100 protein-coding genes and 3 tRNA genes (1 of these 103 cut by a window edge) are annotated in these 115,343 nt (G+C 34.0%); 41 read left to right on the forward strand and 62 right to left on the reverse strand.

Annotated elements, in window-relative coordinates; genetic code table 11:
* Positions 1-272 carry the start of a T9SS type B sorting domain-containing protein gene (locus ACQKCJ_RS07045; protein ID WP_427401682.1) on the reverse strand. The gene continues 2,251 nt to the left of window position 1, outside the view, so 272 of the gene's 2,523 nt are visible here — the first part of the coding sequence; the start codon lies at positions 270-272; its stop codon lies off the left edge, out of view.
* A 194-nt stretch (positions 273-466) separates the two neighbouring features.
* Here ACQKCJ_RS07045 and ACQKCJ_RS07050 point away from each other — a divergent pair, with 194 nt between their 5' ends.
* Positions 467-2,701 (forward strand): B12-binding domain-containing radical SAM protein, encoded by a 2,235-nt coding sequence (locus tag ACQKCJ_RS07050; RefSeq protein ID WP_271334394.1) that lies wholly within the window; start codon positions 467-469, stop codon positions 2,699-2,701.
* On the opposite strand, the gene ACQKCJ_RS07055 is transcribed toward ACQKCJ_RS07050, so the two are convergent.
* The 3 genes from ACQKCJ_RS07055 to ACQKCJ_RS07065 form a co-directional block, all read right to left on the reverse strand.
* Positions 2,702-3,466: an MBL fold metallo-hydrolase gene (locus ACQKCJ_RS07055; RefSeq protein WP_271334393.1), complete on the reverse strand. Its 765-nt coding sequence runs from the start codon at positions 3,464-3,466 to the stop codon at positions 2,702-2,704.
* A 351-nt stretch (positions 3,467-3,817) separates the two neighbouring features.
* Positions 3,818-4,501, reverse strand: a complete 684-nt coding sequence (locus ACQKCJ_RS07060) for a response regulator transcription factor (protein WP_271334392.1) — start codon at positions 4,499-4,501, stop codon at positions 3,818-3,820.
* On the reverse strand, positions 4,498-5,760 hold the full coding sequence (locus tag ACQKCJ_RS07065) for a sensor histidine kinase (RefSeq protein WP_427401683.1): 1,263 nt from the start codon (positions 5,758-5,760) through the stop codon (positions 4,498-4,500). Before ACQKCJ_RS07065 ends, ACQKCJ_RS07060 begins: the two co-directional genes overlap by 4 nt.
* Positions 5,761-5,922: 162 nt before the next feature.
* On the opposite strand from ACQKCJ_RS07065, the gene ACQKCJ_RS07070 reads away from it, so the two are divergent.
* Positions 5,923-6,339, forward strand: coding sequence for a DUF1573 domain-containing protein (locus ACQKCJ_RS07070; protein WP_271334390.1), 417 nt, complete (start codon positions 5,923-5,925; stop codon positions 6,337-6,339).
* Positions 6,340-6,528: 189 nt separating this feature from the next.
* Positions 6,529-8,109, forward strand: coding sequence for a L,D-transpeptidase family protein (locus tag ACQKCJ_RS07075; RefSeq protein WP_427401684.1), 1,581 nt, complete (start codon positions 6,529-6,531; stop codon positions 8,107-8,109).
* Between the two features lie 295 nt (positions 8,110-8,404).
* On the opposite strand, the gene ACQKCJ_RS07080 is transcribed toward ACQKCJ_RS07075, so the two are convergent.
* Positions 8,405-8,914 (reverse strand): C40 family peptidase, encoded by a 510-nt coding sequence (locus ACQKCJ_RS07080; RefSeq protein WP_271334388.1) that lies wholly within the window; start codon positions 8,912-8,914, stop codon positions 8,405-8,407.
* A 219-nt stretch (positions 8,915-9,133) separates the two neighbouring features.
* Here ACQKCJ_RS07080 and ACQKCJ_RS07085 point away from each other — a divergent pair, with 219 nt between their 5' ends.
* From ACQKCJ_RS07085 to ACQKCJ_RS07100, 4 genes are all read left to right on the forward strand, one after another.
* Positions 9,134-10,228: an SGNH/GDSL hydrolase family protein gene (locus tag ACQKCJ_RS07085; protein ID WP_271334387.1), complete on the forward strand. Its 1,095-nt coding sequence runs from the start codon at positions 9,134-9,136 to the stop codon at positions 10,226-10,228.
* Entirely contained in the window at positions 10,218-11,597 is a 1,380-nt protein-coding gene (locus ACQKCJ_RS07090) for a sialate O-acetylesterase (RefSeq protein WP_271334386.1), read from the forward strand. Before ACQKCJ_RS07085 ends, ACQKCJ_RS07090 begins: the two co-directional genes overlap by 11 nt.
* Positions 11,598-12,203: 606 nt before the next feature.
* On the forward strand, positions 12,204-14,501 hold the full coding sequence (bglX, locus tag ACQKCJ_RS07095) for a beta-glucosidase BglX (protein WP_427401685.1): 2,298 nt from the start codon (positions 12,204-12,206) through the stop codon (positions 14,499-14,501).
* Between the two features lie 342 nt (positions 14,502-14,843).
* Positions 14,844-15,446 (forward strand): HdeD family acid-resistance protein, encoded by a 603-nt coding sequence (locus tag ACQKCJ_RS07100; protein ID WP_271334384.1) that lies wholly within the window; start codon positions 14,844-14,846, stop codon positions 15,444-15,446.
* Positions 15,447-15,628: 182 nt separating this feature from the next.
* On the opposite strand, the gene ACQKCJ_RS07105 is transcribed toward ACQKCJ_RS07100, so the two are convergent.
* Together ACQKCJ_RS07105 and ACQKCJ_RS07110 are read right to left on the reverse strand one after the other, a co-directional pair.
* Entirely contained in the window at positions 15,629-15,964 is a 336-nt protein-coding gene (locus ACQKCJ_RS07105; protein WP_271334383.1) for a DUF5615 family PIN-like protein, read from the reverse strand.
* A complete protein-coding gene (locus tag ACQKCJ_RS07110) occupies positions 15,964-16,194 on the reverse strand; it encodes a DUF433 domain-containing protein (protein WP_271334382.1) in 231 nt (76 codons plus the stop codon). Before ACQKCJ_RS07110 ends, ACQKCJ_RS07105 begins: the two co-directional genes overlap by 1 nt.
* Before the next feature lie 110 nt (positions 16,195-16,304).
* Here ACQKCJ_RS07110 and mgrA point away from each other — a divergent pair, with 110 nt between their 5' ends.
* On the forward strand, positions 16,305-17,261 hold the full coding sequence (gene mgrA / locus ACQKCJ_RS07115; RefSeq protein ID WP_271334381.1) for an L-glyceraldehyde 3-phosphate reductase: 957 nt from the start codon (positions 16,305-16,307) through the stop codon (positions 17,259-17,261).
* Between the two features lie 129 nt (positions 17,262-17,390).
* Here the strand turns inward: mgrA and ACQKCJ_RS07120 are convergent, their stop codons facing one another.
* From ACQKCJ_RS07120 to ACQKCJ_RS07145, 6 genes are all read right to left on the reverse strand, one after another.
* Positions 17,391-18,677 carry a glycoside hydrolase 5 family protein gene (locus ACQKCJ_RS07120; RefSeq protein ID WP_427401686.1) on the reverse strand — a complete coding sequence of 429 codons (1,287 nt, stop codon included), beginning with the start codon at positions 18,675-18,677 and terminating at the stop codon, positions 17,391-17,393.
* A 554-nt stretch (positions 18,678-19,231) separates the two neighbouring features.
* A complete protein-coding gene (locus tag ACQKCJ_RS07125) occupies positions 19,232-20,467 on the reverse strand; it encodes a glycoside hydrolase family 26 protein (protein WP_271334379.1) in 1,236 nt (411 codons plus the stop codon).
* 4 nt (positions 20,468-20,471) lie between these two features.
* Entirely contained in the window at positions 20,472-21,662 is a 1,191-nt protein-coding gene (locus ACQKCJ_RS07130) for an AGE family epimerase/isomerase (protein ID WP_427401687.1), read from the reverse strand.
* A 6-nt stretch (positions 21,663-21,668) separates the two neighbouring features.
* On the reverse strand, positions 21,669-22,859 hold the full coding sequence (locus ACQKCJ_RS07135) for a glycoside hydrolase family 130 protein (protein WP_271334377.1): 1,191 nt from the start codon (positions 22,857-22,859) through the stop codon (positions 21,669-21,671).
* Positions 22,860-22,887: 28 nt separating this feature from the next.
* A complete protein-coding gene (locus tag ACQKCJ_RS07140; protein ID WP_271334376.1) occupies positions 22,888-24,279 on the reverse strand; it encodes an MFS transporter in 1,392 nt (463 codons plus the stop codon).
* 288 nt (positions 24,280-24,567) lie between these two features.
* Positions 24,568-25,704 (reverse strand): glycoside hydrolase family 26 protein, encoded by a 1,137-nt coding sequence (locus ACQKCJ_RS07145; protein WP_271334375.1) that lies wholly within the window; start codon positions 25,702-25,704, stop codon positions 24,568-24,570.
* A 305-nt stretch (positions 25,705-26,009) separates the two neighbouring features.
* Between ACQKCJ_RS07145 and ACQKCJ_RS07150 the strand changes: the two genes are divergently transcribed.
* The 7 genes from ACQKCJ_RS07150 to ACQKCJ_RS07180 all read left to right on the forward strand — a co-directional run bounded on the left by ACQKCJ_RS07150 (position 26,010) and on the right by ACQKCJ_RS07180 (position 37,071).
* A complete protein-coding gene (locus ACQKCJ_RS07150; RefSeq protein ID WP_271334374.1) occupies positions 26,010-26,888 on the forward strand; it encodes an AraC family transcriptional regulator in 879 nt (292 codons plus the stop codon).
* Positions 26,889-27,201: 313 nt separating this feature from the next.
* A complete protein-coding gene (locus ACQKCJ_RS07155) occupies positions 27,202-30,399 on the forward strand; it encodes a SusC/RagA family TonB-linked outer membrane protein (protein WP_271334373.1) in 3,198 nt (1,065 codons plus the stop codon).
* A gap of 13 nt (positions 30,400-30,412) precedes the next feature.
* The gene (locus ACQKCJ_RS07160) at positions 30,413-32,011 is read left to right on the forward strand and encodes a RagB/SusD family nutrient uptake outer membrane protein (RefSeq protein WP_271334372.1); all 1,599 of its coding nucleotides are present in this window, start codon (positions 30,413-30,415) and stop codon (positions 32,009-32,011) included.
* A 19-nt stretch (positions 32,012-32,030) separates the two neighbouring features.
* Positions 32,031-33,071 carry an IPT/TIG domain-containing protein gene (locus ACQKCJ_RS07165; protein WP_271334371.1) on the forward strand — a complete coding sequence of 347 codons (1,041 nt, stop codon included), beginning with the start codon at positions 32,031-32,033 and terminating at the stop codon, positions 33,069-33,071.
* 102 nt (positions 33,072-33,173) lie between these two features.
* The gene (locus tag ACQKCJ_RS07170; RefSeq protein ID WP_271334370.1) at positions 33,174-34,406 is read left to right on the forward strand and encodes a glycoside hydrolase family 27 protein; all 1,233 of its coding nucleotides are present in this window, start codon (positions 33,174-33,176) and stop codon (positions 34,404-34,406) included.
* Between the two features lie 11 nt (positions 34,407-34,417).
* Positions 34,418-35,383, forward strand: a complete 966-nt coding sequence (locus tag ACQKCJ_RS07175) for a glycoside hydrolase family 5 protein (protein ID WP_271334369.1) — start codon at positions 34,418-34,420, stop codon at positions 35,381-35,383.
* 593 nt (positions 35,384-35,976) lie between these two features.
* On the forward strand, positions 35,977-37,071 hold the full coding sequence (locus ACQKCJ_RS07180; protein WP_271334368.1) for an outer membrane beta-barrel protein: 1,095 nt from the start codon (positions 35,977-35,979) through the stop codon (positions 37,069-37,071).
* A gap of 548 nt (positions 37,072-37,619) precedes the next feature.
* Here the strand turns inward: ACQKCJ_RS07180 and ACQKCJ_RS07185 are convergent.
* The 6 genes from ACQKCJ_RS07185 to ACQKCJ_RS07210 form a co-directional block, all read right to left on the reverse strand.
* Entirely contained in the window at positions 37,620-38,525 is a 906-nt protein-coding gene (locus tag ACQKCJ_RS07185; RefSeq protein ID WP_271334367.1) for an N-acetylmuramoyl-L-alanine amidase, read from the reverse strand.
* Positions 38,526-38,559: 34 nt separating this feature from the next.
* Positions 38,560-39,129: a hypothetical protein gene (locus ACQKCJ_RS07190; RefSeq protein ID WP_271334366.1), complete on the reverse strand. Its 570-nt coding sequence runs from the start codon at positions 39,127-39,129 to the stop codon at positions 38,560-38,562.
* A 42-nt stretch (positions 39,130-39,171) separates the two neighbouring features.
* A complete protein-coding gene (rimO, locus tag ACQKCJ_RS07195; RefSeq protein ID WP_271334365.1) occupies positions 39,172-40,485 on the reverse strand; it encodes a 30S ribosomal protein S12 methylthiotransferase RimO in 1,314 nt (437 codons plus the stop codon).
* Between the two features lie 75 nt (positions 40,486-40,560).
* Positions 40,561-40,692: a hypothetical protein gene (locus ACQKCJ_RS07200; RefSeq protein WP_271334364.1), complete on the reverse strand. Its 132-nt coding sequence runs from the start codon at positions 40,690-40,692 to the stop codon at positions 40,561-40,563.
* A gap of 12 nt (positions 40,693-40,704) precedes the next feature.
* Entirely contained in the window at positions 40,705-42,207 is a 1,503-nt protein-coding gene (locus ACQKCJ_RS07205) for an OmpP1/FadL family transporter (protein WP_271334363.1), read from the reverse strand.
* Positions 42,208-42,261: 54 nt separating this feature from the next.
* Entirely contained in the window at positions 42,262-43,263 is a 1,002-nt protein-coding gene (locus tag ACQKCJ_RS07210; RefSeq protein ID WP_271334362.1) for a hypothetical protein, read from the reverse strand.
* 101 nt (positions 43,264-43,364) lie between these two features.
* Between ACQKCJ_RS07210 and proS the strand changes: the two genes are divergently transcribed.
* From proS to rpsT, 5 genes are all read left to right on the forward strand, one after another.
* Positions 43,365-44,843, forward strand: a complete 1,479-nt coding sequence (gene proS / locus ACQKCJ_RS07215; protein WP_271334361.1) for a proline--tRNA ligase — start codon at positions 43,365-43,367, stop codon at positions 44,841-44,843.
* Between the two features lie 77 nt (positions 44,844-44,920).
* A tRNA-Glu gene (locus ACQKCJ_RS07220) sits at positions 44,921-44,992 on the forward strand.
* Positions 44,993-45,037: 45 nt separating this feature from the next.
* Positions 45,038-45,109: transfer RNA gene (locus ACQKCJ_RS07225), tRNA-Glu, on the forward strand.
* Between the two features lie 44 nt (positions 45,110-45,153).
* Positions 45,154-45,225, forward strand: a tRNA-Glu gene (locus tag ACQKCJ_RS07230).
* A gap of 155 nt (positions 45,226-45,380) precedes the next feature.
* Positions 45,381-45,632 carry a 30S ribosomal protein S20 gene (rpsT, locus tag ACQKCJ_RS07235; RefSeq protein ID WP_271334360.1) on the forward strand — a complete coding sequence of 84 codons (252 nt, stop codon included), beginning with the start codon at positions 45,381-45,383 and terminating at the stop codon, positions 45,630-45,632.
* A 339-nt stretch (positions 45,633-45,971) separates the two neighbouring features.
* On the opposite strand, the gene ACQKCJ_RS07240 is transcribed toward rpsT, so the two are convergent.
* Positions 45,972-46,385 carry a response regulator gene (locus tag ACQKCJ_RS07240; protein ID WP_271334358.1) on the reverse strand — a complete coding sequence of 138 codons (414 nt, stop codon included), beginning with the start codon at positions 46,383-46,385 and terminating at the stop codon, positions 45,972-45,974.
* A 5-nt stretch (positions 46,386-46,390) separates the two neighbouring features.
* A complete protein-coding gene (locus ACQKCJ_RS07245; protein ID WP_271334357.1) occupies positions 46,391-48,100 on the reverse strand; it encodes a PAS domain-containing sensor histidine kinase in 1,710 nt (569 codons plus the stop codon).
* A 168-nt stretch (positions 48,101-48,268) separates the two neighbouring features.
* Here ACQKCJ_RS07245 and typA point away from each other — a divergent pair, with 168 nt between their 5' ends.
* A complete protein-coding gene (typA, locus tag ACQKCJ_RS07250; protein ID WP_271334356.1) occupies positions 48,269-50,065 on the forward strand; it encodes a translational GTPase TypA in 1,797 nt (598 codons plus the stop codon).
* 115 nt (positions 50,066-50,180) lie between these two features.
* Here the strand turns inward: typA and ACQKCJ_RS07255 are convergent, their stop codons facing one another.
* The 4 genes from ACQKCJ_RS07255 to ACQKCJ_RS07270 all read right to left on the reverse strand — a co-directional run bounded on the left by ACQKCJ_RS07255 (position 50,181) and on the right by ACQKCJ_RS07270 (position 56,849).
* Positions 50,181-52,622, reverse strand: a complete 2,442-nt coding sequence (locus ACQKCJ_RS07255; RefSeq protein WP_427401688.1) for a T9SS type B sorting domain-containing protein — start codon at positions 52,620-52,622, stop codon at positions 50,181-50,183.
* 116 nt (positions 52,623-52,738) lie between these two features.
* A complete protein-coding gene (locus ACQKCJ_RS07260) occupies positions 52,739-55,024 on the reverse strand; it encodes a choice-of-anchor L domain-containing protein (protein WP_427401689.1) in 2,286 nt (761 codons plus the stop codon).
* Between the two features lie 72 nt (positions 55,025-55,096).
* Positions 55,097-55,933, reverse strand: coding sequence for an ABC transporter permease (locus ACQKCJ_RS07265; protein WP_427401690.1), 837 nt, complete (start codon positions 55,931-55,933; stop codon positions 55,097-55,099).
* 7 nt (positions 55,934-55,940) lie between these two features.
* Positions 55,941-56,849: an ABC transporter ATP-binding protein gene (locus ACQKCJ_RS07270; RefSeq protein WP_271334352.1), complete on the reverse strand. Its 909-nt coding sequence runs from the start codon at positions 56,847-56,849 to the stop codon at positions 55,941-55,943.
* 95 nt (positions 56,850-56,944) lie between these two features.
* On the opposite strand from ACQKCJ_RS07270, the gene ACQKCJ_RS07275 reads away from it, so the two are divergent.
* The gene (locus tag ACQKCJ_RS07275; RefSeq protein ID WP_271334351.1) at positions 56,945-57,997 is read left to right on the forward strand and encodes a hypothetical protein; all 1,053 of its coding nucleotides are present in this window, start codon (positions 56,945-56,947) and stop codon (positions 57,995-57,997) included.
* Between the two features lie 85 nt (positions 57,998-58,082).
* Positions 58,083-58,943 (forward strand): hypothetical protein, encoded by an 861-nt coding sequence (locus ACQKCJ_RS07280; RefSeq protein ID WP_271334350.1) that lies wholly within the window; start codon positions 58,083-58,085, stop codon positions 58,941-58,943.
* A 214-nt stretch (positions 58,944-59,157) separates the two neighbouring features.
* Here ACQKCJ_RS07280 and ACQKCJ_RS07285 read toward each other — a convergent pair whose 3' ends face one another.
* Complete coding sequence (locus tag ACQKCJ_RS07285) at positions 59,158-62,892, reverse strand: metallophosphoesterase (protein ID WP_271334349.1); 3,735 nt, start codon at positions 62,890-62,892, stop codon at positions 59,158-59,160.
* 26 nt (positions 62,893-62,918) lie between these two features.
* Here ACQKCJ_RS07285 and ACQKCJ_RS07290 point away from each other — a divergent pair, with 26 nt between their 5' ends.
* Complete coding sequence (locus tag ACQKCJ_RS07290) at positions 62,919-64,100, forward strand: Pycsar system effector family protein (RefSeq protein ID WP_271334348.1); 1,182 nt, start codon at positions 62,919-62,921, stop codon at positions 64,098-64,100.
* A 12-nt stretch (positions 64,101-64,112) separates the two neighbouring features.
* Here ACQKCJ_RS07290 and ACQKCJ_RS07295 read toward each other — a convergent pair whose 3' ends face one another.
* The 9 genes from ACQKCJ_RS07295 to ACQKCJ_RS07335 all read right to left on the reverse strand — a co-directional run bounded on the left by ACQKCJ_RS07295 (position 64,113) and on the right by ACQKCJ_RS07335 (position 72,911).
* Positions 64,113-66,482: a GAF domain-containing protein gene (locus tag ACQKCJ_RS07295; RefSeq protein WP_271334347.1), complete on the reverse strand. Its 2,370-nt coding sequence runs from the start codon at positions 66,480-66,482 to the stop codon at positions 64,113-64,115.
* 259 nt (positions 66,483-66,741) lie between these two features.
* Positions 66,742-67,800 carry a nucleoid-associated protein gene (locus ACQKCJ_RS07300; protein ID WP_072963648.1) on the reverse strand — a complete coding sequence of 353 codons (1,059 nt, stop codon included), beginning with the start codon at positions 67,798-67,800 and terminating at the stop codon, positions 66,742-66,744.
* A 153-nt stretch (positions 67,801-67,953) separates the two neighbouring features.
* Positions 67,954-68,313, reverse strand: coding sequence for a four helix bundle protein (locus tag ACQKCJ_RS07305; protein WP_271334346.1), 360 nt, complete (start codon positions 68,311-68,313; stop codon positions 67,954-67,956).
* 99 nt (positions 68,314-68,412) lie between these two features.
* Positions 68,413-68,952, reverse strand: coding sequence for an IS1096 element passenger TnpR family protein (locus ACQKCJ_RS07310; protein WP_271334345.1), 540 nt, complete (start codon positions 68,950-68,952; stop codon positions 68,413-68,415).
* 257 nt (positions 68,953-69,209) lie between these two features.
* Positions 69,210-69,809 (reverse strand): HPP family protein, encoded by a 600-nt coding sequence (locus ACQKCJ_RS07315; RefSeq protein WP_271334344.1) that lies wholly within the window; start codon positions 69,807-69,809, stop codon positions 69,210-69,212.
* Between the two features lie 3 nt (positions 69,810-69,812).
* Positions 69,813-71,126, reverse strand: coding sequence for a chloride channel protein (locus tag ACQKCJ_RS07320; RefSeq protein WP_271334343.1), 1,314 nt, complete (start codon positions 71,124-71,126; stop codon positions 69,813-69,815).
* Positions 71,127-71,457: 331 nt separating this feature from the next.
* Positions 71,458-71,847 carry an SMU1112c/YaeR family gloxylase I-like metalloprotein gene (gene gloA2 / locus ACQKCJ_RS07325; protein WP_271334342.1) on the reverse strand — a complete coding sequence of 130 codons (390 nt, stop codon included), beginning with the start codon at positions 71,845-71,847 and terminating at the stop codon, positions 71,458-71,460.
* 7 nt (positions 71,848-71,854) lie between these two features.
* Complete coding sequence (locus tag ACQKCJ_RS07330; RefSeq protein WP_427401691.1) at positions 71,855-72,421, reverse strand: sugar O-acetyltransferase; 567 nt, start codon at positions 72,419-72,421, stop codon at positions 71,855-71,857.
* 31 nt (positions 72,422-72,452) lie between these two features.
* The gene (locus ACQKCJ_RS07335; RefSeq protein ID WP_271334340.1) at positions 72,453-72,911 is read right to left on the reverse strand and encodes a DinB family protein; all 459 of its coding nucleotides are present in this window, start codon (positions 72,909-72,911) and stop codon (positions 72,453-72,455) included.
* A 137-nt stretch (positions 72,912-73,048) separates the two neighbouring features.
* Here ACQKCJ_RS07335 and ACQKCJ_RS07340 point away from each other — a divergent pair, with 137 nt between their 5' ends.
* From ACQKCJ_RS07340 to ACQKCJ_RS07380, 9 genes are all read left to right on the forward strand, one after another.
* A complete protein-coding gene (locus ACQKCJ_RS07340; protein ID WP_427401692.1) occupies positions 73,049-75,208 on the forward strand; it encodes a TonB-dependent receptor in 2,160 nt (719 codons plus the stop codon).
* 341 nt (positions 75,209-75,549) lie between these two features.
* Positions 75,550-75,957, forward strand: coding sequence for a DUF2141 domain-containing protein (locus tag ACQKCJ_RS07345; RefSeq protein WP_271334338.1), 408 nt, complete (start codon positions 75,550-75,552; stop codon positions 75,955-75,957).
* Positions 75,958-76,002: 45 nt separating this feature from the next.
* Positions 76,003-76,626: a hypothetical protein gene (locus ACQKCJ_RS07350; RefSeq protein ID WP_427401693.1), complete on the forward strand. Its 624-nt coding sequence runs from the start codon at positions 76,003-76,005 to the stop codon at positions 76,624-76,626.
* A gap of 21 nt (positions 76,627-76,647) precedes the next feature.
* Entirely contained in the window at positions 76,648-78,009 is a 1,362-nt protein-coding gene (locus ACQKCJ_RS07355) for a histidine kinase (RefSeq protein WP_271334336.1), read from the forward strand.
* 2 nt (positions 78,010-78,011) lie between these two features.
* The gene (locus ACQKCJ_RS07360) at positions 78,012-78,314 is read left to right on the forward strand and encodes a 2TM domain-containing protein (protein ID WP_271334335.1); all 303 of its coding nucleotides are present in this window, start codon (positions 78,012-78,014) and stop codon (positions 78,312-78,314) included.
* 2 nt (positions 78,315-78,316) lie between these two features.
* Positions 78,317-78,646, forward strand: a complete 330-nt coding sequence (locus ACQKCJ_RS07365; protein ID WP_271334334.1) for a 2TM domain-containing protein — start codon at positions 78,317-78,319, stop codon at positions 78,644-78,646.
* Positions 78,637-78,954, forward strand: a complete 318-nt coding sequence (locus ACQKCJ_RS07370; RefSeq protein WP_271334333.1) for a 2TM domain-containing protein — start codon at positions 78,637-78,639, stop codon at positions 78,952-78,954. Before ACQKCJ_RS07365 ends, ACQKCJ_RS07370 begins: the two co-directional genes overlap by 10 nt.
* A 17-nt stretch (positions 78,955-78,971) precedes the next feature.
* On the forward strand, positions 78,972-79,340 hold the full coding sequence (locus tag ACQKCJ_RS07375) for a 2TM domain-containing protein (RefSeq protein ID WP_271334332.1): 369 nt from the start codon (positions 78,972-78,974) through the stop codon (positions 79,338-79,340).
* 37 nt (positions 79,341-79,377) lie between these two features.
* On the forward strand, positions 79,378-80,145 hold the full coding sequence (locus tag ACQKCJ_RS07380) for a LytR/AlgR family response regulator transcription factor (protein ID WP_271334331.1): 768 nt from the start codon (positions 79,378-79,380) through the stop codon (positions 80,143-80,145).
* Between the two features lie 196 nt (positions 80,146-80,341).
* Here the strand turns inward: ACQKCJ_RS07380 and ACQKCJ_RS07385 are convergent, their stop codons facing one another.
* From ACQKCJ_RS07385 to ACQKCJ_RS07395, 3 genes are read right to left on the reverse strand one after another with little or no spacing between them, the layout of a single operon-like run.
* Positions 80,342-81,367 (reverse strand): COX15/CtaA family protein, encoded by a 1,026-nt coding sequence (locus ACQKCJ_RS07385; RefSeq protein WP_271334330.1) that lies wholly within the window; start codon positions 81,365-81,367, stop codon positions 80,342-80,344.
* On the reverse strand, positions 81,364-81,732 hold the full coding sequence (locus ACQKCJ_RS07390) for a hypothetical protein (RefSeq protein WP_427401694.1): 369 nt from the start codon (positions 81,730-81,732) through the stop codon (positions 81,364-81,366). The genes ACQKCJ_RS07385 and ACQKCJ_RS07390 overlap by 4 nt, the downstream gene beginning before the upstream one ends.
* The gene (locus ACQKCJ_RS07395; protein WP_271334329.1) at positions 81,732-83,162 is read right to left on the reverse strand and encodes a CCA tRNA nucleotidyltransferase; all 1,431 of its coding nucleotides are present in this window, start codon (positions 83,160-83,162) and stop codon (positions 81,732-81,734) included. Before ACQKCJ_RS07395 ends, ACQKCJ_RS07390 begins: the two co-directional genes overlap by 1 nt.
* A gap of 341 nt (positions 83,163-83,503) precedes the next feature.
* Here ACQKCJ_RS07395 and yaaA point away from each other — a divergent pair, with 341 nt between their 5' ends.
* On the forward strand, positions 83,504-84,262 hold the full coding sequence (yaaA, locus tag ACQKCJ_RS07400) for a peroxide stress protein YaaA (protein WP_271334328.1): 759 nt from the start codon (positions 83,504-83,506) through the stop codon (positions 84,260-84,262).
* 397 nt (positions 84,263-84,659) lie between these two features.
* Here yaaA and ACQKCJ_RS07405 read toward each other — a convergent pair whose 3' ends face one another.
* The 23 genes from ACQKCJ_RS07405 to ACQKCJ_RS07515 all read right to left on the reverse strand — a co-directional run bounded on the left by ACQKCJ_RS07405 (position 84,660) and on the right by ACQKCJ_RS07515 (position 107,028).
* Positions 84,660-86,246, reverse strand: a complete 1,587-nt coding sequence (locus ACQKCJ_RS07405; RefSeq protein ID WP_271334327.1) for an MDR family MFS transporter — start codon at positions 86,244-86,246, stop codon at positions 84,660-84,662.
* 4 nt (positions 86,247-86,250) lie between these two features.
* Positions 86,251-87,330, reverse strand: a complete 1,080-nt coding sequence (locus ACQKCJ_RS07410; protein ID WP_271334326.1) for an HlyD family secretion protein — start codon at positions 87,328-87,330, stop codon at positions 86,251-86,253.
* Positions 87,331-87,342: 12 nt separating this feature from the next.
* A complete protein-coding gene (locus ACQKCJ_RS07415) occupies positions 87,343-88,662 on the reverse strand; it encodes a TolC family protein (RefSeq protein WP_271334325.1) in 1,320 nt (439 codons plus the stop codon).
* Positions 88,652-89,281, reverse strand: a complete 630-nt coding sequence (locus tag ACQKCJ_RS07420; protein ID WP_271334324.1) for a TetR/AcrR family transcriptional regulator — start codon at positions 89,279-89,281, stop codon at positions 88,652-88,654. Before ACQKCJ_RS07420 ends, ACQKCJ_RS07415 begins: the two co-directional genes overlap by 11 nt.
* Before the next feature lie 600 nt (positions 89,282-89,881).
* A complete protein-coding gene (gene trpA / locus ACQKCJ_RS07425; protein WP_271334323.1) occupies positions 89,882-90,643 on the reverse strand; it encodes a tryptophan synthase subunit alpha in 762 nt (253 codons plus the stop codon).
* 66 nt (positions 90,644-90,709) lie between these two features.
* Positions 90,710-91,030: a gamma-glutamylcyclotransferase family protein gene (locus ACQKCJ_RS07430; RefSeq protein WP_271334322.1), complete on the reverse strand. Its 321-nt coding sequence runs from the start codon at positions 91,028-91,030 to the stop codon at positions 90,710-90,712.
* Between the two features lie 158 nt (positions 91,031-91,188).
* On the reverse strand, positions 91,189-92,370 hold the full coding sequence (gene trpB, locus ACQKCJ_RS07435; protein WP_271334321.1) for a tryptophan synthase subunit beta: 1,182 nt from the start codon (positions 92,368-92,370) through the stop codon (positions 91,189-91,191).
* Positions 92,371-92,382: 12 nt separating this feature from the next.
* Entirely contained in the window at positions 92,383-93,006 is a 624-nt protein-coding gene (locus ACQKCJ_RS07440) for a phosphoribosylanthranilate isomerase (RefSeq protein ID WP_427401695.1), read from the reverse strand.
* A gap of 166 nt (positions 93,007-93,172) precedes the next feature.
* A complete protein-coding gene (gene trpC, locus ACQKCJ_RS07445; protein ID WP_271334319.1) occupies positions 93,173-93,952 on the reverse strand; it encodes an indole-3-glycerol phosphate synthase TrpC in 780 nt (259 codons plus the stop codon).
* A 5-nt stretch (positions 93,953-93,957) separates the two neighbouring features.
* Complete coding sequence (locus ACQKCJ_RS07450) at positions 93,958-94,647, reverse strand: hypothetical protein (protein WP_271334318.1); 690 nt, start codon at positions 94,645-94,647, stop codon at positions 93,958-93,960.
* Positions 94,648-94,651: 4 nt separating this feature from the next.
* Complete coding sequence (gene trpD, locus ACQKCJ_RS07455; RefSeq protein ID WP_271334317.1) at positions 94,652-95,647, reverse strand: anthranilate phosphoribosyltransferase; 996 nt, start codon at positions 95,645-95,647, stop codon at positions 94,652-94,654.
* A 91-nt stretch (positions 95,648-95,738) separates the two neighbouring features.
* Entirely contained in the window at positions 95,739-96,143 is a 405-nt protein-coding gene (locus tag ACQKCJ_RS07460; RefSeq protein ID WP_271334316.1) for a GNAT family N-acetyltransferase, read from the reverse strand.
* 74 nt (positions 96,144-96,217) lie between these two features.
* The gene (locus ACQKCJ_RS07465; protein ID WP_271334315.1) at positions 96,218-96,784 is read right to left on the reverse strand and encodes an anthranilate synthase component II; all 567 of its coding nucleotides are present in this window, start codon (positions 96,782-96,784) and stop codon (positions 96,218-96,220) included.
* Between the two features lie 81 nt (positions 96,785-96,865).
* The gene (locus tag ACQKCJ_RS07470) at positions 96,866-97,312 is read right to left on the reverse strand and encodes a hypothetical protein (RefSeq protein ID WP_427401696.1); all 447 of its coding nucleotides are present in this window, start codon (positions 97,310-97,312) and stop codon (positions 96,866-96,868) included.
* 78 nt (positions 97,313-97,390) lie between these two features.
* Positions 97,391-98,791: an anthranilate synthase component I family protein gene (locus ACQKCJ_RS07475; protein WP_271334313.1), complete on the reverse strand. Its 1,401-nt coding sequence runs from the start codon at positions 98,789-98,791 to the stop codon at positions 97,391-97,393.
* Positions 98,792-99,081: 290 nt separating this feature from the next.
* Entirely contained in the window at positions 99,082-100,362 is a 1,281-nt protein-coding gene (locus ACQKCJ_RS07480; protein WP_427401697.1) for a hypothetical protein, read from the reverse strand.
* A 209-nt stretch (positions 100,363-100,571) separates the two neighbouring features.
* The gene (locus ACQKCJ_RS07485) at positions 100,572-101,138 is read right to left on the reverse strand and encodes a YceI family protein (RefSeq protein ID WP_271334311.1); all 567 of its coding nucleotides are present in this window, start codon (positions 101,136-101,138) and stop codon (positions 100,572-100,574) included.
* A gap of 31 nt (positions 101,139-101,169) precedes the next feature.
* Complete coding sequence (locus ACQKCJ_RS07490) at positions 101,170-101,802, reverse strand: NAD(P)H-dependent oxidoreductase (RefSeq protein WP_271334310.1); 633 nt, start codon at positions 101,800-101,802, stop codon at positions 101,170-101,172.
* Positions 101,803-101,806: 4 nt separating this feature from the next.
* Entirely contained in the window at positions 101,807-102,268 is a 462-nt protein-coding gene (locus tag ACQKCJ_RS07495) for a MarR family winged helix-turn-helix transcriptional regulator (protein ID WP_271334309.1), read from the reverse strand.
* Between the two features lie 366 nt (positions 102,269-102,634).
* Positions 102,635-104,212, reverse strand: coding sequence for a glycerol-3-phosphate dehydrogenase/oxidase (locus ACQKCJ_RS07500; RefSeq protein ID WP_271334308.1), 1,578 nt, complete (start codon positions 104,210-104,212; stop codon positions 102,635-102,637).
* 117 nt (positions 104,213-104,329) lie between these two features.
* Complete coding sequence (locus ACQKCJ_RS07505) at positions 104,330-104,809, reverse strand: DUF6691 family protein (RefSeq protein ID WP_271334307.1); 480 nt, start codon at positions 104,807-104,809, stop codon at positions 104,330-104,332.
* A 10-nt stretch (positions 104,810-104,819) separates the two neighbouring features.
* Positions 104,820-105,389 (reverse strand): YeeE/YedE family protein, encoded by a 570-nt coding sequence (locus tag ACQKCJ_RS07510; protein WP_427401698.1) that lies wholly within the window; start codon positions 105,387-105,389, stop codon positions 104,820-104,822.
* Positions 105,390-105,609: 220 nt separating this feature from the next.
* A complete protein-coding gene (locus ACQKCJ_RS07515) occupies positions 105,610-107,028 on the reverse strand; it encodes an MBL fold metallo-hydrolase (protein WP_271334305.1) in 1,419 nt (472 codons plus the stop codon).
* Between the two features lie 312 nt (positions 107,029-107,340).
* Here ACQKCJ_RS07515 and ACQKCJ_RS07520 point away from each other — a divergent pair, with 312 nt between their 5' ends.
* Positions 107,341-107,934: an HD domain-containing protein gene (locus ACQKCJ_RS07520; RefSeq protein WP_271334304.1), complete on the forward strand. Its 594-nt coding sequence runs from the start codon at positions 107,341-107,343 to the stop codon at positions 107,932-107,934.
* A gap of 97 nt (positions 107,935-108,031) precedes the next feature.
* On the opposite strand, the gene ACQKCJ_RS07525 is transcribed toward ACQKCJ_RS07520, so the two are convergent.
* Positions 108,032-109,072: an SMI1/KNR4 family protein gene (locus ACQKCJ_RS07525; protein WP_271334303.1), complete on the reverse strand. Its 1,041-nt coding sequence runs from the start codon at positions 109,070-109,072 to the stop codon at positions 108,032-108,034.
* A gap of 483 nt (positions 109,073-109,555) precedes the next feature.
* Between ACQKCJ_RS07525 and ACQKCJ_RS07530 the strand changes: the two genes are divergently transcribed.
* The 6 genes from ACQKCJ_RS07530 (at position 109,556) to ACQKCJ_RS07555 (ending at position 115,248) form a co-directional block, all read left to right on the forward strand.
* Positions 109,556-110,902 (forward strand): cytochrome ubiquinol oxidase subunit I, encoded by a 1,347-nt coding sequence (locus ACQKCJ_RS07530; protein ID WP_427401699.1) that lies wholly within the window; start codon positions 109,556-109,558, stop codon positions 110,900-110,902.
* A gap of 2 nt (positions 110,903-110,904) precedes the next feature.
* Entirely contained in the window at positions 110,905-111,981 is a 1,077-nt protein-coding gene (gene cydB, locus ACQKCJ_RS07535) for a cytochrome d ubiquinol oxidase subunit II (RefSeq protein ID WP_271334301.1), read from the forward strand.
* 359 nt (positions 111,982-112,340) lie between these two features.
* The gene (locus ACQKCJ_RS07540) at positions 112,341-112,784 is read left to right on the forward strand and encodes a hypothetical protein (RefSeq protein ID WP_271334300.1); all 444 of its coding nucleotides are present in this window, start codon (positions 112,341-112,343) and stop codon (positions 112,782-112,784) included.
* Between the two features lie 340 nt (positions 112,785-113,124).
* Positions 113,125-113,715 (forward strand): Crp/Fnr family transcriptional regulator, encoded by a 591-nt coding sequence (locus ACQKCJ_RS07545; protein WP_271334299.1) that lies wholly within the window; start codon positions 113,125-113,127, stop codon positions 113,713-113,715.
* Positions 113,716-113,815: 100 nt separating this feature from the next.
* Positions 113,816-114,574, forward strand: a complete 759-nt coding sequence (locus ACQKCJ_RS07550) for an SDR family NAD(P)-dependent oxidoreductase (protein WP_271334298.1) — start codon at positions 113,816-113,818, stop codon at positions 114,572-114,574.
* Positions 114,575-114,801: 227 nt separating this feature from the next.
* Positions 114,802-115,248 carry a GNAT family N-acetyltransferase gene (locus ACQKCJ_RS07555; RefSeq protein ID WP_271334297.1) on the forward strand — a complete coding sequence of 149 codons (447 nt, stop codon included), beginning with the start codon at positions 114,802-114,804 and terminating at the stop codon, positions 115,246-115,248.
* The last annotated feature ends 95 nt before the right edge of the window (positions 115,249-115,343 follow it).

The raw sequence follows: 115,343 nt of genomic DNA on the forward strand, positions 1-115,343 counted from the left end.
CTTCCTATTAAATTTGACTCAGAAAAAGAGCTCGGAAAGTTTGAATCAATAGCATAAATATTGAATTGTAGATTGGTATCCCAATTAACGGAATAAAACAGACCAACTTCGCCAGTATTAATTATGAAGTTTTGATTAGACTTGATTCCAAAATCTGAAAGTACAAATTTTCTCGCCCAGCAAATACCTCCCCAACTACAAGAATACATAGAATTCTGGATCACAGCATTTCCAATATTATGAGTTAGTGTAGTTTGTGAATATAGATTCAAATTAAAAAATAGAAAAAAAGTAAATAAGGTAATTGTAATTCTATTCATTGATAGTTATCGTAATATATATGACTAAAATTTGGATTCTCGCAAATGTAATTAAATATCTACAAAATAAAACTAAAACTAGAACTTGAATCTTTTCCTGAAAATTCACTAAATATGCCGTATTTTTGCAAAAAAAATAATTCCTTTTGAAAACCAAACTTTTTGTTGTTACGCCGCCTTTTACCCAACTGAATACTCCGTATCCGGCGACAGCGTATATAAAAGGATTTCTGAATACCAAAAATATCGAAGCGGTTCAGGCTGATTTGGGTATTGATGTGATTTTGGAGTTGTTTTCGAAAAAAGGATTGATAGATTTGTTTCTTTATTCTCAGGGCCTTTTTGAAAACGTGTCCTCCCGCGCGGAGTCGAGGGATGAAGTTTCAGATAACTCCAAACGTATTTTTGCTTTACAAGATGAATATGTCAAAACGATTGATGCTGTAATTCAGTTTTTGCAGGGGAAAAATCCAACATTGGCTTTGCAAATTTGTCAGGAAGATTTTCTGCCGGAAGCTTCTCGTTTTGCACAATTAGAAGAACTCGATTGGGCTTTTGGAACTATGGGAACTCAGGATAAAGCAAAACATTTGGCGACTTTGTACCTTGAAGATATCTCCGATTATATTGTTGAATGTGTCGACGAAAATTTTGGTTTTAGCCGATATGCTGAACGTTTGGGCCGAAGTGCTAATTCTTTTGATGAATTGTACCAAGCTTTACAACAAGAACCAACTTATATCGATGCAATTCTAATTTCGATTTTAAAAGCGAAGATTGAAACGATTCAACCTACATTTTTTCTGATTTCTGTTCCCTTTCCCGGGAATTTATATAGCGCTTTTCGTTGTGCTCAATGGATTAAACAACATCATCCCGAAATTAAGATTTCGATGGGCGGAGGTTTCCCAAATACCGAATTGCGTTCCCTTTCGGATGCACGTGTTTTTGAGTTCTTCGATTTTATAACTTTAGACGATGGTGAAGTTCCAATAGAAGAACTTGTTCAAAATTTGTCTTCCCGAGCGGAGTCGAAAGAAGAGAAGCAATACAAAAGAACCTTTCTTCTGGAAGACGGAAAAGTGGTGTATAAAAACAATTCCTTAAAACATGATTACAAACAAGCTTACGTAGGAACGCCTGATTATTCAGATTTGTCTTTGGATAAATACATTTCGGTAATCGAAATCGTGAATCCGATGCACAGAATGTGGAGCGATGGACGTTGGAATAAACTCACCATGGCACACGGCTGTTACTGGGGTAAATGTACCTTTTGTGATATTTCATTAGATTATATCAAAGTATATGAGCCTGTTGCTGCCAATTTGTTGTGTGATCGTATGGAAGATATGATGCTGCAAACGGGTCAGAATGGTTTTCATTTTGTAGATGAAGCAGCTCCTCCGGCTTTGATGCGCGCTTTGGCTTTAGAAATTCTACGCCGAAAACTAGCCGTAACCTGGTGGACAAACATTCGATTTGAGAAAAGTTTTTCTAAAGATCTTTGTTTGTTGTTAAAAGCTTCCGGATGTATTGCCGTTTCAGGCGGTCTGGAAGTAGCTTCTGATCGTTTATTAAAATTAATAGACAAAGGTGTAACGGTAGAACAAGTCGCAAAAGTGACCCGAAATTTCACGGAAGCCGGTATTATGGTTCACGCCTATTTGATGTATGGATATCCAACACAAACGATTCAGGAAACCGTTGACAGTCTGGAAATGGTACGCCAATTGTTTGAAGCAGGAATTTTACAATCCGGATTTTGGCATCAGTTTGCGATGACAGCTCATAGTCCCGTTGGATTGTATCCGGAGAAATTTGGCGTTACAAAAAAGACTGAAGTCATTGGTACTTTTGCCAATAATGATATCGACTATACAGATTCTACAGGAATCAATCATGATAAATTTAGTTTTGGATTAAAGAAATCGCTCTTTAATTTCATGCACGGAATTTGCTTTGATTACGAACTACAGGATTGGTTCGATTTTAAAATACCGAAAACAAAAATTGATCCCGACTTTATTTTTAATGCACTTGAAGAAGGAAATGATTTTAATACAAAACCAAATGCAAAAGTAGTTTGGCTGGGAGGAAAACCTTTTGCTGAACATTTTACAAAATCGAAAAAAGGAAATTCATGGGAAATGATGACTTTTACTTTTCATGATAAAAAAGAGAGTTTCAATATTCAGACCAATAAAGAAGAAGGCGAATGGCTGGTTGAAATTTTAACTAAAATCACGATTTCGAATGCTAAGAATTATACTTTTCAGGAAGTAAAATCAGATTTTGAAACGAGTTTAGATGACTTTGAATTGTTTTGGTATTCCAAACCAATTAATACATTACGTGAATTTGGATTATTGGTTTTATAATCAATATTCCACACAAGTTCCATCGTCAGGAATGTCAACTTTATCCAGAAGATCATGTACAGAAAGTGCTACGCTTAACTCAATTCTGGTAGTTGGGCAATGGTTTAAGGCTTCTAAATGATTGGCGAAAACTTTTCCAGGAGCCAATGCAGCAAACTTCAAAATATCGTTCATTCGCATCAATAACGGCTGACCGATATCTAAACGTGCCGTTCCGCAGGCAACTGTTGCAATATCTGGTTTAAATTCAATTAAAACTTTTTGAACATGTTCTGTAAAAATCGTATCAGAACTGATATAAATCGATTTTTGGTTTGGTAATTCAATATGAAAACCCATCACATTTCCCATCAGTTTTGCAATAAATCCGTAACCGTGAATGGCAGGAATTCCAGTAATCTTACCACCTAAAAAATCTTGTGGTTCCCAATAACTCAAGCTTTGAATGATGTTTAGCCCTCTTTTTGTCAAAGCATTTTCATCTTTTATGCTGCAAACGACAGGAATACTTTTTCGTCTTAGAAAAATTTCGCCAGCTTTATCAATATGGTCAGCATGCAAATGGGTAATGAGACAAATAGTGACTCTGCTCAAAATATCCCTGCTGTTTTTAGGCAAAGCGACAAGCGGGTTTCTTTTGGGTTTATAACGAAAGAGGGTAAAAGGTGGAATTGTTTTTCTTTTTCCTAACATGGGATCAACCAATATAACATCGGTTTCAGTTTCGATAACTAAAGTAGCATTGCGTAAGTGATGTAATTTCATATCCAGGAAATTTATATCTTAAAATTACGAAAGTTTTTAAAACTTGTTTTACAGATTTTTCCCTAATTTTAGCAGAATTGTTATTTTTTAATTTCAGATATTGTTTTACTGAATAGTGCAGAGATTCCTCGTTACTAAGAAGGACAAGATTAGGTTCTGATTGCGAATGATGGATTAAAATCCATCCCTACAATATATTTTGTTCCTATCGGAACTTTAAAAAAAATTCCAGAGGAATGATTTATATTGTAGCAACGGATTTTAATCCGTTGAAATAAAAATTAGTTTTTATCATAGAAATCTGAAGGACAATCTTTGTGATTACTTTATGATGCGCTAAAAAAAATAAAACTACATCGTAAACCGAAACCCAATTCCATGAAGGTTTTCTATAGAAATCCCTGTTTCATTAATCAAAATTTTACGCAAACGCGAAATAAAAACGTCCAGGCTTCGTCCCATAAAATAATCGTCAGTTCCCCAGAGCGAAGTTAAAATCTGCTCTCTTTTTAAAACCAAATTTTTATTATCAAGAAATAATTTTAGTAAATCAGCTTCACGTTGTGTAAGACTAATTTTTTCACTTTCATTAAAAAGAATAAAATTGTTAATATCAAATTGATACTTTCCAATCTGATAAAAGTTTTTTTCTACGGGAATATTTTTCTGAGAACGCTTTAGAAAAATTTCAATTTTCAAAAGCAATTCTTCGATACTAAAAGGCTTTACCAAATAATCATCGGCACCCAATCGCAATCCTTTAATACGGTCTTCTTTTAAAGTCTTAGCCGAAAGGAAAATAATCGGAATATCAGTATTCAATTTCCTAATTTCAGTAGCCAATTCAAAACCATCCATTTTGGGCATCATGATATCAAAAATACAAATGTCAAAATTTTCTTTTTTAAAGGTCTCCAAACCCAGTTTTCCGTCGCAGCAATGCACCACTTCATAGTTGTTTTGTTCCAAATTGTCTTTGGTCAAAAAAGCTAATGTTTCATCGTCTTCGGTATAAAGTATTTTGAATTGTTTCATTTTTTATAAGGAATTGACAAAGTTATAGTAATGCCGTTTGTGGGGTTATTTTGTACTTTTATTTTCCAGTTATGCAAGTTGCAAATTTCTTTTACATAATACAAACCAAGTCCAAAACCGTTTACCTCATTGCTTTTTTCGTTTTGAGCACGGTAAAATTTATCAAATACAAAAGACATGTTTTTGGGAGAAATTCCGATTCCGTTATCACTAAAAGTCATCTTTATAATTGAATTTTCCGTTGAAATTCCAATTGTGATTTCCGGTTTTTCGTTGCAGTATTTTATAGCATTGTCCAATAAATTATAAACCAGATTGGAGAAATGAAAAACATCGGTTTCTATCTGATATTCATTCGACGGCGTTTGGATTTTAATAGAAGCTTCAGGATATTTCAATTGAATATTTTCGATAGTTTCTTCGATAATAGGAACAATTAAAACCATTTCTTTTTTTAATTCTAAAGGAGCATAATCTGATTTGGCAATATTTAAAATTTTCTCAATATGATTGTTCAGTTTGTGACTTTGGTTGATAATAATATTCGTGTACGTATGCAATTTTTTATCGTCTTTAATTGGGTTTTGTTCACTTAGGTATTTTGAAGCTATTAAAATAGAAGATAAAGGTGTTTTGAATTCGTGCGTCATATTATTGATGAAATCCCGTTGCAATTCTGAGTATTTTTTTTGCTGTAAAAGCGTAAAAATCGAATATACGTAAATCAATAAAATCAGAATTAGAGCGATCGAAAGTATAAACCAAAAGCGCATAGAACTGAACAAATATGTCGTTTCGTTGGGAAAACGAATGGCAAAGTAATATACTAAATTTTTGTGCTTTGGAAAAGAAACCGTTCTTTTTGTTTTTTCTTTTTCAGAAAACGAAATATACTTTCCGTAAACCATTTCATCACTTTGGCAATTGTAGACTGCGTATTCAAAATCAGTTGTAATATTCATTTTTTTAAACTCTGATCTCAAATAGAATTCTAAAATATCTGGTTCAAAATCGTTCTGAATATTTACAATATAATAATCGTTCGAAATTTTTTGAACTGGGTTCTGACAAGATGCTTCATGATCTTTTCCTTCGTATAATTTTCTGGCAACTTCAAGCAAAGCGATGTTTGCTTTCTGGCTTAGTTTTTTTTGTTCCAGGGTAAAAGCTTCTTTAGTCCAAAGCAATTGTGCCACCAATATACTAATAATGGCTACAAGTCCCAGAAGGATAATGCTATTGAGTTTATTTATTTTCAAAAAATGCGGTTTTTAGACTGTAATATTAATCAAATTTAGACTTAAAAACGGCGATTAACAAGTCATTAACAAAGATTTGAAAGTGGTTAACAGCGATTAGGATTTGTCTGAATTACCTTTGTAAAACAAAATTAGAACTATAAACCATTAAAATATATAATTATGAAAATGATCAAAATTTCGATGTTAGCCTTAGCTTTAAGCTTAATGTCTTTTTCAGCAATTGCACCAATACAATCTATGACTTCTGAAGAAAAATTGGTTGAAGCTGCTGCTTCGACAATTGTATGGAAAGCAGAAACTATCGATGTAGGTCAGATTCCTCAGGGAACACCAAAAGCGATTGTTTACGAATTTAAAAATACAGGAAAGACAGCAGTAGTGATTACAAATGTTCAGGGATCTTGCGGTTGTACTGCGACAGATTATACAAAAGAACCAATTTTACCTGGTAAATCAGCGAAAGTAACGGCAACGTACAACGCTGCCAATAAAGGTGGTTTTACAAAAACAGTTACTGTTACGACAAGTGCAGAAAGTACTCCAAAAGTACTTACTCTAAAAGGTACAGTAATCTAAAAATAAAGGTTAGTTATAAAGCGAAAAACTCCAGTTAAGTCATGTTAGCTGGAGTTTTTTTATACTTTGTATTTTAGGAAATCAGTATTTTTCTTTGATCGCTTTTGCAGGTTTGTAAGGCAAATATTAATTTTTGTATAAATACTTTGTTTTCACCAAAACTTTTCTATTTTTATTAAAAATAATATTATGAAAATTTTGTATCCGCTGATTGCTGCTATCCTTCTTTTTTCAATGATTTCTTGCAATAAGAAAGCAGAAAAGAAAGGCGAAGAACTGAAAGAGACTTCTGAAAAAGTGGTACCTGAACTCAAAATTTCAATTGATAGCGTCGGTATTACTGCTTTTTACAAGAGATATCCCAAAGTGGTTAAATTTCAGGATCAGGTTTTGGCTTTGTACAAGAAAAACAATTCAACTCAATTGTGGCTGGATAATAAAGGTGTAGTCGAATTTGCAAATACGCTGTTTAATAAATATAAAGGACTCGAGCAGGAAGGTTTAAAAGCAAATTTCCCTTATAACGAAAATATCAGTTCTATTTTTGAACATATTCCTGAAAATAAATTAGCAAAAGCTGACACAGATTTGATGATTACAAATCTCTATTTTTATTATGTTCAGAAAGTGTCCGGAGTAGATGAAAAAACGACCAAATCACTAGAATGGCTTTTACCTCGTAAGAAAGTAAATTATCAGGTGTTTTCAGATTCTATTTTTAAAAAATCTACCATTAGTGATGATAAAAAAAGTAAGATGTTCAGTCAATATTACAAACTTCGCGATGCATTACAGCAATATCGAGAGATAGAGAAAAAAGGCGGATGGAAAACAATTGAAGTTGGCGAAGGTTTTAAAAGTTTAAAAAAAGGAGATTCTGTTGCTGCAATTGGACAAATAAGAGAAAGATTGTTTCTAACAGGAGATCTTAAGGAAAACAGTAAAAGTAATGTATGTGATTCTACATTAATTTCCGGGATTAAAAATTTCGAATCTCACCACGGATTAACTCCAAAAAATATAATCTTACCTGAACACATTGCTGAATTGAACATTCCGGTTTCAGACAGAATTAAAACTATCATTGTCAATATGGAACGCTGCAGATGGATTGATCCTGAACTCGAAAAAGGCAAAGAATTTATAGAGGTTAATATTCCTGAATTCAAATTGTATTTGATTCGTAATCACGAAATTGTTTTTGTATCTCCGGTTGTTGTAGGTAAAGCAATGACTAAAACCGTGGTTTTTAGCGGAATGATGAATAATATTGTTTTTAGCCCATATTGGAATATCCCTCCAAGTATCATAAAAAGCGAGATTAAACCCGGAATGGCGAAAAATAAAAATTATTTGGCACAAAAAAATCTGGAATGGAATAATGGTGCTGTTCGTCAGTTGCCTGGAAAAAATAATTCGCTTGGTTTGGTGAAGTTTTTATTCCCAAATTCAAATAATATTTATTTACACGATACGCCGGCAAAAAGTTTGTTCGAAAGAGAAAACAGAGCTTTTAGTCATGGTTGCGTTCGTGTGGGGAAACCAAGAGAATTAGCCATTGAACTTTTAAAGCAAGATCCAAGCATGACTCCGGAGAAAATTGATAGAGCGATGCATGCCGGAAAAGAAAGCTGGTACACGCTAAAAAAGAAAATTCCTGTTTATATTGGTTATTTCACAGCTTGGGTAGACAGAAATGGAAATTTGAATTTTTATAAAGACGTTTACAAAAGAGATGACAGTTTGATAAAACTTCTTACGGAAGAATAAAAAAAAAGTTTGCCACTAATTACACGAATTTGCACTAATTTTTATCTACAAATTGAAAGATAATTTGCGGAAATTCGTGTAATTAGGGTCTAAAAACCTATTTGGAAATCACATCAAGACATTTATAAAAGGGACAACAGTTTGTCGATAACTACAGTTGTTTGTACGCAGATTTGGCAGATTAAAGGAGATTTAATTGGTTTTTTTTTAAGTTATCAAAAAAAAAATCTGCGCTTATTTGCTAAAATCTTTTTAAATCTGCGTGAAATAAATCGATGAAATTATTGGCAAAAATCTATTTAGGCAATACATCGACACACTTATAAAAACGTTTACTGTAATGATCAGAATCTAAATCGCTAATGGTTACGCTGCCGGCTTTTCCGGAAGAAGCGTGAATGAATTTTGAATGCATACCATTGGCCTCACAAATGATCCCGACATGTCCTACGATAGTTTTGTTCCTGTAACCGTAAAAAACTAAAACATCTCCAACTTTAAAATCTTCGGATTTTTTTGCGGTTCCCAGATTTTTGTAACCGCTTGAACTTCTTGGTACGGTAACTTCAAAATGCTGGAAAACGTAATTGACAAACCCTGAACAATCAAATCCTCTTTTTGGGTTATTTCCTGCGTATAAGTAAGGTGTTCCCAGATATTGTTTAGAATAGGAAATAAGAGAATCACGATCTATAGTTATTTGTATTTTTTCGATTGGAGTACTAACAGTTTTTTTTTCTTTTTTTAAAGTAAAAGAAGAGCATAAAATAATGCTTGCAAATGCTATATAGAGAGTTAATTTCATCTTTAGAAAAAAATATAAGATTTAATTGATAAAAATAGGATGTTGTTTTTGAATATCAAAGCGATATTTTGCAAAGACAGCTATGGATGGGTAATAATAACCGAAGATACGTCTTTTTATTTTGGTGTTTTTTTATTACTTTTTGATGTTTTAGTATCTTTTTGTCTGTTGAATTTCAGATATATTTGTGAATCGTATTTATATTTTAACAAATAAATTATGTTTCTCAAAAAAATATCATTTTTAATTTCGTTTTTGCTGATTTCGTTTGTTTCGACTTCACAAAACAAAACAAAAACTTTTCTTTATCAGGGTCGGGTTGAAAAACTTTCGGATAATAAAGTTATGTTAATAGGAACGGCTTCTTCTGTGACTTTAAATTTTACAGGAAATGAATGCTCGATTTCGTTGCAAAGTGTTGATTCCTGGGAACATCATAATTATGTTTCATTGGTTTTGGATGGGAAATATATAGGAAAATTGAGGATCGAAAAAGGTACAGCGCAATCTTTCCCGATAAAAGTTACTTCAAATAGAAAAGAACACACTTTAGAAATTTATAAAACTACAGAAGCACATAGTGGCGGAATTCTATTTGCCGGAACAACTGCAAAACTGACTTCGATTACTGCCAAAAAGAAAAGGAAAATTGAATTTATAGGAGATTCTATAACTTGTGGCGCAGCGAGCGATCCGTCTGACGTTCCTTGTGATAAAGGTGAATATTTTGATCATCATAACGGATATTACGCTTATGGGCCAGTTCTTTCAAGAGCAATTGGTGTCGATTATCTAATGAGTTCTGTTTCGGGAATTGGGATGTACCGCAATTGGAATGATGAGAACAAAGATGAAGCGATTATGCCGGATGTGTATCAGAATCTGTATTTAACAAAAGAGGCTTCAAAACCTAAATATGATTTTGCTTTTCAACCGGATATTATCAGTATTGCATTAGGAACTAATGATTTTTCTGGTGGAGATGGTAAAAAAGAGCGTTTACCTTTTAATGCGGAAAAGTATGTTTCGAATTATATCAACTTTATTAAAATGTTGTACCAACACAATCCAAAAGCACAAATCGTGATTACTAATAGTCCGATGGTTAACGGACAAAAGGCAGTTGTTTTTAAAGATTGTCTGAACAAAGTCAAAGAGGCTTTTGCATCTGATAAAACCCATAAACCCATTGCGATTTTCAAATTTAAACCTATGACACCAAAAGGTTGTTCAGGACATCCTGATGTTGCAGATCATAAAGTATTGGCCAATGAATATGCTCCTTTTTTAAAAAAGCTGCTAAATGAAAAATAATATATTTAAGTTTGCTTTCTTTCTGTTGATTTCCAGTACTATGATGGCAAACGTTACACTTCCGAATATTTTTGGTGATAATATGGTTTTACAACGCAACTCTGAAGTGAAAATTTGGGGTTGGGCGAATCCAAAAGAAGAAATCAGATTGGTTTCGGGCTGGAACAATCAGGAATATAAAGTTGTGGCAAATAATCAGGCGCAATGGGAACTTCATATCAAAACGCCTCAAGCCGGAGGACCTTATATTATTTCTATAAAAGGATATAACGAAGTCATTCTTAAAAATATTCTAATTGGAGAAGTTTGGGTTTGTGCCGGACAATCGAACATGGAAATGTCGGTAAGTTGGGGGATTGACAATGGCGAGGAAGAAATGAAAAAAGCTGCGAATCCTAATATTCGATTTTTTACCGTTCCGAAACTAACTGCAACAACACCACAAAATAATTTACTTGGAAACTGGGTTGAATCGACTCCGGAAACCATGAAAAACTTCAGTGCGATTGGTTACTTTTTTGCCAAACGCCTGCAAGAAGATTTAAAAAATGTCCCAATCGGATTGATTTCTTCGAACTGGGGCGGAACTCCTGCTGAAATCTGGATGCCGGAAGAAGTAGTTGAGAACGATCCTGTTTTACTAGAAAATGCAAAAAAACTTAATGAACAAGAATACGGACCGCGTCAACCCGGACGTGCGTACAACGCAATGATTTATCCTTTTTCAGGGTTTAAAATTGCCGGAACGCTGTGGTATCAGGGCGAATCGAATGTTGGTTCGTTGGTTTATGATCAAACGTTATCTGCCCTGATTACCTCGTGGAGGAAAGTCTGGCAAGAAGAATTTCCGTTTTACTTCGTTCAGATTGCACCTTATAAAACAGGAAGTAATAACTTCTCAAATGTAACGGTAAGAAACTCTCAACGCAAAATTTTGAATGAAGTTGCAAAGACCGGAATGGTGATAATCAGTGATATTTCCGATACGATTGATATTCATCCAAAGAATAAAAAATCGGTGGGAATTCGTTTGGCAAATCTGGCTTTGGCTGATATATACAAAGTCAAATCTGGTTTAGTGAATAGTCCGTTATTTAGAGATTTAAAGATCGATAAAAATAAAGCGATTGTTTCGTTTGATTATGCTGAAGGATTACATTTTAAAAACAAAATATCAAATCAGTTTGAATTAGCTGGAGCCGATGGTGTTTTTTATCCCGCAGAAGCTTCTATAAAAAATAATCAGGTGGTTTTGGTGAGTAAAAAAGTAGCTGCTCCTGCAAAAGTGAGATTTGCCTGGGGAAATACCATACAGTCAGATTTGTTTAATAAAGCGAATTTACCTGCTTCTTGTTTTATAACGGAGTAAAGGATTTTAGCCTCGAAGTTGCGAGATAGATTTTAGAATTTTTGCCCACGGATTGTGCGGGTTTAAACGGATTGGTGCTGGTTTTTTATTGTTTTGTCAGCTGAGCGGAGTCGAACCCCCGCAAGTAACTCGATACAGATTGGCAATCTTCTTTGCGCGGTTTCTTTGTCTTTTCGACGAAGGAGAAATCACACTCGTAACTCGATACAGATTGGCAATCTTCTTTGGGTGGTTTCTTTGTCATTTCGACGCAGGAGAAATCACATTAGTTGATTGACAAAGATTTAAAATTTCTTGTGGGGAGTTTCTTTGTCATTTCGACGAAGGAGAAATCACATTCGTAAATCGATACAGATTGGCAATCTTCTTTGCGGAGTTTCTTGTGTGATTTCTCCTGTCTCGAAATGACAAGATTGTGAAACAACAAGATTGCGAGAAAATCTAAGAAATCGAAAAGTTTTCGTTGACCTATTTGCGTGAGGGATAGAGGCGGTATCCTTTTGTGAAGTGAAACGGAATAAAAGATAAAGCCGAAAGCCTGACGTTTGCCTTTTTTCGGCCAAGCGACACGCCCAAATTATAGAAATATCTGACCATTATACCATTATGAAAAATAAAAAAATAATAACTATTGGGGTTTTTGCCCTGTTTACTGTTGGAAATATGAATGCACAGAAAAAGCCGTATCTGGATAAAAATAAAACAATTGAGCAACGTATCGACTTGCTTTTGCCCTTGATGACTTTGGAGGAAAAAGTGGGGCAAATGAACCAATACAACGGATTTTGGGATGTTACGGGACCAGCGCCAAAAGGTGGATCTGCGGAGCTAAAATACGAACATTTGCGAAAAGGCTGGGTGGGATCTATGCTGACGGTTCGTGGTGTAAAGGAAGTTCGTGCGGTACAGAAAATTGCGGTGGAAGAAACGCGTTTGGGGATTCCGTTGATTATTGGTTTTGATGTCATTCATGGTTATAAAACTTTGAGCCCTATTCCGCTGGCAGAAGCCGCAAGTTGGGATTTAGAAGCGATTAAGAAATCAGCGGCTATTGCAGCTAATGAAGCTTCGGCATCCGGAATTAACTGGACTTTTGGTCCAAATGTAGATGTTGCAAACGATGCGCGTTGGGGACGTGTGATGGAAGGTGCAGGCGAAGATCCTTATCTGGGAAGCAAAATTGCAATTGCCAGAGTGCATGGTTTTCAGGGTGAAACTATTGCCGATTTGACGAAAGTGAATACAATTGCAGCTTGTGCAAAACACTTTGCGGCTTATGGTTATGTAGAGGCAGGATTGGAATATAATATTGTAGATATGAGTAATTCTAAATTGTACAACTTGGTTTTGCCGCCTTTTAAAGCGACTGTTGCCGCCGGAGTTCGTACGTTTATGAATTCGTTTAATACATTAAACGGTGTTCCTGCGACTGGAAATATTTTCCTGCAAAGAGATATCCTGAAAGGAAAATGGAAGTTTGATGGTTTTGTAATTTCAGATTATGCTTCGATTCGCGAAATGATTGCGCACGGTTATGCAAAAGACGAAGCCGATGCTACTGCAAAGGCTGTAATTGCAGGTTCTGATATGGATATGGAATCGTATTTGTATGTGGCAAAATTGGTTGGTTTAGTAAAAGACGGAAAGGTAAAAGAAGCTCTGGTTGATGATGCGGTTCGTAGAATCCTTCGTGTCAAGTTTGAATTGGGATTGTTTGATGATCCCTACAAATATTGTGATGAGAAACGTGAGAAAGCGGTTGTTGGAAGTAAAGCCAATAATGAAGGTGTTCTCGATATGGCGAAAAAATCTATTGTATTGCTGAAGAACGATAGAAATTTGCTTCCGCTAAAAAAATCCGGACAGAAAATTGCTTTGATCGGGGCTTTGGCAAATGATAAAAATAGTCCTTTGGGAAGTTGGAGAATAGCATCTGATAATAATACTGCGGTTTCGGTTTTAGAAGGTATGCAGCAGTACAAAGATAATAAGCTGACATTTGAAAAAGGTGCTGATCTCACGGTGGGAAAAATATCATTTTTAGATGAGGTTGTTTTTAATACCACAGATAAAAGCGGATTTGAAGCGGCCAAAACAGCTGCTGAAGATGCAGATGTTGTAGTGATGGTTTTAGGTGAACATGGTTTTCAGAGTGGGGAGGGACGCAGTAGAACAGATCTTAATTTGCCTGGTTTGCAACAGGAATTGTTAGAAGAAATTTATAAAGTGAATCCAAATATTGTTTTGGTTTTAAATAATGGCCGTCCGTTAAGTATCCCTTGGGCCGCAGAACACGTACCTGCGATTGTAGAAGCCTGGCATTTAGGTACTCAATCCGGAAATGCAGTTGCTCAGGTTTTGTATGGCGATTACAACCCAAGTGGAAAATTGCCAATGTCTTTCCCGAGAAATGTGGGTCAGGTTCCTGTTTATTATAATAAATACAGCACAGGAAGGCCAATAGACAGTGATAAAAATGTTTTCTGGTCGCACTATATAGATGTAGAGAAAACGCCTCAGTTTCCGTTTGGGTTTGGTTTGAGCTATACAGAATTTGATTATAAGAATCTGAAGGTAAACAAATCTGCTTTTGCAAAAGGCGAAGATGTACAAGTGAGCGTTGAGGTTACCAATTCAGGAAATTATGACGGGAAAGAAGTGGTACAATTGTATCTTCATGATGAATATGCCAGCATTATTCGACCGGTTAAAGAACTGAAAGGCTTTGAATTGGTAGACCTTAAAAAAGGGGAAACTAAGACGATAAGTTTTACCTTGACTAATAACGAACTTGGGTTTTATGATAATGAAGGAAATTATTTAGTGGAACCGGGAACTTTTAAAATTATGGTTGGCGGAAGTTCTAATAAAGGACTGGAAAGTGGTTTCGAGATAAAAGAGTAAAAGTTTAATCAGGCAAAATTTGATTAAAATATTTTTCTCGCAGATTTAGCAGATTCGGCAGATTATTTTATCTACCTAAATATGCTAGATCTGCGAGATTGTTTTGTTATGTTAGACTACCAATGACATAGCGGCAGGAATAATTTCTCTTTTTAATTGTAATAATAGAAAAATTAGAAGGAAAAGTTTTTTTTGTAAGTTAATGATTATGAATATTATTTTTAATCGTTATCTTTGAGATAACTTCGTTTGAATAGAACTCATTACAAGTTTTCTGAAGAGGTTAATTTTTAAAGGTAAGCTGAAAACTTTATAGAGTAAGCATGATTTTAAAATATTCGTATGGAAAATTCTTTATTTAAAAAAGTAAAAATCGCAATTGATTATTGGTACATTCCATTACTTGTGGGAATACTTTTTGTTGGAATCGGAGTTTGGTCTTTTATAACGCCTTTGGCTGCTTATATAACACTTGCATTTTTGTTTAGTATTTCATTTCTGGCTACTGGAATTTTTGACATTATTTTTGCGCTTTCGAACAGAAAAAAAATAGACAATTGGGGCTGGACGCTGGCGTCAGGTATTATAGGATTGATTGTAGGGATATTACTGGTTACAAATCCATTGATTTCGATTACATTACTGCCATTATATGTAGGTTTTGTTATTTTGTTCCGCTCTATTATGGCTATTGTTATTGCTTTTAATTTAAAGAGTTATTCAGTGCCGGATTGGAAGAATCTTTTGTTTTTAGGAATCCTTGGAACAATTTTTTCTCTGATATTATTGTGGAACCCTCTTTTTGCAGGACTATCATTAGTGTACTGGACTGCTTTTGCTTTTATAGCACTTGGTATTTTCTATATTTATCTTTCTTTCAAATTAAAAAAGATACACGATATTCCTGAAAAAATTGATGAGCTAAAAGAAAAGATTCATTTGTAAAGAATACTTTTGGGTTGTCGAAAAGATAAAATTTATCATATAAATTTTTTGCAAAGTCGCTAAGACGCAAAGCTTTATTTTCTTTGCATCTTAGCGATTTTTAGCGATTAGAAAAAACAAATTTAGTTAATAGATTTAGAGAAACACGCAGGGTAAAAAAATCAATAGGAACAATGAAATGATTAATAAACTTCTAAAATCATTAGTTCATCGTTTACTATAAATGATTCAATAGTTTCTTTTTTTGAAATCAGAATTTCAGCAATTTGTTTTGTGTTTTTATTGAAAGTTTTTAAAATTATTACTTTTGGAGGAACTCCTTTTAAAAGTAATAGTTTTTCAAAGTCATCATCATGAGTAAGTATGGTAAAATTATTTTGTTTTGCAAATTGCCAGATTTCAATGTCTTTAGCCGGCTGATTTATCTTTAGATCTTTTGCATGTAAAGAATCTGGAAAATTATCTCCAACAAGTTTGATTATTCTCCATGAAATATTTGCATCAAGAAGTAATTTCATTATGCGGCAATTATTTTTGTAATATTTTCTCTATTTGCAGCAAAGGCCAAAGCAGCAAGAATATGCTGTCTTTTTAATTCAGGAAAATCCTCAATAATTTCTTCAAAGGACATTCCGGTAGATAGCCATGAAAGAATATCTGAAATACAAATTCGAGTTCCCGTAATAATAGGTTTCCCAAATCGGATATCAGGGTTTATCGAAATTAAATTTTGCCAGTTATTTTCCATAATTTTATTATTTACACAAATTTACACAAATTAAATTCAAATTTACTTTTAAAGTTGTATGGTTTGTTTTTACCTTTAAAACCTATAAACTTCCAATTTTAAATTAGAACATGAAATATAACAGATGTGGAAAGAGCGGGTTATTACTACCTGAAATTTCTTTAGGATTGTGGCACAATTTCGGATCAGTAGATAATTTCGAAAATGCTGAGAGCATTGCTGTAGAGGCTTTTGATAAAGGAATCACTCATTTTGATTTAGCGAACAATTACGGACCTGTTCCAGGTTCTGCAGAAACTAATTTTGGTAAAATTCTGTGGCATAATTTTCAGGGAAATTTACGTGATGAAATTATCATTTCAACCAAAGCCGGTTACACCATGTGGGACGGACCTTATGGGGATTGGGGTTCAAGAAAATATTTATTATCTAGTTTAGATCAGAGTCTGAAAAGAATGAAAGTAGATTACGTAGATATTTTTTATTCCCATCGTCCTGATCCGGAAACTCCAATTGAAGAAACCATGATGGCACTTGATTACGCCGTAAGATCCGGAAAAGCGTTATATGTTGGAATAAGCAATTATTCGGCAGAACAAACCCGCGTTGCAGTTGATGTCTTAAAACAATTAGGAACGCCATGTTTAATTCATCAGGCCAAATATTCGATGTTGGAGCGTTGGGTAGAAAATGGTTTATTGGATGTTCTGGAAGAAAAAGGAGTAGGTTGTATTGCCTTTTCACCTTTGGCACAAGGACTTTTAACCGATAAATACTTAAACGGAATTCCTGAAAATTCAAGAGCACATAATCCAAACGGACATTTGAAAGAAGATGAGGTTACGAATGAACGTATTCAGAAGTTAGTTCAGCTGAATGAAATTGCTCAAAACCGTAATCAATCCCTGGCGCAAATGGCATTGGCATGGCTGCAAAAAGACAAGCGAATTACATCCGTTTTAATAGGTGCAAGTTCGGTACGACAATTAAATAATAATATTGAATGCTTGCAAAACTTAGCATTTTCTTCAGACGAGTTGAATGTAATTGAGAAAATCCTCGCATAAATTATTTGATAAATACATACTGTAGAGGCGCACAGCAATGCGCCTCCGTCATGTGTAAGACACACAGTAAACCCGACAGGTTTTTGAAACCTGTCGGGTTTGACATATAATATATTATAGTATTTTAAATTATTTTTTCAATTCCAGATTATACTTCTTCACTATATCCAAAGTCGATTTATCCGAAGAAAACACAGAGTTTAACCCTTGTGGTTCCTGCGGAGGATCTGTTGTCAGGGGATCTCCCGGATTCCATTTTCCGTCTTTGGTAATTGCTTTTCCTTCGCCGCCAAATCCCCAGAAATTAGCCCCTTGTAACGGACCATTATTTTTAACGCTTTCGGCAACCCGATTAAAAATATAATTGTAAAAAACATCTCTATTTGCAACAGAAGATCCTGCAGCTAAATTTTCGTTTTCTCGCGGTAAACCAAACTCTTCAATAATTATTGGACGTTTTAGAGTATTGGCAACCTTAATATGATCATCAATATAGTTACCGGCATTTTCGAGCGTTGTAGGTAAAGTTGCTTCGGCATTATCAGCCTTAAACCAGTTCCAGTTTTTTGGCCAGATGTGCATAGTCAGATAATCAATATTAGGATTTTGGTGTGTTCTTTCAAAAATTTCCATACTATCATTCGAACTGTTTTTTCCTTCAGAACCTGTCGAGACCAAATGATTTTTGTCCAGACTATCTATCAAATTCACAATATTATTTAGCCATGAAGTAAATTTAGCTTCGTTTTCAGGCGTAAAAGTTCGGGGTTCATTCCCTACCTGCCACGACATAATGGTATTGTCCTGAGTATATTTCTTTTTCGAATAATTGTTCGTTCTTCCCATAATAAACTTTACATGATTCTCTAAAGCTTTCATGCAAGGTTCACAACTATGAAATTGTTCTGTATAAGACATAAATTGCGGCCATGTATTCGGCGCAATATTCGGAACCGGAATTGCCCCTTTGCCATTCCACTCTAAATATTGCGACATTCCGCCCGACCATTCCCAGTTGTTTGTTAAATATAAAACAGCGTACATTTTGCGTTTGCCCATTTCATTGATCAGAAAGTCCAGTCCGTCAAGCAAATCATTGTCATATTTTCCTTGTTCGTATTGCAACGCAGGACGAACCGTAAAATCATATTTTCCCCCATCACCACCAACGATAATTCTCAAGTTGTCAATTCCGTTTTTCTGCATCAAATCCAGTTCACGAAGCAATCTTTTTCTGTCGCCCACTTTTTTCGAAGCCAATAAACTTCCGTACCAATAATTCTTACCAATATAAGCGTAAGGTTTATCGCCTTTATAAAACTGCGTTCCTTTTACTGTAATTCTTTCCTGCGCCTGACACGCCATTGTAGTAACAATCAAAGCCAATCCGATGGTTTTTAGAAATCTGTTTTTCATTATTTGTTTTTTTAGGAGCTATTTCCTGCTATCCGCTTTATCTTTTGTTTTTTAAAGAAAAAAACAAAAGGATGCCGCTTCTATCAGGGCTAGGGATTTTCGTTTTATGAGATGTTTTTTCTCCTAACAGGTTTCTAAAACCTGTTAGGTATTGTCATCGCAAAGTTTGTCATTTAGGAATTCACAGTTCGTTGCTTTCTTCATGCGATTTCTCCCTTTGGTCGAAAATGACACTGCCGATTCACAGTTCGTTGCTCTCTGGATGCGATTTCTCCCTTTGGTCGAAATGACACTGCGGATTAACGTTTCGTTGCTCTCTGGATGTGATTTCTCCCTTTGGTCGAAATGACACTGCGGATTCGAAGTTCGTTGTTCTCTTGATGAGATTTCTCTCCCGAAGTTTCGGGATTAAAATGACATAAAATGAGCTTAATTTCCCGCTTTGTCAAGTTACTTGCGGAGCTTCGACTCCGTTTAGCCTGACAAAAGCAAACAAAAAATCCGTGTCAATCCGTTTAACCTGTAAAATCCGTGTGCCATTAAATTACAAAATCTTACTTCGGCAATTCATACATCTTCGGCAAAGAATTCACCAATGCCGATTTTGGTTTAGCGGTAAATGTCTTGAAATCTGCAGCATTCGCAACAGAACTGTTCGGGACATAATAACCATCTTTAGTATTATTCCAGAACATGACATAACTCACCTCAATATTATTTGCTGTTAAGGCGCTATATAAATAATCCGAAAACCAATTGGTAATTGGAGTTTTTGTACTTGTAACCTGATAACCGGTTTCTGTTAATGCTGCAATTTTTACTTTGGTTTTAGCCAAATCAGCAATTATTTTTAGTTTAGAATTGGCTTTTGTGGCACCAGCTTGCACTTGATTGTCAAAATCGCCATAATTATCCATTCCTAAAACATCGACATATTTATCACCGGGATATCTGCTTAGATAATTGGCTTCTGTTGTGTATGAGTTATCAGGCGAAAAAGCATATAAAATATTATGAACGCCTTTGGTATTTTTTAGATAATCAACAGTAAACTGATAAGCTGTTTTATATTCTTCTGCAGTAGCAAAATTAGCGCCCCACCAGAACCAGCTTCCGTCAAATTCATGAAAAGGCCTGAAGATTATAGGAATTAATTCTCCATTTGAACCTTTTAAATTCAAAACTACGCTGGCAATTTTGTCTAGTTTTTTCTTGTACCATTCGTTATTTGCTCCGCCCGGTAAAATACTTTTAAAAGCAGTTGCCTTTTGATCTGCAGTCATATCAGCTGCATAAAAACTATCTTCTTTATTAGGCTCTCTTAAATGCCAGCAAAAAGTGTTGATCATTCCTTTTGCGTAAGCAGCTTTTACATCGTTTACCATTTTTTCCTCTTGCTGATAAAACCAATTATCAGCCTGATTGTTATTATTTTTATCGGTAATAAACATAAAATCCAAACCTAAAAGAGCAGGATCATAACCTGTGTTTTTTTTGATATCAGAATCTCCGCCATTGTCCTGATAATAACTATTAAAAGCGTCTTGCTGACCAATGGCGACTTTAGTTTTGGCCAGTTTTTTTAAATTATAAAATAAAGCTACGGTTTCTTTGGTAGCATTTGCATCGACCATATAAGTTGTCACGTTTTGCGTAGTCAACGGATCAGTTGGAACTATAACTGGCGGTTCAACGATAATTTCAGGACCAGATTCATCATTTGAAGAACAGCTTGAAAGGAACAAAATCGATAAACTTAAAAATGCTATTTTCAGAAACGTAGTTTTCATATGGTTATGTATTAATTCGGTTAATGAGTTCAAGACAAGCGCGACTATTATGATAGGGACATTTCCAAAAACCGGCTTTGTCTTTTTCGATCAAAGAATAATCCCGGTTAATTCCCCAGAACCATTCTCCGTTTTCGGTGTCTAAAATATATTTCTTTATAAATTTCCAGTTTTTATAAACGATGTTCAGGTAATTTTTATCGCCTGTTAATTGGTACGCATTATAAAAACCAATCAAAGCTTCGGCCTGAACCCACCAATGTTTTTCGGCAACTAACTCATTCTTTTTAGGGTCGAATTCATACCATAAACCACCATCAGTATCTAGTCCTTCTTTAGTAACTTCAGCCATTTGAATGGCATGTTTGGTATAATTTTCAATTAAGGTTTGATTTTTAGAAATTTCGGCACATTGCAATAAAAGCCAGGCCGCTTCAATATCATGACCGTATGATATAACGTCCGGTTTTTCGATCCAGTTTTCATCAAAAAACAAACGCAAATGACCATTTTCGGTATTGATGAAATGTTTTTCTATCGTTTCTAATAATTCCACAATATCACTTTGAAGCGTTTTGTCCTTCCAAACTTTAAATAAATTTGCATAAGCCTCGACAATATGCAAATGCGTATTCATGGTTTTCTTCTCGTTGGCGTCTTTATCGCTTAAACGTAAATCTTCGATAGACTGCCAATCTCGGGTAAAAGCTTCTAAATAGCCTTTGTTTGCCGGATCATAACTGTATTCCTGAATTTTTAGATAGAGGTTAATGGCTATTTCTAAAGCTTTATCGTCTTTAGAAATAGCATAATATTCAGATAATCCGTAGATCGCAAAAGCTAAAGCATAAATTTGATTTTTGGTATCTTTTGGCATTTTATCAGGATTGATACTCCAAAATAAACCTCCAAATTCAGGATCATAAAAGTGATTTGAAAGAAACTCAAAAGCACGTTTGGCGATCTTTTTGTGACCTTCGTTTTCAGTGACTTTATAACTTGCTGAAAAACTCCAAAGAATTCTGGCGTTCAAAACAGAACCTTTCTCAGCATTAGCAATAATATGATCGTTGAAATCAATTTGACCTATAAAACCACCATTTTCATTATCTAAGGTATGTTTTGACCAGTATTTTAGAATGGAATCAAGTTCCGCTGATAATTCAGATTTAAGTTGCTTTAGTTGTATTGACACGGTAAATTAAATTGTATTGTTTTTTTCGATTTGATTGATGATCGTTTTTACTGAACCTGCTGAAATAAAAGTATCTGCGGGAGTATTTGTTACATAATCAACCAATTTTGCTACAGACGAAACTGCAACATGCATTCTTGTATCTGATGATGCGTAATACACATAAACAGTTCCGTCAGTATCTTCAATCCATCCGTTTGAAAATAAAACATTCGATACATCACCCACTCTTTCAATTCCTTCAGGTCCCATAAAATGTCCGGCCGGAACGTGGGTAACTTTCGTAATATCGTTCAGATCTGTCATGAACATATATAAGGTGTAGCGCAATCCCGCGGCAGTATTTCGAACTCCGTGTGCAAGATGCAGCCATCCTTTTTCAGTTTTAATAGGAGCAGGGCCAAGACCATTCTTTAATTCATAAATAGTATGATATTGTTTGCCAAAAATGATTTTTTCGTCATTTACCACCGGATTGGTCATGTCTTCGACATATCCTAAACCAATTCCACCACCAGCTCCAACATCGATAAAACCATCTTGCGGACGCGTGTATAAAGCATATTTTCCGTTTACGAATTCGGGGTGGAGAACCACATTGCGTTGTTGCCCTGTATTCGAAATTAAGTCAGGCAATCTTTCCCAGTTTACCAGATCTTTCGAGCGAACGATTCCAGCATTGGCTACAGCCGAACTTGTATCGCCTTTTGGTGCTTTTGGATCTTTTCTTTCGGTACAAAAAATACCATAAACCCAACCGTCTTCATGGTTGATTAGACGCATATCATATACATTGGTGTCCGGTTCTTCGGTTTGCGGAATCACGCATGGTTTCTCCCAAAACTTAAAGTTATCGACTCCATTTGGACTTTCTGCTATAGCAAAGAATGATTTTCTGTCAATTCCTTCTACACGAACAGCAAGCAGGTATTTTTCGTTCCATTTCATGGCGCCGGCATTAAAAGCTGCATTCATCCCAATTCTTTCCTGCAAGAACGGATTTGTCTTTTCGTTGAGGTCAAAACGCCAGTTCAATGGTACATGAGCTGCCGTAACAACCGGGTTTTTATAGCGTTCGTATATCCCGTTTCCGGCATTGTCCTGAGGAGTATTTTTTTGCTCGATCAGTATTTTATGTTCGTTTTCTAGTGCTACTTTTCTATCCTGAAATGTAGTTGAAGAGGCTATTGCTGTCATATAAATAGATTTCTGTATCTGTTTTTTTTTAATTTGTCTGGTCTCGTTTTTCGTTTAAGTCTTGTTCTATTACCTGAAGTTTTTCTTCGGATAATGGATAGAATGCTATAAAAGCGACTGATATTATGGCTGCGATTGCAGGAAGTATACTTAGCATTAATTGAATTCCGTTTTGAGCAGTGGCAGTTTGCTCTACATTGGCCTGAAAACCATAATAACCCAAAAGCCATCCGGCTCCGGCTCCACCAATTGTCCATCCAAATTTTTGAGACATTGACGATGCTGAGAAAACTAATCCTGTTGCTCTGCGACCTTGTTTCCACTCTGAATAATCAGCGCTATCTGCATACATCGACCAGATTAACGGGAAGATGCAACCGGCGCAAATACTGATTAAAAGCTGAAAACTCATAATTAAGAAAACATCTTCTTTTCCGAAGAAATAGAAAACCAAACTCAAAATTGCGGCTAACGCCATGGCACCAAAAAAAGTTTTCTTTTTACCAATTTTATTCGCAATTGGAGTCGCGATAATTACTCCGATGATATTTGCAGCTTGTCCTAAAACTAGATAAATAGAAGTGGGTGTCATATGAAAATCAGTTCCAAAAAGGTAGAAATCAAAGTTTACGCTGCTGCTGACATAATATTTAAAATAATAAACGGCAGCTCCGTCACGGATTGAATTAAAAACTAAAGCACCAATTCCGGCTCCAAGTAAAATCCACCACGGTTTGTTTTTTAGTAAATCTTTTAGATCTTCTTTTAGATTATTTTGTTCGTCTGAAATTGGTTTTACTCTTTCTTTAGTAAAGAAAAAACAGGCCCAGAAAAAAGCAGTTGTAATAACTCCAAAGACAGAAATTGTTGCCAGCCATCCAGTTTTTGAATTTAGGCTTCCTCCAAAATAATTTACTAACGGTTCTATTAGCCAGAGTGCCAGGAGACTTCCCCCAAAGGCAAAAACCATTCTATACGATGATAAAGTAGTTCTTTCTTTTCGGTCAGATGACATTACGCCCAGAAGTGATGCATACGGCACATTGATCAACGAATAAATCATCATCATGGCGGAGTACGTCACGTAGGCATAAATTATTTTTCCTTTCTCATCAAAATCAGGAGTATAAAAAGTCAAAACTCCAATCACGGCAAAAGGTATGGCAACCCATAATAAATAAGGTCTGAATTTTCCCCATTTGCTTTTTGTTCTGTCGGCGATGATTCCCACAATCGGATCAAAACAGGAATCCCAGATTCTGGTAATCAAGAACATGGTTCCTACAACAGCAGGCGCCAACCCGAAAACGTCGGTATAGAAAAAGAGAAGGTACATGCTGAAAATTTTCCAGAACATCGATGATGCGGCATCTCCAAGACCGTAACCTATTTTTTCTTTTAAACTAATTTTGTCGTGCATTAGACTTTTTTTAATGGTTGTAATTTAGATTTGGTCGATTGTTTAATGTTTCTATTTGTTGATTTTTTTTGACGCGGATAAAACGGATTTACTTCGTAAAAACACGGATAAAAACAGATTTTATTTTGAATACGATATTTAAACACATAGAAACATAGATTTTTTTGAACTTAAAAGGCATTTCACTTATTTAAATAAACATAGCCGAGCTAGGTGAAAGAAATATGTTTCTTTTTAATATTCTTTTTTTAAATGCAGATGACACGGATTTTAGAGGTTTTTTAATTCTCATTTTTTAATTTTATTAATGTCTTTTTCGAATAAGGTTTTATCCAGATTATAAAAATCAATAAAATCTTTCTCGCTTACTTGTCCCTTATATGGTGCGTAATAATGCATTTTTTGTTCTTTTTCCTGCCAGCCGTGATTTCTCCATAATAAAACATAAGAGATTTTATAATCGCCAATCGCTTTAGACAAAGTTCCTGTCCACCATTTCGGGTCTGGAATCGCTTCATAACCCGCTTCGGCTATCGCAATTAATTTATTTTGTTTTGTACCAATTTCATCTATGATTTTAAGTTGACTTTGAACTTCATTTATGAATTTTTTGCCCTCTTTGTCGTCATTATTCTGGTAAGAATCAAAACTTAAAATATCAGCATAACTATCATCGGGATAGTTGGTAAGAAAATCTTCTTTTGAGCTAAAACTGCTTGTGTTGTAAATATAAATTAAATTATGAACTCCTTTTTTCTGCAGATATTCAAAAGTGAATTTCCATAAGGTTTTAAATTCTTCGGGAGTACAATTTCCTTTTCCCCACCAAAACCAGCCACCGGTAAGTTCGTGATAAGGTCTGAAAAGAATCGGGATGTTTTTTCCTTCTTTATCTTTTAAGGATAAAAAGAAATCAGCCGCTTTGTCTAACCAGATCGTAAATTTTTTATGGTTTTCTCCACCTGGTAGAACTGTTTTTGCTGCATTTGGAGTATTGTCCCAGGCATTTTTCCCAGTTGCAGGATTATCAAGATGCCAGCTTACGGTAGAAATTCCGCCTCTTGCATTCGCTTCTTTAATGTATTGTTTCATTTTCGCAAAAGGAACACCGTCAATATTATTTAGGTCATCCTTTTCCAGTCCGGCAATGTCCCAACCGTAAACGGCAGGATAATCGCCAACAACATCTTTTATGTCGCTGCGACCGTCTTCGTATTTCCAATTTACACCGTAGGCAAGATCATCCTGATGCCCGAATAAGTATCCTTTTTGTGACAATTGATGCAGTTTTTTGTATAATGAAACAGTTTCAGGTGTAGCTTTTTTATCTGATAGTGACAAATTAGTATTAGTGATAATAGGGTTTGCAGAACAAGAAGTTCCTATGAATAGAGCTGATATTAGTACTATTATATGTTTTTTCATTATGAATATACTTGTTGTTCAGTGCAATAACTGCAAATTTATAAAAGGTATAGTTGTCAAAAAAAGGCTCAAATTTATAATCGAAAATTCAGAACTATTTTTGGACTAAAACTATCAAAACTATAAAAAGTTATTACATTAAAAATGATTAATGTTTATTATTAATACTCTTTTTGTAAAAATGATAATTCTATTTTTCAAAGATAATCGGATGTTTCTGGTATAATTAATATTATTTTATCAATTATATATCATATTATTGCAATAAAAAAAACGAATATTACTTCTTAAAATAGATTTTAAAGATGGGCAGTACTAAAAATTTTTATAGAGAAATCGCTCCGTTATCTGCTGGAGACAGCTTTTTGGTTTTTGACAGAGTGAAAGATAGTTTTGATTTTCCGGTGCATTATCATCCGGAATTTGAGATCAATTTTATACTAAACGGAAAAGGAGTAAAGCGGGTTGTAGGGGATAATATAGAAGAAATCGATAATGTTGAACTGGTTTTGATTGGTCCGAATTTATATCACGGTTGGGAATTAAATAAATGTACAAGCAAAAAAATCCACGAAATAACCATTCAGTTTCATAACGATTTGTTTCATGAATCATTTCTTGCCAGGCGTATTATGAACCCAATTCGGGATATGTTCAATCGTTCGATTCACGGTATTTTATTCTCGAAAAAAATAGCCGAAGAATTGACTCCACGGTTGGTAAGGCTTTCTAAATTAGATGGTATGGACTATTTTTTAGAAATTACTTCATTGCTTTATGATTTGGCGAATTCCAGAAACCAGCGTTTGCTTTCTACTTATACAGTAGATTATGACACGTTTGATGATTATGATAAAATGAAATTGGTTTATGAATATGTACAGAAACATTTTGCTGAGAAGATCACTTTAGAAGATGTTGCCGGTGTTGCCAGTATGTCTATAATTTCATTCAATCGGTTTATTAAAAAACGTACCGGAAAAACATTTGTCAATTATATAAATGATATTCGAATTGGATATGCAGCTCGTTGGCTGGTAGAAAAAGATATGAGTGTTTCTGAAGTTGCTTTTAAATCCGGGTTTAATAATATAGCAAACTTCAACCGTAGTTTTAAAGCGATTAAAAACTGTACACCAAGCCAGTATAGAGAAGATTTCTCTGGATTAAAGCGTATTTTATAGTGATACTTTTTTTGCACAAACAAATATTATTTTTAACGAAATCGTTTGCTTTTTGGCTGATTCGTTAATTTTTGTTTATTAGCTACAGTGATTTGATACGTTTGGTTTGCGAATAATTCAATTTTTTATGTGTTTTATTTTAATATGTGTTTTTTTATTGATTCATAGTAAAAATATTATCATTAAATGATATAATACTATTGATTTAATGTTTTGTTGTGTTATAGATTTGTTAAATAATTTAAGAAATAAAATAGGACTCTATTTATAACTTGAATTAGGATAACAAATTTAAACTAACCAAACATTTATTATGAAAAAACTAATGACTAACTTCATTCATTGGAATGCTAACCACAAAGCGGTTCCTCTGATTTTATTTTTGTTACTGACGAGTAATTTTGTTACGGCTCAGGTAAAACTAACAGTAACAGGAACGGTATCTGACAGTAAAGGAATGACAATTCCTGGAGCCAACATTTCGATTGTTGGATCTAAAACGACTACTTCTACAGATTTTGATGGTAAATATACTATTGATGCGCCTTCTAACGGAACATTAGTGGTGTCATTTATTGGGTTCGATTCTCAAAAAATGGGGATCGCAGGAAGAACAAAAATTAACGTTTCTCTGGTGTCGAGCTCTGAGGATTTAAGAGAAGTTGTTGTAATTGGTTACGGAACTCAGAAAAAGAAAGACGTAAATGGTGCAATATCTTCAGTAAAAGCAAAAGATTTAGAGAACATAAAACAAGTTTCTATAGACCAAATGCTTCAGGGTAAAGCCGCCGGGGTTTCTGTAACAAACAATTCAGGACAGCCGGGAGGTGCAGCTTCTGTAAGGATACGAGGAACTACTTCTATCACGGGAACAAATGAGCCTTTGTATGTTATCGATGGTGTGCCAATATCAGGAGATGCTACAGGAAAATCTACAAGCGGGCAAACTTTGGCCGGTAAAGACGGGTTTTCTTCTTCAGGAGGAAGCGGGAACACGGCTATGAGCCCTTTGTCGATGATTAATCCAAGTGATATCGAATCTATGGATATTTTGAAAGATGCTTCTGCAACAGCTATTTATGGTTCGAGAGGTGCAAATGGAGTTATCATAATTACAACAAAATCCGGTAGAAAAGGTGGTGGAAAGGTTTCTTACGAGAACTACACTTCTATGAGTTCAGTTACTAATAAACTGGATGTTTTGACTTTGCCTCAATACGCAACGTTGAAAACAGATTTGGCTAAATTATGGGGATTTCAGACACGTCAGGAATTTTCGCATCCTGAATTATTGGGTCCAGGAACTAATTGGCAGGACGAAGTATATAGAACAGCAGTTTCTCAAAGTCACCAGTTATCATTTTCTGGTGCTAAAGACGGAACTAGTTACTACCTGTCAGGAAGTTATTTAGATAATCAGGGAACGATTATAAATTCAGGATTAAAAAGATATACAGTAAGATTGAATTTAGATTCGAAAATTAAACCATGGTTAAGAATTGGCGGAAATCTTACGGGAGGTATTACAAACGAGAAGATTACAGTGAATCAAAGTTATTCAGGATTGATTTCGAATACTTTATTACAATCTCCGGATATTCCTGTTCGAAATTCTGATGGTTCATTTGCCGGACCTCCTTCATCAGAACAAAGTGTTACATATTATAATCCGGTTGCTGAGGCCTTGACCAGAGAAAATAAATTGGTCAGAAAGAATTTCTTAGGGAATATCTATGCTGAAGTGGATCTTTTTAAAGGATTAAAATACCGAATTGAAATTGCAGCCAATACGGAGTTTTCTGAAAATGATGATTTCAGACCTTCTTATGCATGGGGAAGCCAGGTAAATTTATTGGCAGATCTTGATGTGCGAAGACAAAATTGGTATTCTACAAACATCAAAAATTTATTGACTTACGATAAAACTTTCGGTAAACACAGAGTTACACTTTTGGCAGGTCAGGAAGCAAATGATTCGCATTGGGAAGGTTTAGTTGCATCAGCGCAAGGTTTTAAGACAAATTCTATTCATACTATTAACCTGGCTGATGTCGATAATAATACGATTACACAATATAAAGGCAGCGCTTCACTTGCTTCTCTTTTTGCTCGTATTATTTATGATTTCAATGATAAGTACAGTCTTACAGCTTCTGTCAGACAAGATATTTCGTCTAAGTTTGATCCTACAACTGGAAATCAAAAAGGAGTTTTTAATGCGATTTCCGGTTCCTGGAAATTATCAAACGAGTCTTTTATGGAGGGAACCCGCAAGTATGTTGATAATATCAAATTCAGAGCAGGTTATGGAGAAACAGGAAATCAGCAAATCCCGAACAACAGCTATTCTGCCATGTTAGGAGCTCAGAATTCCGGTTTAGGAAGCGGCTTTTTACCATCCAATTATCCTAATCCTAATTTGGTTTGGGAATCACTAAATCAGACCAATTTAGGTATCGATTTTACACTGCTGAATAATAAACTCTCTGCGAGTTTTGATGTCTATGATAAAAAATCAAAAGGATTTTTGTTTCAGGTGCCATTGCCGCTTTATTTAACCGGAGGTGGAGGACAATACGGAGGAATTTCTGCGCCATATTCTAATTTAGGAACAATGAGCAACAAAGGATTTGATCTTACTGTGGGTTACGATATGAGATCAGCAGGTAATTTTAATTGGGATACCTCTTTGGTTATATCACAATACAAAAATAATTTGGATGAAATCGCTAACGGAATTGTCTTGACTCAGGAAGTAAATACAAACGGATATCAGCCTGTTGTAGTGACCAATACTACAGTTGGAAATCCTATTGGTTTATTTTACGGATACAAAACAGATGGATTGTTTAAAGATCAGGCTACTTTGAATAGTGCGCCAATTCAGTTTGGTCAGGCTGTAGGAACTGCTGCCGGTCAAACAGCTTTGGGAGATGTAAAATATGTCGATGTAAATAACGATGGTAAAATAGATGCAAGTGATAAAACTTTTATCGGAAATCCGCATCCAAAATTCACTTTTGGTTTTACCAATAACTTTAAATATAAAAATGTAGACTGTTCTGTATTCTTGCAGGGATCATACGGAAATGATGTAATGAACTTAACCAGAAGAGGAGGAACAACAAATGCATCTTTATATGATAATCAGTTAGTACAAGCAATGGATTATTATTCGCCTACAAATACAGGAAGCAATAACCCGAGACCAATCGCAGATTCTGCAAATAATAATTTACTTATTTCAGATCGTTATGTAGAGGATGGATCTTATTTAAGGATTCAAAACGTAACTATCGGGTATTCATTACCACAAGATATTATTTCAAAATATAAAATATCAAGATTAAGATTGTACGGAACCGCACAAAATTTATACACGTTCACCAACTATTCTGGTTATGATCCGGAGATAGGTTCATTCAATCAAAATGTGCTTTTATCAGGAATTGACAACGGAAGATATCCGGTAGCGAGAACATTTTTATTTGGACTTAACGTAGAATTTTAAAAATTAAAACAAAATGAAAAAGAAATCTTTTTTAAATAGATATAGTTTGCTTCTTATAGCAACAGCATTTTTGACTTTTGGATCATGTCAGGATGATTTTACTGACAGACCTTCTGAGGACGGAATTAGTTTAGATTCTTATTATAGTACAAATGATCAGGTATCATCTGCTACAAACGGAATGTACAGCAGGACTTGGTTTCAAATGTATAATAAATTTTGGTGGGCACTCGAAGTGGGTTCCGGTAATATGTATTCTGGCTCTGGTGATGTAAGCGGATTAAAAACTTTCTCGATTAACGGTAGTGATCCTGAATTGGTAAACGGCTGGTCTTCGTTATGGGCAAATGTGCAGCAGTCTAATATGATTATTAATTTCCTGAAATCCAGAGTAGGACCGGATGTTTCTAAAAATGTTTTGGACAATACAATTGGAGAAGCTTATTTTTTAAGAGCTACTTCGTATTTTGATTTAGTGAGACTTTGGGGGCCGGTGCCAATTATCGAAAATCCTCTGGATTATACAAGTAATCCTTATATAAATAATAATACTGTTGCAGATGTTTATAAATTAATCACAATGGATTATTTAAAAGCGATTGACTTATTGGCTGATAAAACCAGAGGAGCTAATTATGCCAATAACGGACATGTTTCTAAAGGTTCTGCAAAAGCAATGCTGGCAAAAGTTTATTTGTATCAAAAGGATTATGCAAATGCCAGAGCAATGGCAGAAAGTGTTATCAATAGTGGTGAATTTAAATTATTAGGAGGGGATCAATTACCGGGAAAAAGCTTTGCTGATTTGTTTACATATCCAAACAATAATAACGAAGAATCTATTTTTGCGCTTCAATGGAAAACAGATGGTAACTACGGATCCGGAAATAATTGCAATACACAGTTTGGTTTTCAGGACGGAACATTATCAACTTCAAATGCAGCTTATGCGGGAGTTTTTGGTCCAAGTCAGGAAGTGCTTCTTTCTTTATATGACGACGGAGATTTAAGAAAGCATGAAACTGTAATGGTTCCCGGAGCTACTTATCCAAATATAAAAACAACACAAGGAGTTGGATTTACAGTGCCTGCAGATAAAGATCTGGCTCAGGCATCCGGAGGAGCGATTAAAAAATATTGTATCGGAGTTGTAAACGGAAATGCTACCGGTCAAATTGATAGTTGGGCAATGATGGATAATAATTCTTATGTAATGCGTTATGCTGAGTTATTATTAATTCACGCCGAAGCTGTGTTAGCAGGAGGATCAAGCACATCTGATCCGGCTGCTTTAAATTCGATAAATGCTGTTAGAAAAAGAGCAGGTCTGGCTAGTTTAACTACGGTAACTTTTGATGCAATCTTTTTAGAAAGAAGAAAAGAATTGTGCTTCGAAGGAGATTATTGGTTCGATTTAGGGCGTATCGATAAAACAAAAGCGATTGCTATTATGTCTGCGCAAAATAGGGGAGACCGATATGCTGAGATTCATTATACACCCAGATATAGTGAAGATCACGCCGCAAATGATTTCTATATGGATTATCCGGATAATGAGGTAGCTAAAAATCCAAAGTTATTACAGCCGCCAGTTCCGTATACTTTTAAATAATTATTAAAATTTAAATATTATGAAAAATATAAAAATAAAATACCTCTTTTCTTTTTTTGCAACAGCATTTGTACTGGTGGGTGGGTTTTCTTCCTGCAACAGCGATGATGCTGCCAGTGGCGGATCCGGTAATCCTGCAATTACCAGTGTCGCATTATCTAAAGAAGGGGATTTAGTTCCTGTTACGGTTGGTGATCCTAAAAATTATTATATTATTCAGGGTACAGGACTTTCGACTGTTTCAAAAATTTACTTCAATGATTTTGATACTTATTTCAATCCTGTGCTGGTTACAGATACTGCAATTTTCGTTTTAATCGATGAAAAAACGCCTTATGCAAATTCAAGCAATAAATTAAAAGTAGTGACGAAATTCGGAACGATACTTTATGATTTTATGATTTCGCCACCAACACCAAAATTAGTAAGTTATAATCCTATCAATGCTGTTGAAGGAGATATCGTAACAGTTTCCGGAGATTATTTTCTAAATCCTCTTGTAAAAGTAGGAACCGTAGATGTACCTGTAATTTCTTCAAGTTTAACAGAATTGAAATTTAAAATGCCGGCCAATGCTGCCAATAAATATGTAACAGTTACTAATATTTCAGGTTCGGCTACTTCAAAAGAAGCAATTGGTACAGCATTATTTGATGATGTATGGTACAACGACTGGTTTTATGACGGAGGAGATGATAAAGTCTCTCTGGAAAGTTCAGGCGCTGCACAAGGAAATGTAATGATAAAATCAATTAATGACGGATGGGGTGGTAACCGCTTTAGAAATAAAGATTGGGGAACTTTGGATATGGCAAATTATAGCGGAATCAGATTGTTTATTAAAGGTGAAAAAGCAGGTAAAGTGGCTATTATCCTGAACGGACACTGGAGTGATCCTGATGCTAAAGTGATTGATGTAACGACGGAATGGAAAGAATATAATCTGCCATGGAATTCCTGGCCTTTTGCTGTGACAAGTTTGCAGGATATTGTTCTAAAAGATTTTACAGGTAATAAGTCAACATATTACTTAGATAATATTGGTTTTATTCTGAAGTAATTTTTAAGGAAATCTCTTTGGTTTGAGTTTTGTTTGAAGTATTCCCTAATCTACTCAATTAGGGAATGCTTTTTTTTTAATAATTAATTTGAATTTTTAATAATGAAAAAAATCATTTTAGTAGTCGCTTTAAGCATCTCAGGTTTAGTTTTTAGTCAGGGAAATACACATACCCAATTAGCAGGAAAATTTGAAGGCCTCGCGATGACACCTCCAATGGGGTGGAATTCATGGAATACTTTTGGAACAAGTATCGATGAAAAATTAGTAAAAGAAACGGCAGATATTATGGTCTCTTCCGGGATGGCAGCTGCCGGATACAATTATATTGTACTTGATGATGGCTGGATGACCAGAGAACGAGACGCTAACGGGGATTTGATTCCGGATCCGGTTAAATTCCCTAACGGGATGAAAGCGGTAATAGATTATGTTCATAGCAAAGGATTAAAATTTGGTTTGTACAATTGTGCAGGAACACAAACTTGTGCCGGTTATCCGGGAACACGTGGTTACGAATATCAGGATGCTCGTTTTTATGCTAAACTGGGGATTGATTTTTTAAAATATGATTGGTGCAATACACAGGGAATTACAGCTAAAGAAGCTTATACGACAATGAGTAATGCACTAAAAACAGCCGGAAGGCCTATTGTATTTAGTCTTTGCGAGTGGGGAGATAATCAGCCATGGGAATGGGGGAAACCTGTTGGGAATTTATGGAGAATTTCCGGAGATATTTATCCTTGTTTCGATTGTGAGTTTAAACATCCTGAAAATTGGTCGTCCTGGGGATTCATGAAAATTGTAGAAATGCGAAAAGATATTCGTAAATATTCCGGTCCCGATCATTGGAATGATTTTGATATGATGGAAGTGGGGAATGAGATGAATGATACCGAAGATAAAGCGCACTTTGCAATGTGGTGCATGATGGCATCACCACTTGTTGCGGGAAATGATTTCAGAAAAATGTCAAAAGAAACGCTGGCAATTTTAACGAACAAAGAATTAATTGCCGTTGATCAGGATAAACTGGGAATTCAGGGTTTTAAATATTCTGCTGAAGATGGATTAGAAGTTTGGGTGAAACCTTTATCAGATGGAAATTGGGCCGTAACTTTTTTGAATAGAAGTGAAGTGCCTAAAAAAATCAATTTTGATTGGAAAAAACATGTTATTAAAGATGCTGATTTTGGATATGAAGCTGATTTTAGTAAAACAGTTTTTAAGCTTAAAGATCTTTGGAAGAATAAAGAATCTGGTACCACAAAAAAGAATTTTACTGCAGATATTGTTCCTCATGATGTGATTACATTACGACTAATTCCTTAAATCATTTTATTATGAATAGTAAAAAACACTTTTTTGCTCTTACCTTATTATTAATGTTTTCTATAGCGAATGCTCAATTTGTTAAAAATCATGGTCAGCTCAATGTTCGTGGAACACAATTGGTAGATAAAAACAATAATCCGATTGTTTTGCGTGGTATGAGTTTTGGCTGGCATAGTATGTGGCCCAGGTTTTATAATGAAAAGGCGGTGAGTTGGTTAAAAAAAGACTTTAATTGTAATGTGGTTCGCGCTGCAATGGGAATTGAACTTGGAGAATGGTCGTATGTAAAGAATCCTGAGTTTTCTAAACAAAAAATAGAAGCAGTTGTAAACGGAGCTATAAAGTCTGATATCTATGTGATTATTGATTGGCACAGTCATAATATTAATCTGAAGGAAGCTAAAGAGTTTTTTGCTGAGGTCTCTAAAAAATATGCAAAGTATCCTAATATAATCTATGAGATATTCAATGAGCCGGATCATGAATCATGGCCAGAGGTAAAGGCATACTCCGAAGAGGTAATTAAGATAATCCGGGAAAATGATGCCCATAATATTATTTTAGTTGGTTCTCCGCATTGGGATCAGGATGTAGATCTTCCGGCTGCTGATCCAATAAAAGGGTTTGATAATATTATGTATACCATGCATTTTTATGCGGCAACACATGGTAAGGAGTTACGGGATAGAACGGATAATGCTATAAAAAGTGGTTTGCCTATTTTTGTTTCAGAATCGGCGGGAATGGAAGCTTCTGGCGATGGATCTCTCGATCTCAAAGCCTGGCAGGAATATATCGACTGGATGGAAGACCGAAAATTGAGCTGGATTACCTGGTCTGTTTCTGATAAAGATGAAACTTGCTCAATTTTAAAAAAGTCGGCTAAGTCAGAAGGAAAATGGAAAGAAGAAGATTTAAAAGAATCAGGAATTAAAGTTCGTGAGTTTTTAAGGAAATACAATACGCAAGATTAGCATTGCTTGCGTGATTTTTTAAGGAAAGCCTGTTCAATCTTGAACAGGCTTTTTGTTTGTTTTTAACTCTGAAATAACAACTGCTTTTTATGAATTACTCCTATTTTGTTTATTTTTATTTTTGTAGGAATTTATACAATTTGTTTTATTGCTTTTTAAATTTTTTACGTCATGCTGTATTTTGTGTTTATTTTTTGTTTTTGTACTTGACCCCCTATTTTTTATAGGGTTGATTTTTTTTTTAGACATTTTATTGTGTTTTTATCTTGTTTTTTAGTTCCTATTTGGCTTTGATGTCTAATTTTCTAGTGTTTTTAGTTTTTAATGGTTGTCAAATTTTCAAAAATAAAGAAGTATAAATGTCATATCATGATTATTGTTATTCTAATTTTTGTAATCCGTAATTCTTCCCTGAATTCGTCAAAAAAATGAATTTCAATTCTTTTACTCATACAAAAGTTAATAAATTCGCTAATGAAAATGAGGGTGTTTGAGAGACGAATAAGAGGTTTTAGAAATGACTTATACTATTAAATAGATATATAAAAGATTAACTAACCAGAATCAATTAATAACTAAAAACCAATTAAAACATGAAAAAAGTAGTACACATTTTAGCCGCGATGTTAACGAGTTCTTTTGCTTTTGCCCAAGATGATACTGACACTTCAGTTTCACCAGCAACTACTTGGGGAGGATCGGCAGACGCTTATTATAAGTATGATTTTTCAAAACAAATGAATGGATTAACGAGCTTTACCAACTCGCAAGATTCATTCGAATTAGGAATGGCTTCCGTTCAGGCAGCGCATACGTTTGGGAAGGCCTCCGTTTTTGTAGACTTAGGTTTCGGGAAGAGAGCAGGAGAGTTTTCATATAATGAAACAACAGATAAAGATATTGACGCAAAATTTTTAATTAAACAATTGTTTTTTACGTATCAGATTACAGATGAATTTAAGGTAGTGGCAGGTAGTTTTGGTACACATATAGGATATGAAGTATTAGATGCAATAGGAAATAAAAACTACAGTATGTCTTACGCATTTTCTTATGGACCATTTTTTAATACAGGTGTAAAAGCACAATATACCTCAGGAAAGTTTACTGCAATGGCCGGAATTACAAATCCTACTGATTTTAAATCAGCTATGGATGCCGGCTCGACTCAAAAAACTTTTATAGCGCAATTGGGTTATATTGGCGAGACAGGAAGTGCATATTTAAACTTTACATCAGGAAGTACTAATCCTACTCCGGGAACATTAGTGATTCCGTCTGATGAAAATAAAACACAAATTGATTTTGTGGCTTCTAAAACAATAACAGATGCTTTTTCTTTAGGATTTAATGCGACATATGCTAAAACTAAAAATGACTTTGACAGTGCTTTAGATGGTGATTGGTTTTCACTTGTAGGCTATGCTAATTATGCTTTCAAACCATCTTTGAGCTTAGCTTACAGAATGGAATATTTTGATGCTAAAAATGCTGCGGCCAATGTGGGAACATTAATGGGATCAAACGTTTTTGCAAATACAGTTTCTTTGAATTATAAAGTAGGTAAACTGACTATAATTCCTGAGTTAAGATACGATGCCGCATCTGAAGATATCTTTTTAGATAAAGATGCTATGCCAACAGGTGGTTCGTTCTACGCATTAATTGCTACAACATACTCTTTCTAGAGATAAAGATTGATATTTTTTTTTTTTTTTTGGAGCTGTCGAAACACACTAATGTTTTGGCAGCTTTTTTATTTGAGAGCTTTTTTTGTTACGACTCAAGCATTGGTAAATAAATGAAGTAAAATATTTTTCACGCAGATTTAAAAAAGATTTTGGCAGATATATTTATCACTAAATCCAGGGAGTAAATCATTTTAACCTGCTTTAAACTTTTATCCGGATAGCTATTGTAATTGACTAAATTCAGTATTTTCAATTTGTTCTAATTTGCGCATTTGAGGCAAAAAAAAAGTTACCTAAGGAAGATTAATTGTTTTTGACAACAGAAATCGGCGACTAAATTCAGCTTTTTAATTTGTGCTAATTTGCGCATTTGTGGCAAAAAAAAGTTTCATAAAGAAAAATTAATCTTTTTAATTCCAGTAATCAGTCACTAAATTCTGCATTCTTAATTTGTTCCAACTTGTGCAATTTGCGGCAACTTCAATAAAAAAAAACGCGTTTCTAAATGTTTAGAAACGCGTTTGTATTTTGAGTATTTTCTCTTTTTATTGAACCTGCTTTTTATAAATCGAATAAATCGTATCTATTGTTTTTCGGTCTAAAGTAGCAGTTACATCAGTTTGAATATAATGTAATTTGAATGCCATAATGGCTGCTGAGAGATTTTTGGTATTATATCCTATAATTCTCAATGCGGGTTCAATTTTAAAATCAAATGGAGCTTCTTCTAAAACAGCATCCGGCCAAATTCCAAATCCTTTTTCTGCTAATGTTTTCCAGGGAAATAAAGCACTCGGGTCTTGTTTTCTGCCTGGAGCGATATCAGCATGCCCTAATATGTTTTGCGTCGGGATGTTATAGTCTTTCTTTAATTTTGTCAAAAGAGCGACTAAACTTCCAATCTGCGCTTCTGTAAAAGGTTTAAAGCCATTATTATCAAGCTCTATCCCAATTGAAGAAGAATTGATATCTGTATTTTTCCCCCAAGTTGCAGCTCCAGCATGCCATGCTCTTAAATAATCATTTAGCATTTGAACTACATTTCCATTTTCAGAAATTATATAGTGTGCACTTACCTGTGTTTTAGTTTTGGTAAACGTCTTAATCGTTTGCTGAATAGAATCCTGGGCAGTATGATGAATAATGATAAAACTTGGTTTCCTTAAATTAAAATTTACAGTACCGATCCATTCTGTATTAATGCCGTTTAGTAAATAAGTAGATCCCGTTTTTGATAAAGTATCTTTTACAATTCCAAGCTGTTGAGCATATGTAGTATCAATAACTACAGGGCTTACCGGAGGAATTGGTTGAGGTTCTTTACTCGTAATTTGATTTTCTAAAGTTTTAAGCTGCTGATCATAAACCTTCTCTGTGCTTTTGTAAGGATTTGTTGAACAACCAGTAATGATAAGGGCTAAAATCAGATAACAAAAATGTTTTTTTGCCATAATAGTTACGTTTTTTTAGATAAGACTGAAACAATTATTCTTGAATCTTTGTTTCAGTATCTTCTTTGACTTCTTTTGTGTCTTTATCTTTAGAATCTTTTTTCTTTTTTGATTTAGATGGCTTTTTTATCTCTTTAAAATCAGCCATAAAAGCAGTGTATTTTTCTACCTGATCAGGATTCAAAAAAGCAGTTATTTTTTTAGTAGTGCTTTCTCTTAAAGCTTTAATTTGCTCTAATTTTTGGTCCTGACTGCTGCTTTCGTTTTTCAAAAGAATTCCTTGTTCTTTCATGCTGTCAGTAAAAACATTTGCAATAGCAATTGCCTGAAGTTCATCAAGATTTACTACCGGTTTCATTTGTTCTACAATTTTAGCAGCTGTTTCTTCCGGAGGTGTTTCTTTAGGTTTGCTGGTATTTCCTTGCGGTCCTCCCATCATACTTCTGTCCATACCCATTCCTCCGCCTCTTCCATATCCGTTACCGCCGCCATAGCCTCCTCCACCGCCGTAACCATTATTATATCCGTTTCCGTATTGAGCCGAAACAGAATTGAAGCAGAATAAGGTAAAAACCAAAAGAAATAAAGATAGTGTAGGTTTCATAAAAATGTTTTTATCTAAAATTGATAATTCTTTAGCGTAAATTTAAGCAGGTTCTCCGTATAAATCAAATTCTGTAGCCTCTATTATTCTTATATTAACAAATTCCCCTGTTTTTACATAATGTTTAGATGCGTCAATTAAAACCTCGTTATCAACATCCGGGCTATCAAATTCAGTTCTTCCCACAAAATGAGCGCCTTCTTTTCTGTCAATAATACATTTAAAAACCTGGCCTACTTTCTCCTGATTCATATCCCATGAAATTTGCGATTGCAATTCCATTATTTCGTTTGCTCTGGCTTGTTTTACATCGTCCGGAACATCATCTTCCAGTAAATAAGCATGCGTGTTTTCTTCGTGAGAATAAGCAAAACATCCCATTCTGTCAAATTTCATTTCCTGAACGAAATCCTTCAAAATTTCAAAATCTTCCTGAGTTTCTCCGGGATATCCAACGATCAAAGTAGTTCTGATCGCCATTCCTGGAACGGCAGCACGGAAATCTTTTAATAATTGAGTTGTTTTAGCCTGAGTAGTACCACGACGCATCGATTTTAATATAGAATCCGAAATATGTTGTAACGGAATATCAATATAATTACAAATCTTAGGTTCGCGTTTCATTATTTCAAGAACATCCATCGGGAAACCTGTAGGGAAGGCATAGTGTAAACGAATCCATTCGATTCCTTCTACTTTTACCAATGCTTCTAAAAGTTCTCCAAGATTTCTCTTTTTATAAATATCAAGACCATAATAAGTTAAATCCTGAGCGATTAAGATCAATTCTTTTACGCCATTCTTAGCTAAACCTTCAGTTTCTTTAACTAATTTTTCGATAGTTTGAGAAACGTGTTTACCACGCATAAGAGGAATCGCACAAAAACTACAAGGTCTGTCGCAACCTTCGGCAATTTTCAGGTAAGCATAATTTTTTGGAGTAGTAGTCAAACGTTCTCCTAATAATTCATGTTTATAATCTGCTCCTAAAGCTTTCAATAACTGAGGTAATTCTGTTGTACCAAAATATTGATCTACGTTAGGAATTTCTTTTTCTAAATCAGGTCTGTAACGCTCAGACAAACATCCTGTAACAAAAACCTTGTCAACTAATCCTTTGTCTTTTTTGTCTGCATATTCCAAAATCATGTTTACTGATTCTGCTTTAGCGTTATCAATAAACCCACAAGTGTTGATTACGATAATGTTTCCTTCTCTTTCTGCTGGAGCTTCATGTTCAACTTCTTTTCCGTTTGCACGAAGTTGACCCATTAACACTTCACTGTCATATACATTTTTCGAACACCCAAGAGTGATTACGTTAATTTTGTTCTTTTTTAAAGACTTGGTTCTCATACTTTTATAAATTGGAGTGCAAAATTACACTTTTTTATCCAAACACCGCTTGTTTGGGTTTCTTTTACGTGTTTTTTATGAAGGTAATTCGGTAGTTGTTCTATCTTTTATAGTTGCCGAAGTTTCGTGAACGCCATAAAGAGATTTTCTTTTATTAGCGTTAAAAAAAAATCCGTCAGGTAATGCCTGACGGAAATTTCCATTCATCTATTTACTTAATTACAATTCAAATAATAAAGTCAAAGAAACATTATTTAGTTTCGATGTAATGTTAGCGCCATCTGTAAATCCTTTGGCAAAAAAGCCCTGATTCGATTTTCTTTCTAAATACGAGTAAGCTAAATCTAGTTTAGTCCCTCCAAAGTTATAGCCCAGACCTCCTGAGTAGCTGTTTAAATCTCCAATTGTAGTTCCGTTTTTATATGGGCTTCCTTCAAAACGATATCCCCCGCGAAGGCTTAATTGTTTTATCTTGTATTCAGCACCAACTCTCAATTCGCCCGCGTTTGTTAATTGATTGCTGATGTCATTGTTTACACCTCTAAATCCGGCATCGTTTGTTGGTTTGTATTTAGCGTTTCCGTAATCTTTAATAGCGTAATCAACACTAATTAAACCGGATTTTCCAAATACATAAGCTGCACTAAAAGTTGTTTTTCCGGGAGTTTGCAGAGTATAAGAATCGTAAACGTTTATAATTTTTGGGTTAACCGTGTTGTTTATTGGTTGTCCGCCCAAAGCTTGCGTAGTAGTATAGAGGCTCTGAGAAACTTCATCGTATAGGTCGTACCAAGTATTAGATTCATATGCTAAACCAAGTCTGAATGAGTCTGTAACTTTTGCGATGGCACCAAGTTGAAAAGAGAAGCCATTTCCGTATGTGTAAAGATTGTTGTTGAATTCTAAATCAGATATAGTTTCGTTTGGTTGCAGTGGATTGCTGTTCTGTTCGTAAAAACTACTTGATCTTCTGTAATCAGTGATGTGTACATTTAAATTCGCTCCAAAATAAATTCTGTCTTTATATGAGGTTGCAATATTAAAGCTTAATTTACTGTTGTATCCGCTCGTGTAAATGTTGTTTTCCTGGTAATAATTACCTCCTGCTGGTACGTTACTAGTATATTGGGTGTTGTTGTTATCGGCTGTAACGGGATTGATTACATAGCCTTCTCCGCCAAAAAAGGCTTGCTGTTGCGTGTAGGACATATCTCTATAGTCTAAGCGTTTTATATCTCCTAAAGGTACTCCGTTGGCGTAGGCTAAGAAATATTTATCAATGGAGTTCGTCGGGTTTGTTCCTGCAGAAAAAACACTATTATTGAAATTGTTCGTGTTTTCGTAATTTACTCCAATAGAAATTTTCTTCCAGTTATTATTCGGGTTATGATCATGAAAAACAAAAACAGCTCCTGCTTGATTTAGAAGAAATGTATTTTCTTTATCACTAGTTTGAGTGCCAAAATAGTTTGAGTTGTTTTTAATGCTCTGATTACTAAAAGTTATTCCTGTCTGGTTGTTTGTGAAAATAGCAGATCCTGCAGGATTGACACTCAGAGACGATAAGTCTCCGCCAACTGCTCCAAATGCGCCACTCATTGCTCTGAATCTTGCTGTTCCCGTTAGGTTGTCTTGTGAGTAACGAAGAGCGTCTGAAACTTCTTGCGAGTGTGAGACGCTGGCAGTTAATCCTGTAATAAATAGGAATAATATTTTTTTCATTTGGATAAGTTTTTAGTTTATTTTTTTTGTATAAGTGAAAAGTGAAAGAAGGGATTATCTTCTTCCGCCTCCACCTCCACCGTAAGATCTTCCGCCACCGCCACCGCCGCCAGATGATCTCATGCTTCCGCCGCCACTATTCATAGAACGTGATGGGCTAGGAGAGTAGCTTCTTGATGGAGCATTGCCGTTGCTGCTATTGTAATTTCTGGTTGAAGTAGAACTACTTGATCTTCTGTTAGAATAGTCGTAGCTGTTGTTTTGTCCTTGAGTTGACGAACTTCTTCTGTTTGTAAAATTAGGGTTTGAAGAATCATAGGTTCTTCCATTTGTGCCAGAACTTCTTCTGAAATCTGTATAACCACTTTGTCTGTTGGTTGTATAGTTTCTATTTGAATTGTAGTTTCTGTCAGAATTAGAATTTCTGGTAGTATAGCTTCTGTTCGTTGTAAAGCTTCTGTTGGTGTAACCTCCTCTGTTAGAAGCATAGTTTCTGTCTCCGTAATAAGATGCAGATCCTCTTCTTCCGTAGCTATATGAGTAATTGTTGTATCTATTGTAGCCAGGTCCCCAATATCCAGGATAACCCCATCCCGGGTAGCCCCATCCAGGTCCCCAGTAGTTAGGATAACCCCATCCTCCTCCGTAACCCCATCCGTAATAAGGATATCCAAATCCAAGTCCGAATCCCATTGACCATGTAGGGTCAGAATAAATATTTACAGAAACGTCTGAATTGGCGCTTCCCCAGGCTGGGTAAGCATTTGCGACTGATTGTATACTATCGCTGTCAGAATAATTACCATAATTATCTACATCTGTAAAAATTTCAGTTGACTGATTGTCATCTTGCAATGATCTAAAGTAATCCTTATATTGATTATTTGTATTTGTGGTAGTTGTTTGAGCATAGGTTCTTGGTGAGCCGCCGTATACTCCATCATTGTCATGATAAGAAGTATTTTGGTAAGAACCACATGATGCTAGTAGAAAACTCAATAATCCAATTAAGTAAAAATGACTTGAGTTTTGGCGGAGAGTTGTATAAGTTTTCATATCTGTGGAGTTTTTTATTGTTGCACATTACAAAAATAGTTAGTTTTGTCAAACTATTTAGTTAAAATTATTAAAACAAAATTTGTGCCAAACTATTCAATATGAGTAAGAACCTCACTACAAGATCAGAAGATTATTCAAAATGGTATAACGAGCTGGTTGTAAAAGCAGATCTAGCTGAAAATTCAGGCGTTAGAGGATGTATGGTTATTAAGCCGTACGGATATGCTATTTGGGAAAAAATGCAGGCTGAGTTAGACCGAATGTTTAAAGAAACAGGACATCAAAATGCGTACTTCCCTTTATTTGTGCCTAAGAGCATGTTTGAGGCGGAAGAAAAAAATGCAGAAGGATTTGCAAAAGAGTGTGCTATCGTAACACATTATAGATTAAAAAATGATCCGGACAGACCTGGAAAATTAATGGTTGACCCAAATGCGAAGTTAGAAGAGGAGCTTATTGTTCGTCCTACCAGTGAAGCAATTATTTGGTCTACATATAAAGGATGGGTACAATCGTACAGAGATTTGCCTTTATTGATTAATCAATGGGCAAATGTTGTTCGTTGGGAAATGCGTACGCGTTTGTTTTTAAGAACTGCTGAGTTTTTATGGCAGGAAGGGCATACAGCACATGCTACAAAGGCAGAAGCACTAGAAGAATCTGAAAAGATGATGAATGTATATGCTGATTTTGCTCAGGACTTTATGGCTATTCCGGTTGTTAAAGGTATAAAAACTGAAACGGAGCGTTTTGCCGGTGCCGATGAAACCTATTGTATTGAAGCATTAATGCAGGACGGAAAAGCATTACAGGCAGGAACATCTCACTTTTTAGGTCAGAACTTTGCAAAAGCTTTTGATGTGAAATTTGCAAATGCCGAAGGGAAACAAGAACACGTGTGGGGAACCTCATGGGGAGTTTCTACTCGTTTAATGGGAGCTTTGGTGATGACGCACTCTGACGATCAGGGATTAGTGCTGCCTCCTAATTTGGCACCTATACAAGTTGTTATTGTGCCTATTTATAAAACAGATGAGCAATTAGCAGAGATTACAACGGCAGTAAATGACTTAACTGCTAAGCTTAAAAAGTTGAAAATTTCAGTTAAATATGATGACAGAACAACTCAAAAACCAGGATTCAAGTTTGCTGAATGGGAATTAAAAGGTGTTCCTGTAAGAATTGCTGTTGGTCCAAAAGATTTAGAAAACGGAACTTTTGAAGTTGCCAGACGTGATACATTGACAAAAGAAACTGTTTCCGGCGAAGGAATCGTTACTTATATAAATGACTTGCTTGAGCAAATACAAACTGATTTATTTAATAAAGCATTAAATTATCGTGATACTCATATCACGGAAGTAAATAGCTTTGAGGAATTTAAAGAAGTTTTAGATGGTAAAGGAGGGTTTGTATCTGCTCATTGGGATGGTACAGCCGCTACTGAAGAAAAAATAAAAGACTTGACAAAAGCAACGATTCGTTGTATCCCATTAGATGCTGTAGAAGAGGCGGGAACCTGTGTGTTTACTGGTAATCCTTCTTCAAAAAGAGTGTTGTTTGCTAAGGCGTATTAATTTTTTTTAATTTTTTTTGCATCAGGTATTGTACATCTTAAAAATAGTTGTATTTTTGCATCCGCATTAGAGAAGCAGGCCCGTTCGTCTATCGGTTAGGACGCATGGTTTTCATCCATGTAAGAGCGGTTCGATTCCGCTACGGGCTACTACTTTTACTGCGAATTTTTTCTTGAAATACTGAGAATTAAAATGGCCCGTTCGTCTATCGGTTAGGACGCATGGTTTTCATCCATGTAAGAGCGGTTCGATTCCGCTACGGGCTACAAAATTTCAATTTATTAAAATTGGAGAAAACTTAGAGGATACTGGTCTGTTCGTCTAGGGGTTAGGACTCCAGGCTTTCGTCCTGGTAACAGGGGTTCGATTCCCTTACAGACTACTACAATTAGTTGTAAATAAGTTTTGTAAAATAAAAGTTGGTGTCTCGATTTTTGTTTTATTAGTTAAAACCAAAGTGATTGTTTTTCAATTGTGGGAGGTTTTTCTTTTTTAACTAGTATTTATAATAATTATTATATCTAAAAATTAAAAAAAATGGCAAATCATAAGTCAGCATTAAAAAGAATCAGAAGTAACGAAAAAAGAAGAGTTCTTAACAGATACCAACACAAAACTACTCGTAACGCTATTAAAGCATTAAGATTAGCTACTGATAAATCTGATGCAGCTTCAAAATTATCAACTGTAATCTCTATGGTAGATAAATTAGCTAAAAAGAACATCATTCATGATAATAAAGCTTCTAACTTGAAGTCTAAATTAACTAAACATGTTGCTAAATTGTAATTAATTACAATTTCCTAAATATATAAAAAAAGTCCTCTTTAGAGGACTTTTTTTTGTTTGAATAAAAATGAAAATCCCAAAGTGTCTATGTTAAATGGGATCAAACGCAAAAGTTGGGGATTACGCAAAAAGATTGCATAATCTGAATAAGAAAAAATCTACTTTTCGTACTCCTCTAAATTGACTTCTAAATGCTTTTACTTTGGCATTAAAAGATTCTGCTGAAGCGTTTGTTTTAATCCATTTCAATTCCTGCTTGATTTGTTTCGGTTTTATTGTAATGTTGGATTTTTATTTAATTGACCTTCTATTGTTGTTTAGTTTGCAATGGGTTTGTTTTTAAATTCCTATTTTCTTTTTAAGGTATTCAAGCATTGGCAGAGTAACAGGCTTTGAGAGGAAGTCTATGATAATAGGGTATTTTTTTGCTTTGGCTAAATCTTCAGGGTCAATAGTAGAAGATAATACAATGACATTCGCAGTGTTGAATTCTGCGTAAGCAGGAGACGTAAAGTGGTCTAAAAATTCCCAGCCACCCATGACTGGCATGTTCAGGTCTAAGAAGATCAATTCTGGTTTTTTGTTTACTTTGTTTTTAATATTGGTGTATTTTAAAGTGTTGAAATGCATCAGTGCTTCTTCACCATTTTGAGCAGTGATGATTTCTTTAGAGAATGATGATTTCGAAATTACTTTTTTGCATAACATGAGCGTGATTGGGTCGTCATCAATGCATAAAATTTGCTCGAGCATGTGAATTAATTTTTGAATGTTATTGTGAATGTTGTGCCTTTATTGACTTCGCTTTCAATGGTTATTGTTCCTCCCATAGTTTCTACTTGTGATTTTACAAGGTATAAGCCTAGTCCTTTGCTGTCAGGATAATTGTGAAATCGTTGATAGAGGCCAAAAACTTTGTCTCGATTCCTGTCCAGATCAATTCCAATTCCGTTATCTTTAAAAGTTAAGATAGCTTTGTGATCTATTTGTTCGGCGGTAATCGATATCTTTAATTTCCTGTTTTCCGATTTGTATTTTAAGGAGTTAGTCAGTAGGTTAAGTAAGATGCTTTCGATGTAAGCCTTGTTTGTGTTTAGCAGTGGAACTTTTTCGAAATTTAATTTAATTATCGGTTTGTGTAATTCTATCTGGAAAGACAATTGGCTAAAGACATTCTCAAAAACTTCTTTTAAAGAAACTTCTTCTTTTTGCATAGAAGGATTGTCTTTGATGATGATGACTTTTACCAGATCATTTATGGTTTCGTTTAATAAATGTGTTGATTTGGTAAAGCCGGCAAGGATTTCCTGAAGTTCCGGATCTTCAACAGGAATATCTTCTATTAAATTTAATAGTCCGATTAAATTGGATAAAGGCGCTCTCAGGTTGTGTGATGTTATATAGGAGAACTGTTTTAAATCCTTGTTGTTTTGGGTTAGTTCCCTGATAAGATGTTCTTTTTCTGTTTCTAATTTTTTTTCATCTGTTATGTCTCGCTGTATAGAAATCCAGTGCGAAATTGATCCTTCATTATTAAAAATGGGGATCATTGAAAATCGAACCCAATATTCTTCTTTTTTCTTGGTATAACTAATGGTTTCTATTAAGCATTCTTCTTTATTCTTTATTGCTCTTAATAGTTTTTTTAATTCTTCTGAGTCTGATTTTGGTCCTTTGAAAATATTTGGAGATTTCCCAATTATTTCATGAGAGAGATATCCGGACATTTGTGAAAAAGCGGGATTTACATATACTATTTTAGGGATTTTACGATCTGTTGAATTCGCTTCTGTAATTAGAATAGAATCTTTAGATTGTGTGATTACAGTTTCCAGAAGTTTTAATCGTTGTTCTTCTTCTTTTTGTTTGGTAATGTCCTGGATTGCTCCAATCATTCTAATGGCTCTTCCGTTTTCATCTTTCAATAAAAACCCCCGGTCAAGTACGTATTTATAGCTTCCGTCAACACATCTAAAGCGATACTGATCCTGCCATTTTTCAGTTTTTTGTTCAATAAATGAATATAATTTGATAGACATTCTGATACTGTCTTCAGGATGAATTTTATCAAACCACCATTTTGATGTGTTTCCTACATCTGCGGGATTATATCCAAATACGCTTTCGATTCCTTTGTTCCAATTAATACTGTCTTCCTGAATTTTCCAATCCCAAATAGTGTCGCTAGTCGCTTTTGCAACAATGTCATATTTTTCGTTCGATTCTTTGATCTCTTCATTTGTTTTTTTTAATTTTTCGAAAATAGAGATGTTTTTCTTTTCATTTTTCGATAGTATGTATCTGAAAATTAATCCTGTAATGAGTATAAAAAGGACGTCTTTTATAACAAATAAATAAAAGTATTCTATCTTAGAAAAGTAGGTAGTAAGTATTTTATGGCAGATTATAGCCACAATTAGCGAGATGATAACGTAAACTAGAGTAATTTGGAGAGTTTTACTTTTCATTACTCAAATATAGTTAAATTAACTATAATTAAACAATAAGGAAAGTTCATTTCGATGGTAAAATTTACGTTGTTTTGATGAACTAATTACTTGTCTAGACGCAAACTATCGCAGAAACGTTTTTTATATCAAAATAAAGTGTACCTTTGCACCCATTAAAAATCTCAGATGGAATCTATTAGAAATATTGCAATTATTGCCCACGTCGATCACGGTAAAACCACTTTGGTTGATAAAATTATGTATCACTGTCAGTTATTTCGTGACAACGAAAACACAGGTGATTTAATTCTTGATAATAACGATTTAGAGCGTGAGAGAGGTATTACTATTACTTCAAAAAACGTATCAGTTCAATATAAAGGAACAAAAATCAATATTATCGATACTCCTGGTCACGCCGATTTTGGAGGAGAAGTAGAACGTGTATTAAACATGGCCGATGGTGTATGTTTGCTAGTTGATGCTTTTGAAGGTCCAATGCCACAAACGCGTTTTGTATTACAAAAAGCTATTGATTTAGGTCTTAAGCCTTGTGTAGTTATCAATAAAGTTGATAAGGAAAACTGTACTCCTGAAGAAGTTCATGAGAAAGTTTTTGACTTAATGTTTGAATTAGGTGCTTCAGAAGAGCAATTAGATTTTCCAACTGTTTATGGTTCTGCTAAAAACAACTGGATGTCTGATCATTGGGAAAACGTAACTGATAATGTTGAAGCATTATTGGATATGGTTATCAAAAACGTACCGGCTCCTAAAGTATCTGAAGGAACACCACAAATGTTGATTACATCTTTAGATTTCTCTGCATTTACAGGTCGTATCGCTATTGGTCGTCTTGAAAGAGGTGTATTGACAGAAGGTATGCCAATTTCTTTGGTAAAAAGAGATGGTAAAGTTATAAAATCACGTATTAAAGAATTACATACTTTTGAAGGTTTAGGCCGTAAAAAAGTACAAGAAGTAATCGCTGGAGATATTTGTGCTATTATTGGAGTTGAAGGTTTTGAAATTGGAGATACAATCGCCGATTCTGAAAATCCTGAAGCTTTACAAACTATCGCAATTGATGAGCCTACAATGAGTATGTTGTTTACAATCAACGATTCACCATTCTTTGGTAAAGAGGGTAAATTTGTAACTTCTCGTCATATTAGAGAAAGATTGACAAAAGAATTAGAGAAAAACTTAGCTATGAAGTTAGGTGAAACTGATTCTGCTGATAAATTCATGGTTTTTGGTCGTGGAGTACTTCACTTATCTGTTCTTATTGAAACAATGAGAAGAGAAGGGTATGAGTTACAAATTGGTCAGCCACAAGTTATCATCAAAGAAATTGATGGTAAAAAATGTGAGCCAATTGAAGAATTGACAATCGATTTGCCAGAAAATCTTTCAGGAAGAGCAGTTGAATTCGTTACATTGCGTAAAGGAGAAATGCTTTCTATGGAAACTAAAGGGGAACGTATGATTGTGAAATTTAATATTCCATCTCGTGGAATTATTGGATTGCGTAATCAATTACTTACTGCAACAGCAGGTGAGGCTATTATGGCACACCGTTTTATAGGATATGAGCCATACAAAGGAGAAATTTCTGGACGTAACAAAGGTTCATTGATCTCTATGGAAAAAGGAAAAGCGATTCCTTATTCTATCGATAAATTACAAGATCGTGGTAAGTTTTTTGTTGAACCAAATGCTGAAATTTACGAAGGTCAGGTAATTGGAGAAAACTCTCGTGCCGATGATATGTGTGTAAACGTAACTAAAGAGAAAAAACAATCTAACGTTCGTTCTTCTGGAAATGATGAAAAAGCAAGAATCATCCCACCAATTATTTTCTCTCTTGAAGAAGCTTTAGAGTATATTCAAAAAGATGAATATGTAGAGGTTACACCAAAATCTATTCGTTTGAGAAAAATCTATTTGACAGAAACTGATAGAAAAAGATTTAAATTCTAATAAATTTAAATTTCAATATAAAAATCCCAAATTCCAATTAAGGAGTTTGGGATTTTTTTTGATCCCGTACTGATATTCGAGAATCTGTTATTAAATATTTAGAATTTTATAGCGATTATCTTTTTAAACTAAAATGACCTTTTACTTCCCGGTTATCTTCTAGTTTTAATGTATACCAATAATCATCTGCCGGAAGAGGATTTCCGGTAAATAGCCCGTCCCATCCTGGATCTAACGGACGAATTTGTTTTAATAATTTCCCGAAGCGGTCATAAATATAAATAGTGGCATTTTTATTTGTAGCAGTAAGTCCGCTAATATTCCAGTAATCATTATAACCATCGTTATTTGGCGTAAAAAATTTTGGAGCACCAATGACGGCAACTATCTTATTTGTTGTACCACAATTTTTTTTATCATTTACGTAAACTTCATGAATACCTGAAGTTATATTTTCGAAAACGTTTGACTCTTGATAAGGACCATTTGGTGTGTCAAGACTGTATACGTAATCTCCTTTTCCAACAATATTTATAGTTATTTTATTAGAATCGCCCATCATTAAATCTTCAATATCAATACTTAGAATTTTTGCAAGATTTGATGCAGTAACTTCAGTAGTCCTTGTTTTTGTGCAGTTTGATTTGTTTCTTACCGTCACTTCATAAATGCCGGTTTTATTTACTTCTAAACTTGAAGTAATTTTGTTTGGTATTTCTACACCATCTTTTTTCCATTGGTAAGTAAAATCACTGGACGAAGTAGTGCTATCTAATAATCCTGCTTCTAAAATTGTAGAATATGCCGGGTTATCTTCGCATACATTTGTAGTCGTATTTGTTTTAAGATTAGGAAGTCTGTTTACTTCTAATCTAATTTTGCTGATTGCATAACAATCATTTCCTTCTTCAATTCGGGCGAATACATCTTGATTATAGGGAGTTTCATTGTGATAAGATGCAGGATTTTGAATTGGGTTAAGTTCTAATAAGGCATCATTCTCGTTTGAGTAATATTTTAAAGTTTGGCTGGCCGGAATTGGTATGTTTGATTTTGTTAAATCGAAACTGTATAATCCGTCTTCAGTGCCATCATCGTCACAAGCAGGATCTAAGCTGTATACTGTTTCTGAAATTGCATTCATCTTCAATGTCAAATTATTAATGGTGGCGCAAGTAGTATTTTGATTTGTATTGCGTGCAAATATTGTTTGCGGATTACTGATATTTGTATACGTGGCGTTTAAAGGATTTTTATTGTCTAAAGCATCTTCATTACTTATATGATAAGTTGTTGTAACATCCGGACTCGTATTAAAAGCCGAATTAGCTTCATTTAAATTAAAAAGAGACAAACCTTTTGGGGATATTCCTGTTTCACATTGTACCAATGTGTAATTTATAATGTCAGGAAGAGGATTTATAATTAATTTAATTTCTTGTATAGAACGGCTTAGTTTCTCGCTAAAGGCTGCGATAAAGAGCGATTGTTCAAAAGGGATATTATTTATAAAATTATTTAATATTGGATTAGTATTGTTTTTTGCATCATTTTCTGAGAAATAATAATTAATGGTCAGGTTAGATACATTTTTATTATCAAAAATGGCAGCCGTAACTTTGTTTAAATCTATTTTTGTTTTTCCATCTTTACCATTTGCATCATTCTCATCACAGGTTTCGTATTTGTTTTTCGGGAAAATAACCTTGTCGCTAACTTTAATAGTAAAAGATGTCCAATTGTAACAATTAGTTATAGTGTTCGTAATTCGGGTAAAAATGATCTGCGTATTCTGAATGTTTTTATATTGCGTTGGATTTGCAATAGGGTTTAAATTTGTTATGGCATCATTAGAAGATAAATGAAAAGTTACTTTGACATCAGATTGTCCTCCAATTATTGTAGCGTTGTTCTTCGTTAAATCAAAAGTTAACGATTGATTTTCAGTCCCGCTGATATCTGCGTCTTCCATGTTAAGAGCAGTATGATTTAAGACATTCAGATCCGGAGGAGTATTAAAAGTTGCTGTTCCGAGCCAGTCCAGTGAAAAATTACTGGTTCCTATTGGTCTGTCAATGACAAGAAAATAAGATTCGCCGGGATTAACATTTATCCACTTAACATAGCCGTTCCCATTTTGTCCCGGACCTTGAGAGATATCTGTAGCTGTGCCGGTCATTCCGGTGTAATTATTACTAAGTTGTGCCTCTAACGGATTTGTGCTTGAGCATCTCAATACATTGCCAAGAGCGTTGCATGTTGCATTGGGTCCAAAGATTATAAAATCAAAATCTTCATTTAGATTTGTGCTGTCCGGTTTTAGAATAAACCCTAAAGTTCCTGCGGTTTTAATAGAAAGTTTTAGCCAAATGCTATTATTTTCACGTTGCATGCAACTGTTTGAAAAAGAAAACTCATTAACATTCCCGTATCCACTAACAGATAAACCCTGAAACCCTGAATTTCCGCAGACAGTAATTGCATCAGTGCAATCATTTTGTGCGTAAAAATGTATTGAAATAAAAAATAAAAAAAATGATAATTTAAATGGTCCCATCTTGTTAAGTAAGATGTAAATATAAGATAAATCAGTTATTTTTGGTTATTTGTAAAAAAATGTTTATTTCAATTCTTAATATTTTGCAGAATCAATATTTTTTAAAATCAAAAAAATTATCTTTTTAAACTAAAATGTCCTTTCACAGTCTTGCCGTCTACAAATTCTAAAGTAAACCAATAATCGTCTGCGGGTAACTGCTGGCCATTATAAAGACCATTCCAGCCACTGCTATTTTGATCCATCTGTTTTAAAAATTTGCCATAACGATCAAAAATATAGATTTTATAATCAGGAAGCTTATCTATGTTTGTGATAAGCCATAAATCATTATAGCCATCTCCGTTTGGAGTAAAAAACCTTGGATAGTCCAGAACATAAGTAATAAGTGAATTAGACAATCCACAACCATTTTTATCTCTCGCAATTGCATTATAGATTCCCGGTTTTACGTTAGTGAACAACGGATCATCCTGAAAAACATTTCCATCTAAAGAAAATTCGTAATTACCGCTTCCGGTATATTTTATTAAAACGGAGTTATCAACCCCTGAAAAATCTTTAACAACAGTTTCGGTTATTAAAGCAGGTTCAGATAAAGTTACTTTAAATTTTTTCGTTTTTTCACAACCGTTTACATCTGTTACAACTACGGAATAATCACCGGCAGAATTTACGGTGATGAAATTGGCAGTACTTCCTGTACTCCATAAATAACTGGTAAAACCTGTAGCAACAGTTAGTGTTGTATTTTCTCCTTTACATAAATATATTGATTCATCCTGAAAACTTGGAGGATCAAAAGTATTTACAACAAGAGTAATTGGAGTAATATCAAAACAATCGGCTCCGTTCGTGGCTTTAGCATAAATAATTTGGTTAAAAGCAACGGTATTTTTAAAGATGTTTGGTAGAACATTCATATCATTTAATGCGTCATTAGTATTTAAGTAATAATTAAAAACTAATCCTCCGGGTAAACCTGCTGAAATTTGTGGAGTAACTTCTGCACTAAAATCAAATTGATAAAAACCATCTTGTTTGTCATCTCCGTCGCAAGTCGCAATTGGATTTTGATCCGGAATTGCTGTGGTGGGAACTTGTAATTTTACTTCGGCAATTTTAAAACAGCCGTATTGGTTTTCAATTCTGGCGAAAAGAATTTGGTCAGGAATTTTATTTGTATAATTCTGAGGTGTTCCTATTAGATTTGTTTTTGCCTGAGCATCAATTAATGATTCATAATATCCTTTATTAAGGTTCTCTGCTACATTATTCTTGACGATATTGTCAACTTTTGTTAAATTAAAAACTGTAATTCCGTCTGTATCAGCATCACATTGTAGTAAGGTCGTATTAGTTGATAGAATTTCGGGAGCATACTCAATTTTAATTTGCCCGGATAATATACATGTTGTGCCTTTTACAGTGGCTTCTACTATGTAATTTCCGGCATCTGTAACCTCAAAAGTTGAATTTGTACCCAAAGTAACTGTAGGATCACTTTTTTTTGACCATTTAAAATTATAATCAGCAGCTGTTAGTTTGTCTAAAATAATCTTTTCTCCAAAACATGCAGGATTATTAGTAGCTATGGTACGATCTCCTCCAAGTACAATTTTTGAAGCAAAACTCCCGGCTTCAAGAAAAATAGCTGAATTTTGCAACTTAATCGTAGCATCACCAATTACCAATTTTACATGATATGTTTTTCCTGCAACCACTGTGCCTTCTGCGGTCATAACTACAGTTTGCCCAGCGTAATTTACCGGACTTGTACTGCCATTTGTTCCATTAAAATAATTTAGGTTTGAAGCCTCGCAGCCTGTGTAAGCAATGCCGCCCGGTCTTACTCCAGGTTCAATTTTTGGGCGAATATTTACAGAAGAAACGGGGGTATTTGTATTGGGTAATACGGCTAAATTTTTGTAAAGATCAGTAGTTCCGGTTTCTTTGATTAAAAAAGCAAATCCATCAGAATAGTCGCAAGGATAATTATATTGATATTCATTTGAAGCAAAAATATAATTGAAACTCAGGGAACTTGTGTAAGCTATAAAATCAAATTCTAAAACTGTAGTATTTACAGAAGTGATTCCCAGTATATCGTCCAGATCGCTATCACGTCCCCATCCAGTATTGTCATCCTGACCGTCGTTAGCATTGCTAACAAATGGTCCAACCGCACTTTGACTTGTTGACGTTAGTAATACTACGCCTTCCTCAAAAGGAAAACTGCTTCCATTTCTATTAAAATAAGCAAAACTTTGCTTCCCTGGCCTAAATGTATCTCCGTTGCCTGTTGAGTTTGAAACAGCAGCACAAGAGCTGTTTACTAAAGTATTCTCAATAAGCTGTTGGGGAGTTCTTGTATCATCTAAGGTAATATTTTGCGCATTCATCTTTACGGATGAACAGCAGAAAAACAAAACAAAGGAAAAAACTTTAAAATAATTCATAGCGTAGCAAATATACTATAAATCTCTATTTTTTAATAGTTTGTAAGAAAAGTAAATGAATAAAAATGTCCAGACCAAAACGATTAAAATCGAGAAATAATGTACACTATAATCTTTAGTATTTTCAACGCCCATTTGTGTGCCAATGGTTTTTATCAATTGTAATCTTGAAATAGGTTCAACAATTAAGTTTGACATTGCCTCTAAAGGAAGAAATTGTGTGATATATGAGCCTGTATTGCTATTTGGGAAGATTTTAAAAACTAAAAGACCTTTTATTATTGATTCGATAAATACCCAGACTAATAAAAAACCAAGTGCAAATGCAGATCTTTTGACTAAAATTCCCAGAAAAAGGCAAAAAGAAAAGAATCCTAATAATTTTACGAAAAAAGCCAACAGGTAGTCCAAATCACTGAAAATTATGCCAAATTCATTATAGGATGAAAAACACAATCCGAGGATTAAACTCATAATAAAAACGAAAACAGTAGAGACTAAAGAAAAAAGGACAACAGTTAGAAATTTAGATATAATAAATTCTTTTTTGCTTAAGCCATCAATTAGATTTTGTTTCAAAGTACCGTAGCTATATTCATTGGCCATCATGGATACAATAACTATGGCCAGAAAAAATTTAAGCACTGCTGCAAAATAAGTAGTAAAATGCCAGATAAACGGAAAATTAAAAATTCCCATTTCGGATGGGTCGATATGAATTGGTCCTATATCAAACTTTATTGAAGCAATTAATGCAATGAACGAAAGTAATATGAAATAAGTTAAAGTAAGGACACGGCTGGCTTTGTTTTTCCAGATTTTTTGTAATTCTATAGAGAGAAGTCTGTTCATGGCTTAGTTAGTTTTTGGTAGTGGTGTTTTTGGTTAATTCTAAAAATTGAGCTTCTAAACTGTTTTTACGTTTTACTAAATGATTTAATGTAATATTCTTAGAAAATAAAAACTGATTGAGTTCTGATGCTGATAAATCTGATTTTAAATAAACCAAAATTTTCCCGTCTTCTTCTGCAATTCTGTCTATTGCTGCGTGTGTTATCAGGATACTTTTTAGTGTAGTATTATCATCTGCCATAACTTCAAAAAAGCCTTCGTTTGCAGACATGGCATCTACTGAACCTGAGTAAAGAATTTCGCCTTTTCGTAAAACAATTACATGCGAGCAAACTTTTTCGACTTCATCTAATAAATGCGAAGCAAGTAAGATTGTAGTTCCCTGCGAAGCTATTTTTTTGATGATATCACGAATCTGATGAATTCCCTGAGGGTCTAAACCATTTGTAGGTTCGTCTAAAATCAAAATTTCGGGATCGTTTAAAAGGGCTGATGCAATCGCAAGACGTTGTTTCATTCCTAAAGAAAAAGTGCTGAATTTGCTCTCTTTTCTTTCGGTTAAACCTACTAAATCAAGTTTTTCGTTGATTTTAGCATAATTGATACTTTTTATTTTACAAACCAATTTCAGGTTTTCTTCGGCAGTCATGTACGGGTAAAAGTTAGGTCTTTCTATAATAGCCCCAACTTTTTTTAGGGCTTCGTGAGTCTGAACTTTTCCTCCAAACCAGCTGTAACTTCCTGATGTACGGTTTACAACATTTAAAACAATCCCTAACGTGGTCGATTTACCGCTTCCGTTTGGTCCTAAAATGCCATAAACGCGGCCTTTTTGTATTTCAAAAGAAACATTTTTTAAGGCTTGAATTCGCCCGTATCTTTTATGAAGATTCTCAATAGTAAGTATGGTTTCCAAATTTATTTCAGTTTTAGTTTTTAGTATGACGATTCAGTCTGTATATTGTTACGCTAAATTTTATTTAATGTAAATTTGTAATAAAGATATTCAAAATGAGTGAACCTTTAATGGTTTTAAAAAAACCATCTTATCCCTTAATACCATCGCTTTTAAGTTATTTAGAAAGATACGAGCGCATTTCGAAAGTGTCTGTCTTCTATGATGATTTATTGCGATTTTCAGGTTCTGTAAATGTATATGATAAAAATGAAACGGATACTTTGTGGATTAGGGTTTATTATAATGAATTCGAAAGAAGCGAAATTGACTTAAATCTGAAAAAAATCTATTCGCTTTTGCATTCTGACGGAAATAGCGAGATCATCCAGTTCCTGAATGTTGATGCGATTGATTATTGCACTTTTGGAAACTCAAAACCTTTTAGAATTAAAGTTCGAAATATTCTCAATGATAATTATGTTCATTTCTATATTAAAAAAGCTGATGCCTCGAGAATTTACGGACTGGAATTAGAGGATATTCTTTCGCCTGATAAAATTAACTTCTTGGTCTACAAAGACACTTTAATCGAGGAACATATTATAGGGATTCCGGGTGATGTTTTTATGGACACTTTGTTGCATAATTGCACCGAGACTGAAAAATCCCAGATTGCAAAAGAGTTCGTGAAGTTTAATGAACGTTGTATGATCAGACTTTTGGGCGATATGCGAGCTTATAATTATGTGATTGTGCCAATTCACGATTTTGATCAGGTAGTTTATAAAATTCGTCCAATTGATTTTGACCAACAATGTTACGAAGGGAATTTTAAAGTTTATCGTCCCCAGTTTTTCAAGGAAAATTATCCTATGATACAACTGATCAAAGAAAAATTAGAAGACCGATCTATTATTCAATACAAAGACGAAGAAAGAGCAATTCTTGCTAAACGTATTCATTCTGCAGAAAACAGAATCAAAAAACTATTGAATATAATGTGTCACGATACTATTTCGACCGAAGAGCATTTGAATCAACTAAAAATGGAATTGTACCGTTATACAAATGATATGAAGTTTAAAAATGCCAAATCAATGGGGCATATTATGTATGCAGCGTTTGAGTTTATCACGCGCAACTTTAAAAACACAAATTTGATTTAAAATTATTAACCATATAAGTTAAATAAGTTCATATCAACGTAATGTTTTTAAATTATATTATATGATTGAAAATAAAAATAATATTATGAAAAAGTTTTTTTTACTTGGGGTTTCTATTGCTTTACTGGCTTGTCAGCAACAATCAAATACTGATTTTAAGACACTTTATGCGCTTCCTAAAAAATTAAAGGAGGTTTCTGGAATTACCTATTTTCCAGAGACAAATTTAATTTATACTTTAGAAGACAGTGGAAATAAAAATGCAATCTACGCTATTAATTCAGAAGGTAAATTGGCTAAAACTATCACCATTTCTAACGCTACAAATGTAGATTGGGAGGATATTACAAAAGATAAAAGCGGCAATATCTATATTGGAGATTTTGGAAACAATGATAATGAACGCAAAGATTTGTGTATTTATAAAGTGAATAAAGACCAATTGAATAAAGATCTTGCTGTGGCCGAATATAAAATTTCTTTCTCATATCCGGAACAAACTGAATTTCCGCCAAAGAAAAAAGAAATGTTCTTTGATGTTGAAGGTTTTTTTGAACATGGAAATTATTTTTACCTTTTTACTAAAAACCGAAGCAAAGATTTTGACGGAACAGCTTTTGTTTATAAAATATTAAATGCTGCAGGAACTCAAAAAGCGACTAAAATTGGTGAATTTAAAACCTGTGATAATTACAGTCATTGTGTGTTAACCGGAGCAACAATTAGTCCTGATGGAAAAAAAGTAGTTTTATTAAGTCATGATAAGATTGTTTTATTTACTGGTTTCAAAGATGATTTGTTTCACAAAGGAACTCAAACAGAAATAAAACTAAATCACTATTCGCAAAAAGAAGCAGTTGTTTTTAAAGACAACAATACATTACTGATCGCCGACGAAAAAACAAAAAAAGTAGGAGGGAACGTTTACGAGTTTAAATTAAAGTAATTTAAGGTTCTGAGTTGCTAAGCTTCTAGTCATTAAGCTTTACAAAAAGAAGTTTCAACTGACAAAACAAATTAAGAATAAAAAAGTTTGGCACGAATTTCACGAATCTCCATAAATTATATATTAGTGAAATTCGTGGCTAAAATCTTTGCTGCTTTTACCCTAAGCTAAAAAAATACTTAGAAGCTTAACAGCTTAGCACCTCAGTACGTTACTAAAAGCTATATGCAGCTCCAAAAATCACCCTGCCTTCTTCGTCAGGAGATTTAAAATAAGATATTCTTGCTGTCAGAACATTGATAGCATTAATCCAAAGTCCGCCACCATAATCCTGGTGCCATTTTCTGGAACTTTCACCATCAAGCCATATTCTTCCATAGTCAAAACCACCAAGGATTCCGTAAGTCAAAGGCGCAATTGTTTTTTGTATTTTACCAATGCTCAGTCGTAAATCCGTACTTTGAGAAAAATACGAACTTCCTAAAAAGCGTTCATTTCTATAACCACGTAAATCAGTATCGCCGCCTAAAGTTGCCCCTTGGTAAAACTCATAGTTATTATTTAAAATAGCTTTTCCTTTTACGATAGAAGCCAGTACTAATTTGCCGTTATGGTCGATTTTATGCGTAAAACCTAAGTAGCTTTCTATAGTTGGAAAGTTTTGTTTAGAATCACTTAAATTCGCCATCCAGGCTGCGGAAACCATAAAAGCCATTCCTAATGTAGGTTTTGCAGCAAAGTCAGCATTTTTAAACGAATATTTAATTTTTGCCCCACCATATACCTGACTGTCAAAAACATTTGGGTTTATAATATTTGGTGCGTCAATAAACCTGTCCTTAGTTTCTTCGACCCTCATTTGTTGTAACATAGGCTGAAAGCTAAATTCGCTTCCGTATCTGCCAACATGCCTGATCGCTCCTGAAACATTAAATTTCTGAATACGAACACGGTTATAATCCATCCCAAAGGCATCAGTATTATTTACCGTTTCATTTCCATATCCAAAATAATTTATTGCAAAATTTGGAGTTGTATATTGAGAGTCAACATCAATAACCCATTTACCCAATAATCCCGGGAAATGTGCAGCATAATTAAATTCAAGACCTCCTGTTGCAAAATAATAGAATGCGTTTAAAACGTGTCTTTGTGTATAGGGATTCTGTTTGAAATTGTTAACGGTATAATTTAAATTTACACCCATTTTTACACCATCGTCAGGATTATAACCAATGTTTGGTAATCCTGATATCACATTATACTTTGGTTTTTCGTAATTGTATAAATTCACATCATAATCATCAGTCAATTCTGTTTTAGTCTTAGCGTCAAGATTATAAGTGTTTTGTTTTGATTTAAAATCATAGACAATAACTCTTTTTCCGTTTTCAATGTTGTAAGTATCATTGTTCTGACCACCAATTAAACGAATTTTAATTTTTGATTTATGATTCCCAACAACCTCAAATACATCATTGTCATCTAAACCATAAATCCATAAATTTTTAGTTTTGGCATCAGTCACTTTTTTAGTGTATACCAATTCATCACCGTCTTTTTTAATTCGGTATGCTTTGATTTCGATACTTTTATGAGCATCATGATTAATTATGAATTTATCTTTTTTATCTGTTCCCGCAAGCATTACAGTACGACTCAAAACATCAAAATATTTCGAAGCATATTTTTGAAGTTCCTTTTTTCTGTTTTTTAATTTTCGTTTGATATCTTCAATCGTTTCATCCTGAACTTCTTTTGGAAGGCTTTTAAATGCATTATCGATATCACTGTCTGATAAGTTTTCCTGAATATATTTCGCCTGGGCAATCCAGTCTTTTTCTTCGGCAGTTTTCAGGAAAGCCAAATCCATTGGATATGGTTCCCTGTTAAGCCATTTTACATTATCGATTTCTTTTTTGAAACTACGCATATGGCGAAGCGCAGGAATGTTCATTAACAACGAAAGCAAAGTTCCGTCATATTTTGAAAAAGCCTGATCACGATCACGCGGGATAGGTTTGTAAACTACCTTTCCCTCTTTTTTATATTCACCCCAACGCCACTGATCATCGTGTCTGTCCCAGTCGCCAATAAGCATATCAAATAAACGTGCTTTTATATATTCTTTTTCATCAACCGAGTATTTCTCGTCTTTATGAAGATTCTTCATCATATCACCGGTACTAATAATATTAGTCGGGTTGCCAAAATTTTTCGCATCCAGATGATTATCAGCCGGTCTTTCTTCAACCATATATAATTCATCTCCAAAATTCGAATTAAACTCTTTTAAGCCATTTTGTTTCGGAATATAATATAGAATGGGATTTGTGTGGGAAATTCCTAAATGATCAGCCAGATTCCCTATCACAAAAGGAGTATAAGGATGAGAAGTGGTGTAAAAATCCAAAAGGAAATTTTCGGCATATGTATCTTCAAAATCGTTAACAACATATTGATCTTTAAATGCAACAGATTGTAAAAATACGGTTGCACTTTTTTTCAATGCACGCATTACATATTCTCTCCCTTTAGGATCTGACATTCGTAAAGAAACTGACTGATGTCCTCCGCCTTCACGAATAGGCTTCAAACCACCCATTAATGTGTCTACGGTTGCAACTTTGGCTTCAATTGGTAAGCTGTAATATTTTCTGTAATGATTTCCGAATAAGAATTTATGAAAAATACTTTTCTGGGTCATTTTTTCAGAATAGATTGAAGTGGTAACCGTTGCAGGGAATTTATTATCGACTTTTGCAGCCCAATTAATTTCTTTTGCCTTAATGATTTCATGCTCAAAAAGCAGCTTTTCTTTGTTGTTTTCATTTCCGTAGAAAGACACTTTTGCATCACCGCTTTTAAATAAAGTCAATGTTGCATAACCATTTCCTCCATAAGAGAATTCAGTAGGATTTATAGCTCTGGCAGCTTCAGATTTTGATCCTGCACCACTAATAATTTGCTTAATGTTTTCCTTGTTAACATATTGCAGATTGTGATCGTGTCCGGAAACGACGATTACATTTTTCTGCTTTTGCAAAAGCGTTTTAATTCTCTTGGCATATATAGTGTATTGCTTGTTCTGAATATCCTGCGGACTTACTCCGGATGTTTTTCTCAATAAATTGATAAAAGAGCCAATTATGGGTAATGGTATTTTTTGTTCTAACGGAAACAATTGTTTCTCTAATGAGAATTGTCCGCCATGAGTTCCGTTACTCATCAAAGGATGATGAATAGCAAGAATAACTGTTTTTTCCTGATTTTTATTTAAAAGACTTTCTAATTCATCAAAAAAATCTTCTCTGGTTTTAATGTCGCAATTGTCATTAATTGTAGGATGATTATCCCAGTCTTCCAGAAACCACTCACTATCAACTGTAATTATGGTAGTGGTGCTGTCGATTTTGACATCTTCTATAGCACAACTTTTTCTTGGCAGGAATGATTTTTTATCATTTAGGTATTTCGTTACAAAATCAGCCTGGCGTTCAAGACCTTTGATACCGTTATACCAATCGTGATTTCCGGGAATAACGATTGTTTTTCCTCGATAACCTTCTGTTAATTTTAATTGGTTTGTCAATTTTGTTTCTGCCAAAGCCTTCTCTGAAGCATCATCATTAGCAGGAAAACCTTTAGGATATATATTATCTCCTAAAAATATCAAAGTCGATTTTTTGCTCGCTTTTTTTAATTTTTTATGCAACAATTCAAGTGTTTGCTGTGCTTGAAGTTCATCTGCATTTCCTGCATCGCCAACTAAATAAAGAGTATGGGCAATTTTTATAGTATCAGTTGCGTTTTCTGTCTCGTTAGCGCTCACATTTTTCCCGTATTGTGCTTTATGCGTCGCACAGGAATAGGCAAGTAATAATGTAACTATTGCTAAAGAACAGTTTTTAATTTTAGTAATAAAATGATTATCCAAAAACAATTTCATAATTTAGTGGTGTAAAAATATTCTCTATGAATTTAATAGAACAATCCGAAGATTTCGTCAGTAATTTACTCAAAGATAAACTTTCTAATTTATATTCTTATCATAATTTTAACCATACTTTATCGGTAGTAAATGCCGTAAAAGAGCTCTGTAAAAAAGAAGATGTTAAAGAAAATGATAAAGAAAAGCTTCTTGTTGCGGCTTGGTTTCATGACACCGGATATGTAGAAGGTTATGAAAATCATGAAGAAGAAAGTGTGAAAATTGCAACAGCTTTTTTGAAAGAAAAAGAGCAATCTGATGAGTTTATTGCAACCGTTTCCAGTTTAATTATGGCCACGGTAAAAGAGTATATTCCAAAAACTCATTTAGAAAAAATAATTAAAGATGCTGATTTTGCGCACCTTATGGGAAATGAATATGCAACTACTTGTGAGTTATTGCGTATTGAATTAAAAAATACCTGGAACTTAAATTTTTCGAATTCAGAATGGGCGAAAGAAAATTTAAACTTTTTAATGAACAAACATCGGTTCTATACTGATTATGCCTTGAGAAAATGGCAACCTTTAAAAGAGAAAAACTTACTACTTGTGCAAAAGAAAATTGAAAAGCAACAAAAGAAAGCGGCAGATAAAATCGAAGACGAAAATAAAAAGAAAGATAAAATAGAGAAACCGGATCGTGGCGTAGATACTTTGTTTCGTGTTACTCTGGGAAATCATACGCGATTAAGCGGAATTGCTGATAGTAAAGCGAATATTTTATTGTCTGTAAATGCAATTATTATTTCGATCGCACTTTCATCTATTATTCCAAAATTAGACAGTCCGAAGAATGCGCATTTGGTGATCCCAACATTTATAATGTTAATTTCTAGTGTCGTTACTATCATCTTTGCGATTCTTTCGACAAGACCAAAAGTTACGACGGGAGTTTTTACCCGAGAAGATATCGAGGCTAAAAAGATAAATTTATTATTTTTTGGGAATTTCTACAAAATGCCTTTAGAAGAGTATGACTGGGCAATGAATGAAATGATGAAAGATCGGGATTATTTATACTCAACCATGATCAAGGATTTATATTATCTGGGATTAGTGCTACAGCGTAAATATAATTTATTGCGTATTGCTTACAACTTTTTCATGATTGGAATCATTGTGACGGTTGTTGCTTTTGTAATCGCATTTAAAACTATTCAATAAGCTTAACTATAATTAGTTAAGCTCATCTAATAAGTCCTGATAAGTAATTTTTTGTTTTACCGGATTTGTATTGTTGTTAATCACTTTTACACGAATGGCCCTCAAGCCTGAAACACCCTGAAGATCTTCAACCTCAAATTGTTCAATTGATGGTTCAAGGATTTTTTTGTGCTGCAGATATTTGATGTATTTTAGATATTCTGCCTCTTCGCTATTTTGAGAGTAGACAATCGTAATCTTTTCTTTTTCTGTAATACGCTCTTTTGTGCCTTTAATATTCGATTTGTCAATACGTTTTTTTACCACTTCATATCGGGCATTATAAGTTCCGTCAACATCAAAACGTTTTTCGTCCATTCTAAAACGGATCGAAAGCGCAGCACTAAATACCAAAATCAATGAAGTTACATCCAACTCATACGGCAAAGATTCCTTAAGTTGATGATGCTCCAGTTCCATTTCGCATAAAGTCTGCAATTGCCACAAACGCAAGTTGTGCAAATACATGATATCAAAAGGTTTTGTAGGCGCAATAGAGGCTCCTATATATAAATTATGCTCAACACCATCGGTTTTAAAACGCTCATAATAGTGTGGATAAATTTGTTGTGCTTCGATTTGCTTTTTATCTAAAATAGTCGCCAGTCTTTTATTGATAATAGACATTGCATTATCAAATTTCTTTCTTTCCTGATAAAATAAGCCGCTTTTTTCGTCAAGACTTTCAAAATACTGACGCTCTAGTTTTTTACTCTTTTGAGTTTCGGGTGTGTTCTTTAAAAGAGGATGAATCTCTTCTTCGATATAACGTTGAATATACTGTTCTGTATCTGCTTTTAAAGGAGAATCTAAATCATTTCGAAAAGATTCCAATTCAAATTTTCTTTGCTCCAGAAGTACTAAGTTCGTATTAGGATCCTGAGATTCGAAAATCTTTAATAGAGCTGTTAATTGATTTTTAAGATCTTTTTTAACCGTTTCGTTTCTATGTTCAGAAGAGCCTTTGATGTCGATTTGGCCATATAAAGGATACACATTTTTAAAGACTATTTCTTTAAAAATATAATCTTTGGTATGGTTTGCATTCTGAAAATAATTTTGGGATTCTTTTTTGAATTTCCAATATACACTTGGATGAATTGTCGTGTATTCACGCTGAATAATAGATGCAATCTGATGCTGCATATCTGTATTATAGCGATCGATTGTATCTGTTAAGTAGGGAAGTACCAATTCGAGTTTTGTCGCGTTGACACTATTTAAGTCCATTACATTTTTAGAAACCAATTCAACAATCCCTAATAAATGATCGTCTTTGATAACAGGTGCAAAAACACAACTCTGAATGCCTTGTTTTAGTAAATGTTCGCCAAGTTTTTTATTAGATGATTGTTCAATGAATTTATTTACGTTAGAAATTATAAAAGGTTCTTTATTATCTAATAAATTCTCAAATGAACATCCGAAGAAAGCATTTTTGCAATCGACTTCCTGATCTTTTGAAAGCAGGAAACTCTGAAGCTGATTGTCGAATTTTATGGGTCTGATGAATTTTTCTTCTTCAGGATTATAGATGATAAAGCCTACTTTTAGATCAGGAATTTTAAATATTGATTTAAAAATATTGGTCACTATTTCATCAGTTGCCACTGATTGAGCATCTGGTTTGAGTAAATTGCTTTTTAAATTAGAAATGGCACTTTCAGTCGTTGCATCAAATAAAGAAACAATTCCGAATCCTTTTAAAGTCCAGCTTCCAGGTGGGAATTTCGATTTCCAAAGTTCAATATCTCCATAATTATCCATTAATAAATCAATATCATCCTGAGTAAGATCAAGAGAGTTTTCATTTGGAATAATTTCCATGAAATCTGCATTGTATAGAATACGATAGTGTTTTTCGACCCCGTCTTCATCCGGAATATCATAGAAAAAAGGTTTGTTGAAATCTATTTTTTGTTTGTAATACACGCCTAAAATTAGACAACAGTTATTAATATAAAATTGATGATCGTCGAAATCACGAATTTCCATATAGAATTCATCTCCGGCATTGCGAAGGATTTTTTTGAAACGATCTGTATAATTAAACGATATATTTTGAAAAGGAATCGTAACCGCTTTAATTTCATTATTAGTTAAAGCAGTCGGAAACAAATCTGCTAATAAATTTTTAATTAAAGCTTCATTGTTTTTAATAATCGAAAAATCCTGGATACCAGTTCTAAATTCAGGAATTGGTTCTATTTGTTTTAATAAGGCTGTGGCGTAGTTGGCTCGGTAATCAACATTTGATAAAGCAATTTCTTCTAGCGTTTCAATTAATTTATGAAATGAAATTATAGTTGTAAAGGGACTTTCTTTATATAAATGAATATCCATGTTCCGTTTTTTTTTAACTACAAAATTAAGCAAATATTAAGAATGTACACCAATTTATTATTTCTTTCGCTTATAGTTCCATAGATTTTAATCGCTTTAAATCAGTCTTTTCAGGAAGATGAATTATTTTGACTAATTATTTACTTTGATAAAGCATAAAACGATGAATTAAGTATGAATTAAAATAAAAAAACGGCAATTACAAATGAATGTAGTTGCCGTTTTTTGTCTTAAGTAAGTAATAGAAAATGAATAACTACTAGCTTTTTTCTTCTTTATTGAAGTAAACTAAATAGTAATACATTTGTTTTTCTTCATCCCAGCCTTTTTCAACAAATTTTTCTGCACTTTCAGGGTTGATGAAATCCATTTTAATCTGAATGTGCGTATCCAGGTTAATAACGTTTTTAATCGATTTTCTAGCGTCAGAAACTGCTGCGTTGGCGATAGGGAATGAGGTTACATCTTCGATGCTGTATTTTTCTCCTTTATCAACTTTATAATTTTTGAATTCAGGAATCAAGTCTGGATTGTCTAATACTTCATTCAGGAAGTTTTGTTCTTCAAACTGATCATTTTTTGCGAAATAATTCACAGATCTGTTCATAAACATAACCTCTTCTTTTTTGTCTTCTGCCGGCAAAACAACATCTTTTGCAAAGTTTTGACAGAATTTCAAGTATTTTTTGGTGATAAAGTTTTCATCTTCAAAAGCATCAACAGATAAAAAATGCTCTAACCAATAACGCGCGTCATAACGGTTACTATCAACAGTTAGAATTTTGTATCCTTCGTCTTTTTTATAATTAAAAATCAAACAACCTTTATCTAATTTGCTTAGGTTGATTCCTTGTTGCAGGATCATTTCAAGGTTACTATTTTTTTCTTCAAATTGTAAAAAGTCTGCTTGTAATTCACTTTTAAAAATCCCGATAGCATCAACTACATTATTGTCAATACTAAGGTTCGTTAAATACGTTACATAAACCTCTCCGTTTTTAATGTGCGGGTGATTTGACTGCTCGAATAAATGTGTAGTGATTCTTTTTGAAACCTCCTGCAAATTATTCGGATTGTCAAAAATCTCCGAAGCATATTTAAACATGTCGTTGTAATCCAAATCGACTTCATGAGCAAACTGATAATAGTTTTCTTCTTTCTCTCTAAAAGGCTTAAAGAAGTACTCTTTTATCAAAGGCACAATTTCATCATTTAAATTAAATGGTTGTTCCGATAAAAAAATCGCTTCGTTTCTGCTTTTGTTTCCTACGCGGTGTATCGCAAGCGTCTCGATGTGGGTGTTGAATAAGTTGATCATATTTAAAGGTGCTGAGGTTCTAAGTTGCTAAGGTTCTAAGTTTTTAGTTTCTGTATTTTAATTAAATAAACGGAAACTAATATTCTCTTTGCTTCGCGACTGTCCTCATATTTTGAGTTGCTGAGTCTCTAAGTTGCTAAGGTTCTGAGTTTTTTAGTTTCTATCTTTTAATTTCTTAATAAACGAAACCAACATTCTTTCTACTTCGCGACTGTCCTCATATAAATTATTAAATTCTTCTTCGTTAAGATAGGTTATATTTTTAGCAATTTCTAATTGAGTTTGCATTTCAAATAAAGAACCTATTGAAATATTTAAAAAGCGTAAAAAATCTTTATTGCTTTCTCGTCCTGATCCTTCAGCAATATTGCTAGGAATTGAAATAGAGCAACGTTTGATTTGGGAAGTCAATCCGAAGATTTCTTCTTTTGGAAATTTGTTTGTTATAAGGTAGATTTTGGTAATTAAGGCCATTGACTTTTGCCAAATAAGAAGAGTTCTAAAATTGCTCATTTATATTTATTTTTATGTATTAAAAATAAATATAAGAAAAAAGCTTCAATATAAAAAACTTAGAGCCTTAGCAACTCTGAACCTTGGAACCTCAAAAAACTAATTCCAATTCTCTTCCAACCCAAAATCTTCAAAGCTATCATCGCCTTCGAACATATCAAGATCATCTTCGTCTAAGTCATCTTCGAATTCGCCGTAGATATCGTCATGCATATCGGCTTCAAAACTTTTTTCTATGGCTTCATCAGGCATTTCTCCGTGAGAGAATAATGTTTCAGGATAAGGAACTCCTGCAATCTGATCTTCGATAGCAGCCAATTCAACTAAGAATGTCCACATATTAATGAAGTCGTATACGTAGATAATCTTGGTGTTTTCCTCGTCTAAGAGATCAGATAATTTATAATCGCTCATGGTTCTTTGTTCACCGGGAACATCGCCAGTATCAAAAAGTGCAATTTCATCTTCCTGATTCCAAGTTTCATCGCAGGTATAAAACGAAGCTACTTCCATTCCGTCAAAACCAAAAGCGTTGAAGATAGCATTGTGTAAATCTTCAAGAGTATCATCTTCAAGAATTGCAATGTCTCTAAAAATATCTTCTTCGGCGTCTAGAATTACTCTAAATTTATAAACCATAATCTTTGTTTTTATTGAAAGGTCAAAGGTAAAATATTAAAAACGAAATACGAATTGTGAATTACGATTTGTTGAAAAGATTTTTTAGTTGTCAGGTTGAGCACATTCCGATTGTCAGGCTGAGCGGAGTCGAAGCCTACGTTCCAATTGTTGCGCCCTTCGACTCCGCTCAGGATGACACCCAAAGAATCCGTCATTTATATTTCTTTTTTGAAAGAAATTAGTCCTCAGGATGACACCTGTATTTGGTTTAAAATTTACCTCCCAACCAGTCTTTTTCTAATTTTGTGATAATGTTTGTGATACGTACTATGACTCGGATAAGTTCTGCTGGAAGTCATATTATTAAAAATTAAAGCCGTTACAAATAAAATCAGAACACCAACCAAAACGGGTGAAATCACGTACATATACCCCAGATCTTTTATTTGCTTTGAAGCTGTAACAGCAATAAGAGCTGTCGCACCTCCGGGCGGATGCAGGGTTTTGGTAATTTGCATAAAAATAATCGAAAGAGAAACTGCCAAAGGAGCCGCAATCCAGACAATATCCGGAACTAATTTATTTACTGTAACACCTATAAATGCTGAAATTAAATGACCGCCAATTAAATTTCGGGGTTGCGAGAACGGACTTTGAATAATACCATAAATTAAAACACTCGAAGCCCCAAAAGAACCAATTAAATAAACAACGTCCGGGCCTGCAAAATGTATAGATTCAAAATAAGCCAAAATTCCGATGCCGACAAATGATCCTAAAAATGACCAAAAATGTTCTTTATAATTAACTAAAGTTTCTTTGTAAAGAATGTAACGGGTTTTGCGATAACCTCTTTTTATTTTTTGAACTGGCATTTTTTATTTTATTAAACTTGGAGAATAAGAATAGACTGTATAAGGATAAATGAGTTTTGCTGTATATTTTGAAATTAGGCAAACCACCAAAATCGGTAAAAATAAAGTATAATCATTTGTTAATCCGCATACTAAAAATATTGCTGTAAAAGGAGCATGAATACTCGCACTTAAGACAGCAGCCATTCCGATAATCATAAAGTTAACCGGAATTACATGTACGTGAAAAAAGGTATTTAAAACAGATGCCAGTAATAATCCCAGAAAGGCTCCAATAAAAAGACTTGGTGCAAAAACACCACCGTCGCCTCCTGAAGCTAATGTTATAGAAGTTACAATTGGTTTTAGTAATAAAACGCCAACAAAAGTAAACGCCAAAGTTAACGTTAACGGAATTTCAGCTGAATTACTAAAAATGCCTTTAATAGCGTGATATCCTTCACCATATAATTGTGGGAATATAAATAAGGAAATACTTAAAACAACAGAGCCAATAAGGATTTTATAATAATGTGTATCGATTTTTCCAAATTGAGATTTAAAAAACAATACACAACGTGTCAAGTAAACGGAATTCATTCCGGCTAAAATTCCTAAAAGAATAAAATACGGAATCGCTTTTAAATGCCAGGTCGTGATTGAAACGGCAAACAAAGGTTCTTCTTTTAAAATAGAAAGTAATCCAAAAGCAACTGAAACAGCAATAATATTCGATATGATAAAAGCACGTGTTACTTTTCGGGAAATAACTTCAAGGGCAAATAAAATTCCTGCAATTGGGCTGCTGAATAAAGCTGTAACTCCGGCTGCGACTCCGGCACAAATTAATTCGGTTTTATATTTACGAAATACGTTTTCTTTTTGTTGGGCAACAGATCCAATTGTGGCGGTAGCAACAACGGTAGAAACTTCGATTCCGGTTGAGCCTCCAAAAGCAACAGTCAATAATCCGTTGATGAAGTGTGATGGAATTTTATAAGAAGGTAAGTTTTTTGAAGTTGATTTTGTGCTTTCAAAAACTTCTTTAATGCCTTTGTTTTCTTTTTTCTTAAATAAATATTGTCTCAGGAAATAAATAACAGATAAGCCGAAAACCGGGAAAACAATATAAAAAACAGGATTTACCGTGACTTCATGAAAGAAGATTTCTTCGTAATATTCCGTGATTTTTTTGAGTGAGATTCCTAAAAAGGCGGATAAAAAGCCAATTAGAACAGAAACAATAACTAATTTTTGAAGGACAATAAATTGATGATTTTTTTTGATTTTCGCCGTTTTGTTCATCAGATGTGGATTTTGAAATCGCAATATTTTCATGCGGATTACAAAATTAGATAATCAAATTCGGTTTTTAATGAAAAACACTCAATATATTGTGTTAAAAGTTGTTATGAGAGATAATTCTTTCAACAAGAAAAGACGCCACAAAGGTACTAAGTCGCAAAAAAACAGATTGAAAAAAAATAAAAATCCGCGATTATCAGCGTTTTCGCTTGCGAATCCGTGTCATCCGTGTGCCATTCTGCTCATGTATAAATCGCCAATCTTTGTAGCGTTACAGTCTCCTTCCGGTCGAAATGAAAACATTTGGTTTTAATCATTAATTTGAAAATTAAACTTTGTGTCTTAGTGCCTTCGTGCCAAAAATTTATCGCTCATAAAACTCAATAGGCAACAAATCAGGATCAGCGATAAAAGTAAATCGCTTTTCAGTCGTTTCATCAATTCGGATAGGTTCTGACTCGATTTTTTTTGTGTTTAAAAAAGCAATTGTTTCTTCAAGATTAATTACTTCAAAAGCCAAATGACGTAAACCAACAGCTTCAGGTCTTGACGGACGTTGTGGCGGATTAGGGAAAGAAAATAACTCTACTATATAAGAACCATTCAAGGCTAAATCGAGTTTGTAGGATTGACGTTCTTCGCGATAGATTTCCCTAATAATCGTTAAACCCAGAACTTCTGTATAGAAAGTTTTAGATTTTTGATAATCAGAACACAGAATGGCAATATGGTGAACTTTATTTAAGGTAAGCATTTTTAATTTATTGGGGTTCTTGATTTAATTTTCTAATGACTTTTGCCGGATTTCCAACTGCTAATGAATTGTCCGGAATGTCTTTGGTAACAACAGATCCTGCGCCAATCACACATCCTTTTCCGATAGTTACTCCAGGGCAAATAACAGAATTCCCGCCAATCCAGCAATCGTCTCCAATCGAAATGGGTAATGCATTCTCGAGTGTTTTTCTTAATTCGGCGTCAAGTGGATGAGTTGCTGTGTAAATTTGAACATTGGGAGCAAAAAATACATTCGATCCAATATTTACAGGAGCACAATCCAGAACAACACAATTTACATTAAAATAAACGTTGTCACCGCAAAAAATATTATAACCGTAATCACAATGAAATGGGGGTTCTATATAAAAACTCTTTCCCGTATTAGGGATTAATTCAGTTAGAATTTCTTTTGCTTTTTTTGTCAAACGATATTCCGTTACGTTTAAACGGTGGAGAAGATTTTTAGCTTTTCGGCGTTCCTTAACTAAAACGAGATCGCCGGCAAGATAATATTCTCCCGCAATCATTTTTTCTTTTTCAGTATTCATAAGTGCATTATATTTTTTTCGGTCTTTTGTCTTAAAGCAACTTCTTCAAAATAACAATCTGTCCCAGATGATAGACATCATGCTGAATAATTCCGTGAATGTGCTCATAATATGTATGCTCATTATTTACATATATTTTTTCTAAATCGGCATCATCAAAATCTTCAAAAAAGGTATTCCATGATTCTTGTGATTTTGCCAAATTTTGAAGAGATTGTTCCCATGCTGCTTCTGAAGGATCTAATACAGGAACAAAATAATTATGATCAGGTGCTGTAACTACTTCTCCTTCAACGCGCCTTAAAATGTTTCTTCTCCATTGAATGAGATGGTTTACAATTTCCCAAATGGTATTAAGATTAGGGTTTATTTTTCTGTAAGCCTGCTCTGCAGTTACATTTTCTAATGTATTTGTCAAGTTAACTTCCAGCCATGGATTTCCATTATAAATGGATTGATATAGATTCGAAATTCTTTTACTTTCTGACATAATCGATCGTTTTTAAAACTCAAAAGCTAATATACAAATAAGTATTTTACAACTCATCCTCAAAATTCTACAATTGGGTTATTTAATATTTTTTAACTAAAACTGTTAAAATATATTTGCCTCATAAAACCAATGAAATGAAAACCAATTTTACTTTAATCTTATTATTATTTACTTCTCTTATTTTTGCCCAAAACACGATTTCCGGTAAAGTAACAGATCAAAAAGGGAAACCTGTTCCTGGTGCAAATGTTTATATTGATGGGACTTATGACGGAGCGACAAGTTCTGAAACAGGTGATTTTTCTTTTGAAACAACGGCAACAGGAAACCAGGTTTTAGTGATAAGCTTTTTACTTTATGATACATTCAAAAAAGAAATTGATGTTACGAATTACAAAGATCAAACTGTAAAATTAAGAGAGAACGTCAATGCACTTGATGCTGTTGTAATTACTGCCGGAACATTAGAATCCGGAGATAAAGCGAGGGTTTCGGTATTAAAACCTTTAGATATTGTTACGACTGCCGGATCTGCCGGAAATATTATTGCCGCTTTGCAAACTTTACCGGGAACACAAACAGTAGGTGAAGACGGACGTTTGTTTGTTCGTGGGGGAGAAGCCAGCGAAACGCAAACTTTTGTAGACGGACTTCGTGTAGCGCAGCCTTATGGTGCAACAACAAATAATTTGCCAACCCGAAGCAGATTTTCGCCTTTTTTGTTTAGCGGAATTGCGTTCTCAACCGGAGGTTATTCTGCTGAATATGGCGAAGCTTTGTCAAGTGTTTTATTGTTGAATACGCAGGATGAACCAGACCAGAATAAAACCGATATTTCTTTAATGACTGTTGGTTTAGGAATTGGAAACACGCAAAAATGGAAAAAAAGTTCATTTAGTATCAATACCAGTTATGTAAATTTGGCGCCTTATCAGGCGGTGATTCCTCAAAATGTAGATTGGAATAATCCTTACCAATCTTTGGGAGGAGAAGCTGTGTACCGCTATCATTTTGAACGAGGAATTTTTAAATTGTATGCTGCTTTTGATGCTGAAAAATTCGATTTGAATCAGAAAAATGTAAATTTTGTAAATCCAATCAGGACGGATTTAAATAATAATAACTTTTATTTTAATGGTTCTTATAAAGGCGATTTTGGAACCGGCTGGCAAATTACATCGGGAGTGAGTTACGGTTATAGCAATAACAAAATAAAATATGATATCAATGATGTTGATAGTAACGAAAATGCTGCTCAGCTTAAATTGAAATTAAGAAAAAACATCTCGAACTATTTTAAATTGTCTTTTGGGGCTGATTATTTTATCACGAAATACAATGAAAATTTTAATGATAATATTTCAATAAAAGCTTCAAACGGTTACGACTCTAATATTGCTGCTTTTTATACAGAAGGAGATATTTTGTTCTCGAAAAAGCTGGCATTAAAAGTTGGTTTCCGCCTTTCGAATAATAGTTTACTGGATGAAACTAATATTGCACCTAGGGCTTCGATGGCTTACAAGGTTTCTAAAAGCAGCCAGTTTTCGTTTGCTTACGGAGATTTTTCTCAAACTCCCGTGGTTGATTATATTAAATATTCTAAATATCACCAGTTCGAAAGTGAAAAAGCAAGGCATTATATCCTGAATTATCAGTTTACAAAACCAGGTCAGACTTTTAGGGCCGAAGCTTATTATAAGGATTACAGCAATCTGGTTCAATATGATACAAAGGATATTCATTACAATTCAGTTTTCAATAATAATGGTTCAGGTTATGCAAAAGGATTGGACTTGTTCTGGAGAGACAGCAATTTGTATAAAAACTTAGAATATTGGATTTCTTATTCTTATATCGATTCCGAAAGACAATACAAGAATTTTCCAACCATGGCAACTCCTAACTTTATTGCCAATCACAGTTTGTCGATTGTAACAAAATATTTCATCACGGATTGGAAATCACAAATAGGCTTCACAAATAGTTTTAGTTCTGGTCGCCCGTATAATGATCCGAACCAGACACAATTCATGAACGGAAAAACGAAGTCTTACAATAGTTTGAGTTTTAACTGGGCATATTTATTAACAACTCAAAAGATTCTTTATTTTTCTGTTTCGAATGTATTAGGAGCTCAAAACGTTTTTGGGTATGATTATGCAAAATTACCTGATCCAAGCGGAGTTTACCAAAGACAAGCTGTTGTACCAACCGCAGACAGATTTTTCTTCGTAGGTTTCTTCTGGACGATCAGTGATAATAAGAATGAGAATCAATTGAAGAATTTATAGTTGCTAAGTTGCTAAGGTTCTTAGTTGCAGAGTTTTTATTGCTGAGTTGTTAAGTGAAAAACTTAGAACCTTAGCAACTCAGAACCTCAGAACCTTTAAAAAAACAATTCAGTCGCAAAAATCAACAACTCAGTATCAATTAATTTTATAACAATAAAAACCAAAGTACTTTTGAAGTATAAATAATAAAGGGGCTAAGTTGCTAAGACACTAAGAAAAAAACTTAGATAATTAGCACCTTAAAAATTTAGAGACTCAAAATTACAATCAGAGTTTTAATCATCAAAAAAACTTAAAGACTTATCAACTCAGAACCTTAATAACTTAAAAAAAAAGAACTCATGACCAAAATTATTACAATAATCACATTATTTATCTGTAGTTTAATGTCTGCTCAAAATGTAAATCTTACTGTTTCGGTTTCAGGCTTAAAAAATAATACCGGAATGGTGAAGGTAGGATTGTACAATTCAGATGAAACATTTCTTAAAACTATTTATAAAAGTGTGGCTTCGAAAATTAAAAACAACGAAGTTATCGTAACATTTGAAGGTATTCCTGCCGGAGAATATGCAATTTCGACGTATCACGATGAAAACAATAACGGAAAACTTGATAAAAATATGATGGGGATACCTTCTGAAGATTATGCCGCTTCAAACAATGCCAAAGGATTTATGGGGCCTCCTGCTTATAAAGATGCCAAATTTGTTGTCAACAAAGATTCGAAAATTGAAATTATATTGTAAATAATAACTAACCACTTAAAAATAACCATTAAAATTACTTAAAAAATGAAAAAAATCATCACTTTGGCTACACTGCTTGTAGTAGTAATAAGTTCTGCACAAACACAATTTGAACAAGGAATGGGAAAAGCTTTTGGGCTTTGGAAAGAAGGGAAAAACACAGAAGCTTCGGCAATGTTTGAAAGAATTGCAGCGGCAGAAAAAACAAGTTATTTGCCAAATTATTATGTAGCACTTATTAATACTACATCGGCTTTTACTGAAAAAGATAAAACAAAGATTGATTTGTTATTGACTAAAGCGCAAGACGCATTGGATGTTGAATTGATAAAAGATCAAAATAATGCCGAGTTATATGCGATGCAGGCTTTGATATATACGGCTTGGGTGGTCGCAGAGCCAATGACAAACGGAATGAAATATTCGGCTAAAGTAATGGAAGCTTATGCAAAAGGAAAAGCAATAGACCCAAATAATCCGAGAATCGTTTTTGGTGAGGCTGATTATCAGTTGGGTGGCGCAAAATGGACAGGGGTTGATACAAAGCCACTTTGTGTGCAAGTTGATAAAGCTGTTGAACTTTTTGCTACTTTTAAGCCAGAAACGCCTTTTTCTCCAAAATGGGGATTAGACAGAGCTTTGGAAACTCAAAAAAACTGTAAAAAATAAAATTAATATAAGCGGATTATAATGAAAGATCATAGAAGTACATATGCAGATTTGAAAAGTGGAACAATGGTATCCTTCAAAATTTCTGTGATCTTTACAATAATATTTTCTGCTTGTTTAGGAAAAGACTTAAACATTCAAAACGTTCTTATTACCTTTTTTATAAGCTGTTTGTATTCTTTTCTGGTAGGTTTTGGCAATGGGTATATTAATGTGCTGCTGGATAAAAAATGGGATTGGCTGCAACAAACCAATTTAAGGGTCTATTACGGTATTCTGGTTACTGTTTTGTACACGGTCCCGGTAGTATTAGGAATCAATTATTACATTTTTGTTTATCTTCAGAATCTGCCTTTAGATAAATTCTTTAGCGAAAGAATGATCTGGATACACCTGTTTTATATCATGCTGGCTTTAGGAGTTTCGACTTTCATGCAGGCCAGAAGTTTTATGGTACAATGGAAAAGGGCTTCGAAATTTGAAATAACACAACAAAAAATAATTGCAGGAACGGCTAATGCTAAATTCGAAAGTTTAAAAAATCAGATTGATCCGCATTTTCTTTTTAACAGTTTAAATGTTTTAAGCTCCTTAATCGAAGAAAATCCGGAAAATGCGCAACGTTTCACCACTTCATTGTCTAAAATTTATCGTTACGTTTTAGAGCAAAAAGACAAAGAACTGGTTTCGGTTGAAGATGAATTGTCATTCGCGAAAACGTATATGAATTTGTTAAAAATGCGTTTCGAAAATAGTTTGTTTTACGAATTGCCAACAACAAATATAAATCCGGATGCAAAAGTGGTTCCGTTATCATTGCAGCTTTTATTAGAGAATACGGTAAAACATAATGTTGTAAGTGAACAAAAACCGTTGCATATCAGAATTTTTATTGAGGGGGATTATTTGGCGATACAAAATGATTTTCAGAAAAAAGAAGTTTTGCAGGACAGGCAGGGAGTTGGCTTGCAGAATATTGTAAATCGATACGGAATTATAACCAATAGAAAAGTACTGATAGAGCAAAATGATAAAAACTTTACGGTTAAGATTCCAATTCTAACGAAACAAGTTGCAGTTATGGAAACAAATGCAGAATATAATACAGATGAAAATAAAGCTTATTTCAGAGCTAAAAAAAGGGTAGAAGAACTAAAAGGTTTTTACGGAAATGTTATCTCATATGTTTGTGTGATTCCGTTTTTGGTATTTATAAATTTAAGGTTTTCACCGGGCTTTCAGTGGTTTTGGTTTTCGGCTTTAGGCTGGGGATTTGGAGTAGTAATGCATGCCTTTAAAGTTTTTGGTTACAGCTCAGATTGGGAAGAACGAAAAATCAGAGAGATTTTACAGAAAGAAAATAACAAACAAACCTGGAAATAGTTATGGAAACAAATTATACGGAAGCGGAACGTTATTTTCAGGCACAAAAAAAAGTAGAAGAAATCAAGAAATTTTATCAGCATTTGACTGTTTATCTTCTTTGTAATCCTATTGTAATAGTGGTAAATCTTATGACTTCGCCTGGTTTTCTTTATTTTATATGGTGTTTGTTGGGATGGGGAATGGCTATTGTATTGCATGGATTAAAAGCTTTTAAATATTCGCCATTTTTTAATAAAGAATGGGAAGAACGAAAAATCAGGGAAATTTTAGAAAAAGAGAATAACAAGCAAACCTGGGAATAATTATGGAAACTAATTTTTATAAGGAGCAGGAAGATTTTGAACTTCAAAAAATGGCAAGCAAAAAAGTAGTTAAACTGAAAGCTTTTTATTCGCACATGTTTGTCTATATCGTAGGAGTGATTTTTTTTATTTTGAAGGAGTATTTTGGAGTTCCCTTTAATTTCTTTCCTTTAAAACATATTAATCTGTTTGTAATGATAGTCTGGACCGTTTTTTTCTTAGTTTCTGCGATTGACATATTTGTATCGTTCAGGATTTTTGGAGAAGAATGGGAAGAACGTAAGTTGAAAAGTATTTTAGAGAAAAAAATAAAAAAACAAAAATGGGAGTAATCATGGATGTAAATTATAATGAAGAGGATAAATACTACCTGGCTAAAAAGAAAGTGGAGAGTATCAAGGGATTTTATGGAAACCTGACGGCATTTATCGCTGTAAATGTAGTTTTGATTTTTATCAATTTATATACTTCGCCAGAACACTTATGGTTTTACTGGCCCCTGATGTGGTGGGGATTTGGAGTTGTTTTTCATGGATTGAAGGTTTCTGAAGTATTCCCGGTTCTGGGAAAAGATTGGGAAGAAAGAAAAATCAAAGAATTCATGGAGAAAGAAAAATTGAATAAAAATAAATGGCAATAATTTATACATTATAAAAAATGGGACGATTTAGACGACGCATGTACGATGATTACAGACATGAATTTAGTACAGACGAAAATTATAATAATGCATATAGAAAAGTGAAAAGGATTAAAGGTTTTTATTCGCACTTGAAGGTTTATATCATAGTGAATGCCTTTATCATTATTTCAAGCTTGAGTAGAGGTTATATAGGAAATCATTTTGAAATAAGAGGTTTGAGAAATTGGGAAATCTATTCTACAGCATTTTATTGGGGAATTGCTTTATTAATTCATGCCTTCAGCGTATTTGGTCCTGATGTCTTTTTTAGTAAAGATTGGGAGCAAAAGAAAATCCATAAATATATGGAGAAAGAAGCTCAGAATAAGAATAAATGGGAGTAACTTTAAATTAAAATTTTCAATTTTTGCATCGTATTAAATGACCACATTAATAATAGAAGACGAAAAACCGGCAGCAAGATTATTGCAGCGAAAACTCGAAAAGTTAGATATTTCTGTAGCAACCATGCTGCATTCTGTAGAAGAATCAATTCATTGGTTTGCTAATAATCAGCATCCGGATCTGATTTTTCTGGATATTCAGTTATCAGATGGCTTGTCGTTTGAAATTTTCGAAAAGATAGATATTCAAAGTGCTATTATCTTTACAACAGCATACGATGAATATGCGTTGAAAGCTTTTAAACTTAATAGTATCGATTATCTTTTAAAACCTATTGACGAAGATGATTTAGAAGTTGCAGTTACTAAATTCAAAACCCGAATTCCGAAAGTAAATCCGGGAAATCAAAATCTTCAGCTTGACTTCGAGCAAATTCGCCAAATGTTGTCAAATCCTTTCGAAAAGATTTACAAGAAACGATTTACCGTTAAAATTGGGCAACATTTAAAAGTAATTACAACAGACGAAATCGAATGTTTTTTTAGTGAAAATAAAGGCACTTATATTCATACTTTCGATAATAGAAATTATCTGATCGATGCGACTTTAGAAATTTTAGAACAGGAATTAGATAAAAAAAATTTCTTTCGTGTAAACCGAAAATTTATTGTTCCGCTTACGGCAATAAAAGAAATTCAGGTGTATACGAACTCCAGACTTAAAGTAATTTTACCAACTTATAAAGAAGATGAAGTAATTGTAAGCCGCGAAAAAGTACAGGATTTTAAAAATTGGCTGAGTTAAAAAGTTCTTATAATTAAAATCCATAGATACAATATTTGTCATTCTTCAGGAATTCAATCCAATATTAAAGAACCATCGGCTCGATCTATTTTATCGGGCCGGATTTTAATCCGGTTTAAGTTCAATACGGTTTAGGTTCGTAAAAAAACATAAAAAAACCTTCGTCCGAAGGTTTTTTTATATAAAAGTTTGTTATCTACTTGCTCAATCTGTGCAATGTAAAAGTCATGGCACTTAAGAGGAAGAAAGCCATAATCTGATGAATTAATCCTAAAGCCAGAGGAACGCTGTATAAAAGCGTAAAAACCCCTAATGCAAATTGAATAAATACAAAAACAACCAAAGTTTTTACCGAATTAGTTTGCATTCGAGTAAGCGAAAATTTTGTGCTTTTGTAATATAAAAACAAAATGAAAGCAACAACAACATAAGCAAAAGTCCTGTGCACGAACTGGACACCGCTTTTTCCTTCGATTAAGTTTTTGATTAAAGTAGGCTGTTCAATAAAAACAGAATCGTGTATAAATTCTCCGTCGCTCATTAATGGCCAATGATTGTGGATTAATCCCGCATTTAAACCCGCCACAAATCCGCCATAAATAATTTGGATTAATAGTGCCACCAAAGCAAATCGTGCAATATTTCGAAGTGGAATTACTTTAGTAATTGTTCTTTCCGGATAAATTAAATCCAGCGCCACCCATAAAGTATAAGCAAAAGTGATAAAGGCAAAAGTAAGGTGCAATGAAAGTCTGAAATGACTTACATCAGGATTGTCGATTAATCCGCTGCGAACCATAAACCAACCCAGAAAACCCTGAAAACCTCCCATTGCCAAAAGAACGATGCATTTTTTGATGGTAGATTTATCTAATTTCTTTCTGATTAAGAAATAAACAAAAGGGACAAAGAAAACCAACCCGATGATTCTACCAATAAAACGGTGAAACCACTCCCAGAAGTAAATAAATTTATAATCGGCTAATTGAAAATCATTGTGAATATTGATTTTTTGGTACTCAGGAAACTTCTTGTATTGTTCAAAAGCCTCATTCCATTTTGCATCCGTCAAAGGCGGGAAAGTATCTGTTACCAAATGCCAATCCGTCATTGATAAACCTGAATTTGTCAAACGGGTAATTCCGCCAACAACAACCATTAAAAATAATAAAACACAACCTGATAGTAACCAAATGATCACTGATTTATTCTCTTTTTTCATTCTATTCCAATTAATTCGATCTCGTTAATTTTGTTTTTGCTTTTTCCTATTCTTTTTAAATAAAGTTTTAATAAAGTAAAGTTTGCTATAATATTGATAATTAAGATCACTGTCATGACTATTATTCTATATTGATAGCTTTTAATATCCATTGTTATTTTAAAATAATCAATTAGAACTGTATTTTGAAATATTGCACCTATAATCATTATAGCAGATATGGAAGCAATACTGATTAAAAAAAAGAAGATTTTATATTTATAATTACTACTTTTAGTTCTATTGATTTTTCTAATAAAAATAATATTAGTTACTAAAACTATTAATATTAAAATAATAGAAAAAATAGCCACTAATAGATCCATTATTTTTTAGGTATTAAGTTTAACTTTTCTGCTCTTTTAATAATAAAATCATATGCAGCCTGATATTCATTAGGAATATCACCTTCTAAAATGGCTTCTTTTACAGCTTCTTTTAACATTCCGATTTCTCGTGAAGGTTTTAAATCAAACAATTCCATAATTTCTTCACCGGAAATTGGTGGTTGAAAATTACGCACATGATCGCGTTCCTCAACTTCTACAATTTTCTTTCGAACGATTTCAAAGTTCTTATGATATTTCTTAAACTTCGATGGATTCTTGGTTGTAATATCTGCTTCGCACAAAGTCATTAAATCCTCGACATCTTCGCCTGCATCAAAAACCAAACGACGCACCGCACTGTCTGTCACAATATCCTGTGCCAAAACAATAGGGCGAGAACTCATAATAACCATTTTTTGCACAAATTTCATTTTGTGATTCAAAGGCATATGCAAACGCTCGAATATTTTCTTTGCCATTTTTCCGCCAAGAAATTCATGTCCGTGAAAAGTCCATCCCTGTTTCTTGTTGAAACGTTTGGTTGGTGCTTTTCCAATATCATGCAACAAAGCCGACCAGCGCAACCAGACGTCATCTGTATTGGGGCAAATATTATCGACTACTTCAAGTGAGTGATAAAAGTTGTTTTTATGAGTGTGACCTTCAATTTCTTCCACCTGATTAAGCGCTGTTAACTCTGGTAAAATAATATCTAAAAGCCCGGTTTGATATAAAAGTAAAAAACCTATAGAAGGTTTATCAGTAGATAGAATCTTATTCAGTTCATCAACAATGCGTTCTCCGGAAATAATATTGATTCTCTCAGCATTTTTGGTAATTGCATCAAGAGAATTTTTCTCGATTTCGAAACCTAACTGATTGGCAAAACGAATAGCACGCAACATTCTCAAAGGATCATCAGAATAAGTAATGCTGGGATCTAAAGGTGTTTTGATTGTTTTATTTTCTAAATCAGCCAAACCATTAAAAGGATCAGAAAGATCGCCAAACGTTTTTTCGTTCAATGATAGTGCCAATGCATTAATCGTGAAATCACGACGATTTTGATCGTCTTCAAGAGTTCCGTTTTCGACGATAGGATTTCGGCTCTCAAAATTGTAAGATTCTTTTCGGGCGCCAACAAATTCAATGTCAGTGTCTTCAAAACGCAACATTGCTGTTCCGTAAGTCTTGAAAACTTGTACTTTTGGTTTTTTTGGAAGTAATTCAGAAACCTTAAGTGCCAATTCGATACCGCTACCAACGGCAACAACATCAATGTCTTTTTTAGAACCCCGATTTAAAAGCAAATCCCGAACAAATCCGCCAATTACGTAACTGTCGACGTTAAGTTCCTGAGATGCTTTCGAAATAACTTCGAAGATTTTATGTTGTAATGCTGCTTTATAGTTTGTTTGTATAGCCACGAATTCACTAATTTTAAATAATACATTTCTATTCTTTAAGAAGAATGAAACGTGTGCAAATTTACAACATAGAAAATGCCTATTATAATCTATAGTCCACTTTTTTGAATAAATTCACAGTTTGAGGTGGAGAATTTTATCAATCAGAAAAATGGTTGCCACGAATTGCACGAATTTCCGCGAATTTTATTTTTGTAAACTTAATTCGATTGAATCTAATTAGTGATAATTCGTGTAATTCGTGGCAAAAAAAACATTGATACCGTTATCAAACAAATCAATTGCAATAATATCTTTTTAGAAATTCAATTTGTATTTTTGAATTCTATAAAAACGCACACATGAAAATTGTTATATCGCCGGCGAAGTCTTTAAATTTCGAAAAAGAATTACCAACTACCCAATATACAGAACCTGCTTTCTTAAAAGAAGCGCGTCAGGTTCATAAAGTTTTAAAAGAAAAAAAACCGTCTGAACTATCTGAATTAATGTCTATCTCAGATAAATTAGCAGATTTAAACTGGAAAAGAAATCAGGATTGGAAAACGCCTTTTACGCCTGATAATGCACGTCCGGCAATTTATACTTTTGATGGAGATGTTTATACAGGTTTAGATGCGTATACAATTCCGCTTGAAAAGTTAGAGGTCTTACAAAATAAACTTAGAATTTTATCCGGACTTTATGGTGTTTTAAAACCATTAGATTTGATGCAGGCGTACCGCTTAGAAATGGGAACAAAATTGCCAATTGGCGAATACAAGAATCTGCATGAATTCTGGAAACCAACCGTTACTAAAGCTTTAAATAAAGAACTTGAAAAAGGAGAGTTGTTTGTGAATTTAGCCAGTAATGAATATTTTTCGGCTGTAGATGTAAAAGCCTTAAAAGTTCCTGTAATTACTCCGGATTTTAAAGATTATAAAGATGGGAAACTTAAGATCATCAGTTTCTTTGCCAAAAAGGCAAGAGGTATGATGGTCCGTTATATTATCGATACGAATGCAGAAACAATTGATGACTTAAAAGGTTTCGATTATGAGGGATATCATTTTGATGCTAATCTTTCAGAAGGAAATCATTTGGTTTTTACAAGATAGGTTTTTTTTGAGGTGCTAAGTCTCTAAGTTGCTCAGGTTCTAAGTTTTTTGCAAGAGAGTCGGAGACTCGGACTATATTGTAGGGAGGGATTTTTTTTTAAAAGATGCTAAGTCTCTAAGTTGCTAAGATTCTAAGTTTTTTTGTAAGAGAGTCGGAGACTCGAACTATATTGTAGGGAGGGATTTTAATCCTTTTGATTTGAGGTACAAAGGTTCAAAGAAACAAAGGTTCATAGGTTTGTAATTGTTTCAGTTTAAAATTGAATAGACACCAGCTTTAGCTGGAGGAAATTAATAAAATCTAAAATTGGCTTTAGCCGAATTATTCCAATTATGTTAAATAAAAAAGCCGGACTAAATAAATAGCCCGGCTTTTTCGTATTATAAATAATTATTATTAATGCATTGCATCAGCAGGATTAATCTTGTTTTTTCCTTTTTTAATGAAAAATATAATCGGAATACAGCATAAAAACATGATTCCTAGGTACATGAAAATATCAATGTATGACATTACTGTACTTTGTTTTAAAACGGCATAATCTATAGCCTGATACGCTTTTTGTAATGCTACATCTGAACTATAGCCTTTTGATTCAAAAGCTCTTTGCATTCCTATGATGCGTTCCTGAACCTGGTGGTTTGTAGGATCTAAATTATTAATCAAATTCACTCTGTGTTCCTGACTAAAACGAGTTATAAATGTCGTGATAATCGCAATACCAAATGATCCTCCTAATTGTCTCATCATACCGGTAAAAGCAGCTCCTTCACCAATATGTTTTCCTTTTAATGTAGAAAGCGAAAGCGTTGTGATAGGTACAAATAGTAATCCCAATCCAATTCCTCTTAAAATCAAAGGCCAGTACATATGTTCAACTCCAGTATCAGGAGTCATACGTGTCTGCATCATAAAGGTAAAAAAGAAGAATACTAAAAATCCAACTCCAACCATATAACCTTGCGGAACACCTTTTTGAATCATATTACCAACAAATGGCATCATGATCGCTGTTGTGATCGAACCCGGAATCAATAATAATCCGGCATCAGTCGCTGTCCATCCTAAAACAGATTGCGTATAAATTGGGATAATTAAAGTTGATCCGTATAAACCGAAACCAAGAATAAAACACATTACTGTTCCAATTCTTAAATTCCCATCTTTTAAAACACTCAGGTTTACGATTGGATATTTATAAGTAAGCTCCCTCCATATAAATAATACCAATCCAAGAACCGTAACAACACTTAAGGTTACAATAAGCGAATCATTGAACCAATCATCTTGTTGACCATGTTCGAGAACGAATTGCAGTGATCCAATAAAAGAAGCCAAAAGTATAATTCCCCACCAGTCTACCTGGTTTGCTTTTAATTTTTCTCCATATTTTGGGCTTCTTACGAAAGTAAGTGCCAGAATAGTTGCAATAATTCCTAACGGAATATTGATATAAAAGATATAAGGCCAGGAGTAATTATCTACTAAATAACCTCCCAAAGGCGGACCTAAGGTTGGACCAACAATTACACCCATTCCGTAAATAGCCTGTGCCATACCACGTTTTGCTATAGGGTAACTTTCGGTAATAATAGTTTGAGCTGTTACTAATAAAGCTCCTCCTCCCATACCTTGTACGAACCTAAAAGCTACCAGTTCCCAGATATTAGTGGCATTTCCGCATAAAAAGGAACAGACTGTAAATAGTATGATAGAAGCCACAAAATAATTACGTCTTCCAAATTGCTGCGAAAGCCAACTCGTCATCGGAATTACAATAACATTCGCAATTGCGTATGCTGTAATTACCCAAGCCACATCAGTCAAAGTAGCACCAAGGCTACCTCGCATGTCTGTTAGTGCTACGTTTACAATCGTGGTATCTACAATTTCCAACAGTGCACAAAGTACTGCAGTAATCGTAATAATCACACGTCTATAACCGTATTCTACTAAATCATCATCTCCTTGTACTGCTGTCATTATATTATTTTAAATGTACGTCTACGTCAACATTCATACCTGGTCTTAGTAATTTTACTTTTTCAGGATCATTCGATTCATCCAAACTAATTTTTACCGGTAATCTCTGAATTGTTTTTACGAAGTTACCCGTTGCGTTATCAGGAGGTAACAATGAAAAACGTGATCCTGTTGCAGGAGAGAAAGAAGTTAAAGTTCCTTTGAATTCGTAGTTAGGGTAAGCATCTACTTTTAAGCTTACTTTTTGTCCCACAATCATTTTGTTCAATTGAGTTTCTTTAAAGTTAGCTACAACCCACGCTTCATTATTATTGATGATATAGAACAAAGATTGTCCAGGTTGAACCAATTGTCCAGGCTGAATGTCAACTTTAGAAACCTGACCGTCAATTGCTGCAGTTACAACAGTATAGGTTAAGTTTAAGTGAGCAACATCCAACATTGTTTTGGCTCTTTTGATATTTGCAGCAGCAACTTCAGTCTGTTTGTCAGAAACTTTAGATTTCGATTGAATTACAGATTTTTGGTAAGAACTTGCTCTTTGTTGTTGTTCTAAAACACGTACTTGATTCTCTGCTTCTTCTTTTGAAGATAAAGCCTGCTCGTATTGTTGTTTTGTAATCGTATGTGTTTTGTACAAATTATTGTAACGGTTATAATCGTTTGTAATTTGTCTTAATCTAATTTTCGCACTTTCGATAGAACCAGTTGCAGATCTCATATTCGCATCAGAAACTGATATGTTTGCATTTGCGCTACCAATATCAGCTTTTGCAGCTTCGTATTGACCTTCAGCACCTAGCAAAGCAGCGTTAGCTTCGTCGATTTTTAATTGGTAATCTCTTTTGTCGATAGTAAATAAAGTATCTCCTTTTTTTACAAAGTCATTATCTTTTACATACACCTTACTAATATATCCAGATACTCTAGGAATAATTGGATTCATTTTTTTCTCGATTTGAGCATCATCTGTTTCTTCGTGAGCTTGGGAGTGTAAGTATTTTGTTATTCCGTATGTTCCGCCCACTAAAACCAACACGGTTAGTATAATGATGAATTTAGTATTTGTTTTTTTCTTTTCCATGAGAGCTATCGATTATATTTTAGAAAGATTGAATGATTGTGATAATTGTCCTGATACTGAAAGTAATTCGTAATATTTTTGAATAATAGTTGCTTTGGACACAGCTGTATTTATTTTGGCACTTAATTGCTCAACATCAGCCTCAACCAAATCATTGGTATCCGCCAAACCATTGTCGAATTTATCCTTAACAAGTCTGTAATTTTCAGATGCCTGTTGAAGTGCTTCGTCATAGACAACACTTTGATTGATGGCTAAGTCATAATCTTCGATAGATTTTTGAACCTCAACCTTAATACGGTCTGTCATTACGGCTTCTGTATTTTTAACTTCCAAAGCTCTGCTTTCAGCTTCTCTTACGTGAGCACTATTTTTGTAAATTCCAGAGATGTCATAAGTTAAACCCAGACCAAAGTTCATCGCATATTTTACAGTAATGATGTCTTTAAGATCTAAAGCAGTATAACCACCAAGTAATGCTAATGTAGGATAGTAGGCTGCCCTTGCAACTTTAATATTTGCGTCCGAAGCTTTTTGTTGAAAACGAATAGCTTCTAAATCTTTTCTGTTTTGTAAAGCTAAAACATCAGATGTTGGTGCATTGCTGGTTTTTAAATTAAAGAAATCAGCTTCATTAACCTGAAGTTTTGTACCAGGATCCAACTTCAATAAAGTAGTTAGATAAAAGTTGATGTTATTAAGATTGTTATTTGCTTCATCAATTGATAATTGTGTTTTTGAAACTAATAATTGCGATTTTAATAAATCATTTCTAGGAATGATACCGTTTTTCTCTAATTCAATAAAATCAGTAACACGCTGTTTGGCGCTTTTTTGATTTTCGTTTAAAACATCCAAAGTTTTTTGAGCTTTATACAAAGCGGTGTAGTAAGTAATTACACGTAACGTAACATCTTCTTTTGTTTTAGCAGCATTTGCATTTTCAGCTCCGTATAAATTATCAGAAGCGTTAATGCTGTTTTGAATTTTAAATCCTGCAAAAAGAGGCAAACTTAAATTGGCCATTCCAAGCATTGCTCTGTCAGGAGATGCCAGAGATGCATTTTCACCCTGATTAGGCATACTAATTGAAGCTTTTGTAAGTCGTTGATATTGGCCGGAAACTTTAATATCCGGATACTGACTGTTTTTAACTTCTTGTAATTCGTACTTTTTTGTGTTTACCTTAGTATTGGCAAGCGTAACTTCGTTACTCTTCTCCCAAGCCATTTTTACGGCTTCGTCTAAGGTTAAACTTGTTTTTTCTTGTGCTTCTATTGATGAAATTCCGATAAAGAAAATACCAAAGAGCATTAATTGATTAATTTTCATAAACAAGTAGAGCTTTTATAGTTTGTTGAATGTGCTTTGTAAGACTGTTTTTAATGTAATCATTGTACATTGCTTCTGTTTTTAAATTCAGTAATTCTTCGAAGAAAGGTTTATTCATATGAAAGTGAAAAAAAGTTCCAATGATAGTAGGAGTGATAAGAGGAATGATTACATCTTTTCTAAAGATTCCTTTTTCCTGACCTTGAGTAATAATGCTCTCAACAGATTTTAAGTTTCCTTTTTTTAACTCTGTAAAAGCAATAAAACTTTTTTCTCTCTTTTTTGCATTGATTTCAAAATGCAATACCCTGAAAATCCCTTTGTTACAACTAATCCTGTTAATGTAAATTTCGATTAATTTATTGACTTTTTCAATAGGTTCGAGATTTTCCTGTAATAAATTTTCGAGCTGTAGTTTTAAATCAGAAGTTTTGTAGATGATTAGCGCTTCAAGCAGTCTTTCTTTTGAACCAAAATAATACGAAACCATGGCAATATTTATTTTTGCATGTTTTGAGATGTCTCGTATGGAAGTACCTTCGAATCCTTTTTCAGAGAAAAGCTTTTCAGCAACCTCAAGAATTTTAATTTTTTTATCGTTTAATTCGATGTTGTACATGATATTGTTTCTAATCGGGTACAAAATTAAACAAGCGTTTAAATTAAACAGTTGTTTAATTTTGTTTTAACATAATTTTAACAGAAAACCTTGTAGTTGTTTTTTGTAAATATTTAATTTTTAAAGACATAAAAAAAGCTGAAAAAATACCATTTGATATTGATTCAGCCTTGTGTTTTTTTTGTCTATGATAAAAGCAACTTTTTTAGGAGCTAATCCCGCTATCCGTTTCAATCTTTTGTGGCTCCCGGTAGCTCAATGTTATTAAATTAAGCCTTTTGTGGCAATTATAGCTAAAAAAAATCGCGCAAAGTCGCAAAGAAAATGGATTTAAACTTGGCGGCTTTGCGACTTTGCGCGAGATCAATTAGACAAAAGCATTGTATATTTTTCCTTAACTTAAAGACATTGCCTGATAGCTATTGGTGCTAGGTAAGTCATTTTCATGAGAATATTTTCGTTTAGTTTGTCATTCGAAGAATGAGAAATCACACTTATAATTCGATAAAGACTGGTGCTATTCTCTGTAGCGTTTTTGATGTGATTTCTCATTCTTCGAAATAACAAAACGATATCTAGATTGTTGAACTAATGATTTATTTACCTAATCTCCCCAACAAATTCTTCAATTTTTCCACTTCCTTTTTCACTTAAATGTTTAATAAAAGCACTACCTATAATCGCTCCTTTTGCGAATTTAGTAGCCTGATTAAAAGTTTCCTTATTCGAAATTCCGAAACCAATAATTTGTGGATTTTTAAGATTCATATTCGAAATTCTTTCGAAATAACTTTCCTGAGTATTTCCAAAACCGGATTGAGAACCTGTAACACTTGCAGAACTTACCATATAAATGAATCCGTTTGAAACGCTGTCGATAAAGCGAATGCGTTCGTCAGAAGTTTGTGGCGTAATCAGGAATACATTGATTAATCCGTATTTTTGGAAAATTGCTTTGTATTCATCTGCATAAACGTCAACCGGTAAATCAGGAATAATTAAACCATCGATACCAATTTCTGCACATTTTTTACAAAAAGCTTCAACCCCGTATTGTAACATTGGATTGAAGTATCCCATAATGATCAACGGAATTTTTACGCTTTCGCGGATGTTCTTTAGCTGATCAAAAAGAATTTGAGTGGTCATTCCGTTTTTAAGTGCCTGAGTAGAACTCGCCTGAATGGTTGGTCCATCAGCCAAAGGATCGCTAAAAGGCAAACCAATTTCGATTAAGTCTACGCCGTTTTTTTCTAAATCCTGAATGATTTGAACGGTATCATTTAAGTTAGGATACCCCGCCGAAAAATAGATAGAAAGTATCTTTTTATCTTCTTGTAATTTTTGAGTTATTCTGTTCATTGTTTTTATTTTTTATCCTAACACGTTTTTCTAAACAGGTTAGACAGCTATTTATATTATCTATAATTACTTATTTTCGGTATAAATCCATGCAACAGTTCCGGAGTTCAAAGTTACTTGAACCCTTTTATAGGCATTAGATTCAAATAAATCTATTTTAGCCAAATCTTCAGTCGAAATAGTGAAAAGAATACCTTTTATTGTATCCGAAGGATTTTCACTGGCTACTGCTACATGATAATCTTCAATTCCAAATTCTTCTTCGATTTGAAGATCCTTTAGTTTGTGACCATTGAGCTGGTCAGGTGTTCCGTTTAAGATTCTATTGAAAACTCGCATCTGAATTTCTTTCGATCGTAATGTTCCGTAAGAAAAGAACTGTTCCATAATAATTATTATTTTTCTCGTTATTTGTTTGCGTTAGGGATGCGAGCGAAATCTCCCGATTTAGAAAAACAAGGCTTTTTATCCTTAGTTTCTGTTAATTGGGATATAGCAGACAGCCCGATCCGCCGCGGCGGAGAATGCCGAAATTACGATTTTTATTACAATTTAAAATAATCGATGTAATTGTCTAAATCTTTATCGCCACGACCAGAAAGACTGATTACTACAATATCTGTAGGTTTAAATTTCTTTTGATCCAAAACTGCAAACGCATGCGCACTCTCGATTGCCGGAATAATTCCTTCTAATTTAGTCAATTGTAAACCAGCGTTCATAGCGTCGTCATCTGTAACCGAGAAAAATTCTCCACGACCTGTTTGTGCTAAATGTGCGTGCATTGGGCCAACACCAGGATAATCCAGACCTGCAGAAATTGAATAAGGTTCTGTGATTTGCCCGTCAGGAGTTTGCATTAAAAGAGTTTTGCAACCGTGAATAACGCCTACTTTTCCTAATTTACTTGTTGCTGCACTAAATCCGCTATCAACACCTTTTCCGGCTGCTTCAACGGCAATGATTCCAACTTCTGGTTCATGCAAAAAGTGATAATAAGTTCCTGCAGCGTTGCTTCCACCACCAATACAAGCGACTACGTAATCAGGATTTTCACGTCCTTCTTTTTCTTTTAACTGCCATTTGATTTCTTCAGAAATTACACTCTGAAAACGAGTTACCATATCCGGATAAGGATGCGGTCCAATTGCAGATCCTATAATATAATGCGTGTCAACCGGATTATTGATCCAGTCGCGAATTGCTTCGTTTGTAGCATCTTTTAAAGTTCTTGATCCTGAAAGTGCCGGACGAACCTCAGCGCCTAACATTTTCATACGAGCCACATTTGGTGCCTGGCGCGCAATGTCGATTTCCCCCATATAAACGATACATTCCAATCCCATAAGAGCGCAAACTGTTGCCGTTGCAACTCCGTGTTGGCCAGCTCCGGTTTCAGCAATAATTCTTTTTTTACCCAAACGTTTTGCAACCAATATTTGTCCAATGGTATTGTTTACTTTATGTGCTCCCGTATGGTTTAAATCTTCTCTTTTGAGATAAATTTTGGTATTGTATTTTTCAGACAAACGCTTGGCAAAATAAAGCGGACTAGGGCGCCCAACATAATCTTTTAGCAATTGATCGAACTCAGCTTTAAAATCTGGTTCGCTTGTTATCTTCAAATAGTTCTCACGTAATTCTTCTACATTTGGATACAGCATTTCAGGAATGTATGCTCCTCCAAACTCTCCGTAATATCCTTTTTCGTTGACGTTAAAATTCATTTTGTTGAAATTTTAAAGGTTGACAATTTCAAGTTTTCGTTTGAAATTGGTTAATAAATTTTTGTTTTTTAATCCAGGTTCGATTTCAAATCTACTGTTTACATCGATGGCATAAACCGGTAATTTTAGATTTTTAATCGCTGCTATTTCTTCAAGTCCAATACCACCACTTAAAAAGAATGGTTTGTTGGATTTATTATTTTTTAATATTTTCCAGTTGAAAGTTGCTCCGTTTCCTCCGGGTAATTTCCCTTTGGTATCAAACAGGAAATAATCACAGACATCCTCAAAAGGTTGTAAAACCTCGAAATCAAAATCGTCTCCAATTGAAAATACCTTTATGATTTCGATTCTTTTATTGATCTTATTTTTTAATTCCTGACAAAATTCAACAGATTCTGTCCCGTGTAACTGAACGGCCTGTAAATTGTGTTCGTCGATTTTCTTGATAATATTTTCAACTGATTCGTTTACAAAAACCCCAACTTTTTTGATGGTTTTTATCAGTTCCGGAATTGTTCCGTTAAAATATCGGGCGGATTTTTCGTAGAAAATAAATCCCATATAATCGGGTAGGAGTGAACCTACTTCGATTATGTTCTCGGGATATTTCATGCCGCATATTTTGAGTTTCATTGTTGTGGTGTGTATTTTACCGCAAAGGGCGCTAAGTTTTTTATATTTTGATTGTGCTTAAAAACGCTAAGTTCGCAAAGCTTTGTGTTTTGTTTTGCCACGAAGGCGCAAAGGCGCAAAGTTTTTATTGATTTTTATTCGTGCTTATTCGTGAAATTTGTATTTATTATAAGCCTTTTATAAATTCTGTTGCTGCTTTTCCTGCGTTATCAGTTTTCATGAAGTTTTCTCCAATTAAAAATCCGCTGTAACCGTAAGGTCTAAGTTCAGAAATAGCTTCGATAGACGAGATTCCGCTTTCTGAAACTTTTACGAAATCATCCGGAATTTGTGATGCTAATTGTTTACTGAAATCAAGACTTACTTCAAAAGTTTTTAGGTTTCTGTTGTTCACACCAATCATATCCAAACTTGGCATAATCGATTTTTCTAATTCTTCTTTATTATGAACTTCCAATAAAACTTCTAATCCTAATTTCTTTGCAAATTCAGATAACGATTTGATTTCTTCACGCGTTAAAACCGCTGCGATTAATAAAATCAAATCTGCTCCAAAAGCTTTTGCTTCCAGAATCTGGTATTCGTCGACAATAAATTCTTTTCGCAAAAGTGGAATATTTACACTTGCTCTTGCCAAAAGTAAATCGTCTAGAGAACCACCAAAATATTTTCCGTCAGTTAAAACAGAAATTCCGCAAGCGCCTGCGTTTTCATATCCTTTTACTACTTCTTCAACCGTAAAACTGTGATTAATAACAGATTTTGAAGGAGAACGACGTTTGTGTTCTGCAATAATTCCAGTAGAACTTACTTTTAGTTTTTGACTTAGAGAAATCGTTTGTCTTTCAAAAAATACAGAACTTTCCAATTGCGAAACCGGAATGATTGATTTTTTAAGAACTACTTCTCTTTTTTTGTCAACTATAATTTTATCTAAAATATTCATATTCTTTAATTGATCTTTTTTTGTTTAATTACCAATGTTTCGTTTCCGTTTTTCTGAAATTCATAGTCTGAGGATTCAAGAGTTACGATGAAATCAGAATTAAAATGATTAATGATGTCTTCTAAAATTTCCGATTTCACTGCATTTAAATTTAATATCGGAAATATTCTTATTTCTTTACATATTCGTAACATCTCACTAATTGATTGAATGTGAAAATCCAATCCTAGTTGCGAATATAGAATCAAAAAATGGGAGCTTAAGCCCAAATCAAATTCCAATGCTTCGTATTTTGTTGGCGTCGGCAACTGATGATAAATATATCTTTGTTGTTCTTTTCCTATTTCAAAATCGTCAATAAAGTTGGCCATTGCGCTCATGCGAATTTGCTCCAATTCATCTACGTTTTTAATGTTTTTCCAAACGAAATTCTCCTGATTAGCTCTCGTTTGTTTTATAACGGTTTCTTTAGTTTCGTCGATTCTTTGTTTTAATTGGGCTTTTGTAAATTGATAAATAGGATCTAATGAAACCACCTTTTTATCAAATTTTGTCATTTCTGAATTGAAACTTGCAGGTCCATCCCCAAAACTGATAATACTACTATTCAAATCGGAATCAGTTAATTTAAAAATTTTGATATATTCCTCTAAACTTCGACCCCATGGAACTACACTTTTTAATTCAAAAGCCATGACTTTAATTTTTACTTAATTCTTGTAATGTATTCAATGCTTTTAATCCTTTTCCAGAGAACAAGCTTTCTTTAGCCAATTCAAAACCTTCTAGTGGAGAACATTTTGTAACGGTTGCAATTGCCATTGCTGCATTTGCACAAACAACATTATTCTGTGCTTCGGTTCCTTTTCCGGAAATGATATTGGTAAACATATCTGCCGATTCTTCGATGGTTTTTCCGCCTTCGATTTCGTTTTGTTTTAAAAGTCTAACGCCAAAATCTTCTGGTTTCAACATTCCTTCCATGTGTGATGTTATCGTTTTGGTTGGGCCTGTTAAGGAAATTTCGTCATATCCGTCAAGCGAATGTAAAATCGTAAAATTGATATCTGTATTCTGATATAAATAAGCATACATTCTTGCCAATTCAAGATTGAAAACTCCAACCAGTTGATTTTGTGGGAATGATGGGTTTACCATTGGTCCCAACATATTAAAGAATGTTTTTACAGCTAATTCTTTTCTTATTGGTCCAACATTTTTCATTGCCGGGTGAAATAAGGGAGCGTGTAAAACACAAATTCCCGCCTTGTCAATACATTTTTCCAGAAAATCAGCATCATTGCTGAATTTGATTCCCATTTTTTCCATTACGTTACTTGATCCTGAAATAGAAGAAACTCCGTAATTTCCGTGTTTAGCCACTTTTATTCCGGCTCCCGCTGATATAAAGGATGCCAAAGTCGAGATGTTGAAAGTGTCTTTTCCGTCACCACCAGTTCCGCATAAATCGATTGTATTGTATGCTGATAAATCAACGCGAACGCATAATTCTAACAATGCTTCACGAAATCCCGAAAGCTCATCGATTGTAATGCTTCGCATCATAAATACGGTCAAAAATGCCGAAATCTGACTTGGGTTGTAACTTCCGCTTGAGATATTAATCAATACGTTTTTGGCCTCTTCTTTAGAAAGCACTTCGTGATTGATTAGTTTATTTAATATATTTTTCATTTTTTCTTTTAAGTTGCTAAGGTTCTAAGTTGCTAAGTTTTTTGAGAACTGAGACTGAGACTAAAAACTGAGACTGTGACTGAATACTATTTTAATGTTCATTCCCCTGATAAATCCACATGGGTTCTGTTTTTCCCGCACGTTCAAATCCGTTCTTTTTATAGAAATCAACTGAACGTCCGTCTGCTGTAAGCATTTGCATGTGAAAGTGACTGTATTTCTCCTGCATTTTATCTACAATCAATTTTCCAATTCCTTTTCCCTGATATTCCGGAAGTACTAATAAATGCGGATAATAAACAGTTAAAAATCCGTCAGAAATTGCATTCCCAAGTCCAACTAGTTTTTTTTCTTCCCAAGCTGTAATTAAGGTTTCAGAGTTTAAAAGACCATTATACAATTCGTTTGGTTTACTTGCTGAACTCCATTCATTTGCTTTGTATAAAATCAAAACATCTTCAATATTGATTTCTTTAGTTTCTGAAATAGTAATCATTTTTTAAGGTTCTAAGTTGCTAAGATTCTGAGTTGCTAAGGTTTTTTTCTGAGACTGAGACTGTAAACTGAAAACTAGCTTTTTATCCAGTTTTCAAGAATCCTTTTTCCATTTGGAGTCAAAACACTTTCAGGGTGAAACTGAACGCCTCTTACATCAAATGTTTTGTGTCTCAATGACATAATTTGTCCGTTTTCATCGATTGAAGTTGCTTCAAGAACATCTGGCAAATTGCTATCAACAACCCACGAATGATATCTTCCTACTTCGAATTCGTTTCCTAAACCTTCAAATAAAATTTCGTCTGAAACTACTGTTTTTACATTCGTGGCTACACCATGATACACTTTATCAAGATTAGAAAGAGTTCCGCCAAAAACTTCTCCAATTGCCTGCTGTCCTAAACAAACTCCAAGAATGCTTTTTGTCGGAGAATATTTTGCAATTACCGCTTTTAATAAACCTGCTTCATCCGGAATTCCAGGACCTGGAGAAAGTAATATTTTATCGAAAGATGCAATTTCATCAATATCAAATTCATCATTTCTATATACGGTAACTTCACAATTTAAATCCTCTAAATAGTGTACTAAATTATAAGTGAAACTATCGTAATTGTCTATAACTAATATTTTTTTCATTTTTATTTTTGTTTCAGGTTTTCTTTGTTTCAAGTTTCAAGTTCTGTGACAGAAAACTGCGACTGAAAACTGATTATTTTTTTACTTTTCTCGAACGTATTTTTCAGTGATAGTACGGTCTATTCCTAATTTTTCTACTTTTTCGATTCCTTTTTGAGTTAAGGTGTCATTTTTAATTTTTACTGTAAACTCAAATTTTCCATTTTCCCATTGTCTGTTATTGAAGAACTCTAAATTTTCAGTATAAATACTATCCTTTAAAGTGTATTTTCCGCCTCCGCCAAAGAATACTGCTGAACTATCTTTTCCGTTATTCAGATCATGATTGAAAAAAGCAAAATGCGTATCATTTATAATTTTAATCATTTTTGTTTTTGGATTGAAAGTCGAGAATGTCGAATCTTTCTCAGTGGTTTCTGCTGATATCAATCGCCAGGTTCCATTTAAAGGAAGTGCCTTTGAATCTTTCTTAGTTTCACAAGAAATGAATGATACAACAACAATCAAAAAAGCAATAATATTTTTCATAGGTTTTAGGTTTAGGTGTTATTTGTTTCAAGTCTGACGTTCCAACAACTTGAAACATGGAACTAAAAAAACTTGAAACTAAATTTTCTCCGCCATTTCCAGTGCTGTATTCAAAGCTCTTAGTTTATTATACACTTCCTGCATTTCACTTTCTTCGTCTGAGCTGGCAACAATTCCTGCTCCGGCCTGACAATGTAATTGGTGATTTTTACTCAGGAAAGTTCTGATCATGATCGCGTGATTAAAGTTGCCTTCAAAATCCATGAAACCAATTGCGCCTCCATAAAAATTACGATTTGTTTTTTCATAGTCTTCAATCAATTGCATGGCTCTGTGTTTTGGTGCGCCGCTCAAAGTTCCTGCCGGAAAAGTATCTGCAACAACTTGCATAGTCGTAGCTTTTTCATGTAAATGTCCTGTTACTTTAGAAACCAGGTGAATCACGTGCGAGAAAAACTGAACTTCTCTGTATTTTTCTACGTTTACATCGTGTCCGTTTCTGCTTAAATCATTTCTCGCCAAATCGACTAACATTACGTGCTCGCTATTTTCTTTTTTATCCTCAGAAAGTTGTTTGGCTAAAACCGCATCACGTTCGTCATTTCCTGTTCTTTTGAAAGTTCCGGCAATTGGGTGAATCTCCGCTTTTCTGTCTTTTACGATAATTTGTGCTTCAGGCGAAGATCCAAATATTTTGAAATCTCCATAATCAAAAAAGAACAAATATGGAGATGGGTTAATGCTTCTTAAAGCACGATAAACATTAAATTCGTCACCTTTGAAACCTTGTGTAAAACGACGAGATAAAACCAATTGAAAAACGTCACCGCGGAAACAGTGCTTTTTGGCTAAAGCCACATTGTGTTTGAATTCGTCATCGGTTAAGTTAGAGAAACCTTCGCCTTCTTTTGTGAATTTATAAGATGCAATATTTCTGGATTGCAGCAATTGTTCAATTTCAGAAATATTGTTTCTTCGGTCTACGCTATGACAAAAAATATAAGCTTCGTTTTTAAAGTGGTTGATGGCGATAATGTTTTGATAAACTGCATAAAATACATCAGGAATTAAAGTAGCGGTATCTTTTTTTGCAATCGAAACTTTCTCGAAATAGCGAACAGCATCATAAGAAATGTATCCAAATAAACCGTTATTAATGAATTTAAAATCATTTTTTTCTGATTTAAACTGACCTGAAAATTCCTGAATTACTTCCGGAATATTAGTCGAAGCATCAATATTAATTTGCTCCGCTGTTCCGTCAGGAAAAGTCTTTGAGATGATTTCGTTTTCTATTTTAATTGTCGCAATCGGGTTGCAGCAGATGTAAGAGAAACTATTATCATTTCCGTGATAATCACTACTTTCAAGCAATAGACTATTAGGAAATTTATCTCTGATTTTAAAATAAATACTTACTGGCGTAATTGTATCTGCCAGAATTTGTTTGTAATGTGTGTTGAGTATAAAAGGTTTCAAAGTATGTTGTTTTTAGTTTTTAATTTATTTTAAGTTTTGACCAAAAAAAAAGGCTTGTCGTGATGACAAGCCTTTTATATTTATAGTTTTACAGTACCATAGGAAGCTTTGTTCACGACGTTTGACGTAAATTCTTCCACCACCAAGTATTGTTTATTATTGTTTTCATATTTTATTTTGATGGGACAAAGATATAAATGTAATTTGAATTAGAATACATAAAATTTCAAAAAAAACTTTTCTAATTTTTAAAATTTGTTAAATTTCATTCCTTGGATAGGTTTAATTGTCTAATTTCCAATTGCAATTGTATTGTTTTGGTTCACTCTAAAATCTGGATTTCCTTTGATATTAGGCGTTGTAAACAGTTCACTGTTTTTAACTTTTGTAAAACCAATTTGAAAATCAGGATTACTGTAAAATTGCTGAATAGCCTGATTTGCACCACCTGCTTCACTCGTAATTCCGCCATTGCAGCTGTTAACGATTAGATTTTTGAATGTGATTTTAGATAAGTTTACATCTCCATTTCCAATATTTCCTTCTAGTAAAACAAAAGGACTAAAGCCTGAAATAATACTATTTGTTAGATTAAAAAAAGTATTTTCTCTTACGTAAACAGATTCTCTTACAAGACCTTGATTGTTCTCTTCCAGATTAACTAATGTAATGTTATTGGCATTTATCTTAGTCAGTTTTTTAGACATATCCGTGTTTCCAATTTTATCATAGGAGTCTACTTCAAAACATCTGGATCCTGAAACATCTGATGAAAATGGGTGGCGAATAGCAATACTATTGCTTATATTAATTTGGGCACCTTGTGTAAAATCAAAATCATCGTCTGTAGTTCTGTATGAAACGAGGTTAGTCATGTTTAAATCGCCACCATAACATTCAAAAGAATCATCGTTAGAATAACTAATCTGAATATTACTCAAAATTGTTTTTCTTCCAACACCCGCTAGCGAAAGTCCGTTAAGTTCTTTGGCGGCGCTAAGCTTTCGTCCGGAATATTCTATTCGAACATATTTTAAGATACCTGAATTGTCTTCGGTATCCTGACCACCGTAATGATTTAGCATAGGTTCAAGATCAAAAGGTAAAGTGTGTATGCCTCCAATGGTATTTATAGGAGCTTTCCCTAAAATGATAATTCCGCCCCAGTCGCCGGGTTTTCTTTCTGTAATTTCTTTATTTGATGTAAAAACAATAGGATCAGTTTCAAGACCTTCGGCAATAATTTTCGAACCATTGGTAATAACGAGAGTTCCACAAGTTTTATCATCTCCACGAATAACCGTTCCGGGTTCTATAGTCAAAACTGCATTTTTGGTTACATAAACAACCCCAACTAATTGATACGTATTTCGTTTTAATAGTTTAGTGTCTTTGTCAATAGTTCCGGCAATAATATTTGTCGTCTCATTATATTCAGTATTGGCAGGTTTAAAATTCGTCCAGTTGCTCATCCAGTTAGTGTTGCCAATAATCCCTTTAACTTGTTGTTGTGCTTGTATAAAAAAAGTGCTTAGAAGCATAATAATTGCAATACGTACTTTTGTTTTCATAACTATGATGTTGATTTCTAGTTTTGTTTTTTAATGAGTCCAAAATTAGAAGGCGAATGTTAATCAAAGTCTTATATGCTATTACGAAAGCGTTACGCTACTATTAAGAATGTTATCTTTTTGAAATTAGTGTAAAAAGAAACCCCAATAGTTTTAGAACCATTGGGGTTTTTCTTATAATAATAAGAATTGTATGCGAATTTAAAATATTAGAATTTTAAAGCAACAGTTAATTCGAAATCATCATTGATAGTTTTGTCTCCTAAGTTTTCGAAGAAGTTACCAGAGTTGTATTTGATATCGTATTTAGTTCTGTCAACTTTGAAAGCTGTTGTAGCAGTATTTCCAGCTACAGTGATATCAAAAGTTACAGGTTTAGTAATTCCTTTAATAGTTAAATCAGCAGTTACAGCATAAACGTCAGTAGATTTAGTACTGATAGTTTTGAAAACTAATTTTGCAGTTGGGAATTTATCAGTTCCAAAGAAATCGTCAGCTTTCAGGTGACCATTCAATTTCCCTTGGTATTCTCCAGTTAAATCTGTAGAAGTCAATGAAGTCATGTCAACAGTAAAGCTACCACCAGTTAATTTTTTTCCTTTAAAAACTACAGCACCGTCTTTAAAATTTACAGTTCCAGAGTGTTCTCCAGTTACTTTTTTTCCTACCCATTTGATAGTACTTGCTTTAACGTCGATTTTTTTAGTTTGAGCATTTACTGAAATACTAGCCGCTGCTACGAATAATGCTATTGCAATTGTTTTTAAATTTTTCATGTTGTTTAAATTGATTGTGGATTAATAATAATTATATAGTGATAAATAATTCCTCGTTTGATTTTCTAACTTTTTTGTAGTGTTGCGTATCATCTTCACCATGTCTGTAACCTACAGTAGCAATTACTGACGCGTTTAGACCTAGTTTGTCTAAACCTAAGATTTCATTGAATGCTGCAGCATTAAATCCTTCCATTGGTGTTGCATCGATTTTTAATTCAGATGCAGCGCTTAATAAAGTTCCTAAAGCGATATAAGTTTGTTTTGCTGTCCAGATGTTTTTAGCCTCTTGCGATAAATTAGCAATTGTACCTTTCATCATATCTGCAAATCCAGCCAAAGCATCAGCAGGAACACCTCTTGTTTCGCTAATGTTTTTGATGTATGCATCTACAGATTCTGCTCCTGCGTTTAAGTCATTTGCAAAAATAAACAATTGAGACGAATCTGTAATTTGAGTTTGCCCGTAAGCAGCTGCTTTTAGCTTTTCTCTAATTTCCGGATTTTCTACGATAATAACTTTATAAGGCTGTAATCCGTATGAAGAAGCACTTAATCTAACCGCTTCTTTTAAAGTATTTAAATCTGCTGAAGATATTTTTTTTGTTGCGTCAAATTTTTTGGTCGCATATCTCCAATTTAGATTGTCTAATAATGTGCTCATAATATTAATTTTGTTGGGTTCTGTATTTTTCTAATAATTTATTTAATAATTCTAATTCTTCAGGACTTATATTCTCAGCAAATGCACGTTCATGTTCATCCACCTTCGGGTCTAATTCTTTCAAAACATCTAATCCCTTTTGGGTGATCAAAACTTCAATTTTACGTCTATTGCCGGGGCAAACATTTCTGGTAACAAAATCCTTCAAGAGCAGTTTATCTACTAATCGGGTTGTATTACTCGTTTTCGCCAGCATTCGTTCCTGTATTACACACATATTAGCAGGATTTCCTTTTTGTCCTCTTAATATACGTAACACATTATATTGTTCTCCGGATAAATCATACGGTTTTATCAACTCGTTGAAATGATCCAGAATCACGTTTTGCGTGTACATGATATTCAGAATAACTTTTTTCGCATTATCCATCTTAACTGTACTTTTTATAACCTCTTCAATTGTCATAGTCGTAAGTGTCTAATTTGTATATACAAATGTATATCTTTTAATAGTTGTATATACAAATGTTGTGTTAATTTTTTGTTAATTGAGTTAGAGCTAAATTGAAGATATATAAATCCTATATAATTAGTATAAAAATAATGTATTTTTTTAAATTAAAACATTGCTATCATGATATTTAACGATTGTTTAAACTAATCCATTTTAGAAAGTAATTCTGAAGGGGTTACTTTTTTTACTCTTTCTTAAATGCTGTCGGGCTCTGCGCGCTACTTCGGTAGCAAGCTTTTATCCCTCACGCAATAAAAAAAAGCAGAAACCTGACCGATTTTTAAACCTGTCGGGTTCGATAATTATTAAAAATAAACTTTATTGAAATTCAGATAAAAGAAATCCTTTTGAGATCTCTTTAAAGTTTAAAACCTCTTTTTTTATCCAGGTATCATCGTGTCCAAGTTCTTTTGCAATTAGTTTCGCCACTTTTTCTGAAGATTGAATTGCAGCTCTGGCGTCTAAAAACAGTAACCGAACACGTCTTGCCAGAATATCGTCTACCGTTCTGGCCATTTCATATCGAATCGCCAATACAACTTCTGCCATGGTAAACTCATGATCGGGATGTAATTTTTCGTTTAGTTCAGGATTGTTCAGTTGCAATTCGATTATTTTAGCAATATCAGAACCATAGATATACAAATGATTTTCTCTGTCTAAAGTTGTAGTGACTTTGTTTCCATGAATAGCAAGATGTTGCGTAACACATTGTTTTTTAATTAGTTTACCTGTACTAATGGCTTTATTTATAATGTCTTCGGCGATTTTTCTGTAAGTAGTCCATTTTCCTCCCGTAATCGTAATTAGTCCGGTTTCTGAAACAATGATTTTATGACTTCTGGAAACCTCTTTAGTACTTTTTCCTTCTTCTTTTGGAGCCGCCAAAGGGCGCAAACCTGCAAACACAGATAAAACATCACCTCTGCTAGGCTTTTTTGCCAAAAAACGTTGTGCTGTTTTAAGTACAAATTCAATTTCGCTTTCTAAAGCAATAGGTTCTAAACTTTGTTTTTTGATGAGAGTATCAGTTGTCCCAACAACGATTCGATTATGCCACGGTACCGCAAACAATACACGTCCGTCACTTGTTTTTGGAATCATCAAGGCATGATCACCCGGTAAAAATGATTTATCAAAAACAAGATGAATTCCCTGACTCGGTACGATATATTTTTTATAAACCGTATCGTTTAATTTCATTATGGCATTTGTAAAAACGCCAGTTGCATTGATTATCGCAGATCCTTTTAGATCATATTTGTCTCCCGTTTCCTGATCTGAAACCCGAACACCAGTTATCTGGTTTTTATCGTCTTTTAATAAAGCGACAACTTTTGTATAGTTTAAAAGGCAAGCACCTTTTTCGACAGCTGTTTGCGCAAGGTTAATAGCCAGACGCGAATCATCAAATTGCCCATCGTGATAAATAACACCACTTCTTAAACCGTCTTCTTCTACGTTAGGCAACATTTCTATTGTTTTTTTCTTCGAAATATATTTTGAACTTCCTAAACTTAAACTGCCCGCCAGTAAGTCGTAAAATTTTAATCCGATAGTATAAAAAGAACCGCCCCACCAATTATAATTCGGAATCACAAAAGATTGATTTTTGACTAAATGACCTGCATTCTGAGCCATTAAGCCCCGCTCTTTTAGTGCTTCCCGTACCAAGTGCAAATCGCCTTGTTCTAAATAGCGTACGCCGCCATGAACTAATTTTGTACTTCTGCTAGAAGTTCCTTTTGCGAAATCTACTGCTTCGACCAGAATAGTTTTGTATCCCCTGCTCGCGGCATCAAGAGCAGTTCCTAGTCCGCTTGCTCCGCCGCCTATTACAATAACATCCCACTTTTTAGTGTTTTTTAAAGTCGATAACTGTTCTGAACGTTTCATATTGTAATTCTTAGATTTCTTTTTGAAGGCGTTTATTTCTAATAACAAACATAAGGAAAAAACAAAACCCGACTAGTTTTTAAACTTGTCGGGTTTGATTTATATTAAAAAATATATTTAATGAGGAAGTTTGTCCTTAAAGAAACCGTAAACCCACGTTCCTAAAATGGCACTTATTAAAGTCACAACAATTACAGTAACTCCAGTTCCAATTTGCGCAAAAAGTGGTCCGGGACAAGCTCCGGTAATTGCCCATCCAAAACCAAATAAAAGTCCGCCGTAAATTTGTCCTTTATTAAAGGTTTTAGGCTGAATTTCTATTTTTTCTCCCTGAAGGGTTTTGATATTAAATCTTTTAATGATCTGAACAGATATAAGTCCAACCACAACGGCACTGCCAATTACGCCATACATAAAAAAGGATTGCAAGTGAAACATTTCCTGAATGCGATACCAGCTGATGATTTCGGCTTTTACGAATACAATTCCAAAAAGAATTCCGACCAACATATATTTTAGGTTCGAGAATCCCGAATCTTTGAATTGACTTCCGTTGGTTCCTTCAGTGTCTGTGTTTTTGTTTTCTAAATTATTCATTTTTGAAATTTTAAAGTGAAAGAATATAAGGTAAAATCAAAAGAGACATAATAAAACCGCCAATCATAAAGCAAATTGTTGCTACTAATGAAGGCCATTGCAAATTTGAAATTCCCATAATCGCATGACCGCTGGTACAGCCGCCTGCATAACGCGTACCAAAACCAACCAAGAATCCTCCAACGACGATCATGATAAATCCACGAAGCGTGAATAAACTTTCCCATGAAAAAAGCTGTGCTGGCAATAATCCTGAATGATCGGTGATTCCGTATGTCGCTAATTGCTCAGAAAGCTGTGGTGTAATTTCAACCGGATTTGGATTGGCTAAAAAATGCGACGCGATAACTCCGCCAAGGAAAATTCCGAAAACGAAGAATAGATTCCAGCTTTCTTTTTTCCAGTCGTATTTAAAGAATGAAATATTTGCCGGAATACAAGCTGCGCAAATATGACGAAGCGAAGAACTAATCCCGAAAGATTTATTCCCGATAATCAATAAAATAGGAACTGTTAACCCAATTAACGGACCTGAAACGTACCAAGGCCAAGGTTCTTTTAAAATTTCTAATAGAGTCATAATTTATTTTAAAATTAGATTTTTAATTTTTTTACCATTAAGATATTAAGGAGATTAAGATGTAGCAACTTAATGAGTCTTGATAAAGAAAGATTAAGAATAATTTGCCTGATAAACTTAATGTCTTAATGGTTAAATTTTACGTTCAATTTATGCTTTAAACTTCATTTTTAAAAGCCAGCAACTTAATTCTCTTAATATCTTAATGGTAAAATAAAAGTTATGCTTTCAAAACCTTGCTCTGGCAAACGAAATCTGATTTTGGAATATTGGTTTTTGCGATTGCTCCAAAACCACCTTCGATTTCGGTAAAATTTCTAAAACCGCGGGCTTGTAATATAGAAGCTGCTATCATACTTCGATATCCGCCGGCGCAATGCAAATAAAAATGTTCATTTGGGTCAATGTCTTTTACCCAGTCATTAATAAAAGCAAGCGGTTTATTGTAAGCATCGTCAATATGTTCTGCGCTATATTCGGTTTCTTTACGAATGTCGATTACTTTATCTTCTTCAATTTTAAATTGACTGGCAAATTGTTCTGCTGAAATTCGGTTAACTTTATCAGTTTCAAGACCAGCTTTTTCCCAAGCTTCAAAACCACCGTCAAGATGTCCAATAATCGAATCAAAACCAACACGGCTTAAACGTGTTACTGTTTCTTCTTCAAGACCAGCTTCTGTAACTAATATTATAGGCTGTTTTACATCGGCAACCAAAGTTCCTACCCACGGTGCAAAATCACCATTGATCCCAATGTTGATAGATTGCGGAATAAATCCTTTATAGAAATCGGCACTTTTTCTGGTGTCCAGAATCAATGCTCCCGTTTCTTCGGCAACAGCCTCAAAATCTTTTACATCAATCGCTTTCATTCCGTTATGCAAAACCGATTCAAAACTTTCGTAACCGCCTTTATTCATTGCCACATTCATACTAAAATAAGCTGGAGGAGGTAATAATCCTTCAGTAACTTCGCTGATGAATTCAGCTTCCGTCATGTTCGCACGCAAAGCATAATTGGTTGCTTTTTGATTACCAATAGTCGAAACGGTTTCTTTACTCATGTTTTTCCCGCAAGCGCTTCCTGCACCATGCGCAGGATAAACGATAACATCATCTGCAAGAGTCATGATTTTATCTCTTAACGAATGATATAAAATTCCTGCCAATTGATCTTGCGTCATTCCGGCTGCTTTTTGAGCCAAGTCCGGACGACCAACATCGCCAATAAATAATGTGTCTCCAGAGAAAATGGCGTGATCTTTTCCGTTTTCATCAATCAGCAAATACGTCGTGCTTTCCATGGTATGACCCGGAGTATGCAACGCTTTAATCGTAATATTTCCCACTTTGAATTCTTGTCCGTCTTTGGCAGAAATACAATCAAATTCACAAGCCGCATTAGGTCCGTAAACAATTGGCGCCTGAGTTTCTTTGCTCAAATCGATATGACCTGAAACAAAATCAGCGTGAAAATGCGTTTCAAAAATGTATTTGAGTTTTACGGCATCGCGTTCTAAACGATCTAAGTAAGGTTGAATTTCTCGTAAAGGATCAATAATTGCGGCCTCTCCGTTTGAAGTAATATAATAAGCACCTTGTGCAAGGCATCCGGTGTAAATTTGTTCTATTTTCATGATATGTATTCTACAAATAAGGGAATACAAAGGTAACCTACTTTTTACTTTAAACAGGTAACTTATGTTACACAAATTTGATTTTTATATAAAAAAAAGTTTGATGGTTTTACCATATAAAGCCTATAGGAAATTTAAAAAGACGCATCTAAAAACTAATTGCACTTTTAAGATTGACGGTTTCACGATATAAATCTGGGAAATAAATTTAGGGCAGACTGTAATTATGTGCAAAGCTAAAATGAGCTTATATAACTTATATAGTAAAAAGAAAAAACTACGTAATTTTACAACTCTACAAAAATCATTGATATGAACACAGAAGATTTATTGAATCAGATTGCTTTTATAAAAGAGATTGATAAGGTTAAATATATTCAGCGCAAAACGAAACTGTTTAATAGTGACCGAAACGAAAACGACGCAGAGCACAGTTGGCATCTGGCTTTGATGGCGATTGTTTTAGCAGAACATTCAAATGAGCCTATTGATGTTTTGAAAATCGTAAAAATGGTTTTAATACATGATATTGTAGAAATAGATGCCGGAGATGTTTTTATATACGATACACAAAAAAGTCACGATAATACCGATGAGGAGCGATTGGCGGCGAATAGAATTTTTGGTTTACTACCCAAAAAACAAGCTCAGGAAATCATTGCCATCTGGGAAGAATTTGAGGCTGGAGAAACCAATGAAGCAAAATTCGCAAAATCTATGGATCGATTAGAACCTTTATTACAAAATACGTCTAATGAAGGAGGGACCTGGAAAGAATTTGACGTGGCTTATAATAAGGTCTACGAAAAAAAGAGCGTCATAAAAAAAGGTTCAATTACATTATGGCATTATGCCGAGGGATTAATAAATGAAAGTGTAGCAAAAGGAATTTTGAAGAAAGATTAAATTTAACTATATAAGTGATATAAGTAAATTTAAGTATAATCTAAATTTTTACCTAAACCTAAAATGAACTTATATGATGGGGAAAAACATAAAGTAGTTATTCAACAATATCTTTTAAAAAATCAACAAATGATTTTGCATATTCTTCAAATTCCCATTCGCCTGCGCCATGAAAACTGGTGTAAATAGGAGCATCATTATTTTTAATGTTCTTGATGTTAATGCAATATGGGGCAGCTCCTGCATCTGCAATAACAATATAATTTGAAGGCCATTGCTGCAGAGTTTCTCCTGTTACAGGATTGAAAGAGTATCCATTTTGATTCTTAATTAAATCGTCTGCTCCATACAATGATAAGCCCTGAAAAAATTTTTCATCGTCATCAATAAAAACATTAATGGGGGAGAAATTTTTTAGAAATATCAGATAGTTTTCAGGTAAGCTCCATTTTTTTTCTATTTCTATTATTTTGTTTTCATCAGCAATAGAAAGCCAATTTGATGGGTTAGATAAATCCTGATTGTTTTTTCGTTCTTTTTCCAGTAAATCGTTCAGTTTAGCAACTGCTTTTTCAAGTTCTGTTTTAGGGTTTTTTAAATTCGGATTAGTATTTGGGGCTTTATGCCCATCACCTTTATTATAACCTTGATTTTGCCAGTGTATTATCTCTTCAATCCTTAACTCTTCAATTTTCCAGTAACCGGGATCTTTTGGTAAATTCCGGTCAAAACGATTATTACTATATATAGAAATACTCTTAATTGCCTTTGCACGAACCTCTACTTCTAAAGTCTCATTTTGAACAAGGTGGATCAGAACATGATAAGCTTTCTGTCCTTGTGTTTTTAAAAGCCCATCGATTCCCCAATAGATTAGTTCGGGTTTAGTAATAGTCCATTGAAAGAAATCACTATAACATGTTTCATTTTCTTTTACCAGATCAATGATATCTGTTAAAAGGAAATTTCTCCAATGTTGCATTCTGCCAGTTTTTGAATACTCGATAAAAATGTCAATTACTTCTTCTCTATTATCAACAGAAAAATTTTTTATAAGTTTATCTTTTATTTTGTCAAATTTACTCCCGTCAGTTTCTGAAAATAAATTTTCTTTTGATTGCCTGATTGTGTGTGCCATTATTTATGTGAATTCATTTTTATGTTGTTTTTTCAAACATTTGCTAAAGTAAAAAAGAAATAAAACATTTGTAAGTTATTTCTTTTTTAGTTTTGTTGGGAAAACTTAATCAACTGCCAGACATGGTTTAACATACTGATATTATGCGATCTAAAAATTAAATGTTTTAAGAAGGTTCAAAAACGTTGTGGACTTACGCTGAAGGTTTTATAAATAAAAGTGTCGAAATAGGAATTTTGAAGAAAGACTGAATTTGCCCTATAAGTGATACAAGTTCATTTTAGGTTTTGCGAATTTTATATTTATATTAAATGTATAAAATGAAATTTTTTATTGCATTATGTTTAACTTTTTTTAATTAAGGCTAAGCTTATTTTTCTTATATAACTTATATGGTTTAAAAAAGAAAAAACTTTTTTTCAAGGCAGTGAATTCAGGTTTTAATGGGTAAATTTGAGGAGACTTCATAAATACAATACCACTATGGAAGAAATGCTTTTTTATGACCGAATGCAATTCGCTTTCACAATTACTTTTCATTACCTTTTTCCGCAACTTACAATGGGGCTTTCGCTGATCATTGTTTATTTTAAATGGAAATACCTACGAACCAAAGAAGAACATTATAATCATGCCACGCATTTCTGGATGAAAATATTTGCTCTGAATTTTGCAATGGGCGTTGTAACCGGAATTCCAATGGAGTTTCAGTTTGGAACCAACTGGGCAAAATTCTCTGAATTAACCGGAGGAATTATCGGTCAGACTTTAGCCATGGAGGGAATGTTCTCGTTTTTCTTAGAATCTTCTTTTCTGGGAATCTTTTTGTTTGGAGAAAAAATAATTGGACATAAATGGCATTTTGTAACCGGATTACTCATTTGCATAGGTTCATGGGCGAGTGGATACCTTATTATAGCCACACATTCCTGGATGCAAAATCCTGTGGGTTATGAAATCCTTGAAAACGGAAGATTTGTATTAACCAATTTCAAAGCCTTATTTCTAAATCCATGGTTGTGGCCATCGTATTTGCACAATCAGGCAGCTTCTCTGGTAACTAGTTCATTTTTTGTGGCCGGAATTGGTGCTTTTTATGTATTAAGTAAAAAAAATGTTGCTTTTGGTAGATTGTTCGTGAAAACCGGAGTAATCTTCGGATTGATTTCGAGTGTTATTGTTGCAGTTCCTACAGGAGATTTATTGGCTAAAAACGTAGTAAAATACCAACCGGTGACTTTTGCCGCTATGGAAGGAATTTTTCATACCGAGAAAAAAGGTTCTGAAATTGTTTTAATTGGACAGCCTGATGTAAAAGACAAAAAACTAGACAACAAAATTGCCGTTCCTAATATCCTTAGTTTCCTGACTTACGGAAGCTGGCATGAGGAAATAAAAGGTCTAGACCAATTTGAAGAAGATCTTCATCCCACCAATATTTCAGGTTTGTATTATGCGTATCATATTATGGTAGGACTTGGTACAATATTTATAGGCTTAATGGCTTTTGCTCTATTTCAGCTTATTCGAGGAAAACTATTCGAAACAAAATGGATATTATGGTCGCTGATGTTTATGATACCATTTCCGTATATTGCTAATACTACAGGCTGGTATACGGCAGAATTAGGAAGACAGCCTTGGTTAGTTTATAATTTGTTGCGAACTTCTGCGGGAGCTTCGCCAACTGTTTCATCCGGAAATACCTTGTTTACTTTATTAGGCTTTATAGGATTGTACCTTTTACTAGGAATGTTGTTTTTGCTTTTGATTGGAAAAATCATCAATAAAGGACCTCATAATGTTGACCTTAATTCAGAAAAAATATAATTATGGAATTTTTTTGGTACGTTGTTTTAATGGGAATTCTGGCCGTTTATATTGTACTGGACGGTTATGATTTTGGAGCAGGAATAATTCATTTGTTTTTTGCTAAAGAAGAGAAAGATAAAAAAGCAATCACAAGCGCTATTGGTCCGTTTTGGGACGCTAACGAAGTTTGGATAATTGCTGCGGGAGGTGTTTTGTTTTTTGCTTTTCCTACTTTATACGCTTCCTCTTTTAGCGGATTTTATTTACCGCTGATTATGATTTTATGGTTGTTGATTTTTCGTGCGATCGGTTTAGAAATGCGCGGACAAGTGCATCACCCAATGTGGGAAGCCATTTGGGATAAAGCTTTTGGGATCGCCAGTTTGCTTTTGGCGTTATTCTTCGGGATTGCTTTGGGAAATATTGTTCGTGGTGTAAATTTAGGAATGGTAACTAATGGAGTTTCTACACAGGAAGCACATTTTTTCTTTTTGCCTTTATGGAACCCTACTTTTAGTCCCCAGGCGAATGAATTGGGAATTATAGATTGGTTTACACTTTTCTTAGGAATTGTGAGTGTGGTTGCCCTAACGATTCATGGTGCAAACTGGATTATTTATAAAACAAATTCGGCGCTGAATCCAAGACTGAAAAATGTAGTTTTCAAACTGAATATTGTGTTGCTGGTTCTGGTTTGTATTTCATTGCAAATTTGGCATTTTATAGAACCAAAGCCATTTCATAACTTCGTCGAAAACCCTGTTCTTTGGTTTTTTCCACTAATGACTTTTGTTGGAATTTTAGGTTTGTTTAAAGTACGTTCATGGCAAAAAGACGGAATGGGATTTTTGTTCTCGACTTTGTTCCTGGTGGGAGGTTTCGCTTCAACAGCCGTTTCGATTTTTCCAAATGTTTTGCCTTCAACCAATAATGTAAATCCGTCATTAACCATTTATAATACTGCTGCGGGAGAATATGGTTTGAATGCCGGAATGAGCTGGTTTTTTATCGCTTTGTTTCTCGTGATTATTTATTTTATTATTCAGTACAGAGTTTTTAGTGGGAAGATGGATGATGTGGGGTATGGGGAACATTAATTTATAGCCACGAATTTCATGAATTTTCACGAATTAATTATATGAATAGCCGTTGGTTTTAACCAACGGTTTTTTTATTATAGTATGATGGCTTTAGCTAAAATGTTAAGTGTATTTGGCTAAAGCTAAGGAGGTTTATTTCATGTTCCGTGGGTTAAAACCACAGCACGGCAAGGATGATTTTTTAGGTAACTAGTTAAAAATGAATTTTAAACTTTTAAGAAAACTAACAATATTGAGTTTAGTTATATTGGTTTTACCTTTTTTTCAGACATGTTCTGATAAACGTATAATGACTAATGGCTACTTAAGAAATAGTCCATTGCTGGCCCTTGCACAAACAACAAGAGATTCAATAAATGGAGAAAAGAATTGATTACTCAAGAGTAAAAGAATATCACTATGCTTCGAAAGAACTTGCTGATAAGAAACGAGAAATAGTCAATAAGTTTTTAATTGTAAAACAAGACATGACTAATAATGGATATCAATTGGGATTTCTGTTCATTCAAGTATTAGATCGTAATGATTTTTTAAATTCAATTGATTATGGTTATTTGCCATTTTTTCTAACATTAATTATCACTGTCTTGCTAATTTATTTTGCATTTAAAAGAAAGGCAAAATATATATTAATTCTTAGTGTTTTAAATCTGTTGATTTTAATTGTACATTTAGTTATGTTTTATTGTTGTGAATTCTTAGAAGATATTTATCAAATTAAATTTAGCTATTATTTGTTTGTCATTAATTTGCTTTTAATAAGTATTGAATCTTATAAGATTATGCGATTAAAGATCTAGAAAAAAGTCCTAGCGTCTTTACTTCGTTCCCAATGACTTTGCTTCTGTCCTTGCTAGGAACGAAGCAATCTCATATCGTATATCAGCTTTTATATATCTTATAGAAGATTTTTAAAACTAAAATTTCTAATTACCTTAAGTTTGCGTTAGGGATAGAAGCGGTATCTCGCGATTTAGAAAAACAAGGCTTCTTAGCCGTAGTTTTTGTTAATTGGGAATTTAGCGGATAGCCCGACCGATGGGAACGCCCAAAACAAACCAACCATTTCTCGTCTTGCTACCATTTTTTGGAATAAATTTGTACAACTACTGAACTACTCTAAAAATAATTTAAAATTTCATGGAAGATCTGACATCATTAATTGAAAACATTAATAAGAAAGTTATCTTGCTACCAGACGAAATGGATGCTTTGTTGTCTGAGTTTAAAGTACGAAAAGTAAAGAAAAGACAATTTATTGTACAGCCGGAATTTGTAAACAAGCAGAGAACTTATGTACTTGAAGGCGCTTTTCGGGCGTATGTTGTTGATGAAAAAGGTTCAGAACATACCATTCAGTTTGCAATTGAAGATTGGTGGATTGCGGATTATAATAGCTACATCTACCAAACTCCTGCCACTATGTTTATTGTAGCGTTAGAAGATAGTGTGATACTACAGATAAATCATGAAGCCGAAGAGAAACTAAAATCTTCGACTCATACCCTTGAAACATTCTTTCGTGTAATGGCCGAAAAATCGGCAGCATTTTTTGCACGTCGTATCATCGCAACGCATACACAAAATGCAGAACAGCGTTATAATGAGTTTCTCGAAAAGTTTCCAAAAGTCGCGCAGCGACTGCCACAATACGCACTTGCATCTTACTTAAATATGACTACGGAGTTCTTATCTAAAATACGTAATGAGAAAGTGAAGAAAAAAGGTTGAACTAGTTCAACCTTTTTTCCTAAGATACTTCAACTTTTCACCCTGACTTAATACCCAACTTTGCTTTATCAATTAACAACTTATAATTAATAAAATAAAGATGGAAAATTCAGGGAAATTAAACGGTAAAGTAGCATTAATAACAGGCGCATCAAAAGGTATTGGTGCCGGTATTGCTAAAGCATATGCAAATCAAGGTGCAACTGTAGTTGTAAATTATGCAAGTAATAAAAATGATGCAGATAAAGTGGTTGAGGAAATATCTGCCAACGGCGGAAAAGCGATTGCAATACAAGGTAATGTTGAAAAATCAGAAGATGTAAAACGCATTTTTGAAGAAATTGCGAAAACATTTGGTAAATTGGATGTACTGGTCAATAATGCAGGTGTTTATAGTTTTGCGGGTATTGATGATATTACCGAAGAATCTTTTCACCATATGTTCAACGTTAATGTATTGGGCAGTATACTTACGATTCAGCAAGCTGTAAAATTATTTGGAGACAAAGGTGGCGTTATCATTAATACAGGTTCTATAGTATCTACGCTTGATATGCCAACCTCATTGGTTTACTCACAATCTAAATATGCTGTTGATGCAATGACTCGTATTCTTGCCAAAGAACTTGGTACAAAGAAAATACGTGTCAATTCGATTAATCCCGGACTGATCGAAACCGAAGGTTCTCATAGCTCAGGGATTATCAATGGAGATGCAGAAAAATGGCACGTGTCAGAAACACCGCTAGGCCGAGTAGGGAAACCGGATGATATTGCAAAAGTTGCTGTATTTCTTGCTTCTGAAGATTCGTATTGGATTACTGGCGAAACTATTGCAGTTTCTGGTGGACAACGTTAATTAAACAGAGATTTATAAAATGAAACTATAAATCAATGACGGAATATTTCTGTCATTGATTTTTTTGCTTTTTAAACATTATTATTAAGGTAATTTATCTTTTTATTGAATGAAATGCTTTGTTTAAACGAGCTAAACGCTGGATGATCTTGTTTTCTATAAACTGGATTACAAAGGATTTTATCCTTTACTATACTTTCGCTTTTTAATCAAAATATTTAAAAACAATGGATTACAAAATCAAAAAAGCAAGTATTGAAGACCTTGACGAAGCAGTAGCACTTTTTAACCTTTATCGTGTTTTTTACCGTCAGGAATCTGATGTCGAAAAAGGAAAAGCATTTCTTAAAGAACGATTATTAAACAATGAATCAGATATTTTTTTAGCAATTGTAGACGAAAAAGCTGTTGGCTTTGTGCAGCTATACAAATTATTTCATTATACAAAGTTGAAAAAACAGTGGTTGTTAAGTGATCTTTTTGTACACCCTGATTATAGAGGCAAAGGACTTTCGGTAGCTTTAATTGACCGAAGTAAACAATGGTGCGAGGAAACAAATGCATGTGGTTTGATGCTCGAAACAGAAAAAACTAATGATATAGGAAACACGTTATACCCACGTTGCGGATTTGAATATGACGGATTGCATAATTATTATCATTGGTGGAGATAGAGAATAGAGAGCAAAGAGTAAAGAATAAAGAGTAAATAATAGAAAATGGGGAAGCAGTAATTGTTTCCTCATTTTTGGTTTTCGTCTTTGTCAAA

It is taken from the genome of Flavobacterium sp. NPDC079362 (assembly GCF_050267765.1).
Taxonomy (GTDB): Bacteria; Bacteroidota; Bacteroidia; order Flavobacteriales; family Flavobacteriaceae; genus Flavobacterium; species Flavobacterium azizsancarii.

Excerpts from the sequence above, each read along its gene's own strand:
- typA (WP_271334356.1), top strand. The coding sequence starts at position 48,269 with ATGGAATCTATTAGAAATATTGCAATTATTGCCCACGTCGATCACGGT.
- ACQKCJ_RS07125 (WP_271334379.1), bottom strand. The coding sequence starts at position 20,467 with ATGAAAACTACGTTTCTGAAAATAGCATTTTTAAGTTTATCGATTTTG.
- trpA (WP_271334323.1), bottom strand. The coding sequence starts at position 90,643 with ATGAACAGAATAACTCAAAAATTACAAGAAGATAAAAAGATACTTTCT.
- ACQKCJ_RS07295 (WP_271334347.1), bottom strand. The coding sequence starts at position 66,482 with ATGGATATTCATTTATATAAAGAAAGTCCCTTTACAACTATAATTTCA.
- ACQKCJ_RS07265 (WP_427401690.1), bottom strand. The coding sequence starts at position 55,933 with ATGAACAGACTTCTCTCTATAGAATTACAAAAAATCTGGAAAAACAAA.
- ACQKCJ_RS07380 (WP_271334331.1), top strand. The coding sequence starts at position 79,378 with ATGACCACATTAATAATAGAAGACGAAAAACCGGCAGCAAGATTATTG.
- ACQKCJ_RS07310 (WP_271334345.1), bottom strand. The coding sequence starts at position 68,952 with ATGGTTTATAAATTTAGAGTAATTCTAGACGCCGAAGAAGATATTTTT.
- ACQKCJ_RS07385 (WP_271334330.1), bottom strand. The coding sequence starts at position 81,367 with ATGAAAAAAGAGAATAAATCAGTGATCATTTGGTTACTATCAGGTTGT.
- ACQKCJ_RS07165 (WP_271334371.1), top strand. The coding sequence starts at position 32,031 with ATGAAAAATATAAAAATAAAATACCTCTTTTCTTTTTTTGCAACAGCA.
- ACQKCJ_RS07240 (WP_271334358.1), bottom strand. The coding sequence starts at position 46,385 with ATGCTCGAGCAAATTTTATGCATTGATGACGACCCAATCACGCTCATG.
- bglX (WP_427401685.1), top strand. The coding sequence starts at position 12,204 with ATGAAAAATAAAAAAATAATAACTATTGGGGTTTTTGCCCTGTTTACT.
- ACQKCJ_RS07375 (WP_271334332.1), top strand. The coding sequence starts at position 78,972 with ATGGGACGATTTAGACGACGCATGTACGATGATTACAGACATGAATTT.
- ACQKCJ_RS07100 (WP_271334384.1), top strand. The coding sequence starts at position 14,844 with ATGGAAAATTCTTTATTTAAAAAAGTAAAAATCGCAATTGATTATTGG.
- gloA2 (WP_271334342.1), bottom strand. The coding sequence starts at position 71,847 with ATGCTTACCTTAAATAAAGTTCACCATATTGCCATTCTGTGTTCTGAT.
- ACQKCJ_RS07080 (WP_271334388.1), bottom strand. The coding sequence starts at position 8,914 with ATGAAATTAACTCTCTATATAGCATTTGCAAGCATTATTTTATGCTCT.
- ACQKCJ_RS07120 (WP_427401686.1), bottom strand. The coding sequence starts at position 18,677 with ATGAAAAACAGATTTCTAAAAACCATCGGATTGGCTTTGATTGTTACT.
- rimO (WP_271334365.1), bottom strand. The coding sequence starts at position 40,485 with ATGAGAACCAAGTCTTTAAAAAAGAACAAAATTAACGTAATCACTCTT.
- ACQKCJ_RS07190 (WP_271334366.1), bottom strand. The coding sequence starts at position 39,129 with ATGAAACCTACACTATCTTTATTTCTTTTGGTTTTTACCTTATTCTGC.
- ACQKCJ_RS07180 (WP_271334368.1), top strand. The coding sequence starts at position 35,977 with ATGAAAAAAGTAGTACACATTTTAGCCGCGATGTTAACGAGTTCTTTT.
- ACQKCJ_RS07210 (WP_271334362.1), bottom strand. The coding sequence starts at position 43,263 with ATGAAAACTTATACAACTCTCCGCCAAAACTCAAGTCATTTTTACTTA.
- ACQKCJ_RS07085 (WP_271334387.1), top strand. The coding sequence starts at position 9,134 with ATGTTTCTCAAAAAAATATCATTTTTAATTTCGTTTTTGCTGATTTCG.
- ACQKCJ_RS07510 (WP_427401698.1), bottom strand. The coding sequence starts at position 105,389 with ATGACTCTATTAGAAATTTTAAAAGAACCTTGGCCTTGGTACGTTTCA.
- ACQKCJ_RS07150 (WP_271334374.1), top strand. The coding sequence starts at position 26,010 with ATGGGCAGTACTAAAAATTTTTATAGAGAAATCGCTCCGTTATCTGCT.
- ACQKCJ_RS07260 (WP_427401689.1), bottom strand. The coding sequence starts at position 55,024 with ATGAATGCGCAAAATATTACCTTAGATGATACAAGAACTCCCCAACAG.
- ACQKCJ_RS07355 (WP_271334336.1), top strand. The coding sequence starts at position 76,648 with ATGAAAGATCATAGAAGTACATATGCAGATTTGAAAAGTGGAACAATG.
- ACQKCJ_RS07290 (WP_271334348.1), top strand. The coding sequence starts at position 62,919 with ATGAATTTAATAGAACAATCCGAAGATTTCGTCAGTAATTTACTCAAA.
- ACQKCJ_RS07555 (WP_271334297.1), top strand. The coding sequence starts at position 114,802 with ATGGATTACAAAATCAAAAAAGCAAGTATTGAAGACCTTGACGAAGCA.
- ACQKCJ_RS07185 (WP_271334367.1), bottom strand. The coding sequence starts at position 38,525 with ATGGCAAAAAAACATTTTTGTTATCTGATTTTAGCCCTTATCATTACT.
- ACQKCJ_RS07060 (WP_271334392.1), bottom strand. The coding sequence starts at position 4,501 with ATGAAACAATTCAAAATACTTTATACCGAAGACGATGAAACATTAGCT.
- trpD (WP_271334317.1), bottom strand. The coding sequence starts at position 95,647 with ATGAAAAATATATTAAATAAACTAATCAATCACGAAGTGCTTTCTAAA.
- ACQKCJ_RS07280 (WP_271334350.1), top strand. The coding sequence starts at position 58,083 with ATGAAAAAGTTTTTTTTACTTGGGGTTTCTATTGCTTTACTGGCTTGT.
- ACQKCJ_RS07255 (WP_427401688.1), bottom strand. The coding sequence starts at position 52,622 with ATGGGACCATTTAAATTATCATTTTTTTTATTTTTTATTTCAATACAT.
- ACQKCJ_RS07245 (WP_271334357.1), bottom strand. The coding sequence starts at position 48,100 with ATGAAAAGTAAAACTCTCCAAATTACTCTAGTTTACGTTATCATCTCG.
- ACQKCJ_RS07470 (WP_427401696.1), bottom strand. The coding sequence starts at position 97,312 with ATGAAAAATATTATTGCTTTTTTGATTGTTGTTGTATCATTCATTTCT.
- ACQKCJ_RS07170 (WP_271334370.1), top strand. The coding sequence starts at position 33,174 with ATGAAAAAAATCATTTTAGTAGTCGCTTTAAGCATCTCAGGTTTAGTT.
- ACQKCJ_RS07055 (WP_271334393.1), bottom strand. The coding sequence starts at position 3,466 with ATGAAATTACATCACTTACGCAATGCTACTTTAGTTATCGAAACTGAA.
- ACQKCJ_RS07390 (WP_427401694.1), bottom strand. The coding sequence starts at position 81,732 with ATGGATCTATTAGTGGCTATTTTTTCTATTATTTTAATATTAATAGTT.
- ACQKCJ_RS07480 (WP_427401697.1), bottom strand. The coding sequence starts at position 100,362 with ATGAAAACAAAAGTACGTATTGCAATTATTATGCTTCTAAGCACTTTT.
- ACQKCJ_RS07520 (WP_271334304.1), top strand. The coding sequence starts at position 107,341 with ATGAACACAGAAGATTTATTGAATCAGATTGCTTTTATAAAAGAGATT.
- ACQKCJ_RS07140 (WP_271334376.1), bottom strand. The coding sequence starts at position 24,279 with ATGCACGACAAAATTAGTTTAAAAGAAAAAATAGGTTACGGTCTTGGA.
- ACQKCJ_RS07105 (WP_271334383.1), bottom strand. The coding sequence starts at position 15,964 with ATGAAATTACTTCTTGATGCAAATATTTCATGGAGAATAATCAAACTT.
- ACQKCJ_RS07365 (WP_271334334.1), top strand. The coding sequence starts at position 78,317 with ATGGAAACTAATTTTTATAAGGAGCAGGAAGATTTTGAACTTCAAAAA.
- ACQKCJ_RS07415 (WP_271334325.1), bottom strand. The coding sequence starts at position 88,662 with ATGAAAATTAATCAATTAATGCTCTTTGGTATTTTCTTTATCGGAATT.
- ACQKCJ_RS07500 (WP_271334308.1), bottom strand. The coding sequence starts at position 104,212 with ATGAAACGTTCAGAACAGTTATCGACTTTAAAAAACACTAAAAAGTGG.
- ACQKCJ_RS07495 (WP_271334309.1), bottom strand. The coding sequence starts at position 102,268 with ATGACAATTGAAGAGGTTATAAAAAGTACAGTTAAGATGGATAATGCG.
- ACQKCJ_RS07090 (WP_271334386.1), top strand. The coding sequence starts at position 10,218 with ATGAAAAATAATATATTTAAGTTTGCTTTCTTTCTGTTGATTTCCAGT.
- ACQKCJ_RS07110 (WP_271334382.1), bottom strand. The coding sequence starts at position 16,194 with ATGGAAAATAACTGGCAAAATTTAATTTCGATAAACCCTGATATCCGA.
- rpsT (WP_271334360.1), top strand. The coding sequence starts at position 45,381 with ATGGCAAATCATAAGTCAGCATTAAAAAGAATCAGAAGTAACGAAAAA.
- ACQKCJ_RS07345 (WP_271334338.1), top strand. The coding sequence starts at position 75,550 with ATGACCAAAATTATTACAATAATCACATTATTTATCTGTAGTTTAATG.
- ACQKCJ_RS07370 (WP_271334333.1), top strand. The coding sequence starts at position 78,637 with ATGGGAGTAATCATGGATGTAAATTATAATGAAGAGGATAAATACTAC.
- ACQKCJ_RS07175 (WP_271334369.1), top strand. The coding sequence starts at position 34,418 with ATGAATAGTAAAAAACACTTTTTTGCTCTTACCTTATTATTAATGTTT.
- cydB (WP_271334301.1), top strand. The coding sequence starts at position 110,905 with ATGGAATTTTTTTGGTACGTTGTTTTAATGGGAATTCTGGCCGTTTAT.
- ACQKCJ_RS07545 (WP_271334299.1), top strand. The coding sequence starts at position 113,125 with ATGGAAGATCTGACATCATTAATTGAAAACATTAATAAGAAAGTTATC.
- ACQKCJ_RS07320 (WP_271334343.1), bottom strand. The coding sequence starts at position 71,126 with ATGAAAATATTGCGATTTCAAAATCCACATCTGATGAACAAAACGGCG.
- ACQKCJ_RS07205 (WP_271334363.1), bottom strand. The coding sequence starts at position 42,207 with ATGAAAAAAATATTATTCCTATTTATTACAGGATTAACTGCCAGCGTC.
- ACQKCJ_RS07420 (WP_271334324.1), bottom strand. The coding sequence starts at position 89,281 with ATGTACAACATCGAATTAAACGATAAAAAAATTAAAATTCTTGAGGTT.
- ACQKCJ_RS07300 (WP_072963648.1), bottom strand. The coding sequence starts at position 67,800 with ATGATCAACTTATTCAACACCCACATCGAGACGCTTGCGATACACCGC.
- trpC (WP_271334319.1), bottom strand. The coding sequence starts at position 93,952 with ATGAATATTTTAGATAAAATTATAGTTGACAAAAAAAGAGAAGTAGTT.
- ACQKCJ_RS07070 (WP_271334390.1), top strand. The coding sequence starts at position 5,923 with ATGAAAATGATCAAAATTTCGATGTTAGCCTTAGCTTTAAGCTTAATG.
- mgrA (WP_271334381.1), top strand. The coding sequence starts at position 16,305 with ATGAAATATAACAGATGTGGAAAGAGCGGGTTATTACTACCTGAAATT.
- ACQKCJ_RS07340 (WP_427401692.1), top strand. The coding sequence starts at position 73,049 with ATGAAAACCAATTTTACTTTAATCTTATTATTATTTACTTCTCTTATT.
- ACQKCJ_RS07275 (WP_271334351.1), top strand. The coding sequence starts at position 56,945 with ATGAGTGAACCTTTAATGGTTTTAAAAAAACCATCTTATCCCTTAATA.
- ACQKCJ_RS07360 (WP_271334335.1), top strand. The coding sequence starts at position 78,012 with ATGGAAACAAATTATACGGAAGCGGAACGTTATTTTCAGGCACAAAAA.
- ACQKCJ_RS07440 (WP_427401695.1), bottom strand. The coding sequence starts at position 93,006 with ATGAAACTCAAAATATGCGGCATGAAATATCCCGAGAACATAATCGAA.
- ACQKCJ_RS07430 (WP_271334322.1), bottom strand. The coding sequence starts at position 91,030 with ATGGAACAGTTCTTTTCTTACGGAACATTACGATCGAAAGAAATTCAG.
- ACQKCJ_RS07155 (WP_271334373.1), top strand. The coding sequence starts at position 27,202 with ATGAAAAAACTAATGACTAACTTCATTCATTGGAATGCTAACCACAAA.
- ACQKCJ_RS07330 (WP_427401691.1), bottom strand. The coding sequence starts at position 72,421 with ATGAATACTGAAAAAGAAAAAATGATTGCGGGAGAATATTATCTTGCC.
- ACQKCJ_RS07335 (WP_271334340.1), bottom strand. The coding sequence starts at position 72,911 with ATGTCAGAAAGTAAAAGAATTTCGAATCTATATCAATCCATTTATAAT.
- trpB (WP_271334321.1), bottom strand. The coding sequence starts at position 92,370 with ATGAATTTTAACGTCAACGAAAAAGGATATTACGGAGAGTTTGGAGGA.
- ACQKCJ_RS07200 (WP_271334364.1), bottom strand. The coding sequence starts at position 40,692 with ATGAATGGAAATTTCCGTCAGGCATTACCTGACGGATTTTTTTTTAAC.
- ACQKCJ_RS07530 (WP_427401699.1), top strand. The coding sequence starts at position 109,556 with ATGGAAGAAATGCTTTTTTATGACCGAATGCAATTCGCTTTCACAATT.
- ACQKCJ_RS07525 (WP_271334303.1), bottom strand. The coding sequence starts at position 109,072 with ATGGCACACACAATCAGGCAATCAAAAGAAAATTTATTTTCAGAAACT.
- ACQKCJ_RS07160 (WP_271334372.1), top strand. The coding sequence starts at position 30,413 with ATGAAAAAGAAATCTTTTTTAAATAGATATAGTTTGCTTCTTATAGCA.
- ACQKCJ_RS07465 (WP_271334315.1), bottom strand. The coding sequence starts at position 96,784 with ATGAAAAAAATATTAGTTATAGACAATTACGATAGTTTCACTTATAAT.
- ACQKCJ_RS07505 (WP_271334307.1), bottom strand. The coding sequence starts at position 104,809 with ATGAATAATTTAGAAAACAAAAACACAGACACTGAAGGAACCAACGGA.
- ACQKCJ_RS07540 (WP_271334300.1), top strand. The coding sequence starts at position 112,341 with ATGGAGAAAAGAATTGATTACTCAAGAGTAAAAGAATATCACTATGCT.
- ACQKCJ_RS07490 (WP_271334310.1), bottom strand. The coding sequence starts at position 101,802 with ATGAGCACATTATTAGACAATCTAAATTGGAGATATGCGACCAAAAAA.
- proS (WP_271334361.1), top strand. The coding sequence starts at position 43,365 with ATGAGTAAGAACCTCACTACAAGATCAGAAGATTATTCAAAATGGTAT.
- ACQKCJ_RS07405 (WP_271334327.1), bottom strand. The coding sequence starts at position 86,246 with ATGACAGCAGTACAAGGAGATGATGATTTAGTAGAATACGGTTATAGA.
- ACQKCJ_RS07315 (WP_271334344.1), bottom strand. The coding sequence starts at position 69,809 with ATGCCAGTTCAAAAAATAAAAAGAGGTTATCGCAAAACCCGTTACATT.
- ACQKCJ_RS07075 (WP_427401684.1), top strand. The coding sequence starts at position 6,529 with ATGAAAATTTTGTATCCGCTGATTGCTGCTATCCTTCTTTTTTCAATG.
- ACQKCJ_RS07410 (WP_271334326.1), bottom strand. The coding sequence starts at position 87,330 with ATGGAAAAGAAAAAAACAAATACTAAATTCATCATTATACTAACCGTG.
- ACQKCJ_RS07485 (WP_271334311.1), bottom strand. The coding sequence starts at position 101,138 with ATGAAAAATTTAAAAACAATTGCAATAGCATTATTCGTAGCAGCGGCT.
- ACQKCJ_RS07145 (WP_271334375.1), bottom strand. The coding sequence starts at position 25,704 with ATGAAAAAACATATAATAGTACTAATATCAGCTCTATTCATAGGAACT.
- ACQKCJ_RS07550 (WP_271334298.1), top strand. The coding sequence starts at position 113,816 with ATGGAAAATTCAGGGAAATTAAACGGTAAAGTAGCATTAATAACAGGC.
- ACQKCJ_RS07460 (WP_271334316.1), bottom strand. The coding sequence starts at position 96,143 with ATGATTACTATTTCAGAAACTAAAGAAATCAATATTGAAGATGTTTTG.
- ACQKCJ_RS07350 (WP_427401693.1), top strand. The coding sequence starts at position 76,003 with ATGAAAAAAATCATCACTTTGGCTACACTGCTTGTAGTAGTAATAAGT.
- ACQKCJ_RS07305 (WP_271334346.1), bottom strand. The coding sequence starts at position 68,313 with ATGAGCAATTTTAGAACTCTTCTTATTTGGCAAAAGTCAATGGCCTTA.
- ACQKCJ_RS07285 (WP_271334349.1), bottom strand. The coding sequence starts at position 62,892 with ATGAAATTGTTTTTGGATAATCATTTTATTACTAAAATTAAAAACTGT.
- ACQKCJ_RS07135 (WP_271334377.1), bottom strand. The coding sequence starts at position 22,859 with ATGACAGCAATAGCCTCTTCAACTACATTTCAGGATAGAAAAGTAGCA.
- ACQKCJ_RS07450 (WP_271334318.1), bottom strand. The coding sequence starts at position 94,647 with ATGGCTTTTGAATTAAAAAGTGTAGTTCCATGGGGTCGAAGTTTAGAG.
- yaaA (WP_271334328.1), top strand. The coding sequence starts at position 83,504 with ATGAAAATTGTTATATCGCCGGCGAAGTCTTTAAATTTCGAAAAAGAA.
- ACQKCJ_RS07515 (WP_271334305.1), bottom strand. The coding sequence starts at position 107,028 with ATGAAAATAGAACAAATTTACACCGGATGCCTTGCACAAGGTGCTTAT.